Below are 115,343 nucleotides of genomic sequence, written 5' to 3'. Positions count from 1 at the left end.
TTTGTACGCCTCCCCCGTCGCGTCGGTATCCCAGCCGAAAATGCGCTTCGTTTCCCCGTTTTCGGTCGCGACGATTTTCGGCGCGTGCTTCGCCCCCCATTGGGTAAACAGGTGGGACAGCTCGAAATAGCGGATTCCGCACCGGTCGCACATGTCGACCCAGCGCTTCAGCTTGTCGAAGCCGAACTTGTAAGCGGAGCCGGACTTTTCCACGTCGACGAGCTGGACCGTGGGCCGCTCCCCGCCCACTTCCGTATCGAGCGGCGGAGTGAACAGCGGCGTCAGCAGCATGTTGATGCCGTGATCGACGGCCGTCTTCACGTAGCGTTCCACGATATCCCAATGCCGCTCGCTAAACACGTCCACGCCGTAATAAGTCGCGAGACAGTCGGCGTGAAACCATTCCGTATGAATGAGCTTTTGCTCCGGGAGCGCGGCCTCGAGCACGGTCAGCTCGAACGTTTCGCGGGCGAGCTCCTGGCCGTCGTTCGTCACGAAGACGATATCGATCGGATACGCGCCCGGAGTCGCGTCGGACGGCAGCGAAACCGTTACCCATACCGAACGCCATTGCCCGGGAAATCCCGTTACGCCTTCGGACTCCTTCACCGGAAGCAGCGGGTCGGGGTACAGTCCCGGCACGGAGCGGAGCACGTTATCGTCGTGATCGTGGTAAATCGGCATTTCCGCCGGCACGAGCCCGACGGTTCGGACGGCGATCCGGGAAGCGAGCTCCGACTCGGCGCGCACCTTCAATTTTTTGGCGAGACGCTGCGAACGGTAGGCGACCTGGAACGAAACCGTTTCCCCGCGGAGCGCGGAAGCGCGGGCGTACGCGGCGGCCTGCAGCTCCTCGTCGGCGAATACTTTCTCGAGCGAGCTGATCGTGCGGGTTTCGAACGGGAGTTGGACGGTTGACATGGACGGAGGCTCCTCCTTCGTTTTTGTATCTTTTTTGCATAATTCGTCACGAAACGAAACAAAATGAAGCGAAAAATTACAAATCACACATTTATCATAACAGAGCGGGGTTGCGGCCGCTACAGATTTCTTCTCCAAGCGAAAGCCGAACATTTGGTTTGACAAACGCGTTCAAAGTGAATACTATAGGAGAAACGATCAAAGCGATGAACCGGAGCAGTACCCGGCGCCCGCAGCGCACAGAGAGCCGTCCCTTGGCTGGGAGGACGGCGGCAGCGGCCGGCGAACGACACCGGCGAGTTCCGCCTGAACGACCGCGGAGATAGCGCGGTCCGGTAGGAGCGGACGACGGCCCCTCGTTACGGGGTCCGAGCCGATTGCGCCGTTTATGGCGCGATAACCAGGGTGGTACCGCGAGCGTTCAGCCTCGTCCCTTTCAGGGACGGGGCTTTTTGTCGTTTGCGGGGGCGGCCTGCGCCGGGAACGGCCCGGCGGAAATGCTTGGAGGAGGTGATGCGCATGGACGACGGCGACGACGATGATGACGATGACAACAACAACTTCGCTACCGCAGTACCCAATCGAATAAAAGGAGTGTTCATTCATGGAAACTCATGCTTCGCCGCAAGTCCGTGTGCTGTGCGCCCGCATTTCCGAACAGGCGGGCCGTCCCGTCGCCGTGCAGGGATGGGTGCACGCCGTCCGCCGTCTCGGCCGGCTCGCGTTCGTCCACGTGCGCGACCGGAGCGGCATCGTGCAATGCGTCCTCGAAGGAGAGCTCGCCGATACGCCGCTTAGTCCGGAATCGGTCGTCTCCGTTACCGGCGTCGCCGCCCTTGCGGACAAAGCGCCCGGCGGCGTCGAAATTCGCGCCGAAACGGTCGCATGCATCGCCGCCTCCGCGCCGCTTCCGTTCGAGATCAACAAGAAGACGATTCCGGCCAGGCTGGACACGCAGCTCGACCATCGGGTTTTGTCGCTTCGCCATCCGAAGGTGAACGCGACGTTCCGCATCCAGTCCGCTTTGGCCGGAGCGTTCCGCGACTATTTGCGCCGGCGCGGGTTCATGCAAATTTTTACGCCGAAAATCGTCGCCTCCGGCACCGAAGGGGGGTCCAACCTGTTTCCGGTCGACTACTTCGGCCGGCAGGCGTATTTGGCCCAATCGCCGCAATTTTACAAGCAAATGATGGTAGGCGCCGGCTATGAACGGGTATTCGAAATCGCTCCCGTTTACCGGGCCGAGGAGCACCATACGTCCCGCCATCTGAACGAGTACGTTTCGCTCGACGCGGAGATGGGCTTTATCCGCTCCGAGGAAGAGCTGATGGAGCTGGAGCAGGACATGCTGCGCGATATGCTGGAGACGGTCGCCGCCGAATGCGGCGCGGAGCTGGCGCTTCTGGGCGTGGACGTCGTACCGCCGGGCGATATTCCGAGAATTCCGGTCGCCGAGGCGCAGCGCATTTTGCAGCGGAAATACGGCAAGACGTCGCCGAAGGGCGACCTCGACCCGGAGGGCGAGCGGCTCATTTGCAAGCACGTCGCCGAGGAAGGCAAGCCGGCGTTCGTGTTCATTACGCGCTACCCGCGCGACATCCGCCCGATGTATGCGATGCCGGCGCCGGAGGACGAGACGTTGACCGCCTCGTTCGACCTGATTTTTAACGGTCTCGAAATTACGACCGGCGGCCAGCGCATTCACGATTACGACCGGTTGGTCGCCTCGATGCTCGGCCGGGGGCTGAACCCGGACCATTTCGCCGGCTACCTCGACGTATTCCGTTACGGCATGCCGCCGCACGGCGGCTTCGCGATCGGGCTCGAGCGCCTCACCTCGCGCCTGCTCGGACAGCCGAACGTGCGCGAAGCTTCGGCGTTTCCGCGCGACCGGATGCGGCTTACGCCTTAAGACGGAACGCCGGGACGCCGTTGGCCGCGGATCGAAAATGGCAGGAGGCCGAGAGACTTCCCCGAGTCTCCCGGCCTCTTCTGCTTTTCCGCTAGTCCAGCGGCACGCGCTTGAAATGCTCCACGGTCGGAAACGGATCGTAGAAATGGTGCAGCATGCTTTTCCATTCGGCGTACTCCGGCGATCCCCGGAAGCCGACCGTATGGTCCTCCAGCGTTTCCCACTTCACGAGCAGAACGTACCGGTGATCGTCCTCCATGCATTTTTGCAGCTCGTGGCCGATATAGCCCCGCATTCCCGCTATGATCCGGGACGCCCGCTTGAAGCTTTGCTCGAACGGCCCGGTCATGCCGTCCTTCACTTGCAGCATCGCCACTTCCAATATCGGTTCGTTCGTCATCGCGCTCTCTCCTTCGTTCGGGTTTAATCCGAGGTACATAATGGATAATAGCACGAATCGGAGGAATCGGACGAAAATGCCCTCCCGCTCCCGCGAGAATAAGCACGCTTTCGCCCGTCTTTCATAAACTGGTTATTGCGATCAGGGAGAAACGACTAAACGGGGACGTGTCCGACCCAATGAAAATTACCGCAATCACGGCCGTATATAACGGCGACGTCTACTTGGAACAGTCCGTGAAGAGCATACTCGCGCAAACGTACCGCGATATGGAATATATCATCGTCAACGACGGATCGAGCGACGGAACCAAAGCCATCCTCGACAAAATCAAAGACCCTCGGGTGCGGGTCAAGCATTTGCCCAAAAATCAAGGCGCCGCCTTCGCGCTCAACCTGGCCGTCCGACATGCGAAGGGCGATTGGATCGCCGTTCACGACGCCGACGACGTCAGTTTGCCGCACCGATTGCGGACGCAAAGCGATTACGTGAAAGCGAATCCCGGTCTCGTTGCCGTCGGAGCGTTCGTCCAAAGCATTTCCGGCCGCAAACCGTTGTCGAGCCATCACCTTCGCAATGTGGACGGCTTCTATAACTCTTCCTCGGTCCGCAGCGAGCTTCGCGACATTCGCTATGAAAAATGCCCGCTGTGTCACGGCTCCGTCCTGTTTTCCAAAGCGGCCTTCCTCCAGGCGGGCGGCTACGATCCGTCCTATAAAGTGACCTACGATTACGACCTGTGGATGCGCCTGTTCGAGATCGGCGAAATCGACAAAATCCAAGCCGTCCTGTACCAATACCGGGTGCACGACGCCTCGCTTTCCCATTCGAACTGGGGGACGATGCTGCAGGAAAAGCTGCGCAGCTCGGTCGCCGCCATCCGCAGACAGTTTGCAAGCAAGCCGAAGCCCAGCTTTGTCGTGTTCGGCCCGCCGAAAAGCTGCGGCGACTTCAAAAACCGGATCGTTCCCGCGAGCGGCATCGGAGTTTCGCAATATGTGGCGTACGACATGACGGCCCGGCTGGCCGAAGCCGCCTCGCTGCAGCGGAGCGGAGCGGTCGACGGCATCATCGTGCTGGACTGCCCGATGAAATCGGAAATCAAACAAGGCTTCCTCCATCTCGGCTTGCGCAACGCCGAGCAACTGTTCGTGCTGTGAAGCGCTTGCGGTTCAAAAGCCGATCAAGTGCAGCCAAGGGTTGACCGGGCTGTTCCAGGGATCGTACGGCACGAGCCGGCCCGCCTGCAAATCCGGACGGACGAACACGCCGCCGTTTCGATTCAGCATGCTGGCCGAGAACGAAAACGTGCTGTTCGAAATGGCGAGCAGGTCGCATTGGGACAATAAATAAAAATCCGGATAAAAGTCGGCTTCGGGCAAAGCCGGAATCAGCTGCCTCGACGTCACGGGAGCGTATTCGCGAAAGTCGGGAACGACGGCGTCAAGGTCGTCGCTGGCCACGAACAATACCGGCTTATCCAGCGAGCCCCATATCGCGCCCAGCCATTCCTTGTACCACGCCGTCGGCGCGGGAAAATGCAGTTTGCCGTAAACCTCGTGGCGCTGCCGAACCAAATAGTCCCCTCTTCGTATATGAAGCCCGACTACCGTATTGCCCATCGACCGCAGTCGTCCGCTCCCTTCGGCCATCCGCTCCCCGATCGCGGGAACCGGCGTAAACAAATACCGGAAAAACTCCCGATACGGGGCGTAGCAGCGGGTATGAAGCTGGAAGTACCCCCAGAAGTCGACGTTGACGTACCGGGGCGAAGCGGACGTCAGCAGCGTTTCTTTGCGTCGGATCCGGTTTTCGTAGACGACCGGATACGAGCTTCGCGCAGGCTTGTCGGGCAAGCCGAACAACGATTGTCCGATCCAGACCGGCGTTCGGGTGCGCAGCCCGAACCGTCTTGCGTACATTTTCAGAAAGGCGTACTGGAACAGCTGGTTTCCGAACCGGCCGTTTTTCCCGAGCGACGTCATGGTGACTTCGGGCTTCACCACCGATCATTCCAGCTGTGGAACGATAGCGTGTTGTACGTTTTGGCAAGCGTTTCCACGTTCCGCCACGTCTGCTTCAAAAGCGGTCTCCGCACGCTGCGGTTGTGCCAATAAGCCAGCTCCGTCTGGCCGGGATAAGCCGACAGGACGAAATTTCCGTACGTCTCGTAATCCGCGAACCCCGACGTATCGGTTCGGTCGACGCACTGGAGAATCGCTTGGTGCCAGTCGGTCCGCCACCGGTCCTCGATATGTTTTTTCAGGGCGGCGACCTTGGATTTCTCGAAAAGCATATAGTGGGTGCAAAACGATTTCGCCGATACCGGCTTCAGGCCGGTCAGTTTCTCGTACGCCTGAAAATAAGGCAGATGATATTCGTCGCACGTATGGAACACCGTTTTGCCATTGCGCACGAAACGGTTCGGCCGAATAAAAACGGTGTCCGAATCGATCACGAGATAATGCTCCCGCTCGCACAGCACGTCGCCGCTCAGCTTGATCAGCTGCTGAAGCAGCCAGCCCGACCGGTCGATCCCGTTGACGGAGTAGTCGATTTCCCGCTTGGTAATCGGCAGTATCGTCGTTTCGTCCACGAACGTGCAGCCGTGTTTGCGGCAGTACGACCGGATCGCGTGATCGTGCGGGGCGACGATATACACATTTTGGATCGGATGCCCGATATTTTTTTTCGCGCCGTATACGACGTAGGGCAATACGTCCAAATCTTTTCGGACGGTAGGAATGACGATGTCGATGGCCGGTCCGCTCGAACCGGAACGTAACGGTTGCACTGGACGCCCTCCCTTTCTATCGAACCGCGGCTGAGTTTGGCGTTTCCCCCGTATAGTATGCCGAGCCGGGACCGATGGAATGGACTTCTGACCGTTCGACGTTCCGAAAAGCTTATTATTCCGACCGCACCCCTCCCTTTTTTTGTCATAAATTGAAAAACTGTCTGTTTCGGACGAGCCCCCGCTGCTCGAAATACAGCGTCAGTTCTTTCCGCATCCCGTGGCCGAGCTGCAGGATGCCGGATATTTCCCCCGACGTCGCCATCGAGACGAGCTTCTCCTTCATCGCTCCGATCCGCGAATGGCAGTACAAGCGAACCCGGATCGGGCAATAAGGCGCGACGGCGGCGCGCATCGTCCGGCAATGCTTCTCTTCGCCCAGCACGACAACGTCGGGAACGCCGGCGCGGCGGGGCAAGTCGAATTCGCACAGTCTGCGGACGCAGCACCGCAGCCTTTCGACGTACGTATGGATCCCGTTATGAGACAGGGAGTCCGGGCGAAGGCGATACCGGTACAGCACCCGGTCGATTTTCTCGATCGGACCGAGCCGGAACAGCTTCAGCCATAAATCGTAATCGTACGTGATTGTATAGCCGGTGTCGTATCCGCCGGCCTGCCAAAACTTCGCCTTGGAAATGAGCGCCGTGCCATGGCACAACGGGCAGATCGAGTATCTGTCGCGAAAAAGCGTCGGTCCGCTCAGATTCAACGCCTTTTCCGTTTCCCGGAGCCGCTGCGGAGAGACGCCCGCTTCGCCGAAGCAAGCGATTTGCGCGCCAACGGCCGACAGCTGCGGGCGGGTCCGGGCATACTCCGCCTGCACCGCCAGCCGTTCGGGCAAGCTGACGTCGTCCGCATCGTGAATCGCGATCCAGTCGCCGGACGAATGACGGACGGCCGTATTTAACGCCGAAGCCGCTCCGCCGTTTCGCGGCAGCGAGACGACCTTCAGCCTCGGGTCCGACATGCGGCCGACGATATCCATCGTCCGGTCCGTCGACCCGTCGTTGACGACGATCAGCTCGAAATCCCGATACGATTGCGCCAAAACGCTGTCGATCGACTGCTTCACATACCGTTCGCCGTTGTATACGGCCATCACTACGGATACTTTCAAACGGCAGCCCTCCCCCGAATGCGCTTTCGCTCCGTTACGCCCCGCAAAGGGCGTCGTCGTTCTCTACTTGTTTATGTTCGAGGGAGGCGGGAAGCGAGGGCTTTTTCTATTCCCTTATCGCCCGCTCTTCGGCGCCGTCCTGGTTTAAAATCAAAGCCCCGGAAGAGCCGGACGGCTTCGCGACGAACGTAATCTCGACAGGCAGCGAACGGAGAAAGTACGCATTCTCCGAAGAAGCGAGCAGCTCCAGCCTCGCCTGCCCGTCGACTTGCAAATAAAGCCGGTCCGCTTCAACCGCGATTGTTACGCCAGGCCCGTCCGCGAACCGATAACGGCCCGCATGCCGGGCGTAAACGCCGGGATCGACCTCGACAGCCCGCTTCCTCGGAGCGCGCTCCGGGATGTCGAACGGCTCGTCGAACAAAATCCGTTCCGCCGCGGCAACGACGGCCTGGTCAAAATCGTAGCCCTGCTCCATATTGCTTAAGCAAATAAGCGTTTTATCGCAATCGATATACCGGATGAAGGAGGTCGAGTAGCCCGGCCAGCCGCCATGATGGCAGACTGTTTTCCCCTTCCCGGCGCGCTGCTCCACCAGCCAGCCGAATCCGTAATCGAACGTTTCTCCGTTATTTAAACGGACCGGCGCGAACGCTTCCTCGAGCATCCGCCGGCTTACGAGGCTGTCTCCGTACAAAGCCCGGTCGAACCGGTACAAGTCCCGCACGTTCGAGTTGACGGTGCCGTCTCCCTGGATGCCGTCCAAATATTCCACATAGCTCGTTTCCGCCAGTTCGTCCGGAAGGACGAATTCGCCGGATCGCGCGTCGTATACATAACCGAACGCATAATCCGCCAGTTTCTCGGGACGGTAACGCCGGTTGTACACCCGGGTTTCCGTCATTCCCAGAGGGTCGAACACGCAATCGCGCATAAACTCGGCGAAGGGCTTGCCGCTGGCCCGCTCCACGATAACCGCCAGCAGCACATACCCCGTATTGCTGTACTGCCACTGCTCGTTCGGGGGAAAGTGAGGATCGGGCTTATACGACGTCAACAGCCGAACAACGTCCTCGTTGCAGGCAATCCGCCGCTTGTCCCAACGGTTTATAAACAATTCCATGTAATCCGGCAAGCCCGACGTATGAGTAAGCAAATGGCGGATCGTAATGCCCGGATACGGAAAATCCGGCAGCCATCGCTCGATGCCGTCGTCGTAAGCAAGCTTCCCCTGCCGGGCCAAAACGAGAATGGCCGTCGCCGTGAACGGCTTCGATACGGAAGCGAGCTCGAATACGGAACGGACCGTCAGCTTGCGCCCGCCGGGCAGCTCGGCCTTGCCGAAGGCGAGCTCCGCAATAATTTCTCCGTTTTCGGCGGCTAACAGGACGCCGTTAAATTGTCCTTTCTCGTGCAAGGCGTTCAACATCGTTTCAAAATGCTCCCGTTTCGTCGTCATCCGCGTCTCTCCATTCTTTAGGTTTATTAAAAGTTAAGACGGCTAACCTATCCCGCAAAAAAAAAATTTAGCCGCCGCCGAGCTCGGCTTCCACAACGGCTTTCAGCTTGAGCATCAAATCCCTCATCTGCTGCAGCTCCGCGAACTCCATCTTGGCATAAAACCGTTCGATAATCGCTTTTTGCACGTCCTCCTGCTTGGCGAAAAACGTCTCGCCCTGCGGACCCAAGCGAACGAGTATTTCCCGGCGATTGTTCACGTTGATGTCCCTTCTGACATAGCCCGATTTCTCCAGCTTGCCGACAATTTGGCTGATGGCGCTTGACGATACTTGCATCTGTTCGGCGATTTCGCGAACGGTCGCCGCCTGCCGCTTTTGCACGATATTCAGCAGCAATGCCTGCTTCGTCGTAATCTCGTCGTCCAGGACGTTCCGAAACTCATGCAGGAGCAGCGTATTAATCACGTACTCCGCCTCGTTCATTTCCTTCACGCATTGGGTAATTTTGTCGGTGTCCGCTTGCGTTCCCATTCGATACGTAATCCACCTTTATTGTTAAGCTTCCTTTACTATTGTATCATGCTTCATGGTTTTTTGCATATACAAAGCAATTTCCATCGACGCTATGGCGATCCGTTGAATCGTTCGGAGTCACCCCCAGGTCGGAGGTGTCCTCCTTTTGCTCGCTTGTTCAAAGGCATAGGCGAGTCGCAGCAGCGCAGGTTCGCTGTAGGCCGTACCGGTAAAAGCGACTCCGAACGGCATTCCGTCTTCCCGGCAGCCGGCCGGTACGATAATCGAAGGATAGCCGGAAACCGCCGCCGCATCCGTCACGCCCGGACACAGCAGCGCATCCAGCCGATGCTCGCGAAGCAGCCGGTCGATTCCTTCCTCCCGCGAACGGCGCCAGTCCCGCAGTCTGTCGTTGATATACGCCGGCTCCGTCATGGTGCCGGACGTTTCGTATTGCGCCCGGAGGAGCAGCGTTTGCCCGTATTTCAACGTTTGTTCATGATGCCGGTTGTTGAAGTCGGTGATGTCCTTTAACGACCGAATCGGATCATGCGGCGCCAGACGGGCCAAATACCGGTTCAGAGCCGATTTGAACTCGAACAGCAGCACGCTCGAGCCCGAGCCGACGTGCGGCAGGTTCGTCTGCTCGACGATGACGGCGCCGGCTTCCCGCATCGTCTCGATCGCTTCCGATACGAGCCGTTTTTCGCCTTCCGTGAAGTCGGCCTCGTACCCTCTGTTGATGCCGATTCTGGCTCCGCGCAGCCCGTCCTTGTCGAGAAACCTCGTGTAGTCGCCGCACTCCCGCCCGCCGCAGCTGCGGGTAGCCTCGTCCGCGGGATCTTCCCCGGCCATCGCGCCCAGCAGGATGGCGGCATCCCGTACGGTGCGGGCCATCGGCCCGGCCGTATCCTGCGTGCAGGTGATCGGGATAATGCCGCTGCGGCTGATCAACCCGAGCGTCGGTTTGATGCCTACGACGCCGTTGCGGCTGGCGGGGTTCAGTATCGAGCCGGATGTTTCCGTCCCTACCGAGACGGCGCAAAGGTTGGCCGACACGGCGGCGCCCGAGCCGGAGCTGGAACCGCCGGGCTGCAGCCTGCCCGGTCCGTACGGGTTGAGCACTTGCCCGCCCCGCGAGCTGTAGCCGTTAGGCATGCCGGCCGTCATAAAGTTGGCCAGCTCCGTCATATTGGTCTTGCCGAGGAGAACGGCGCCGGCGGCTCTCAGCTTTTTGACTAAAAAGGCGTCCTCCGGCGCAAACGAATCGGCCAGCGCCAAGGCGCCGGCGCTTGTATGCATGCCGTCCGCGGTGTCGATGTTATCCTTCAGCAGAACCGGAACGCCGTGCAACGGCCCGCGAAGCTTGCCTTGCCGCCGCTCCGCATCGAGCCGTTCCGCGATAAAAACGGCATCCGGGTTCAGCTCCAGCACCGAGTTCAAAGCCGGGCCGGACTTGTCCAATTGCGCGATCCTCTCCAAGTAGATCGCCGTCAGACCGCGCGACGTCGCCTCGCCCGAGGCCATCGCGTCCTGCATATTTTCAATCGTCGCTTCTTCAAGCTGAAAGGCCGGCATAACGATCTCCTTTGCGAGCGTATTTGTTTGAAATATGCCATACACACTCCCTTATTGTAAAAATCATAGCACTTTGATTAAGGATTAGAATGAGAAATTCCCGTTTTATGAAAGCTCTCCTGGATTCAGGGATGATCTTCCTGCTCTTTTCGTATTGAATAAAAACGGCATGCTCGCGTATAATAAGAACAAATGTTCCCATACATCACGGAGGTGCTCGGCTTGAATCCAAAAGGGAATTCGGGACAACAAGCAGGAATCGAAGCAACGGCAAACCGCGTCGCTGCGCGAGAATATCCGCGAACGTTTCATTCGCTTGCGGGACAACGTCCGATCGGCCGGGGGCCGTCGAATCCGAGAACATTGCACATTAAACAGTGAAGGGACGGCGAGGTCATTGGCAAAAATCGCCCAAATGCCTACAGAGCAAGAAGTGCGTTTAATCACTAACTACATTGTGCTTCCGTATGTTCTCAATGTCTTCGAGCGCGATAAAAATAAAATCGAAAAAGAGCAGGTATTCAAAACCTTTACGCCCTATGTAGCCATGCTCGATCTTGTCATCGGGAAAATCATGAAAGACTTGTCCGACGTGCGAAAAGAGCTGCGCAAGCGAGGCATCAAGGTTTACGACGGAGAACGAACTTCCAGCGACGTGACTTACGAATATTTGTGCCGGGGCTATATGAACAAAATGACGCTGCTTTGGGGGACGCTTCGAGCCGACGTTGAAATCATGATGAATCATTATTTGGGCGTATACGAAACGGAGCTCATCAAGGCGGGCTGCTTGTGATTCGGCCCCGGGACCGCCGTGTCGTTTTCCTCGCGGACTGCCAAAGCTTTTATGCGAGCGTCGAGAAGGCGCAGCGGCCCGAGCTGGAACGGAAGCCGGTCGTCGTAGCCGGGGACCCGGAACGGCGCAGCGGCATCATTCTCGCAGCTTGCCCGATCGCGAAGTCGTTCGGCGTGAAGACGGCGGAATCGATCCGCGAGTCGCTCGCCAAATGCCCGCAGCTCGAAATCGTCAAGCCCCGCATGCAGCTGTACATCGACGTTTCGCTGCAAATTACCGAAATATACAAACGGTTTTCCGACCTGGTCGAGCCGTATTCCATCGACGAGCAGTTCATTGACGTGACCGGCTCGGGGCGGCTGTTCGGCGAGCCGCGGCAGATCGCGAAAATGATCCAGGAGCAGGTTTGGAATGAAACGAGGATTCGCACCCGCATCGGGATTTCCGAAAACAAGGTGCTCGCGAAAATGGCCTGCGACAATTACGCGAAGAAGACCGATTCCGGCATATTCGAGCTGCGGAAGGAGGAGCTGGCCGACACGCTATGGCGGCTGCCCGTCGGAAACATGTTTATGATCGGCTCGCGCATGAACGCGCGGCTGAATCTGATGGGCATCCAAACGATCGGCGATCTGGCGCGCACGCCGCTCGAGACGCTGAAAGCCCGGCTCGGCCGCAGCTTCGGCAAAAACAGCGACATCAACGCCGAGATCCTATGGCGGATCGCCAACGGCCACGAGCAATCGCCGGTCTCGCCGCTTACGTTCGACGCGCAGCAAAAAGGGATCGGACATATGATGACATTGCCGTTCGATTACCGGACGATGGACGCCCTGAAGGTCGTGCTGCTGGAGCTGTCGGAGCTCGTCTGCCAGCGCTGCCGTTCCAAAGGGCTGATGGGGCAAGTCGTATCGGCCGGCTGCCAGGGCGCCGATTTCGACCGGCCGACCGGCTTCTACCGGCAGATGAAGCTGCAGCACAATACGAATTTGACCGAGGAAGTATTCGAGGTCGCCTGCCAAATTTTCAGCAAGCATTGGAACGGCCTGCCCGTCCGCAAGGTTGGCGTCACCTTAAGCGACTTGACGCCGGACGATACGTACCAGATGACCGTATTTCCGGACCGCGAGAAAAAAATGGCGCTCGAGCGGGCGACCGACGAGATCAAGAGCCGGTTCGGCAACGCCTCGATCATGCGCGCCTCGTCCGCCACTCCATCCGGCCAGGCGCAGCGCCGGGCCGGCATGATCGGAGGACATTATAAATGATGGGCGGGAACGGCCGCCTTCGATTCAAAAGACGGAGACGGCAAAAACGGCGCCGCCGATTGCGGACGCCGTTTTCGTCGTTCCTGCTGCATCAAAACACCTTCTGTTCGTCGCGCGCTTCCTTCAAAATTTCGACCGCTTCGCGGAACCGGAGCGAATGAATGATTTCCCGCTCGCGCAAAAACTTCAAGCCGTCCTGCAGGTCGACGTCGTCGGTCATGTCGATCAGCCATTGATACGTCGCCCGCGCCTTCTCCTCCGCGGCGATGTCCTCGTATAGATCGGCGATGGGATCGCCCTTCGCCTGAATGTACGTAGCCGTCCACGGCACGCCGGCGGCGTTGTTGTAGAACAGCGCATGGTCGTGGTTGGCGAAATGGGCGCCCAAGCCGGCCTCCTCGAGCTGCGCCGGCGACGCGTCCTTCGTCAGCTTGTAAACCATCGTGGCGATCATCTCGAGATGGGCGAATTCCTCCGTCCCGATATCCGTAAGCAAACCGATCACTCGATCCGGGATCGTATACCGCTGGTTCAAATACCGAAGCGCCGCGGCCAGCTCGCCGTCCGCGCCCCCGTACTGCTCCATCAAAAATTTGGCCATCCGCGGGTCGCATTTGCTCACCCGTACCGGATATTGCAGTTTTTTTTCATAAATCCACATGTTTGCCGTACCTCCCGCTTCCGGCCTTCGGCTTTCGCCGTCGGCCCGTTAGGCTGCTCGCTTGTTGCGCTTATGTGTACCGGACGCGCCGGCGTCCGAAGGGCGGCCGGACAGCCGCTTACACCTGCCACGGCCACGGAACGTCTTTCCAATCCCACGGGTACCGGCTGAAGCTGTGGCCGAACTGCAGCAGCGGACCGTATTCGTTCTCGTACTCGCAGGCGATTTTTCGCCGGACGAGAGCCATCTGGTTAAACTGCTGGATCGCCTGCAAATCGTCCGGATGCGTGTCGAGGTACAGCGTCAGCTCGACGAGCACAAAATCGGTTTCCTGCAGCCTTTGCAGCAGCTCGTAATAACGCGCATCGAGTTTTTTGTCCATCGCTTAACATCTCCTGCTTTCGTAAGGACTGTAATAAGCCGGCCACAGCGTTCCGAGCTTCAGCGCTTCGCTCGGCGAAAACTGCGGCAAATTCGGGACCTGAAACGGCATCGTCACGTTCGGCGGAACAATGAACGTTTTCTCGAACACGGGCGGGCACGGATCGAACGGACCGACGAAAGGGTGGTACACGCGCAGTTGCGGGTTCATCAAGCCATAACCTCCTCCTTGGCCGATTGGTTAACAGGGTTAACCGTCTCTTCCTCTAGCGTATGACAACAGCCTATTCATATTTCCGCTTTTGTTCCGGCGCGGTCGAACTTTATTGGGCAGGGCGGAGGGGAGCGAAAAACGGCAAGATGGCAGATGCCTGCCCGAGGACTTCGAATTTGAATTTATCGGGGCCGATCGCAGCCGAAGCCGGGACCGGCAAACGCCGCGCCGACGAACGCCGGCCAAAAAGCAAGCCTGAGAGCCTAAACAGTCGGCTTCCGAAACGTAACGGACGCCACGGCGCTTATTTCGCGAAAATCGGCCGTTTTCCAATCGTAACGGACACCATTGCACATATTTGCTCCGAACCGCCGTCCAACAGGGGGTTTTTCGCCAAATAGCTGCGCCTGCGTCCGTTACAAAAAAAATAAGCCGAAATGAGGCTCATTAGCGGCCGCCATGTCCGTTAGACTTCTTGGGGCCAATTCCGCCGACGCCCCATGCTCCCCCCCGCTCCAACTCCGACGACGACAGCGCAGTTCATCCAGGCCGTTCTCGCCGTGTCCCGCCGCAGGCAGCGGGAAAACCGCTCCAACTCCCGATGACGACAGCGCAAGTCTACGAGCCGATATCGCCGGGTGCCGCCCCGGCAGCAGAAACCCGCTCCGGCTTTGGCGCTTAAACGATGAAGGTCGGGACGGAACGTCTTTTCTGCGCAAACGAACCTTTTGGTGTGCCGAAGCGGTACCCGAACTGGAAATGCTCCCGCTATTTTCGGTCGTTTCCCGTTTCCGGGCAAAATAACGGGAAAACGCCCCGCTAAACTCGTCCAAACCGCGCTTTTCGCCGATTCGGCGCCATTTTATCGGGAGCTTCTCCCGGTATTTCGCCACGACGCCTATAGGAGAGCGAATGAACAGGAGGTTTTCCCGTTCGTTCGGTATTCGATTCCAAAGCCGGACGCAGAAACGAAAGGCGCTGCTCGCCCCATGCTTTAGCGTCGTCTCCGTTTACAAACCTGCACGCGTCCCCTCGAACATTTCCGGCCATCCGAATGCCGCGGGATCATTGTTTAATACGCAAAAAGAACCGCCCCTTTTTTCAAGAGGCGGTTTTTCGCGTTCCCTATTACTTTTTCAAGCTGTCCCACGTTTTTTGGAAATCGTCGAACATTTGCTCCTTCGTCATCTTTTTGGCGACGTACGCCTGCATCGCGTCGGCGAACTTTTTGCTCGACGCCTCGCCGCCCGGGAATTTGAACCAGTTCCAGCTGAGCGTTTTGTTGTCTTTAACGTATTTCATAATGTCGGCGGCGAGCGGTCCGAGCGTCGCTTCGTCGGCCGTAATCGTTTTGAACGCCGGGATGAACTTGAATTCCTTCGTCATATAGGTTTTGCCGACTTCGGACGTAACCATCCAGTTCAAAAACTTTTTCGCTTCGTCTTTGACCGCGGAGTTTTTGTTGATGACCCAGTTGTTCGGCACGCCGACCGGCAGCTTGTCGTTCGCCGCCGCATCGTCGCCGATCGGCATCGGCAGGAAGCCGATTTTCAGGTTCGGATTCGTTTTCGAAATTTGCACCTGCGTCCAGTTGCCCTGCTGCGTCATCGCCGCCTTGCCGGTCGCGAACGTCGTCACCTGCGTGTTATAGTCGGTTTGCAGCGGGTTGGCGTTGCCGTACTTCAGCTGCAGGTCGAACAGCTTCACCCAGTTGTTGAACGTTTCGTTGCCGGCGAATTTCGACGTGCCTTTGTTCAAACCGTCGATGAACGCGTTCGGATTCGATTGATACGCGAACGGCAGGTTGACGAAGTGGTTGCCGAGCACCCACCATTCGCCGTAGCCGTTGACGAACGGCGTAATGCCTTTCGCCTGCAGCTTCTTGGCCGCTTCCTCAAGCTGGGTGAGCGTTTTCGGCAGCTCGGTAATGCCGGCCTGCGCGAACAGCTCCTTGTTGTAAATGAAGCCGTAGCCTTCCAGGTTCAGCGGCTGGCCGTACAGCTTGCCGTTTTTCGTCATCGGCTCTTTGGCCGCGTCGACGAGATCTTTCACCCAAGGCTGGTCGGACAAATCCTCCAGATGCTCGAGCCACAGATCGAGATCGGTAAAGCCGCCGTTGTTGAAAATGTCCGGCTTGTCGCCGGAGCTGAATTTCGCTTTCAGCGCCGCGCCGTAGTCGGCTCCCCCGCCGACCGTGTCGATCTGGATTTTCACGCCGGGATTTTCCTTCTCGTATTCTTTCGCGAGCTTCGCCAGCTGCTCGGCGATTTCGACTTTGAACTGGAACATTTTGATCGTGACGTTTTTGCCTCCGCCGCCTCCGGCGCTGCCGCCGTTCGCCGCGGGAGTCTCCTCTTTTTTGCCGCAGCCGGCCGCTACGATCGCGATCAGCAGCGCGCTGGCGAGTCCGAGATAAGCGAAACGTTTCGTCATTGAAAGTTCCTCCCTTTTCTGTATTTATTTTGTGCATGTCGTTATTGTAAACGCATCCTTCTCCGTCCGACACATACGCCGATGAACAAACAGGTGGAATTTTGTGAACCTCCGGGGTTTGTCCGGCTCCTTACCCTTTCACCGACCCGGCCGTGATCCCTTCGATAATATGCCGCTGCATGGCGAGGAAAAACAGCACGATCGGCGTGACGCTGAGCACGAGACCGGCCAGCGCCAAATCCCACTGCTTCGTATATTGCCCGAAAAACGAATAAGTCGCCAGCGGAATCGTACGAAGCTCGGGACTGGACAAAATAAGCAGAGGCAGCAAAAAGTCGTTCCAAATCCACAAGCTGTTCAGCAGCACGATCGTCACCGTCATCGGCTTCAGCAGCGGGAACACGATCCGCCAAAAGACGCCGAACGGCGAACAGCCGTCCACGACCGCCGATTCTTCGATTTCTCGCGGAATCGACTTGACGAAGCCGTGGTACAAAAACAGGTTAAGCGATACCCCGAAGCCGAAATAACAAACGACGAGTCCGGGAATGCTGTCCATCAGGTGCAGCTTGTCGGCGACGCGGACGAGCGGAATCATGACCGATTGAAACGGAATGACCATCGCCGAGACGAAGGCGAAAAACAGCAGCTTGTTGAACCGGCTCGGGAAACGGACGATCCGGTAGGCGGCCGTCGCGCTGATCAAGACGAGTCCGACGTTGCTCGCGATCGTAATGACGAGCGAATTGGCGAATACTTTAGAAAACTTCGTAATTTCCCAAACGCGGGAATAATTTTCGAGATGAAGCGATTTCGGCAAGCTGGCCGCGTTGACGAGCAGGTCGCCGAAGCTTTTCACCGAGTTGACGACGACGAAGTAGAACGGCGCGAGAAACAGCAGCGCCAGCAGCACGGCGAGCAGCTCCAGCGAAAGCGTGCGGGCCGAATACGTCGGGCGGGATTCCATCACGCCTCCACCTCCCTTTTCTTCGTAATGGTCACCTGCACGATCGTCACGAGCGCGACGGCGATGAAGAAGACGACCGATTTGGCCGAGCCGAGGCCGAGCATGTTGTTGCGGAACGCGTCCTGGTAAATGTTGAGCGCGATCGATTCGGTCGAGCCGAACGGGCCGCCCTTCGTCAGCGACATGTTCAGGTCGAACATTTTGAACGCCCACGAAATCGACAGGAACAAGCAGACCGTCACCGCCGGCATGATGAGCGGAAACGTGATGCGTCCGAGCAGCTGCAGCCGGTTCGCTCCGTCGATGCGCGCCGCCTCGACGATATCTTTCGGCACGTTCGCCAGCGATGCGATATAGATGATCATCAGATAGCCGGCTCCCTGCCATACGCTGACGATGACGAGCCCCCAAAACGCGGTCGCCTCGTCCCCGAGCCACGGCAGGCTGAAAAAGCCGATGCCCGTCAGTTCGCCGATCGTGCCGAACCCTTTGACGAAAATAAACTGCCAGATGAAGCCGAGCAGCAAGCCGCCGATGACGTTCGGCATGAAGAAAATCGTCCGAAGCACGTTGCGCGTCTTAAGCGCCTGCGTCAGCAGCAGCGCCAGCAAAAAGCCGAGCGCGTTCGTCAGCAGCACGCTCGCCAGCGTAAAGCGCGCGGTAAAGGCGAAGGAGTGGAGAAATGCCTTGTCTTCGGTTAAGATGGTTGTATAATTGGCGAGGCCGATCCATTTGATGTCGGAGCTGACCCCGTTCCATTCCGTGAACGAATAGTAAATGCTCATGACGAACGGAACGAGGACGATCAGCGCGAACACGAGCGCGGCCGGTCCGACGAATACGGCCCCGAGCGACCAGTCGGCAATCGTTTTGCCTCTTCTCATTGCACCCGACCTCCCTTTATAGCGATGTTGCTATTATTGTAAACCGGCTGCAGGGAAGCTAACACGGAACCTCGTGACGTATTAGGTGGAACTTGATGACGTCCGGGGCCGGGGCCGGGAAAAACGAAAGGACGAACGCCTCGCCCGGCAGCCGCGCCGAAGCGGCGAGGCGGGCGAGGGCGACGATTGCGGCGGCTTCCGCCGGGCGAAAGCGAGTTGAGCATCCGCAACAAATTAATCGCTTTCCTGCTGGCCGCCGTCATCGTGCCGCTGGCGACGTCGATCGTGATTACGTACGGGTACACGAGAGCCTCGATCGCCAGGGAGCGGATCGACGTGACGGCCGCGCTGCTCGTGCAGGGCCGGGAGAACATCCGGCATTACATGGATACGATTCATCAGGCCACCTTGTCGGTGTACAACGACGCGAAGCTGAACGAAGTGATCGAGACCGGAGCGACCGACTATATGAGCGACAAGGAGACGTACCGCGCCCTGATGCATATGTCGAACGTGATGCCGGACATTTATCAGGTGTACTTGTACCTCGATTTGGCGAAGCAGCCGTACTTGCTCATCAACGCGCTGTTCAAGCGCATTCCGGAATCGGCGCAGCCGCAGCCGTTTCGCCCGGAAACGTTCGGCGCGGACGTGGCCGTACAGCCTCCGCACGCCAGCCACGGCTACGGCTTCGCGCCGACGGCGTACATCGAACCGGCCACGGTCATGACGATGCACCGGATCATCCGGCGGGTTCCGCTTGCCACGGAGCTCGGCATTTTGTCCGTCGACGTCGACATGCGGGGGCTGCAAACGATGGCCGAGTCGCTGTACGACAAAAGCAGCGAGCAGCTGTACATCATCGACAAGGAAGGCTACGTCGTATACGGGCCGGATCCGGGCGAATGGGGACGGCGGCTGGAGCAAAGCTGGGCGGCCGACCTGCTCGCCCGCGAGGAGCCCCGGGGCAGCGTAGTCGGCAGAGGCGAGAGCGGCGGCTTCCGCGGCGTGCAGGTGTACGATACGCTCGAGACGAACTATTTGCGCTGGACGATCGTCAAGCGCATTCCGGACGAAGCGCTCTACAAGCAAGCCCGCGACGTGGCGCGCATCAATACGTTCGTGCTCGCCGCCTTCTCGCTGCTGTCGATCGGCGTGACGATCGGCGTCGCCTTCCTGTTCACGGCGCCGATCAAACGGCTGATCGGCTATATCGGGGCGATCGAGAAAGGCAACATGAACGTCGACATCGACATGGCGCGGGGCGACGAATTCGGGGTGCTGGCGGCGCGGTTCCGCTCGATGATGCAGCATATCAACAACTTGATTTTGAAGGAATACCGGCTCGAGCTGGCGAACCGGACGAACCAGCTGAAGGCGCTGCAGGCGCAAATTCATCCGCATTTCCTGTACAACGCGCTGCAGTCGATCGGAACGCTGGCGCTGCAGATGAACGCGCCGAACGTCTACAAGCTCATTTCGTCGCTCGGCAAAATGATGCGCTACAGCATGAACACGGCGGAAACGTCGGTGCCTCTGTCGAAAGAAATCGACCATATCCGCTCCTACGCGGAGCTTCAGCGCAACCGGTTCGGCGACAAGCTGACGCTGACGATCGACATGGACGAGAGGACGATGGACGTCGAAGTACCGAAAATGACGCTGCAGCCGCTTATCGAAAACTACTTCAAGCACGGCATGGATCCCGCGTCCGGGGAAGCCGGCGAGATCGCGATTCGCAGCCGCGTCCGGGACGACGGCGCGATCGTCATCGCCGTCGAGGACAATGGCAGAGGTCCGGGGCCCGGCCGGCTGGAGCACGTTCGCCAGGCGCTGCGGCTCGCCGGCAACGGGTTCGAGCCGGAGACGGAAGACGCGGACGGCGGCGGCATCGGCCTGGCGAACGTGCTGTCGCGGCTGAAGCTGGTTTACGGCGGCGAAGCGGACATGGAGGTCGAGGAAGCGGAGCCGCACGGGTTCCGCGTCACGATTACGATACCGGCGGAAGGAAGAAAAGAGGCGGGCTATGAAAATATTGATCGTGGATGACGAGAAGCATGTGCGGGAGGCGATCAAGCTGCTGCTCGATTGGAGCGCCCTCGGCATCGAAACGATTTTGGAGGCGGCGGACGGCGCTTCCGCGATCGAGCTGATCGAAGCCGAGCGGCCGCAAATCGTCTACACCGACATGATGATGCCGAACATGGACGGCATTTCCGTGCTGCGCTGGATCAAGGAAAACGCGCCGGCGTGCAAAACGATCGTCATCAGCGGACACGACGACTTCGAGTTCGTGCGCGGGACGGTCCAATACGGCGGAATGGACTATTTGCTCAAGCCGATCGACGCTGAGCAGCTGCTGGACGTGACGAACAAGGCGCTTCGCAGCTGGAGCGAGGAAGAACGCGAACGGCTCGAATCGCAGATGCGGTCGATCCGCATCAATTCGCTCCGTCCGGTCTATTACGACAAGCTGCTCACCAACCTGATCGCCGACCCGGCGACGTATTTCGCCGAGAAAGCGTCGTTCGCCCAGGAGTTTCCCCGGCTGACCGAAGGCGCGCCGTGCCGGGCGAGCCTGCTCGCCACCGATACGATGCACGGCAAGCTGCGCGACAAGTTCGCGGCGCATACCGATCTGCTGCTGTTCAGTCTGACCAACATTTGCAACGAGCTGCTGAACGCGCCGGACGACGGCTTCGCCTTCCGCTTCTGGAGCGGCAGCCAGCAAATCGCGCTGCTTCATTGGGGCCGGCCGGAGCGCGCGGAACAGGTTCTCGAAGCGATCAACGACGGCTTGTACCGGACGTTCGGGACGCGCGTCGAATTCGGGATCGGCAGCGCGCGACCTTTCCCGCACGGGGCGAAGCAGTCGCATGCGGAGGCGGAAACGGCGCTGCGGCAGCGCAACTTGCGGAAACGCTCCGCCTGGGTGCACGTCTTCGACCCGCAGAAGCATTCCCCTCCGGCCGATCTGCATTTCAGCGATTACGAGGAGCGGGTGAGGCTGGCGATCCGCAGCGCCAGCAAAGAAAAGATCGCCGAGGCGGTCGACGACTGGATCGCCGAGGTGCGGAAAAAAGACGTCGTCACGATGGACCATCTCGACTTGTGGAGACATGAATTTCAAGTGCTCCAATCGCGCTGGATCAAGGAATTTTTTCCGGTGGACGAAGCGGACGTGCAGCTTCCGCCGGAAGGCGGGACGCTGCCGCTGCCGCTGAACGGACAAGGGGAGCTGTCGCTGGACCGGCTCCGCGACGAGATGACCGCCAGCCTGGTCCGGCTCGCCGAGCTCGCCGTCAAGGTGACGCAGCAGGAAAGCCACCTGATCTACGAGATCGCCCGCTACTTGCAAAGCCGGCTCGACCGGGACATCAGCGTCCAGGAAGTCGCCGCGCACTTTTATTTGAGCCGCGAATACGTCTCCCGCCGGTTCAAGCAGGAGTTCGGCGAGACGATCAGCGATTTTTTGCTGCGGCACCGGATGGAGCGGGCGAAGACGCTGCTGCTCAACCCGGCGCTCAAAATCGTGCAGATCGCCCACATGACCGGCTACGAGGACGAGAAATATTTCAGCAAGGTGTTCAAAAAAACGTTCGGGGAATCGCCGGCCGAATACCGCAAAAAACAGACCGGAGAAGCTTGAAGCCCGCTTCCCCGGTCCGGTAAGATCCGATCGATCGCCTTTATGGTCCCGCGCTGCGCAAGGAACGCTACTCCAGCTTGATTTTGAACTGGAGCAGGCCGACCTTGCGCATTTCTTTGTACAAAATCATCAAAATCGGCCCGAGAAACAAGCCGACGACGCCCATCAGCTTAAAGCCGACGTACAATCCGACGAGCGTCGGCAGCGCGCCGATGCCGATCGAATCGCCGAGTATTTTCGGCTCGACGATGCGCCGGAATATCGTTATGACGATGAACAAGGCGAGCAGCCCGATCGCGAGCGACACTTCGCCCTTGATGAACACGTACGCGGCCCACGGCACGATGACCGAGCCGGTGCCGAGAATCGGCAGCACGTCGACGATAATGATGAGCAGCGCGAGCCCGAACGGATTGTCGACCCGCAGGATGAGCAGACCGACGAGCGACACGAGGTACGTCAGCGCGCTCAGGATGATTTGCGCCCGCAAAAAACCGACCATCGAGTTGCGCAAATTGCCGAGCACGTTCGATATTTTGTCCCGCGACTTGTCTTCGAACAGGCCGAGAAACCGCGTCTTCAGCAGAGGCAGGCTGAAGCTGGTCAAGTACAGCGCGACCATGAACACGACGAAGGCGACGAACAGCGTCGGAACCGCCTTGGCCGCGTTCAGGAAATAGCCGGTGACGCCGCCGATAATGCTGCTGAGCGAATTGGTCAGCGTTTGCACGCCGTGCTCCAGGCCGTACTGAAGCTGCGCGGCGACGTCGGCCGGCAGCGAGCTGTAGAACAGCTCGGTCCGCTCGGTCGCGTCCTTGAAATACCGGTTGAACTCCTCCAAATATGCCGGCGCTTTTTTGCCGAAATCGATCAATTCCCCGATCAGCCCGGCCCCGCTCATGTACGCGACGGCGAACAGCACGATCGCGAACAGCGTGCAGACGATCGTGGACGAAGCGATCCGGTTCAGGCGAAGCCACCTCGTCAAGGCGACGACGAGCGGCTCGAGCAGCATCGCAATCAGGAGCGCCAATAAAAACGGCATCCCGATCGTAAACAAGCCGTACAACAACACGATGCCGATCACGATCGTGACGATCGTTTTCATGGACATAGTTTCCCCCGCTCCCCTTTATTCCGCGGTCGAATCGTCCTCCGCGGGCGCCCCGGTCCTGCTCGGCGTTATGTTCACCCGCACGACGCGCAGCCGGTCCGCCTCGGCGACCTCGAACGCATATCCCCCGTATTCCACCTTGGCGCCGAGCAGCGGAACGTCTTCGAGCTCCAGCTGCTTGAACAGCCAGCCGCCGATCGAATCGACCTCGTCGTCCTCGATTTCGATATGCAGCATGTCGTTAATATCCTCGAGCAGCATCCGGCCGTCGACGGACGTAATTCCGCCGGTCACTTCGACGCTCGGCCGCCCTTCGTCGAATTCGTCCATCATTTCGCCGACGATTTCCTCCACGATGTCGTCGACCGTCACAAGCCCGGCCGTGCCGCCGTATTCGTCGATGACGACGGCGATTTGCGACCGTTTCTTTTTCATCAGCCGCAGCACGTGGCTCACTTCCATCGACTCGGGAACGGTCAAGATCGGGCGGATGAACGTTTTCAGATCCGGCTGTTTGTCCGGTTCGCACGTAAGCAGGTCCGAAATGTGCACGAAGCCGACGATGCGGTCTTTGTCCCCCTTCGCTACCGGGTAGCGCGTATGCTTGGAGGCGAATACCGTTTTCAGGTTTTCCTCGAACGATACGTTCGTGTACAGGCAGTCCATGTCCGTACGCGGCACCATCACCTCGCGGGCGAGCCGGTCGGCGAACTCGAATACGTTGTCGAACAGCGCCATCTCGTCTTTGTCGATAATGCCGCTCTTCGCGCTCTGATTCATCAGGATGCGGATTTCCTCTTCCGTATGCGCCTCTTGCTCCGAGGCGGGCTCGATGCCGATCAGCCGCAGCAGCCGGTTGGCCGCCCCGTTCAGCAGCCAGATCGCCGGCATGAACAGCTTGTAAAACATCATGAGCGGCGCCGACAGCCACATCGACGTCCCTTCCGACTTCTGGATCGCCAGCGATTTCGGGGCGAGCTCGCCCAGCACGATGTGCAGAAACGTGATGACGCAGAAGGCGACGACGAACGACACCGTATGGCTCCATACCGCTTCGGCGAAGCCGAGCTTCGCGAGGATCGGCTCGACGATAAGACGCGATATCGCCGGCTCGCCGACCCAGCCGAGGCCGAGCGAAGCGAGCGTAATGCCGAGCTGCGTGGCGGACAAGTAGGCGTCGAGCTTGCCGGTCACCTTCAGCGCGTATTTGGCTTTGCCGCTCCCCTCGTTCGCGAGCTGGATCAGCCGCGAATGGCGCACCTTCACGAGAGCGAACTCCGCCGCCACGAAAAATCCGTTCATAAAAACGAGCACGAGCACAAGCAGCATATACAGCAGCAGTTCTGTCCAGTTGTAATCCAATGGTCACTCTCCGGCCGAGGAGTTAGGAGCCCGGCGAAAGCCGAAGCCGAAGCCGAACCGACGACGGTCGCACGGCCCGCAACCGGCGCGGACGTTCCGCCGGACTTCGCTCCTGGCGAAGAATTCCTCCCTTTTCGTTCGCTAAGTTGGCTGGATGGATCGTTCTTCTCTATTGTGCGCCGATCAGGGCGCCCGCGCAGCGGCTTCGGCCGCTTTTATACGACCGCGCTTCGTTTCTTGAAATCGACGTCGCGGTAATAGGCGTCGGCGACCAGCAAGTTCGGACCGCAGCACGCCGCGGCGTCGCAATGGCAGTCGACTTTCCGGTTAAGCGGATGGTCCAGCCATTTGGCGAATACGCCGTCGAACGAATCGACGGCCATGTTGCCGAGCGCGGCCAAATCCGCGAAGTCGGTGACGAACAAGTCGCCGCTGAACAGGTTGACGTTCAGCCGGTTCCGCCCGTCCGGGTCGTTACGGACCGTCACGTTCGGCTCGTTTCTCAGCCGCCGGACGACGTCCAGATCGGCCGGATCGGAGCTGCAGGCGAAAAACGGCAGCGTGCCGAACAGCATCCACAGGTCCGGGTCGCGGCTGTCGAGCAGCCGGTGAATCGCCGCGCGTATTTCCGCCAGCGTCAGCTTCGGCAGGCCGGCGGCGAAGGCGCTCGGGTACATCGGGTGCACCTCGTGCCGCCTGCAGCCCATCTCGCCGATGAGCCGGTGTATGTCGGCGATCTTCTCGTGGGTGCGGAAATTGATCATCGATTCGGCGGAAACGAACATGCCGCCCTTGCTGAGCGCCAGCGCGTTCTCCATCATCCGCTCGTACAGCGCGGCCGCCGTTTCCTTTCCGACCGGATGGCCGCTGTGGACGAAGCCGACGCGATGAAAGTCGTCCGCTCCCGTATAATTGAACGAAATGTGCATGACGTCCAAGTAAGGCGCCATCATTTCGTAGCGGGACAAATCGAGCGTGACGTTCGAATTGAGCTGCGTCCGGACGCCCCGTTCTCTCGCATATTTAAGCAGCGGGACGATATAGTCCTTGACCGTCTTCAGCTGGTACGACGGCTCCCCGCCGGTAATGCTGATCGTCTCCAGATGCTCGACCTCGTCGAGCCGTTTCAGCACGTCCGCAAGCGGCACGCGCGCGCCTTCGGTCATCGTCAGCGCGTCGCCTACCGCGCAATGCTCGCAGCGCATGTTGCACAAATTCGTGACCGTAAACTCGACGCTCGTCAAAACGTGGCGCCCGTACCGGCGCAAAGAGCGGATCGGGTCCCACGGGTCGTATTCCGGCGATAGCGGCTGCAGCGCAACCGCCCGTTCATATGGATTCATTCGGTCTTTCCCCACCTGACTGTTCCTTATCTTTCCCATTTTACCCGAAAGCGGCGCAAAAAGAAAACCCCGGCCGCTCGCGCTCCTTTCGTCGCGCTTGACGGATCCGGGGATAGCAGACTAGAAGCCTGCCGTATACATATAAACGAGGACGACCGCGGCCAGCGCGAACCGGTAGTAGGAAAAATACGTCAGCGACAGCTTGCCGACGAGCTTGATGAACGTCGCGACGGCGATCAGCGCGACGACGAACGAGACGATAAATCCTGCGGCCAAAAATCCGAGGTCGTCCGCCGTCATCGAGCCGATGCTTTTGAGCAGCTCGTATCCGGTCGCCGCGCACATGACCGGAATGGCGATCAAAAACGTGAAATCGGCCGCCGCCGCCCGGCTCGCCCCCGCCAGCATGCCCGCCGCGATCGTCGAGCCGGAACGGGAAAACCCGGGCCACAGCGACAAGCACTGGGCGATGCCGACGAACAGCGCCTGGCGGTACGACAGGTCGTCCATATCCCGCACCGTCACTGTAGGCTGCCGTTTCTCGCCGATGATCATAAAAATGCCGCCGGCGACCAGACCGATGACGACCGTCTCCGGCATGAACAGCAGCTTGATATAGTCGCGCAGCACGAACGCCAGTCCGAGGGCGGGAACGATCGCCAGAGCGATGTGCAGCAGATTGATCCGGCGCGGCTTGGCGCGGGCTTCCCGGTCGTTGTAGCCGAACAGCCGGAGCACGCGTTTCCAATAGATGACCGCAACCGCCAATATCGCGCCGAGCTGGATGACGACCTCGAACGTTTCCGCCTTCTCGCCCGTAAACCCGATCATATGGCCGACCAAAATCATATGGCCCGTCGACGAAACGGGCAAAAACTCGGTCAATCCTTCGACAATGCCGATTACGAGCGCAACCCATAAACTAAACATAGGCTCCTCCCCCGAACGAAAGTAGTCATCCTATCGAAAACCAGCGCGGCACGCCGCTGCGCCGGATTTCCTCCTCGTCCCCGAGCTGCGCCCTCAGCACGTCCCGGATAAACTCCGGCAAATAGTACGCGACCGTCTCCCCCTGCCCGAGCGACATATAACCGATGCCGAACGTAAACATGTCGATCGTGCCGACCTCGTACAGCCGAAGCGGATCGAGCGGCTCCCCGTTGACCGTAACGGAGCGAATTTTGCCGTAAGGCTCCCCGTCCGCCGCATATTCCACGCGGACGCCGGACAAGCACAGCGTCCCGAGCACTTTGCCGCGAAAGCCGAATCCTTTCAGCGGCTTCCGCGTAAATTCGTCCAGCAGCGATTCCTCCAGCGCGCGCCGGATTTGTTCGCCGCTTAGCCGGACGAGACAAGGGTTGATCGGCGACGGACAAATTTCCAGCAGCTTGTACAGCGTCACCTCTCCGGCCGGGAGGCTTTGCAAAATTTGCCCGGCGTTGACGATGCCGATCTCCGCGTTCGTCCAGCGGCGAATGCCCGACGCCAGCAGGTTGCCGAGCCCGGACTCCGTTTCCCAGCGAATGTCGATCGGCTTGTCAAGCACCGCCGCGGCGCGCTCCAGCCGGCTGCGGCTCGCCCGCTCCTCGGCGCGAATGAGCTCCTCGATCCCGGGATCGGGCGGGAAACCGTCCGTATCGCGGCATCCTCCGTCGATCAGGCGGAGCGCACCGCTGTCCGCGTCGTAGGCGAACTCCAGCTCGCCGACGTATTTGCCGAAGCAGCCGGCCGCCGCGATATACGTCCCGGCGTAATGAAGCGGCTGCTCGAGCAAATGATGCGTATGGCTGCCGATAATAATATCGATGCCGTCGATGCGCTCGGCCATCGCCTTGTCGTTGTTGATGCCCAGATGCGACACGACGACGAGCACGTCCACGTCCGGACGCAGCCGCTCCGTCAGCCGCGCCGCCGTTTCGATCGGTTCGGCGACGGTCCAGCCGAGCAGCGAATAAAAATCCGGGTAGTACGCGGTCAGCCCGATGACTCCTACGCGGATGCCGCCGCGCTCCACGATCCGGTACGGCTCCATCCAGGCGGGGGGCCTCCCGGTCGCCGACTCGAGCAGGTTGCCGCAAACGACCGAATAGCCGCGCCGCTCCGCATAAGCGGCGGCGAGCATGTCCGGCGTCATCGTCAGCCCTTCGTTGTTGCCCGGCACGACCAGATCGTATCCGGTCGCGTTCAGGACGGCGATGTTGGCCAGGCCGGCGCTCCCTTCCGTTTCCGGCCGCATCCGGTCCATATGATCGCCGCAATCGATGACGAGCGGATCGCCGGCGGCGTGCTTCGTCCGCAGCCGGCGAAGCGCTTCGGCAATGCGGGGCATCCGTTCGAAATGACTATGTATATCGTTCGTATGAAGAAGGACCAGTTTTCGTTCGTCCATGCTACGTCGATCGCCCCCAGCGCATGTTCCATCCAAACGTGTATTCGATTTCCGCCGCCCTTTTTCCTGCACGTCCCCCGATCCTCCCATTGTATGCTTTTTTTTGCCGGACATGCCAAGAACATGATACACTACTGTAGACGTGCAAAACGGTTCGGAGGTGTCATGTTCCGTGCAGCTTACGATTCGGTTGTTCGCCGGCTTGTCGGACAAGCTCGGCGCTTCTTCCTTGACCGTGACGATCGACGGCGACGCGGTGACGGGCGCGGAGCTGAAAGCGGAGCTCGCCCGGTCGTATCCGGAGGCCGCCCCGCTGATCCGGGCTTCGTTTCTCGCCAAAAACCAAACGTACGCCGGCGACGGCGAGACGCTCGCGGCCGGCGACGAAATTGCCCTCATTCCGCCCGTGTCCGGCGGACAAGGCGCGCCGGGCGATGCGGCGCCGGCGCTCCATCTCCTGACGACGGAACCGCTGTCCGTCGAACGAACGTGCGCCAAAGTCGCCGACGACGAGCATGGAGCCGCCGTCGTCTTCGTCGGCACGACGCGCCGGACGACGTTCGGCAAGCGCACCGTCCTGCTCGAATACGAAGCGTACGAGCCGATGGCGCTCAAAACGATGGAGCAAATCGCCGCGGAAATCGGCGAGCGCTGGCCCGGCGCCAAGTGCGCGATCTCGCACCGGATCGGACCGGTGCCCGTCGGCGAAACGAGCGTCGTCATCGCCGTCTCGACCCCGCATCGCGCCGACGGCTACGAGGCGAGCCGGTATGCGATCGAACGGTTGAAGCAGATCGTTCCGATTTGGAAAAAGGAAGTGTGGGAGGACGGCTCCGAATGGAAAGGGCCGCAAACCGGACCGTGGAATCCGTTGAGTCCGATATAAAGTAGTCAAGCCGGGGAGCGATCCCCCGGCTTTTTTTCGTACGATTTACGGGCCGACGCGTTTGGCGGCGAGAAACGTTTTTTTCCAAAACGGCTTGTTGATGCTCGTAATTTGCACGCCGTTTTGCGGCTTCGTCGACGCATGGATCATGTTCCCGCCCCCCATGTAAATTCCCACATGTCCGACGGTTTTGTTCGACTTGAACCGGCCCGGCACGTAAAAAAACATCAGGTCGCCCTTTCGCAGCATTTTCCGGCTGACCGACGTGCCCTGGCGGGCTTGCGCGCGCGCGGTGCGCGGCAGCGTAATCCCGAACTTGCCGTATACGTACTGCGAAAACGTCGAGCAATCGAACACGCCCGACTGCGGGTACGGTTCGGCGCCGAATACGTATTTCACGCCGATATAGCGCTGGGCGGTCGAAATGACTTTGTTCATGTCGATCTGCTTGAGCGCGGGAATCGCATCCGCATAGCCGCCGTACGGCGAATCCGGACCGGCGCCTCCGCCGTCCGCGATCAGGAGCGAAGCGGGCGTATCGGCCGCCTTGAACGGATCGTTCGGGTCGTCGGCGAAGCTGAGCTCGTCCGCGCTCGTTTCCGGATCGGCGGGCTCGTCCATTAGCGGGCGATCGGCCGCCTCCGGGCCGGGGAGAAGCGCCAATTCGCCGCTCCGCTGCTCGTAGCGGATATCGTCGTGAAACAGGTCGGGCAAAACGGCTACGGGAATATACAAAATGCCTTCCGCCACTTTCGGAGCGTCCGGCAGGGTCACCGCATCTCCTTCTTTGACCGCTTGAGCGCTTCCTCCCGTAAGCTCCATCACCGCATCGGTGTCGCCCATGCTCAGCTTGCCGGCCGCAGCGTCCCAGGCGGTTTGGAATTCGAGCAGCTCAGCCAGCTTCGGCCCCGAAATGTACGGCTTTCCGTCCAACGTAACGATCGGAATGCGTCCCTCGTCCGCATTCAGCAGCTCGGGGCCCGAGCCGGATAAAGCGCCCGGATGCGGAGCGCCGGAACGCGTCGTCGTGTCGTCGCCGGGAGCGGACTGCCGCGATTGGCGAAACAGCCCTCCGCCTGCCCCTCCGCAGCCGCTTGTAACGGCAAGGGAAGCCGCCAAAAGCGAAATGGCCCAAATTCGCGCCGATTTGTTCATCGAATCGATTCCCTCCTAAAAAGGATTCATGCCATTTGTAGGTTGGGATACCGCGTTTCGATTTATGCGTTCGGTCAACCCGGGCTTCGCTAGTAAAATCAGGGTACCGGCGGAATCTAGCAATGCTTCAAAAAATGGCGACTTTCCCTTATAGAATCGCCCTTCCCTGGCAGGCTTCCTTTACATTTACTAGAATAGAAAGGAGGTGCGAAACCGATGCCGATCGTAACCCCATACTCCAATGCAAGACGGTTTTCGTCTACGGCCGGTGCCGGAACGGGAACCGGGGCCACCTTCGCCATTGCCGCTACGGCCTTTACGGCGGATACCGGCGCAGCCGCAACGGCGTTTCCCGCACTGTATTCGTACTATAACCTGTATATCAACGGAATTCTTCAGACGGCCGACACCTCGTCCGTCACGACTACCGCCATTACGATCCCCGGAGGAGACGTTCTGGACGCCGGCAACCCGATTATCGTCGAATTCATTATAAGCTGACAAAAACACCCCGCCCGTCCGAACCAACGGCCAAGCGGGGTTTTACGATTGGCGAATAGTTTCGCGCCGTCGCCGGCATGCTAAGCTTCGGGAGGTGAAGATTTGGACAACAACCGCGACCCGCTGAAGAAAGGCCGTTCCGAACCTCGGAAAGAAATCAAAACGATCGGCGAAATCGCAGCCGAAAACGATATTACGAATGTGGAAGAGCCGGGGCGTTATTTCATGGAACCGACGGCGGACAAAAATACTTATATCGATGAACCTTAAATTCGCAACCGCAGTTTCGAATCGAGCGGCTCAGGCGGTGATAACCTTTTGAAAAAGAAAGCGAACCGAAAGCAAACCGTTGTTTCAAACGCGGCGATCGTCGAACATTTGCTTACTAACAAAATCGAGAAAGAACAAGCGAAACGGATGGACAACAACTGACTGGACGCGATCGATAAACTTGCCGAAAAACCGAGATCTGAAATCGGCTCTCATGAGAGAAGGGTCCACCCATTTTATTGGGTCGACCCTTCTATTATTTCGATTCGAGCGGCCGGGGCCGGAAGCGTGCCGATGAGGTGCGGACCCGTACCTGCATTCCGCAAGCCTTTCCTTACCCGATGCTGCCTTCCATTTCCATCTTGATCAAACGGTTCATCTCGACCGCGTATTCCATCGGCAGCTCTTTCGTGAACGGCTCGATGAAGCCCATGACGATCATTTGCGTCGCTTCCGCTTCGCTGAGGCCGCGGCTCATCAAGTAGAACAGCTGATCCTCGGACACCTTCGACACGGTCGCTTCGTGCTCGAGCGTAATGTTGTCGTTCATGATTTCGTTGTACGGAATCGTGTCCGACGTCGATTCGTTGTCGAGAATGAGCGTATCGCACTTGATGTTCGCCTTCGAACCTTCCGAGTTGCGGCCGAACGAAGCGAGACCGCGGTACGTCACTTTGCCGCCGTGCTTGCTGATCGATTTCGAAACGATCGTCGATGTCGTTTCCGGCGCAAGGTGGATCATTTTCGCGCCCGCGTCCTGATGCTGGCCTTTGCCGGCGACCGCGATCGAAAGCACCATCCCTTTCGCGCCGCGGCCTTTCAAAATGACGGCCGGATATTTCATCGTCAGCTTGGAGCCGATGTTACCGTCGACCCATTCCATCGTCGCGTTTTCTTCGGCGACCGCCCGCTTCGTGACGAGGTTGTAAATGTTCGGCGCCCAGTTTTGGATCGTCGTGTAGCGGACGCGCGCGTTTTTCTTGCAGATGATTTCGACGACGGCGCTATGCAGCGAGTTCGTGCTGTAGATCGGCGCCGTGCAGCCTTCGACGTAATGGACGAAGCTGTCCTCGTCGGCGATAATGAGCGTGCGCTCGAATTGGCCCATGTTTTCCGAGTTGATCCGGAAGTAAGCCTGCAGCGGAATTTCGCACTTCACGCCCTTCGGGACGTAGATGAAGCTGCCGCCCGACCAAACCGCGCTGTTGAGCGCCGCGAACTTGTTGTCCGCGATCGGTACGACGGTGCCGAAATATTCCTTGAAAATGTCCGGATGCTCGCGGAGCGCCGTGTCCGTATCGGTGAAAATGACGCCCTGCTTCTCCAAATCTTCCTGCATGCTGTGGTAGACGACTTCGGATTCGTACTGCGCCGAAACGCCCGCCAAAAACTTTTGCTCCGCTTCCGGAATGCCGAGCTTGTCGAACGTGTTTTTGATTTCCTGCGGCACTTCCTCCCACGTCTTGCCCTGCTTCTCCGAAGGCTTGACGTAGTACGTGATGTCGTTGAAATCGAGGTCGTCCAGATTGCCGCCCCAGCGCGGAAGCGCCATTTTATTGAATTGGTCGAGCGATTTCAGACGAAAGTCGAGCATCCATTGCGGCTCGTTTTTCATTCGCGAAATTTCCGTGACGATTTCTTTCGTCAGCCCTTTTTCCGAACGGAACACGGCCTGGTGCTCGTCGCGAAATCCGTACTTGTACTCTTCCATTTCCGGCATTTGCTTAGCCATGATCGTTTCCCTCCCCGTTTCGTCGTGGAATTGGATAAAGCTTACCCGATGCTTTCAAAAAAACGCTGCGCATTGCGAAGCGCGGCTGCGAGCTTCGCCACGTCGTCTTCGGTGTTGTACAGGTAAAAGCTGGCGCGCGCCGTCGCGTTCACGTTCAGCCATTTCATGAGCGGCTGGCAGCAGTGATGGCCCGCCCGGATGGCGACGCCTTCCTGATCGATGACGGTCGCGACGTCGTGTGCGTGAATGTCCTTCAGGTTGAACGTAACGATGCCGGTACGGTTGTCGCGAGGACCGTAAATCGTCAGCCCCTCGATGTCCGAAAGCTGCTCGTAGGCGATTTTGGCGAGATGAACGTCATGGGCGTGAATGCGGTCCATGCCGATTTCCGTCAAAAAGTCGATCGCCGCTCCGAGTCCGACCGCGCCCGCGATAATCGGCGTACCGCCTTCGAACCGCTCCGGCGGCTCTTTGAACGTGGACTCGAACAAGTCGACGCGGTCGATCATTTCGCCGCCGAACTCGATCGGATCCATTTTCTCGAGCAGCTCGAACTTTCCATAGAGTGCCCCGATTCCGGTCGGACCGCACATTTTGTGGCCGGAAAATGCATAGAAGTCGCAGTCCAGCGCCTGCACGTCGACCTTGACGTGCGGCGTGCTCTGCGCCCCGTCCACAAGCAGCTTCGCGCCGTGCCGGTGGGCGACGGCGGCGATTTCCTTGATCGGGTTCGTCACGCCGAGCACGTTCGACACGTACGTGATCGCGACCATTTTCGTCCGGTCCGTAATCGCGATTTCCGCGTCCTGCAGCGAAATCGTGCCGTCCGGCTGCAGCGGAATATATTTCAGCGCGGCGCCGGTCGCCTTGGCGACTTGCTGCCACGGAATGAGATTGCTGTGGTGCTCCATCGGGGTAATGACGATTTCGTCGCCTTCCCGGCAGACGGACCGGGCGTAGCTGGAGGCGACCAGGTTGATCGCCGTCGTCGTTCCCCGCGTAAAGATGATTTCTTCGCGGCGTCTCGCGTTCAGGAAAGCGGCGACTTTGTCGCGCGCCTCCTCGTACGCGTCGGTCGCCCGCGAGCCGAGCGTATGCACGCCGCGGTGCACGTTCGCGTGATCGTTCTCGTAATACCGCTTGATCGCCTCGATGACGGCGACCGGTTTCTGGGAGCTCGCGCCGCTATCCAAATAAACGAGCGGATGACCGTTTACTTCCTGATGAAGAATCGGAAACTGGTTGCGAATTTCGGCTCCGAGGCTGCTCATTGTCCGAGCTTCCTTTCGACGAGCGATTGCAGCTGCTTCTGCACGTTTTCGATCGGCACCTCGTTAATGACCGGCGCCAAAAATCCGTACACGACCAGCTTGTGCGCTTCCGCCCTCGTAATGCCGCGCGACATCAAGTAATACATATGCTCGGGGTTCACTTGGCCGACGCTGGCCGCGTGTCCGGCTTTGACGTCGTCCTCGTCGATGAGCAGAATCGGGTTCGCGTCGCCGCGCGCTTTCGGGCTCAGCATGAGCACGCGTTCGGTTTGCTGGCCGTTCGCGCCCGTCGCCCGCTTCTCGATTTTCGTAATGCCGTTGATGATGGCCGTCGCTTCGTCCATCATGACCGCGCGCGTAATCATGTCGCTCGGCGTGCTTTTGCCGAAATGGGTCGCGCGCGTCGTCAGGTTCACCTTCTGGTCGCCGTTGCCGACCGAAATGACCTTCGCGTCCGAGCTCGAGCCGTTGCCCTGCAGCAGCGTCGCGGTGTCGGCCATCGCGTTGCCGCTGTTCAGCTCGCCGACGATCCATTCGACGCGGGCGTCGTTATCGACGATCGCGCGGCGGTACATGAGGCCCGTCGACCCTTTGCCCAAATTTTGCACGGTGGCGAACTGCACCTTCGCTCCCGGCTTCGCGATCACTTCCACGATTCCGTTATGGACGAACTCCTTGCCGTCCTCGGAGAAATAGTTGTCGACGTACGTGACCGAGCTGTTCGCTTCGGCGACGATCAGCACGTGCGGCGCGAACGTCGCGTCGGCGTCGTCCGAGAAGAAGAGCGCCTGCAGCGGCACTTCGACCTGGACGTTTTTCGGCACGTACAGGAATACCCCGCCGTTCCAGATCGCCGCGTGGAGCGCGGTTACGCTGTTTTCCTCCGGCTTCACGACGCTCATGAAATACTTTTGCACGAGATCGCCGTGCTCCTTGGCCGCCGTCTCCAAATCGGTAAAGACGACCCCTTTGCCGGCCAGCTCGCTCGTCAATTGCTTCCATACCGCGCCCGAATTGCGGTGCACGACGACGTTGTCCGCCGATTCGCCGATCAGCGTCTTGACCGCTTCCGGCAGCTGCTCCAGGCTTTGCAGCGGGGCCGGCGTTTTATACGATCCGTAAGCATCGAGATGCCAACGGTCGATTCTCGTTTTTTCCAATTTCGGCAGCTCCAACGATCCTGCCAATTCCAAAGCTTTCAAGCGGAGATCGGTCAACCACGAAGGCTCGTTCCGGCTTTTGGACAAGTCAGCTACGGAATTGCGGTCGATTGGAAGAACGGTTTGAGTCATGTCGATTCCTCCATATCGGGCTCTTGAAAAGCGGCGTTTTCGCTGCGAAGCTTATTTCCGCACCCTTTTCGGAAAGCCCCTGTTTTTGAATTAAAGTTGTCCGACCGTTTCGTCTACGATGCCAAGCTCTTCCTTGATCCAATCGTAGCCTTCCGCTTCGAGCTTCTCCGCCAGCTCCGGTCCGCCCGATTTCACGATGCGGCCCTGCATCATGACGTGGACGTAGTCCGGCTTGATGTAGTCGAGCAAACGCTGGTAGTGGGTAATGATCAAGAAACCGCGATCTTCGCTGCGCATCGCGTTGACGCCCGCGGCGACGATTTTGAGCGCGTCGATGTCGAGACCGGAGTCGATTTCGTCCAAAATGACGATTTTCGGCTCAAGCAGCATCATTTGCAAAATTTCGTTCCGCTTCTTCTCCCCGCCGGAAAAGCCTTCGTTCAAATAACGATGGGCGAACTCCGGATTCATTTCGAGCTCCTTCATCTTCTTTTCCATTTGGCGGATGAACTTGATCAGCGAAATTTCGTTGCCTTCCTCGCGGCGGGCGTTAATGGCGCTGCGCAGGAAGTCGGCGTTCGTTACGCCGGGAATTTCGCTCGGATATTGCATCGCGAGGAACATGCCGGCGCGCGCGCGCTCGTCGACGCCCATCTCCAGCACGTCTTCGCCGTCGAGCGTAACGGAGCCGCCGGTCACTTCGTATTTCGGATGTCCCATCAAAGCGGATGCGAGCGTGCTTTTGCCGGTACCGTTCGGTCCCATGATCGCGTGCACCTCGCCGCCTTTCATGCTCAGGTTGATCCCTTTCAAAATTTCTTTGTCTTCGATCGACGCCTTCAAACCGTCGATAATGAAAGTTGGTGCGTTAGACATGTATGCTTCCCTCCGACTTTGTACTTTTTTGCTGCCGCCGGATGCGGCTTATCGTCCATCGCGCTGCGGACACAGCTGCGCGGACGCAAACTTGCGGCTATATAGAATCATTCCAACCTGATGTTCAATTGGAAATTGAAATCCGTACAAAATGATTCTCAGTGATTCTCAATATTTAATAATATTATAAACGCTGCACCAAAATCAATAAAGGGGGTTTCGACATATTTTAAACTTTTTTGTTTAAAAAGTAGCCGCAGCGCCGCTTCGGCGCCGAACCGGTTCGGCGTTAATCGGCAAGCAGCCGTTCGATTTCCTGGGAAATTCCGCCAAACGCCGCGTCGTCCAACACCGGCTTCTTGGCGCCCGGAGCGAACTCCCCTTCGATTCGAATCCATGACGTGCAGCCCGAATAGGAAGGCCGTATCGGAACGCGCACCGGCTCCTCCAGCTTGTATATGCGCAGCAGCAAGACGTGCAGCGGCTTCAGCCGTTTCCATCTCAGCCGTTCCTCCGCGAAACGGTCCGTCCAAATATGGAAATCGCGTATGCGGTCCAGCCGCTCCTGGCTCGTAACCTCGATATCGGCGGTCACCTCGGCGAAGCAGGCGATCTCGACCGTTTCCGCTTCCGGACTCCATCCCCGGAGCGTTTCCGCGAGCGTCGGCTGCGCTTCGTCCTTGAGCAGCTCCCGCCGTTGATGCTCGAATGTCGGGTACAGCCAAAACGACGGGCTTTCCAGCCGGAACTCCTTCGTCTCTTCCGCGATGCCGCCTTTGCGGAGCGCCACGATCTGACGTCCTTCAAGGAGTGCCTTGACCGCCACCGCCCATTCCTTCAATGCAATCGGCCCGTTGTCCACCGGCTTCCACTCTCCCTTCCTGCACAATACTTCCATTATACGATTTGCGGGGAAAGCAAAGCAAACCGAAAGCCGCGCCGCGCCGAACCGCCTTCCGGCATGCCGATTCCGGCGGTAACGAGCGTTCGCATGAAGGCAAAAGGAAAGCGCCCCGGACATGGGGCGCAAAACCGTTCCTTTTGCAAACGAACGCCGGTCAGCCTTGCAGCGATTCGAGCATCCAGACGTGCTTCTCGAGCGATTTCTGCATGCCCGTCAGCATGTCGGCCGAGCCGTGGTCGCCCGCCTGCTCCGCCTGCATGATCGCGCCGCGAATTTCGCCGAGCATCGTCTGAAAATCTTTCACGATCGCCACGACCATTTGGTCGGCGCTTTCGCCGCCGGACGCCTCCTGGACGGACGCCTGCGCAAGCATCTCCTTCATCGTGGCGACCGGCTTCCCTTTGATCGCCAGCACGCGCTCGGCGAGCTCGTCGATCCATTTGTCCGCCTCGTTGTACAGCGCTTCGAATTTTTCATGCAGCGTAAAAAACTGCTTGCCTTTGACGAACCAATGGAAGTTGTGGATTTTGACGTAAAGCACGCCCCAGTTGGCGAGCTGCTTGTTGATCGATTCCACGACCGTTTTCGTATCGGTTGCGATTGCGGTTGCCATAAGCGATTCCTCCGTTTCGTGACATGAACTTGTTCGCGGGTACGTTTCATTACCCGTTGACGCCGGCTTTGAAACGCATGTACGACTTATTTTGGCTTAAGACGCCAATCATTATGTGAACCGCTGCGCTATTTTCAAAAACAACTATCCCGGTTGTAAAACTGGGTATTTCCCCAACCGCCCTTATCGCTTATACTACTGGTATGGTCTCACGAAACCCCGTCGTGGCGGGGACCCCCGGGATTTATCATTACCTTTATAAAAGCAGCAATTTCGACCAATCGACGGAGGTGCGTTATGACGCAATATCATCCGCTGACCGAAGCGGAAGCAATCGAATACGCCAAATCGATACCGGGCCTGTTCCCGGCGGACGCCGCCCTGACGTCCCGCGAAATCGGCGACGGCAATTTGAATCTCGTCTTTCACCTTACCGACCCGGCCTCCAAGGCCAGCATCATTTTGAAGCAAGCGCTCCCTTACGCGAAGGTGGTCGGCGAATCGTGGCCGCTGTCGCTGGACCGCTCCCGCATCGAGAGCGAGGCGCTGCGGATCGAGGGCGAGCTTTGCCCCGATCTCGTCCCGCGCGTCTACCGGTACGACGCCGATCTCGCGCTGACCGTCATGGAAGATTTGAGCGATCATCTCATTATGCGCAAAGGGCTGATCGAGCGCCGCGTCTATCCGCAATTCGCCGGCCATATCGGCCGGTTCCTGGCGCGCACGCTGTTTTTTACGTCCGATCTCGGCATGAACCAGCAAGAGAAGAAGCGGCGTCTCGAAACATTCATTAACCCGGACTTGTGCAAAATAACCGAGGACTTGATTTTCGATCATCCGTACACGGATGCCGATACGAACAATTTCGACGCCGCCATCCGCGATGAAGTCGAATCGATCTGGAACGATCGGGAGCTGCATCTGGAAGTGGCGAGACTGCGCCACGGCTTCCTGACGAACGCCCAGGCGCTGCTGCACGGCGATCTGCATACGGGCAGCATTTTCGTCACCGAGACGTCGACGAAGGTGATCGATCCCGAATTCGCCTACTACGGTCCGATGGGCTTCGATATCGGGGCCGTGCTCGCCAACCTGCTGCTGAATTTCGCCGGCCAGGAGGGCTGGAGTCCGGACGAAGCGAGCCGTTCCGGCTACCGCGACTATTTGCTGCAGACGGCAAACGACGTTTGGACGACGTTCGAGCGGCAGTTCCGCACCCTCTGGGACGAGGCGTGCGTCGACCGCCTATCCCGGACGCCGGGCTTCCAGAATCTGTACGTGGAGGGGCTGCTGCGCGATACGTTCGGCTATGCCGGCTGCAAAATGGTGCGCCGCGTCATCGGCCTCGCGCACGTCGCCGACATCGACACGATTCCGGACGCGGCGGCAAAACAACGCGCGCAGCGCCTTGCGCTCCGCATAGGCAAAGCGCTGATCAGACATCACCGGAATGCCGCTTCGATCGGGGAACTGATCGACATCGCCCGCCGGGCGGCGGCGGAATAACGGCTTCGGGAAGGGGATGCCAACGATATGAACAACACGACTTCGCCGGAAAGCCGGATCGGTTCCGCAAACGAGCCTTTGCCATCGGTCGTCTGGGCCGGTACGCGTCTGGACTTGCTGGATCAGCGGCTGCTGCCCGAGGAGATCGTCTACCTGCAGCTGACGACGGCGGAAGACGTCTGGGAGGCGATCCGCCATTTGAAGGTGCGGGGCGCCCCGGCCATCGGCATCGCGGCCGCTTACGGCGTATACCTCGGCGTGCGCCATACGGCCGGCGATGCCGGACAAGTGCTCGCCGAAGTCAACCGGCAGGCCGACTATTTGGCCACGTCGCGGCCGACGGCGGTAAACCTGTTTTGGGCGCTCGACCGGATGAAGGCGCAAGCCGCGCGGCTTGCGGACGAGCAAGCGGACGCCGGGGCGATCAAGGCGGCCATGCTGGCCGAAGCGGAGCTCATCCGCGCCGAGGACGAGGAGACGTGCCGGCGGATCGGCGAGCACGCGCTGACGCTGCTGAGCGACGGCATCGGCGTGCTGACGCACTGCAACGCGGGCGGCCTCGCCACGGCGAAATACGGTACGGCGCTCGCGCCGCTTTATCTCGCCAAGGAACGGGGCTGGAACGTCAAAGTGTTCGCCGACGAAACGCGCCCCGTCCTGCAGGGCTCGCGCCTGACCGCGTTCGAGCTGCAGCAGGCCGGCATCGACGTGACGCTCATCTGCGACAATATGGCCGGGATGGTCATGTCCAAAGGCTGGGTGCAGGCCGTCATCGTCGGGACGGACCGGGTCGCCGCCAACGGAGACGTCGCCAACAAAATCGGCACGTACGGCGTCGCCGTACTGGCCAAGGCGCACGGCATTCCGTTCTATGTCGCGTGCCCGATGTCCACCATCGATCTGAATACGCCTACGGGCGCGGAAATTCCGATTGAGGAACGGGACGAACACGAAATTACACAAGGCTTCGGCAAACGAACCGCGCCGGCCGGAGTGAAGGTGTTCAATCCCGCATTCGACGTGACGCCGAATGAATATGTAACGGCGATTATTACGGAGAAGGGCGTCGTTACGGCGCCTTACGGGGAAAATTTGCGGAAGCTGTTCGGGTGATAATAGGCAAGAAGGCCCCGAGTTCATCTCTCCTCTCGGGGCTTTTGATTATGTACGGCAATTATTGCTCCTTCTCGGATGGACGCTCTACTTGCTTGCTTTCTTGCAAGCTTATAGAGGCGATAATACTCGACTTTTTGGAGGAATTTACTGCAAGTTGGTTTAGAATTTTAATAATATCTACTTTTACTTGCAAACCTGCCACCGGTAGCATCACTCCATCTTTATGAAACAATATTTGTATATACTAATACTACGATACAAAACGAATCATAACAAGAGGAATATTTAATAAAAAGTTACATAACGTATCAATGCAGATGGAAATAAACAACGACTTTTAACTAACACCAATCTTTTTTGCAAGGGATGTCGAAGCTGGTCTTTTTCGGTTGACATCGTGCGTTCCGATTTTACCTACAATGTATGGTCCCCACTTCGTTTTATTGAGGATATAAGTCGTGACTACGGAACAGCCTATACTCCCCGCGAACAAGACCGCCAAAGTAAACCAATTGGAACGGAAGGAGGGAAACATCTGCAGCGGTACAAACATTACAGCCAAAAACATAGGATGCAGTAAGTAAATACCGAACGAATACCGGCTAATACTTATAAAAACCGGAGAGATTTTACCTACCCGCACCATGATATAACAAACTAAAAAAATGACGCTGACCGTAAAAATAACCATATCGACGCGTTTAGATGAAACGCTTCGTATCCATTCCTGATGGAGCATGATAAAGCATAAAAGCCCCGAGACCGTTACAGCCGCCCAACTCCATCGACCATGCTTGGCGATCAATGTCTTGAATTGTTCATAACGACTCCCGCAATAGTAAGCCAAAACAAAATAGAATGCCCACCCGGGAAACGGAATCCAGTAAAATTTACTCCACACGTAATGAAGTACGGCAGAGTCCGGGGACGGAACAAAATTGAAAAAGCCGAGATAAACCATGTTAATAATCATGGAAACGGTTAGAATCGATATGGGCGAATAAGCGCGGTCCAATCTGGTCATATACTTATGCAGGGCATAGAACTGAAATACGATCAGAATAAAATAGCCATGATAGTCCCCGAGCAGCCAATGTCTCCACAAAAACGACACCAGCGTCCCGAGTGACACTTCCTTACTTTCGACCCAAATCTGGGCTGATTTCATTAATGCATAAAGGGCCCCGAATAAAAAATAAGGGGCCAAAATATATTGAATTCTTTTGGTCCAAAAATGACTATCCGCCCGATCCCGAGAAGAGTGAGCCAAAATCATTTCAGAAATGAAAATGAAGGCCGGGGTCCCAAACGTAAGCATAAGTTCTAAAAAATTGCCGAGCAAGCTCGATTCCGGAAAGGTTCGATTGAAACTATTACGGAAAACTAGGCATAAACATGCGATACTGCGCAGCAAGAACATCTCGTCTATCCATTTCTTTTCCATGAACGATGCCCCCTCTTTTAAGAGAAGCAAATAACCCTCATAATAAGAATACGAACGGAATGAACATAACGGGGACTGCAGATATTGCTATCGGATGTACATTAATTTCGTTTCCGAATCCGCTGACCCGGTATCGATGCTGATTGGATTTATGTCGAAGAATATGGAAGTTTTAGTTGAAATTCCGGAAGATAGCCTTGCTAATAAAGTCCCTGATCCGGATGTATTGCTGAACAATCTGACGCTAGCCTCCCCAAAATCATCTGTTACCGCACTTGGCGTTATTGTTCCAATCGTTGAGGTAAATATCACCGTTTGGTTTGCGACCGGCATACCTTTACGATTTCTGACGTTTACAAATACATCGTAATTTTCGTTATCCACCTTTTTCAGGTATATTCGAATCTTGTCCGGGGAGTATCCCATAATTATAACTGAAACGCGGAGTGCAGAACCGGAAACATCTTCAAGAGAGTCGGACAGCTCGACCCAGAACTGCTTGTCCGTTTCGGTCTCCCCATAGCTCATGATCGGAATTGCAACCTTCTTCTCCCATTCTCCTGAATTGAAAATAACTTTGCCGGTACTAGAATAATAATCCGAAGGTGCGGTGGCCGTTCCATCTACCGTCTTGTAATACACCGCCTGTATAACGCTCGCATCCGTCCGAAAAAGAGTAAGTATTGCCGATCCTGCGTTCCCATCCACTTGTACATTGTTTGCATACCAATTTTGTCCTCCTACAACGTTCTGATTTGCATAAACCGTCTCTATGACAGTCCCTCTTGCATTTTGTAAAGCAGTTTTTTCAGGACGCTCTCCTTCAATGGCCAAAAGCGATTGACTTACGAAGATGTGCAAAAGTAACGTTAGTCCCAACATTCGTGCAAAACTCTTCATTTCACCTACATCTCCCGATATGTCTATTTAATTCACATCTCTGAAAATGATTGCATATGATAAATAGTACAACCATGTATACCCAAACCACAAAGCAAAGGGGATCGAAGCAATGGCTAACGGAGCTGGAAATGTAATGGACTTCGGCGCCAAGGGCGATGGAAAAGCGGATGATACAAACGCATTACAAGCAGCACTGAACAGCGGATATTCCGAAATATATATTCCCAAAGGGATTTACAAAATAACTCAGCCATTGAAAGTCAATAACCGGAACGGTATGACGGTTTATGGAGCAAACTCCACACTTAGCTTCTCAAACGTCGCAACAGGGCTTGAATTTAATAAATGCTCGCATATCGAAGTCCGAGATTTGGAGTTTAACGGAAACTACAGCTCGAACTATTTGGTGAGGTTTAACACTTGCTCCAATATCCATGTCCTAAACTTGATTATCCGGGACTGCAGAAGAAGTGGAACGGACCCCGTTATCGGCTTGAGATTCGTCGGAACTACATTTATTACGGTGGAGTTTTGCCATATTTACAACATCGATTCGCCTGTTTCAAAAGTGGCGAGAGGAATTTATTTCGCATACGATGACGCCGGGAAAATATGCCGTTATATTGAAGTCCGCAAATGCATTATCCAGAATATTACGCCCGTGGACGACGGAGACGGTATCCAACTATTACAGGAAGATGGGTTGGCCGGCGTAACGGACGGATCATCGGATGCCTTAATTTTCGATTGTACATTCATAGACTGTGCCAAGCGCGGAGTCAAAGCGCAAGCGAAAGGCGTCAAGGTTGTGGATTGCCAATTTTTCGACCAAAATTTCAAATACAAGCATTCATCGGCTATCGCTTTGTTTTGCTCCAACAGTTCGGCAATTGGTAACAGAATCAAATATAATTACTGTACCTCCGTCATTGCCGTAAATAATTCCAACGACAAGCCACAGAGCAACATCATCATAGAAGCAAATATTATTGAGATTTCTGCTATAAATACGCAAAATCAATACGGCATTCTGTTCGGGTACGCCAATTCGACTTGGCGATGCGATAACGTAATTATCAAAGACAATATCTTTATAGGAGATAAATATTACACCGTCATTCAGTACACCTATGGAAACAATATACAAGTAACCGGAAACATTTCGGAGCAGAAAGGGATTACGATCGGCCAAGTTAATACGGTATACCCTGTCATCAACGCCAAAATATCCAATAATACATTCTCAACCATCACACTGGCCGCAAGGGATTCCCACGTATCATTCAATACGATAAGAGGAGATACCTACGGTATAGATATGCTTGCCCCGTGCAATAACGTGAAGGTCAATAATAACCTGATTGCCAATCAAACCGTCGGTATGATCGTCCGGGACAAGACCGTCAATATACAGATCTGCGAAAATACGTTCAGCCAGAATATAAATCTGGATGCACAAATAAGCGGTCGCGAACACCAGATTTTCTCCAACATAGGATTATCCAAACTGTCCGCGCCGCAAAACGGTCAAATCGCCATCCAAAACAATAAAACGACTCAAAGTGCTTCACCTCCGACAACCGGCTCTTGGGATATCGGCGATATAACCTACAATTCTCTCCCTAAACCGGGCGGTTACGTCGGCTGGATTTGTACGTCAGCGGGAGAACCTGGTATATGGAAACCATTCGGTCCCATATCGCAGTAATGAATGAGGGGAGATGCTGGCGAACCGGCATCTCCCTTATCACAATTCAAACCCACTTCGTGCCATCCCAGACAAATAACGAACCTGAACCATCATTTAGCTTGAACTGGTATCCGGCATCGTTTTTGGTCAATCTGACGGAATCTCTTTCGTTCTTTGTTCCGTACCCACATCCAAACGCCATCCATTGGCCGCCCGAACCACCAGAAACGCATTTCCAAAAACCGATGTTCCTCAGTCGGGTCGGGGACGTGTTGTTGAATATATCCCCTGCGCTCCAGAAACCGGAAATTGGTGCAGTGCTCCCCTCAGACAAACGAATATCGAACTGATATTGTTTTCCAGAGACGGAGTATATTTTTTGAAGTCCTTCGTTCCTTTGTAATTTATGACCATCACCGTCAATCCGCAAATCCCATTCAAGATTGCCGACGAACCGGTTGGCGGTTATTTGAATGGAACGCGTCCCCGCTCTAACGTTTACCCCAACCTTACAAGTATCGATGTAGTTGTTCGCCAACTCCGTGTTGGCACAGACCGCCAACAGATCGAAACCATTGCCGCCTCCTTTTACCGTATTTTGGGATACAACAGACTGTTGAACGCCTAACTGAAGACTTTTCATTATATTTCCCGTAATGTTGGCGTTAGTTACCTTAAAATTGGAATCCTGTTGACCAATTACGCATGCCATCGATGGCGCAACATTGCCTTCAACCGTTACATCATTCCCGTAGGTGAATTGAATAGCTGAGAACAGCTTATCGCCAAGCAGTTTGTTGTTACGAATCCGGATGTTGTCGCAGCGCCATCTGGATAATGCGCTTCCAAATAGTATTCCATATTGATTAGCACTTCCGGTTTGAGCAATCTCAATGACATTCTCCTCAATTTGGATGTTTTTTTGCGGGAGGCTTTCATGGTTGTTTGCCCCAATGCCGATCAAGCATGTGTTGTAGCGGACAGTATTCCGTATAGCAGAACTATTGGAGCAATGGAAGGCGATGGCTGTATAATGCTCGTATTGAAAGTTAAGATCATAGAACTTGCAATCTTGCACCGTTACGCCGCTAGCCTGCGCTTTGACGCCCCTTTTCGCACAATCGATAAAATGACAATCATGTATGAAGGCGTCGATCGTCCCATCCACCACCCCGTTCTCATTGTCCTGCTGCAAAAAGTGAATCGCATCCCCGTCGTCGATAGGCGTAATGTTTTGAAACTTGCACCTTCGGATCGTAATATAACGACTCGCTTTACCACCCTGCACGGAACTGAAATAAACGCCTCTCGATATTTTTGAAACTTTGGAATCGATATTTTCAACATGACATTTTTCAAGCAGCACGTTAGTCGTTCCTACAAAAACCAGCGGGACGATTGCAACGTTTTCATCTCTTCGACAGTTCTTTACTTTGACATCCTCAACAACGACTTGGTCACATCCGGAAAATCGGACCAAATTGTTGGAGTTAAAGTTTCCCGTCAGCTCCATCCCCTGCATTTTGAAATTCGTACAGCCGATGATTTCTAACCCAAGCGATACATTCTGGAACGACAAAACCGACCCGAAACCTTCAAGAACGATATTGTTCTTCCCCTGAAACGTAATCGTGCCGGTAATGTTGTATGTGCCTTTCGAGAAAACGACGCGCCCCCCATTAGGATCGAGAACCTCGAGCGCCGAACTGATGGCCGTCGAATCGTTATTGCCGGATTTTGCTCCCCACCATTCCGGGTATACTTGGGGCACATTAAACTCCCCAAATATCCGCCCTCCTCCTTCGAAAATTTGGTATATTCCGGCCTTTACTCCTCCGTATACATAAATATTAAATCCGCTGTCGACGATTAGCCTTGCGCCGTTTACAAATTCCAGATCGACACTTTCCGGAAATGTCAAACCCGAACGGATACGATATGTACCAGTGGGGAAGTAAACAGTTCCACCACCCGAACTGACGGCCGCTTGGACCGCCTGGTTGATTGCCGCTGCATCGTTATTTAAACTATCGCCTATAGCCCCGTATGCCTTCACATTATATACGCTGTTTGCAGAGATACCCGCTTGAGTCGCTGCGTAACTATTTTCCGCGGCTTCCACAGTCGGAATGCCGCGGTTTTTTACCCAATAAGCCCCTATCAGTCCAAGGCCTGCCGACCCTAACGCGACTAGGGCTTTCCTTCGACTCATTCGTTTCGTTTCCTCTTTCATTACAACCAACCCCCGATACATTATGTATCGATTATCTCATGGATGCGTTTGTTAGTCAAACGGTGTCGAAATAATGTTTTACCGTGGGGCCGTTCAAGTTCCCGTAGTCGTGTTCAAAAGAAGACTGCGCTCTAACGATGGATTCCGGTACGCTGGAAAATACTCCGACTTCGCTTCAATGCCCAGACTCGTCAACAAATCGTTATATAAATCCGGGCGATGCACCTTTTTACCTACATAATAATCGAGTGCGGTTTTTTCGTTGAACGTACGTTTAAACCTGTATAGACTATCTTGACCGATGTATCCCCCTCCCAGATGCAAATGCCGACATCCTTGTTCTTTTGCCCATATAGCCGCTTCACTGATCAGCAAATTGACAGGGGCTAAGCGTAGGTACTCCTTGTTTGCTCCCATGAAATGATAGTGCGCGTATTTGTTATAGCGCATAAAAAGGGAAGAGACCAGAATTTGATCATTCAGCTTCACTTCGAACAATTCGATCTGTCCAGCCAAACGCTCAACAGTATTGATAAAAAATTTGTCGCTGAAGTAATAGTAAGAATTCGCATTATTTCTGTCCATGGTAGAGTAATATAGCCTTATAAAGTGGTCCAGGTTTTTTACATCGGAAGCGACAAACTGGAGCCCTTCTTTCTTTGCTTTCCGAATACGGTTCCTGTTTTCCGCGCTGAACTGCTGCATGATTTCTTGGTCCGTGCCGAGAAGATCGACGCTAATTGTATTTCGCAGAAAAATCGGATCTACTTCCTCATAGTCGTTATAATTTTTAATAATCGGATGGAACCGCACGAACTCAGCGATGATATTGTTATCTCTGCAATATTCTCCAAATGCATCTGAGAAATGGGAAAAAATCCGTTTTCGAACAGCGGGATCCATTACGCTGGATAACGGCCCTCCATACCCGTAGGGCGTGGAAATATCGAAATAATCCTTCTCCAGCCCAAGTGCTCTAATAACTGGGAGATCATTGATTCTCCGAAGAAGAAACGGATAGCAGACTACCCCATCTTGATCCGAATATACGAACATCCGAGCTAGGCCTTCACCGTTCTCTTCATATATTTGACAATATCCTGAAGTGAAGTAAATGTCCGCATCCGGAAACAAATGGATATACCGGTCCCATGCCTCATTATCTGTTGCTTTCAGAATCTCGATACTCATGTTCTCATACTCCTCGAATTATCATTGTCCCCATTGCTTGTCGACAGTTAAATAGATTCGTCCGTCGGGCGTTTCAATAAAGGCCGGCTCTTGTCCGGGGAATTGAAAAGCTCTGGCTGCTCTCCTCCACTGCTCCGGTCCCGATGATGGATCTATTTGTTTACGGCTCATTACTTGTTTTCGCGTAAATGTTCTGATTTCGGCTCCTCGATCCACTGCTATAGTTTCTTGCAAGGTTCCCCTCAGTTCTCCATTCGCAATGTTTCGAAAGCAGGATTTCACAAGCTCGATACCCGCTTTGTTGCATTTTTGGAATAAATCGTATACGGTATCGCTAGGCAAAATCGGGAATCTTTGCTCGGCTAAAACATCTCCGGTATCGATCCCTTCATCCATCCAGTGAAGGGTCGGGCCGAAATCCGACCTCCCCTCCAGAATGGCGACTGCATCACCCATAGCTCCCCGCAGCTCCGGCAGCGGCGCTCCGTGCAAATTGACGACTCCGAGACGGAACTGTCTGAGATGACGGCTACGCAAAATCAAATGAAATCGTATTGCCAAACCGATATCCGCTTCCAGTTGGACAACATCATCGAGGTCTAGGATAGGAATACCCAGAACAGGAGCAATATCCTGCATATCGCGGTCATTGATGCATTCCCGCCATTTTGACATCGGTTCCTTGCTGCATACGACTCCCTTAACTGCGAAATCGGGTTGTGCCAAAAGCCATTCCAAGATGCTGACTGCCGGTCCCATCGAGCCGAACAAAATGACGGTTTTTACTTGTTTATCTTGTTCCATTAACAGTAATTCCTCCCGATAAAGCGACAGAAGACGGAATCGTTAGTCTTTCGACATCCAAGTCGGGCAATTGCCGTTCGGTCACTTCCTCGAATCCGTCGCGCTCCAATACTTGAATTACCGACTTCCACATGATTGTCAAATCAAGCGCGAGGGACTGCCTCTCGACATACTTGACATCGAGATGCAACCTTTCATCCCATGTCAACCGATTCCGGCCCGATATTTGGGCAAGACCAGTAATCCCCGGCCTGACGAGAAAACGTTTCTTTTCCGTTTCCGTGTAAAATGGCAAGTACCTTAGCAGAAGCGGCCTAGGACCGACCAGACTCATCTCCCCCTTGATCACGTTGATCAACTGGGGGAGTTCGTCGAGGCTTGTTTTGCGGAGGAAAGCCCCAAATGAAGTGAGCCGCTCCGAGTCGCTGAGAAGACTTCCGTTTTCATCCCGTTTATCGGTCATCGTCCGGAACTTCAAAATATGAAACGGACGCATATGAAGCCCCGGTCTGCATTGCCGGAATAGCACCGGGGAACCAAGATACTTTCGTACGCAAAGAGCCGTTACGCCCATTACGGGAGACAACACAATAAGTAATAAGAGAGAGACGGTCAGGTCAAACACTCTTTTCACGGCAAATACACGCTCCAGTTTTCGGTACTTCCTTTTCACACACAATTGCAAGCAGCTTGCGCGTTTTATTTTTTCACAGAAACCATTCCTTCTTCCAGCACTTCCTGCAAGTACTGCCGGACGTCCTGCACAAGCTCCCTGCGCTGCAACGCAAAATCGATCGTAGCCTTTATGAACCCGAGTTTATCTCCAACATCGTATCGTTTTCCTTCGAACCGGTACGCGAGCACTTTTTGATTCCGATTCAATCCCTTCAGAGCGTCCGTTAATTGAACTTCTCCTCCAATCCCAGGCTCAAGTGTTTCCAAAATATCGAATACTTCCGGTCTGATTACATACCTGCCCATTATTGCCAAATTGGAAGGAGCATGCTGAACAGCTGGCTTTTCAACAAACGATTCAACCCCAATGATATTGTCACCGAAGTGCTCTGCCAATGGCGCAATGATCCCGTATTTCGACACCTCATGAGCCGGAACGCCCTGAACACCGACCACCGACGATTCGTATTGCCGGTATACATCCAGAAGATGCTTGAGACAAGGGGTGTCGGATTGAATGATATCGTCTCCAAGCAGGACTGCGAATGGCTCATTGCCGATAAACGTTCTGGCGCACCAGATTGCATGCCCGAGGCCGAGCGGTTCCTTCTGTCGGATATAATGGATGTTAGCCATCTCTGCAATGTTTCGAATGTCTTCCAAGTCAGCCCACTTTTTCTTCGCCCTCAGCACATCCTCCAATTCGTACGATATGTCGAAATGATCTTCAATCGCCCTTTTGTTGCGGCCGCTTATAATAATGATGTCCTCAATGCCAGAAGCGATCGCTTCCTCGACGATATATTGGATAGCAGGCTTATCCACAATCGGCAGCATTTCTTTTGGCTGTGCCTTTGTAGCGGGCAGAAACCTCGTTCCGAGTCCCGCCGCCGGAATGATCGCTTTTCTCACTTTCATCTAACGGTTCACCTTCGCTACAAGTCTGAGTTACATATTTTAATAGAATATGTTTCAATTCTTCGATATAACATTGCACGGATGCTTCGGGCTCCCATCTTTTATGTGCACTTGCGATAAAAGACGTTAAGTCTCGGGATAACCCCTTCAACTCGGGAGGATACTCGATTACCTTCATATCTGAACGACCTTCTTCAAGCACTTCTCTATGACGTGAACGACCCTTGCCAAATCCTCACCCGTCATATTGGATCCCGAGGGCAAACATATACCGTTCTCGAACAGGCGATCCGATATGCTCTCTCCCTCGTCGTGCGTATAGTACTCACAGTCTTGAAACAGCGGTTGCAGATGCATGGGCTTCCAAATCGGCCGCGCTTCGATATCTTCCTGCTCAAGCCGGTTCAACACTTCAGCAACTGTTACCCCGGTTATCTCCGGATCTATCGTAATGGCAGTTAACCAGCGGTTACCGCGGCTTGAGGGAAATTCCGGCATAAACACGATTCCAGGAACCTCCCCGAACGTTTCTTGATAAGCTTCGAATATACTCCTTCTCGCCGTTATCCGTTCGTTCAATACGGTTAATTGGCCCCTTCCTATGGCTGCAAGCACATTGCTAAGGCGATAATTGTAGCCGATCTCGCTATGCTGGTAATGCTTTGCAGGGTCCCTTGCCTGAGTAGCCCAAAAACGAATTTTATCGATCGCTTCGACATTATCGGAAACGAGCATCCCTCCGCCCGACGTAGTGATGATCTTATTGCCGTTAAACGAAAATAATCCGAACTGGCCGAACGTGCCGCTAGACCGTCCTTTGTAAGTAGCTCCTATCGATTCTGCAGCATCTTCGATTAACGGAACGCCATAAGCTTCACACAATTGCACGAGTGGGTCCAAATCAGCGCTTTGTCCGTACAAGTGTACGACAATAACGGCTTTAGGCAGATTCCCCCGCGATTTCGCTTCTGCCAGCGCCCGTTCCAAAGCAAAAGGAGACATGTTCCACGTCTCGGGCTCAGAGTCGATAAATACCGGTTTCGCTCCGACGTACAGGATTGGATTGGCGCTGGCGACGAACGTCAGCGTGGAACAAAAAACAGTATCTCCCGGACCGACATTCAAATAACGAAGCGCAAGATGAAGGGCTGCCGTTCCGGAGCTTAATGCGACAGCTGCTCGGGCTCCTACAAACTGTTCGACTTCCCTTTCGAATCCTTCCACATGCGGGCCGAGAGGAGCAATCCAGTTTGTAGAGAAGGCGTCCTGAACATACTTCAGTTCTGCTTCCCCTAAATGCGGCGGGGACAAATAAATTTTCTTTTTTCCTGATGCTGCCATTTCCCTATTCTCCTCCCATACGAGAAGCAGCCACTTCATCGTGATATTTGATCAATTTTGCAGGGACGCCAACCGCCGTGCAGTAAGCGGGCAACGAATGGATAACGGCAGCCCCCGCCCCTACAATCGTTCTTGTTCCTACTTCTACACCGGGCAGTACGGAAACGTTCGTCCCCAAATACGTTCCGTAACAAAGCTTCACAAAGCCGGAGACGTTCGTTCCGGGCAGGACGGTTGAAAAATCTTCGATTACGCAATCATGGCCAATCGTCGTTCCATAATGAACCAATACGTGGGAACCGATCCGATTGCCAGGTTCCACAATCGCATAAGCGCCAACGGACGTGCCTTCCCCGATCTCCGTTTCTTCCCCTATGATTGCTGTAGGATGAATCAAGGTAGGAAAACGCAAATTACGGTTCATTTCCAGCGCTTTGCGAATAATCTGAATACGTCCGGAGGAAAGACCGATCGCACTCATAGCATAAACATCATGGAATTTGCGATCAGCCAAAAGCTCGATTTGTCCAAGGACGGGATAGTTATTGACCGTTTTTCCACGCAAGTTGATATCGTCATCCAAATAACCGAGGAGTTCCCATACGTCCTCGACCTTGTTCAAATCAATGATCAATTGGGCAATTCCTTTACCCAATCCTCCCGCACCGATAATAACAATTTTGTTTTTGGTTTGTATCTTCACTGTTGGACCGCCTGTTTTTGAGAATTCCCCTGAAATTCAGGCATCGTTACAGAGCCGGAATGATTGATCCCTTCGGGGCGGATCAATTTGAGAACTGTTTTCCAAATAATGATCAGATCCAACCAATTCGTCCTGTTATCTACATACCAAACATCTAATGCGAACTTTTGCTCCCAAGATAAAGAGTTTCTTCCGTTCACCTGTGCCCATCCCGTAATACCCGGGCGAACTTCGTGTCGCCGGGCTTGTTCCGGACTGTATAGGTTCACGTATTTCATCAAGAGCGGCCTTGGACCAACCAGGCTTAGTTCGCCTTTAATCACGTTAAGCAACTGCGGAAGCTCATCGAGACTATACCGCCTCAAGAAAGAACCGAATGGAGTAAGACGCTGTTCGGCGGGTAAAAGTTCCCCGTGCTCGTCGTATAAATCGGCCATCGTACGGAATTTATAGATTTGAAACGGCCGCATGTGCCAACCCGGTCGAAGCTGCTTGAACAAGATCGGAGACCCCAGCTTCATTCGAACCAACAATGCCGTGACGCCAATAAGCGGCAGCAACACTAGAAATGCAGTCAATGCTATGGTAAAGTCCAAACAACGTTTTACTCTCATACCGTCCATCACTCCAATTGTCATTGACATCGTCAACGTAATACCATCGGTTCCACATTTCTAAGCAAATGCAGATTGCCGTAGTTAAATAGTGCCGCTTTCGTACCAGACGGAAAAGTAACGCAATGTTTCGTATCGAGCACCACCGGCGTCTGCATGCCCTTCAACCAATCGGGGTCAATATAGCGGAACTCGTAATGATCCGCCAGAATAACCAGACATCTCGCCTCGTTCAAGGCCTCCTCTGCCGAATGAATCCGAAACGGACAATGATCGGGTTGTACGTGAGGGTCGTGCACCCTTACCTTATATCCTCTTTTCATAAGCTGGTGCACTACTTCCAAAGCCGGACTTTCCCGGATATCGTCGACATTCCCTTTATAGGTCAAACCGAAAGCGGCGATCAAATGGCCCTCATATGGCGGAACAAGCTTCCCCACTTGTTCTACCACGAACTCCGGCATCGAATTGTTGATTTGACGCGATACGCTCATAAGAGGTGTGGCGGATGGCGCCTTCTCAATGATGAAGTACGGATCCACGGCTATGCAATGGCCTCCGACTCCCGGTCCCGGCGAATGTAGATTTACGCGCGGATGTTTATTGGCAAGCTCGATGACTTCCAACGCATCGACACCGAGCAATGAAGAAACTTTAGTCAATTCGTTAGCCAGTGCGATATTGACGTCGCGGTACGTATTTTCCATCAATTTCGCCATTTCCGCGGAGGTGGAGGATGTCAAAACGATTTCGCCGCGCACAAAGGCGCGATAGAATGAGGCGGCTTTTTCCGCCGAGATTGGATTATATCCTCCGATTATTCTGTTGTTTTCTATCAACTCTCTAAAAATGTTGCCAGGGAGCACTCTCTCGGGGCAATGCGCCAAATAAATCTCATCCCCAACCCTCCAACCCGCTTCGGCAAGAATGGGGGCGACAACGTCATCCGTAGTTCTGGGAGGAATTGTTGATTCGACAATAACGACGTTGCCTGACCGCAAATACGGTACAATGGACCGGGTTGCCGACACAACATAATCCAAGTTTGCCGTATGGTCCTCATTAACTGGTGTCGGTACGGCTATGATGTATGCATCCGCCATTTCAGGCGAGTTTTTCGCTTGAAATGAATACCGGCTGCATACATCCTCATAAATTTCCTCAATTCCGTTCTCTTCAATATGGATAACTCCGGCGTTCAAAGATTTGACCACGCGTTCGCTGACATCGACTCCGACGACCTCGAAACCGGCCTTTGCAAATACAAGCGAGGTAGGCAGGCCAATGTAGCCTAGTCCAACTACACATATCTTCCCTATCATTGGTTTCCTCTCTTCCTACGTTACGTTTTGTATCAATCAGTACACGAATAATTGTGAGTTATCCATTCGACAGATGCTTTTTAATCGTCGCGTAAGCTTGTTCTACCGTCCAATGCTTATCCAAATAGTCCCTTCCGTTCATTCCGAGACGCTTTCTCAATGATTCATTTCGATACAACTTATCGAAATTTTTTCTATACTCCTCCAATTCGCCCGTTACCGAGCAAAGACCCGCTTGCGCTTCCGCCAAAATGTCCGCGTAATCCGTGTTACGGTCTACCGCCGCCAATATCGGGATGCCCGCTTCGAAATAGGACAACGTTTTAGAGGGAATGTTTGGTATCGTAAAATGCCTGTTTAAATTGATCAGTCCGATGTCGCATACCCTTACTAACTCATCATAGTCCGATGTGGGCACCTTTTCTTTCAACAACACGTTTTCCAAAGACATTTCGCGAATTTTTGCCTCCAGTCTTTGTCGCTCAGTACCGTCTCCGATAATAAGAAATGCAATATCTTCCTGTTGTCGGTATAGCGCCGCCAATTCAAGTAAAAAATCAAGCTCCTGCGGCTTACCCAGATTGCCTCCGAAAATAGCCACAAATTTGTTTTCCAAACCGTATTTCGCTTTAATGGCCGTATTGATTCCATCGCTCTTCCGATTCACCTTTTTCCAATTGGGCAATAACTCCAACTTATCCCTGCTTACTTCCCGGTTATGTTTCATCACATACTCGATGTTGCCCTTAGACATGCAGCCGATATGGTCGGAAATCGCGTACAACTTCTTTTCCAACATTCGAAAGTAAGCAAACACCGGACCTCCCGAAATCATGCCCAAATCCCGTGCGTTTTGCGGGAAAATATCGCGAAGTATCAGATACGTTTTGCAGCGATCCCTTTTCTTGATATAGTTCGCGACAGAAGCAAACGTGATCGGCGGCGTGGGGTACACAACCAAATCATATTTAACGCCTTTAAAATATTCGTTGATCGCTTGCTTAAATATTGCCGGCAGCCTGATGGTCGAGAGTCCCTTTCTGATGGCTCCGACATTGAACAGATCGCCGCTTTTGATTCGTAACACCTTCAATCCTTGCTCTTCCTGCAAGCAGGTATTGCGTCCGTATTTGTTCTCGAGCAAGGTTGCGACATAAACATGATGTCCATTACGATAAAACTCCTGTGCAAGGTCCGTATACAAATTGGAGCCCTTGGAGTTTTCGGGAAACGATATCATCAGAAACAAAACATTCATACGAGGATCCTGCCCGTATGTATTTCCGTTTCGAATTTGTACCAGGTATACGCATTAATGATGGGGGTATAGCTCTGGATCAACTTCACTACTTTTAGCGACACATTCCGATCTGCATAATCCCCCGGAAGGTTTGCTTTTGCTCTCTCTTCCCGCATGGATACGGCAAGACGCACCGATCGAAGCACATCCTCGGTCTTGATCCCGCCAATAATGATCGATCCTTTGTCCAGCACCTCAGGTCTTTCAGTGCTCGTTCGGATCAACACGGCCGGAAAGCCGAGCATGGCCGATTCTTCGCTCAGCGTCCCGCTATCGGACAATACGCAAAAAGAATGCTTTTGCAATTTGTTGTAAGCGAAAAATCCGAATGGGGGAAGCGACCGAACTAGCGGGTGGAAGCGGATTCCCCTCTCCTCGATCCGTTTGCGGCTTCTCGGGTGTGTCGAATAAATGACCGGGAGCTGGAATTCCTCTGCCGCTGCATTCAAGGACTGTGTCAAGTGCTCAAAATTTTTTTCAAGATCCACGTTTTCTTCCCGATGTGCGCTGACGAGAATGTAACGACCAGCTTCCAATTGCAGTTCGTCCAGCACCTCGCTTCGGTCGATCGCTTCCAAATGATCGCACAGCACTTCGGACATCGGCGAACCGGTAACGAAAATGTGCTCCTTCCTAAATCCTTCGCTAAGCAAATAACGGCGGCTGTGCTCCGTATACGGCATATTGATGTCGCTGATATGATCGACAATTTTCCTGTTGATTTCCTCAGGAACGTTTTGGTCAAAGCAGCGATTTCCCGCTTCCATGTGGAAAATCGGGATTTTCAGTCTTTTCGCGGCAATCGCGCTTAAGCAGCTATTCGTATCTCCCAAGATTAACAGAGCCTCCGGCTTTTCCTTTTGCAAAAGTTCGTACGTCTTTGCAATAATGTTCCCCATCGTTTCCCCGAGATGGGAACCAACGACACCGAGGAAGTGATCGGGTTTACGCAGATTCAATTCTTCGAAAAAGATTTCATTCAATGTATAGTCCCAATTTTGCCCTGTATGTACGAGTACATGATTGAAATAACGGTCACAGGCACGAATGACTGCAGAAAGCCGGATAATCTCCGGTCTTGTGCCGACAATGGTCATCACTTTCATCTTATTCATCCTACACCTCTAATAGGTAAGTATCCGGAGACTGCGGATCAAATATTTCGTTCGCCCAGAACAAGACGATCAGTTCGCCGTCCGACATATTTTCAATGGAATGGGTATATCCCGGGGGAATGTCCACGACCTGGATGTCATCGCCCGATACTTCGTAAGAAAGCACGTCCTCTTCGAACACATTACGGAATTTGATAACAGCCCTTCCGTTGATTACGCAGAACTTTTCGACTTTTGTATGATGGTAATGATTACCTCTCACAATCCCCTTATATGATTTTGAAACAAATATTTGACCGAATTGCTTTGATTTGACGATCTCGGCCAAACTACCTCGATTGTCGATCTTCATTTCCAACGGATACGCAAACTGCTGTTTCGGAAGATAAGACAAATATGTCGCGTGCAGACATTTCATGAAAGGATCGGAAAGGTCCGGAAGAACGTGCGATATTCGAATGTCCTTAATCAGTCGGAGCTTATCGACCAATTCTCCCAGCGTTACTTCGAATAAGCGATCGATACTGCGATATTCCACTGAACCCTCGCGTCCAATCTCCGCGATCAGGCTGGCAAGGGAATCCACGACATCGTCGATGTAAACAAGGGACAGCTTGCGCTCCGGGTCGGATATCGTAATATCCAAATCGCGAGCGATATTATGGCAGAACGTGGCCACGACGGAATTGTAGTTCGGTCTGCACCATTTCCCGAATACGTTCGGCAACCTGTAAATGTAGCATTTTGCACCCGTTTTTTCACCATAGAGCAGGACCGATTGTTCGGCGCTTTTTTTGCTTTTGCCATAAGGATTATCCAATACGGCTTGCGATGAAGAGGCCAGAACTACCGGAGTTCGGTGGCCGTACCGCGCAAGTAATGTGACAATTTGTTCGGTCAGCCCCGCATTCACATCCATGAACAATTGTTCCCGCTCCGGCCGATTCACACCGGCTAAATGGTAAACAAGATCCGCCTGCATCAAACCATGCTCCAGTGTTTGAAGATCGTCCTTGCTATCAAAAACATTCACCGTAACGTCGAGCCTTTTAAGGCGGTCTATCAGATTTTTGCCTATAAAACCGTTAGCTCCCGTTACCAATACATTAGTCATTGTTTCGCCTCCTCAAACTCCCAGAAGATCGCCCGCTTGAAGTTCCTCCCGAATGTATTCGAGGTTGAGGAGCAGCTTCTTAATCTGCTCCACATTCATCCGCTCCGTGTTGTGGGAGCTATAGTCTTCAAGCAGCGAAATTTCCTGTTCACCCTCAATGAAATATTTATTATAGTTCAAATCGCGATTATCGGCCGGAATCCGGAAATATTCTCCGAAATCTATCGCTTTGGCAAGTTCTTCGCGGGTCAATAATGTTTCGTAAAGCTTTTCCCCATGCCGGGTACCGATAATTTGGACTGGGCTTGCTGCGTCAAACAACTGCTTAAGAGCTTCAGCCAGATCGATGATCGTCGTCGCCGGAGCTTTTTGCACGAAAATATCGCCTTGACGACCATGCTCAAACGCATAAAGCACCAAATCGACTGCGTCATCCAATGACATCAAAAACCGGGTCATGTTCGGATCGGTGATCGTAAGCGGTTTGTTTTCCTTGATTTGCTTCACGAACAATGGAATGACCGAACCGCGTGAAGCCATGACGTTGCCGTATCGAGTTCCGCAAATCACCGTCTGATGCTCGGTTAAGGTTCTGGCCTTGGCGACCATAATCTTCTCTGCCAGCGCCTTCGATTGCCCCATCGCGTTTACCGGGTATACAGCTTTATCCGTGCTTAGAAAAATCGCCTTTTTCACATTGTTCGCGATGGCGGCATTTAATACGTTTTCCGTTCCGATGATATTCGTCCTCACCGCTTCCAGCGGATAAAACTCGCAAGAAGGCACCTGCTTCAGGGCGGCGGCGTGAAACACGTAATCGACTCCCCGCATAGCCGCCTGGATACTATCCTCGTCACGGACGTCGCCAATGTAAAATTTGACCTTGCCGCTATTCAGCTCAATCCTCATATCTTCTTGTTTCTTCTCGTCGCGGCTGAAAACGCGAATCTCTTTAATCCCGGTATTTAAAAACCTTTTCAATACGGCATTTCCAAACGAGCCGGTCCCTCCGGTAATCAACAGCGTTTGATTATTAAACATTGGTCATCCTCCCGTATCGACCGTTTTGCGTCGTTTCGTATTTCTCCTCCAAAAGTAGAGAGAACATCCGTTCCAGGTGGGCTTCCCTCGTAAATTGATTTCGATAGCGAATCTTCGCAGCTTCGCTCATGGCTGCGTAACGTTCATGATCTGAAGCAATATCTGCAATATTCCTGGCTATCGAATCCGGGTCCGCAAAAGGAACGAACGCTCCGTTCTGTTTATCTGTAACCATGTCGGAGATAGCCCGATAATCCGTCGTGATGACTACATGACCATATGCCAACGCCTCGATGATTGCTAGCGGCTGCCCTTCATTGTCATAGTTGGTCGGCAACACGAAAAAATGTGCCTCCTCCAACGCTTTTATTTTTGCTTCTCCTTCCACGGTGCCCCCGAATTCGACATAATCGCTCAACCCGTTTTGCAGAATGAAAGTTTCAAACAATTGACGGCCGTGTTCCGCGTCACGTACCATGATATCGTCACGGCTTGCTAAAAATTTGCCATAAAATGAACACTTCACGTTCAATCGATAATCATGCACAAGCTGTCTTACTGCTTCGAGAACGTGTAAGTACCCTTTTGACTCGATCAGGTTCGACAGGTACAATAGCCGGATCGGTTCATCCGGGGAGTCCGGCAATCGTTTGCTTCCGCTTTGATCCTCGGCCGCAATCGGAATTCCATTTGTAATCACACTGATTTTGGGGGCCAGTGCCGGTTCAAAATCGAACATCCCTATAAGTTTCTCGCCAAGCACATATATACCATCCGCTCTTCGTAACGTAACCCGAATAACGGTGCGAAGCCAGGCTTGTTGCGCGTCATAGAAACGGTCATAATTCCCTCCATGAAGATGAAGCAGAATACGATGGCCAAAAAAAACGGCAATCCATACCATGAAAAAATCTCTCCAAAAACCTTGGAGAGACTGGGCGATTGTTATGTATACCGTTTTTTTTCCGAAAGCTGTTTTCCATATATAATCGAGCAAAATCTTTGCATACTGCAGCGCCCTAAATTTCGTGCCGATCTTCTCCCTGGTTCCGCTGGTCAAATTCACGACGCGATACGATACGCCCCGTTCCGCAAATCCGTCAACCAACATTTGCACGGCTAACGCTTGACCCGATATGGGTGGCGGAAGCGGTCCTACTACAATGACTTTTCGCTTTGCCTTCAACCAAATTCCCCCAGTTCTTTTCCTTCACGCGCATGGATCGCTCTCGCCGCGCTTTGCTTCTCGGGTACGGACCGTAATGCCAAACTTTGATAGTGATTCGATATCGCCTCGATCGAGAATTGATCGAGAAACTTTTCCAATTGTTCTGGTTTGATGTCATGTACTCGGCTCAAAAAACGGACAATGTCTCCCAAAACAGCCGATCCCTTGAATATCAGCCGCTCTTCTATCGTCAAGGCAGCCGGATATTCGGCAAAAAATTCTGCCGAGCTATCTTCGGAAATAGAGATCAGGTTCAAAACGGGTTTTCCCGTGCTGGCATACTCAACCAGCTTGCTCGGAAGAAGTTCTGGCGTCTTGTTTCCGATGTTGACCAATACGTCGGCATCTTTCATCACTTCGTAGACTTGTTCCCGCGGCACTACTCCATGAACGAACAGATTGCGATTGCGGTAAAGCTGGTAAGAGTCGAAAGATGCCGCACATCCATCCATTTTTCCATAAAAATGAAGTTCCAGTCTTCGGGTCATTTTTTCCCGAATGAGCAGCTCGAATAATTGAAGCAGCCCGTCCGGACTACGGATATTAGGGTAAAGCGTACCGATGAATACGAGTTTAAGCGTCCCCTCCCGCCTATTCTCCCCAACAGGGCTGAATAGCGGTGGCGCAGATAGAAGGGGAGGACTGACTGTAAGCTTGCCTGTATCCGCTCTAAACGTTTGCATGTACTTTTCCTTCGTCTTTACTGTATTGACCACGACACTGTCGGCCAGCTCCAATATGTTAAGCTCCGATCGAAAGTTGATCCGTCCAAACAATTTGACATTGTTGACCGGCATTGTATGGAAATAAAACGGATCGCCTACATCAACGATCCAGTTTAGGCCCGGGTATTTCCGTTTGACCGCCGCCCCGGCCCAATGGGACGAAAACGGATGAGAGACGGATATCATCGTATCATAACCCCGCTCCCTCACAAGTTCTTTCGCCGCCCGTACGGCGCTACGCGCCCATAAGCACGCGAAATCCGGCCAATAAAGCTGTTTCCATGTCGAATCGTGCAAAACTTTTGCGGCTATGCGGAGCTGCCGCTTCCAAGATAATTTCTTTCCTTCGCCCTCGGAAGAGGGGGCCGACGGGCGAGCCGCTGTAAGCCGCCTCCTCCACTTTTCCGAGAATTGCCCTCCGACCCGATACATTTGAACGCCGTTACCCTTCTCGACTCTTTTATATCCAGGCTTCCATGCACACACAACGTCAACTTCATGCCCTTGTCGGATCCAATGTTCGGCTATAGCGCTCCATCTATATGCCCTAGGTACCATGGCAGGCGAGTAATGGTAACTGATAATAAGGATTTTCATGCCGATTTCCTCTCTGAACGAAGGTTGGCTCCAATCAGTCCTTTTCTCACAAATGAGAGTGAGAACCCTGCATAAACCACAATCCCCAAAACCAATTGCAGCATAAGGATACCTGCTGTCTTTTGGTTCGTGACCAACGACGCGGCCCCTGCCATGGATGCGGCCATAATGGCGCTTGCAGCGAGCGCCGGCGCGAAACTGCCAATAAAACTGAGAAGGCAGGGACCGAATAATCCGCGAAGCAAATAAGAATAATTGGTGACCAAATAAATAAATTGATAAAGGATATACGCGGAAGCGACGCCAACGATCCCGAATAAATAGGCACCTGCACTCAAAATCGGGATAGCGGTAACCAGCATGGCTACATGCCATTTAAAGCCCATATCGACTTTGCCTACTGCCATCAGCAATGCCCCGATCGGGTTTCCGATCACTCGCATCAGTCCGACAAGCGCCAGCAGTTGTACGAGCGTTACACTGCCGCTCCATTGAGCACCGAAGACGAGTGGCACTGCGTAAGGCGCTGCTGCAGCCATACCAAGCAATATCGGAAAATTGACGAAAGACAAGTAGCGGATCACCTTAAAATAACTTTCCTTTAGCTTCCGGTCCTCTCCCTGCATTTTTGAGAAAGCGGGGAACATCACGCTCGTAAGAACCGGGTTAATTTTGAGAATCGGAACGATGGCCAAGTTGTAGGCCAACATGTAAAACCCGAGCGCCTCTGCTCCCAACATACGGCCAATAATTAAGGAATCCAAATTTGAATTTGCAAAAAAAACGGTCCTCTCGCCCAATTGATACATTCCGAACCGCAAATATTCCGTGACATGGCCAAATTGCAGCCGGAATATCGGTTTTGCCGTTTTGAAGCCCCAAATCGCGAATGAGACGCTTTTTATCGTACTTATAATCAAATAGCCCCACACAATGGCATATATATCATATCCGTTTGCGGCAAGCAGAATGGAAACAAACGTTCCAATGGCAACAGCCGCACAATCCGTTATCGCTATAGCCTTGAATCTCATCTCTTTCTGCAGCAGCACGCGATATTGCTGACCTAACGGAAGAATAATAAAGTTGATCGCGGTCCAGTACAACGGTTTCGTTAAGTGCGGCTCCTGAAACACAGCGGCAATGATAGGTGCTCCGAGTAAAATTAGCAGAAAAAGAATAAAGCCTGCTATCAGGTTAACCCAATATAAGCTGGACAAGGTTTCGCGAGACTGTCCCTGCTTATGGATAATTGCGTTGGAAACACCAAGATCCGCATATTGTTGGGAGAAGTTGAGCACGACGAGCAGCATGGCCATTAGACCGAGCGTATTGGGCGGCAGCAGTCTTGCCAAAATCAAAAGCTGCGCGAACTGGGCGATCGTTGTAAAAGCCATGGAGCCGGCCGACCACGAAACGCCGTGCACAACTTGTCGTTTCAATGACATAACATTATCTCCCGTACTGAAAGTTTTGAAAAGGAGTGCGGATCATGCGGGACAACGAATAGGCAAGAGCGGCTCCAAACCAAATTCCGGAACCGTTTTGCAAATCGAACGAAAACTGCATCGTAATCAAGTAATAGACGGTGACAGCTGTGGCGGCGGATAACAATATCCTTTCCGTACTCAGAGTGTCCGTATCGCGGGTGTGCGCAAATGCCCGGCGAAGAATCCAAAAAATGTAACCCAAAAATACGCCGAACAATAATAATCCTACTACACCATTTTCCGTCGCAAGTTCCGCGAATATATTGTGCGGGTATATCCGCGCGCCGGTAAAGAAATCGGCAAAGCTGCCGGTTCCTCCTCCAAATAGCGGCTTTTCCTCGAATCCCCCGACGGCGATTGAGAGCAAATCGACACGTGACGTTACGCTTCCTTCAGCATGTTTGTCTTCGAATAACAGACGTTCCTTTATCGGTTCGGGAAGAGCGATCAACAGAAGAGCACCCGTAAAGAAGCATATTAGAGCGATTTTGACCATCTTGACTCCGGACAACCGTCTTCTCTTGAGAAGGTGGAACAGAAGGATCGAGACAACCAAGGCAATGATCGGACCTTTAGATCCGGTTAAAGCCATCAAGATGAGTCCAATCATGATATGGACAACTCTGCCCCAGCTACCGAGTTTTCCTGAAGGCACCTCGCTTCTTGATTCTCCAAGGAAAATAGCGCAAAGAACACTTACACCAATTACCCTAGAGTATTCGATGGGATTGTAATAAGAGGGGCTGAAGCGGGTCATGGCAGAAAAATCTTTCCCGATCAACTCGACAACCCCCCAGATCATGAATACCCAACCCGCTGCGTACATTGCTTTCAACATCGATTTCACCCAAGACTGATCTTTAAAAAGAATTAAAGTAGCTGCTCCGACCAGCAGATTTCCAGCAACGATATATATGAGTTTGGCGGTACCGTAACCTACTGACGAAGGAGGCACATACAGCAAACCGATCCATAAATAGCATAGTAGTAGCAAACTTACGTACATAATCGGGTTGAATAACCGTACCAGCCTTCTCCGGACGATAAGATGCAGAAAGATCGGTATCGCCAATGCCAAATTGATCGCGATATCCGGTACCGGCAACCCGTACTTTGCAATTAAGTTGGCAGTCAACGGCTTCCCGAACAAGAGGAAGATCACGACAAATTCAGGTTTCGCGATCAGAAAAACCATGATGACGAACGCGGCCGCTGCCAGCCCGACGAGCCATACTACGTCAGTCATACGAGCACCAACTGCTGTTCTTGTTCCGTATACCGATAGGTAGGGACCGTCTGCTTCAATGCTCTTCTGATTTCCCGATCGTCTTTGCCGAGCGCCTTTTCAAGCAATGATAATTGAAACTCCAAATTTGCTTTACCTATTACAGCCGGTTTTCCGATAAAGATGCGGTTATGCTTTGTCGAAGCAAGCCCTTCCTCGTCGGTCAGTAATTCTTCGAACAATTTCTCTCCGGGTCTTACCCCGGAATAGCTGATTTCAATGTCTAAACCTGGTTCAAATCCAGACAAACGGATCAAATCTTTCGCCAAGTCCAAGATTTTGACCGGCTCCCCCATGTCCAACACAAACACTTCACCGCCCTTCGCAATCGCCCCGGCCTGAATCACAAGTTGCACCGCTTCAGGAATTGTCATGAAATATCGGATCATTTCGGGGTGGGTAACGGTTACCGGACCTCCCATTCGAATTTGTTCTTTGAATTTCGGGATGACACTCCCCCGGCTTCCGAGCACATTGCCGAAACGGACTGCAGCAAATCGGGTAGCACTTTGAGCATTCAGACATTGGATGTACATCTCGCCGATACGTTTGGTCGTACCCATTACACTAGTCGGATTGACGGCCTTATCTGTGGAGATCAGAACAAACCGTTCCGTGTGGAAACGATCTGCGCAATCCGCGACGTTTTTCGTCCCGAAAACATTGTTTTTCACCGCTTCAGACGGATTGCTTTCCATAAGCGGTACATGCTTGTGGGCAGCTGCGTGGAATACGAGCTGCGGGGAGTATTCCGCGAATACGGTCTCTATCCGCATTCGATCCTGGATATCGGCTATGACCGTCTCAACATTCAGATCAGGATGTTTTAGGCGCAATTCCGCCTCGATCGCGTAAATACTGTTTTCGCCATGTCCCAGCAAAACGAGTCGTTTCGGCTTGAAGGGAGCCAATTGCCGACATAACTCGGAACCGATTGAGCCGCCGGCCCCTGTCACCAACACTGTCTTCTCTTCGACATATTCCGCTATGCCTTGCAAATCCGTATGAACCGATTCCCGGCCGAGCAAATCTTCTACATCGACATCGCGGATTTCGTTAATCGTCACCTTCCCTTGTATCAAGTCTCCAATCTTAGGAATGATTTTCAGCTTTGCTTTTGTTGATTTACAGTGGCTTATAATTTGCGAAATATCTTTTTTGAGGACCGAAGGAAGTGCGATTATAATTTCGTCAATGTTCAATCGTTCTACGGCTTCGCCGATTTTGTCACGACCACCGTATACCGGAAGTCCAAGCACCTGTAAATTTTGCTTGCGGATATCGTCGTCAATGAAGGCCACCGGAGCCATCGGCGAGCTCTTGTCAAACTTCATTTCTTTGGCGATCAGCGTTCCGCAGTCTCCTGCCCCGATTATTAGAGCCCTTTTCTTTCCGACATTGGTTTTAAAATAACTATCACGAAATACTCTCCATGCAAAACGCACGCCCCCCATGAGCAACAAAATCGTTTCAAAGGACTGAACTAGCAATGGGATCGGCACCAATTGTCCGGTGACAACTGACGTAAGCAGCCAAGATATCAGACAAGTAACGGTTACCGCTTTAACGATGGATAGCAGTTCACCGGTACTGGCATAGTGCCATATCCGATTGTACAATTTGAATCCGTACATTCCGACAGTACAAACCGTTACGGATATTCCCGTATAGGCCCCCAATTGTCCCCATTGCTCCGAAATCAATAAAACTCCACCGTAATACAGCACGTATGCCGCATAAACACCGATCGATACGATCAACATGTCTATGCCGATTAAGATCGACAATCTTTTGTAGTTATAGCTCATAATTTGGAATCATCCTCCACATCATACGAATAAAAGAATCGGCCAAGCATTAAAATAAGTCCAGGTAGCTTAACGGATTCTTTTATTTTTATGATATAAAGCTATAGGGCATCTAACCCTTCCTCTCACCACACCACCGACGATTCACGTCTAAGGCGCGTTCAAGCGCCCACAGCATGGCCGAGTGCCTACAGTGATAGAGGTGCAGTAGACATTACCTGGCATCTGGTCTTCCATTTACGCTTCCAGATCGACGTCCGATTTCCGGTTTGCGTTGAATTTCATTCTATTGCGTATAAAGGGTACCCTTCGATTTTTTTCGCTTGTTGTTCAGGACGACTCCAAGAATGCGGGCCTTTACAAACTCTAGACTTGATACAGCCTTTCTGACATGATCGCGTTTAACCCTCCCGCTGTTCACAACGAGCACAACGCCATCGCACTGCGCAGCCAGCAACTGCGTGTCGGTTACCTGCAATGCCGGAGGAGAATCAATCAAAATGACATCGAACATATCCCGTAGTTCCTTCATTAATGCTTCCATTCGTATCGAGGCAAGCAGCTCCGCAGGATTCGGCGGAATCGGTCCAGAAGTCAAAATCGACAAATTGCCGATATGCGTGTCGCAAACTGCTTCCTGGGCCGTAATCTGACCAGCAAGCAGATTGCTCAATCCTTGCATATTCGGCCTGCCGAATAATTGATGTAGTTCAGGTCGCCGCATATCCGCGTCGATCAACAGCACTTTCTTGTTCTCTTGGGCGTATACGATCGCCAAGTTGGACACGGTCGTCGTCTTCCCCTCCGACGGCAGCGCCGAGGTAACCACAATCGTTTGGACTGCTCGGTTTACGGAAGAGAACTGGATATTCGTCCGCAATAAGCGGTACGATTCAGCAATGTACGACTTTTGTTTAATATGGGAGACGAATGCGTTTTTATTGGTTAACGCCGACATAAGTCGTCTCACCCACCTTTCTTGACTTGGAAGACGCCGGGACAGGATGTCGCTCCAGGTCCTTTTTGCCGATCCTGTTGATTGACGCAAGTAATGGTAATCCGAGGTGCTGTGTAATATCCTTTTCATTTTTAAGCGAATCGTCCATCATTTCCAGTAAATAGACAAGGCCAACGGATAACAGACATGAGGAGACAAAAGCCAATATAACGATTAGCTTAAGATTTTGCCGGATCGGTTCTGGATTATCGGAATATTTCGCCGGATTGACAATCGTAATGTTGTCTGCTTTCATTATTTTTGATATTTCCGTCTTAGACAGCTCCGCCACCGCGTTTACGATGGTAACGGCACTTTCATGGTTGGAATCGAACACGCTCAAGGTGAGAACTTGCGAATCTTCAGCTGCGGTAACCTTTACTTTTTCGGCCAATTGTGCGGAAGTGAGTCCGAGCTCCGGATGCTTCTCCGCTACACGGTCCATGATAACTGCGGTCGTAATAAGCTCCTTGTATGTACTGGCCAGCTTGATTTGTGCACTCAGCGTGCTGAGATCGAGCGAAACGGCTCCAGTAGCATACTGATTTATATTCGTAACAACTAACTTCGTACTGGCCGAGTAGACAGGTTTGACCACATACAGGCAGACTACCGCAGTCGCCGTGCAAACGACGAGGACGATGAACCCGATTAACCAAAGCCGCTTGCGGATTATTGAAAAATACTCCTTCAATTCCAGTTCCATAAAGGTTCCTCCAGATTTTCTAATGAAATCGTGCGTGCATGATTTCTATACACCCGGACAGCGACACCGACATTGGACTGGCTCATATACGCCAGACGGATCAATTGTCCTTTCAGTGCTTCCCTCCTTAGCTCCCCGATCAAGAAACGGATCCCATATTGCCATATATCAGCTTCATTCCGGCTCCAAACCATAACCCCGTGAAAGGAAAGCAATGCCTCTTCCCACAGCTCCGGAATCTTGATTATGCAGCCAGTCTCGACAGGAAAATTCAAGGGGCTGGAAATACGCATGCCACCAGGTCCGATATCGTGCACATTAATGGGGAAATGACAATTGGCGGCAAACACGCTCCCGATGCAGAGTAACGTGGCGACTGTCCGGATCGGTGCGGGGAGATGGATACGAAAATGCGCTCTTCTTTTCAAAGCGTCCTCCCATATTGATTTTTCAATGATACAAACTGTATCATAAGCACAACACTTACTTTATGATACGAATCGTATCTTGTCAAGCAATAAAAAAAGTATTCCTCATCGATTCGTCATTTTCCTAGATTTGGCGCGCTTTTCTCCTGCCCTGGTCGTTTCTCGGGTTCTCACGCCTTCGGTCGAGGGTGCATCTTCTTTATATTGAAGACGCGATAAAAACTGATACGCCTTTTTCGGATCGATTTCTAAATACTTCATCACTTCGAATATTTCAATAGTTATCTTTTCCTTCATAGCGCCCCCGTTTCGTTCGTGTTTAGAAGTTGGAATACCGCATTTCCCGGGTTCTTCCTCCTCGAAACACGCGACCCCTCCGCAGTTGTTCATCCGTAGTCCCCCCACAAATGTCGTGCAAAAGACGAATGTATATTGTACAATAGAATTCGAAAATGTACTAAAAATACACACTATCTCAGTCCTCTTAACCTTGCCTGTGTTCACGTTCCATTTTGTACCAATCTTCCGCCCTTTTTTATTTTAGATACACTTTGTATCCTGGTCAAGTAATTATTTTTTTAAGCTGACCGCTTATACCTCCTTGTTTCAAGTGGGGATTAGTGGATATACTTATGCTGTGTTGTTAATGTCAGCAGACTGGGAGGACTTAAATTGGTTAGATGCGGAGACAGAATAGCGCACTTGCGAGAGAAACGCGGTCTCACTCAAGAAGAGCTTTCCGTCAAATTAGGAATATCGCGCGCCGCCTTATCCCATTACGAAACAAACCGGAGAGAACCGGACTACGATACGTTACGGAACATCGCCAACTTCTTCGATGTCTCGCTGGATTTCCTGCTGGGCCGAACCAATGATCCGCAATCCGTATTGGATCAAGAAATCCGAGAATTCGTCGATAGTCTGGAATTGTCCGATGACAGTATTCTGGATAAGTTTGCTCTTACTATCGACGGACGAAAACTGACGGTAGAGGAAGCAAAACGATTCATCGCTTTCGTTAGGGCTGAACGATCCTTGAAGTAGTCCCACATAAAGTAGAAGAGGCATATCTTAAGTCGAATCCGATCGGGTATGCCTAATCGGCTTATCATCGGTTCGCCTACGGAACAAACTCCAGTTTTTCTTTGTATCAAATCCCCATTCGACGCAACACTCAATGCGCTGCACAAGAACCCTTATCGATTGCTGCTCGCATTCCGCGATTTCCGGCGCAGCCTTTCTTCCAGCAACCCGTTGCCTTTGCCCAATCAGGCTTCATTTCCGATTTGCAGTATAAACGGTACAACAGATGACCGTTTCCGCTTTTTCAGATCCTCGCGTTCCTAGCGATATCGACAATCTCGACGCACAACTTCAATCCTCCCTTTGTGGAATTCACAGTTCTAAAGAACAGCGAATGTTACAATTCGTATCACCAACCGCATAAGCAATGGAGAGTGACTTGCGCCCCTCCCCATTCTCGCAAAATCACATCAACAGCAAAGCGTCCCGCCCTTTCATGCCCGGCACGATGCCGAGCATCTCGGCTTCGAACGTGACCGACTCCAGAGGCGCTTCGAGCAAATCGTCGATCGAGCGGACGCCCGTCGCCCGGGCCGCGATGATGCCGCGCTCCTTCAACCGCTCGTTGAGCAGCGCCACGTCGAGCGCGCCGCACATAATATACCCTCGATCGGTGGCGATCGCAATCAGCGACGTTTTCGGCAATTGGACGGTAATGCCGATAACCGTGCGGTCTTCGATAACAATCGGTTTAACCTCCATCATGACCGGCTGTTTCCCCCTTCGCTTGTGGTCCTATCACTATATGCACCCGGCCTACAGTTCGTCCGGTCGACTGCCTACCGCCGGCGATTCGCTCGCTTGGCGGCGCCGCCGTCCGGTAAGGGAGCTCCGGGCGAACGGATCGGGGGCGCAAGACAAGCCGCATTTTCGCGCGGATGGTCGTTTATCCAAGCAGCAAGTCCACATCGGCATAAGATGAGGTAGACTTGCGAAAGGAGGACATCCGATGCAATCAACCGTGAAACGGCAAGAGGTGCAGAAGCTGATCGGGAAACGGATTTATGCGGTGCGCAAAAACGGTTCGATCGTGACCGGCACGCTGCGGGGCATGAGAGGCAACGAGCTGATCGTCGAGCAGGAGAAAGGCAAAGCGGTGAAAACGAAAGCGTTCATACCGCTCGTCTTGTTCGATCTGCTCGCCATCGGGGCATACGGAGGCTACGGCGGATTCGGCGGATACGGTTACCCGTACGGGGGCTTCGGCTATCCGGGCTATTACTGGTAAATCGGATATTCCAGACGGCGGGAGCGCGAACCTAACCGGGACGCGGCTCCCCCGTCTTTTTTGCATTCATCGGCCCCGTTTGCGGACGCCCGCCGCCAGCAAAGCCCAGCCGGCCAAAAACGAAACGCCGCCGAACGGGGTGACGATGCCGAGCATGCGGATATCGGTTACCGCCATGACGTACAGGCTGCCGGAAAACAGCACGATGCCCGCAACGATGAAGGCGGCCGACAGGCGGACGAGCTTCGATTCGCCGAGCTTGTCGGCGACGAGCCCGATGAGAATCAGCCCGAGCGCATGCGCGATATGATAATGCACCCCGGTTTCGTACGCCGCCAGCAGGTCGGCGTCGATTTTCGTTTTGAGGCCGTGAGCGCCGAACGCGCCGAGCGCGACCGCCAGCAGCATCAAAACGGCTCCCCAGCTTGCGTATGTTCGCAGCATAAGCGATGGAATCCCCTTTCGCAATTCTCGTTAGCTTCAGCATACCGGAACGGCGCGAACAATGCCAGCGAACATTCCGTGACGCGCCGCGGAAGCCCCGTCGACCTTCTCTGATACATTTTGACACAAAAATATTGGCATACTCGCCCGTTTGTGATACAATTCGTATCAAGTCGTTATCCTGCTTTAACATTACCGGAAGGGGCAATCGACGATGCCGCGCAAACGCATTTACACGGACGAGCAGAGGCTCGAAAGACACCGCGAGGCCAGCCGAAAATACCGCGAAGCGAATTTGGAAAAAGTGACCGCGTACAACAAGCAGTGGAAAATCGACAACTGGGAGTATTACCGGGAATATAACCGCGAATATTTGCGCCGCTGGCGGCAAAGCAAAAAGGCGGGCCGCGTTACCGGCAAGTGACCGTACGCAACGCCCGCCGAAAAAAAAAGCCGGCCGCAGCGGCCGGCAAAGTAAGCTTCGTATCCGGATTCGCATCCGCCGGGCGCCTTCGGGAGTCCCGGATCCGGGCCCGCCCCGCCGAGCGCCTTCGGCCGACCGCGCCGGCTTCCCGCCGCGCGCTTCCCGATTCAGCGCAGCCAGCCTTTGTCCGCCAGCTGCCGGACGGAAGCTTTGACGCACCGCTCCCCTTCTTCGCCGAAATATTCGAGCGAAACGAAGCCTTCGTACCCTTTGGCGAGCAGCGCCTCGCAAACGCCGGCATTGTCGACGTCTCCGTCCAATACGGGCGTCGGCGTACGCGGTCCTGGGGTATCCAAGCTCCAGAAATAGCTTTTCATATGCACGTGATCGGCGTAGCCGTACAACGCTTCCAGCGCTTCCAGCTGATCGACCCGCTCCAAATACAGGTTGAAGCCGTCGAAAATAAGGCGCAGCCGGGGATGATTCGCCTCCGCGATAATGCGCAGGACCGGCTCGATCCCGTCGGCGAACGTGTTGTTGTGCAGCTCGAGCCCGAGATTCACGCCGTAGCGGTCGCAGGTCGCGAGCGCCTTCCCGAGCGCCTCCATCGCTTTCGCCCGCAGCTCCTCGGACGCGTCCCGCGAAGGCAGATGGCCGAAAAAGACGCGGACGAGCGGACTGCCGAAGCGAACGGCGTACTGCGCCGCCTTCTCGACCGCCGCCAAGCTTTCCTCGCGCTCCTCGTCGCTTTTCGAAAAAAACGCGTACGGACTGACCGCCGGCACGCGCAGACCGGAGCGGCGTATTTCGTCCGCCAGCCCGTCCGCCGAACCGTGCCGCTCGGCATAGTCGTCGATATGTCCGGTCCACAGCTCGATCCCGTCCAGCCCGAGCTCCTTCACCCGGCCAAGCACGTATTCGACCGGCTTGTCCCGGTTCCCCGTCGAACAAAGACTCCATTTCATCGTTTGCGTCCTCCTTGGCCGATCTTCGCTTCAGGCGAGCGGCGGAATCGTCTGCTGCTCCCCGCTGTCGTGCGAACGGTATATCGCCTCGATGACGGCGACGACGGAGCGGGAATACGCCATCGATGCGCTCGGTTCGACGCCCTCCTCGATATAGCGGAGCAGGTCGCGGAATTGCAGCACGAAAGGCGGCGCCTCCCGTACGACGGGCACTTCGACGTACCGGCCCGCTTCGCTGATCCACAGCCCTTGCCCGGTCGCCAGCCTCATCATCCCGCCGGTGAAGATGAGCTCCGTCTCGTTGCGGGAAACGCCGGCATACCCGGATTGCGCGACCGTGGCGGCGACGCCGCTCTCCGTAAGCAGCCACGCCGTGCCGCTGCCTTCGATGTCGCCCTTCTCGCCGTAATGGCTGACCGCGCCTTTCGCCTGCGTAATCCGGCTGCCGGTGAGCCACTGGATTTTATCGACCGAATGCGAGCCGAGGTTCATGAAAATGCCGCCGCCCGCCTTCGCTTTCTCGAAAAACCAGCCCGGCCGCGTATCCGCGTAATAGTTCAAATGCCGCACGTCGTTGATCATGACGAGCCGGCCGAGACGGCCTTCCTCGACGATCGTCTTCGCGACCCGGTTATGCTCGATGTAATGCTGCGTATGGCCGACCATCAGCCTGACGCCGGCGCGCCGGACCGCTTCGATGATGTCGTCGCATTCGCGCGCGTTCAGCGCCATCGGTTTCTCGAGCATGATGTGGCAGCCGCGCGAGGCCGCGAATATCGACGCTTCCTTGTGCAAAAAATGCGGCAGCGTAACGACCGCGATATCCGGCTTCTCCCGTTCGATCATGTCCCGGTAGTCGGTATAGGCGGCGATGCCGAATTTCGCCGCGACCGCTTCGGCGCGTTCCCGCGAAATATCCGCTACCGCGCAAGCTTCCAGCCGCTCCGTCAAACGAAGCGCTTCCAAATGCGAATTCGCGATGCCGCCTCCGCCCACCACTGCGACTTTGTATGCCATGCCGTTCCCCGCTTTCCGCTTGACTGTTTGCCTTCTTCCTTGATTGTACAGGAGCGGCCGGCCGGCGGAAACGACTTTAACGTGTCCAAAACTGCGCGGTCAGCGGCCGTTCATAAACGTCTCGAACCGCTCGAGAACGGGATTCGCCGCCGGCTCCCCCGTCAGCACCGTCTGGCGCATGCGCGCCGTCCGCCGGTCGCCGGGCCGCAAATCGCCGCCGAACAGCGTAAAATACAGCGCGTTATGCCTCCGGATGCTGTCCGCTTCGTCCGGACTCGCATACGTCGTGCCGATCGCGGAGCATTCGGCCGGGTCGGCCATTTGCAGCACCTGGATGCCGGCCCCGGCCATAAGCGCGACCGGTTTGCCGTAAAACGGGCCGGTGACGAAAGGGGCGATCGGCAGCCCGGTTTTTTCGTTCAGCCAGCGGCCGTCCATCCGGGTGCGCCCGGCCTCGTTGTCCCGCGGAAAGTAGACGTAATGCCCTTTGAGGAGCGGATGGTCGTCGACTTTGTGCAGCAGCAGGTCGGCGCCGGCCGTCTTGCCGGGCCATGTCGGAATGACGGCATACGGCTCCAGCGCAAAGTCGAAGTAAGACGAGACGGTAATTTCGTACTTGGACGCCGGCCTCCGCGCTTCCAGCGAGACGGTCAAATCGATCGTCGCTTCGTCCGCGAGCTCGTAAACCGCCTCCAGACGGCATGGGTTGACGTCGGTCGCCTCCCATTCCAGCGCGATTCCCCGCTCGGTCCGCGACCGGACATGGAACGGCTCGTGCCGGGCGATGCCGTGAAGCCGCCGGTCGTACATGATCCGGTACAAATTCAAGGCGAAATAAGGCTCGCGGACGAGCTCGACATTCGCTCCGGGCGCGCGCAGCGAGACGAGCCCGTGCTTCTCCTTGTCGGCTCCGAGCACCGCCTCCGTTTCCCCGATGCGGAAACGGAATCGAACGGGCTCTCCGGCCGGCCGCTTATCGCTTGCCATACGCTATCCATCCTTTGCTTACGTAGTAAAATCGGGCGTTGCCGGCGTTACAGCGCCCTCGCCAGCAAACGGACGAGGTCGTCGTCGCGGTGCAGCACGCTTTGGCCGTCCAGCCGTTCCGAACGGACGCCGTCGCAATATTTGCCGTCGGCCATGTCCGTGCTCGTGTAGCGGATTTCCAGCTCGTACGGTCCCGGAATGACGCGCGGCTTGCACCCGCCGCGGCCGGCCAGCGCCGCCCGGACCGCCTCGCGCATCTCCTGCCGGACCTGCTGCGGCGCTTTCAACAGGGCGGCATGGCGTCCGGCCGCCTGCTTCGTTTCGTAAACGGCGACGCCTTCCAGCTCCTCCTTCGCTTCGCGGCAGGCCGCGTCGTCCCCGGTGACGAGCAGCACCGGAACGCCGTGAACGCCGATCAGATGGCTGTCGAGCGCGATTTCGCCGACCTCGCGGCCGTTCAGCTTCACATATTGAAACGACGCCGAAGAAAACGTATGGTCGCGCACCGCCCGGCGAGCCCCGGCCATGCCGTGATAACCGATCAGAAACGCCCCGTCGAACGTCGAATCGAGACCGGCGAACCGGTTCGGAATCGGCGTCCCGCCCATCAAGTACGTCGCTCCCGGACGAAGCAGCTCCGGGACGAAGTTGAAGCCGGTCGCGTGCGCGTCCTTGACGACGATGTCCGTCGCCCCCGCTTCCAGCAAGGCGTCGACGATCGCGTTCACTTCGTTCGTAAGCAGCTGACGGCCTTCCTGGTAAAAAAACTCCCCTTTCCGAAGCTGGTCCGGAAGAACGATTCCTCCGATGCCTTCCATATCGACGCTGACGTAAATTTTCATCGCGATCTCTCCCCGTTTCGTCGTTCCGCCGGTTGCGGCCGGTACCGGCGCGTCTTGGGCTACGCGCCGCCGGCGGCATGCTCCTCGATGCAGTCGAGAAACGCCCGCCCGTACTTGTCGAATTTATGCCGGCCGACCCCTTTGACCGACAGCATGTCGCTTTCCGTCCGCGGCATGACGACGCACAGCTCCCGGAGCGTCGCGTCGTGGAATATCGTAAACGGCGGCACCCGCTCCCGCTCGGCGAACGTTCGGCGCAGCTGGCGAAGCTTCTCGAACAGCGACTCGTCGCCGACGCTCTCCGTCCGCGCCGCGCTTCGGCCGGTCGGCGCAACCCGCTGAAACACCCGCTCCCGGCCCTCCAGCACCGCCTTCGCCTCCATCGTCAGCGTCAGCACCGGATATTGGCTGTCCGTCAGCTTCATGTAGCCGTCCGCGACGAGAACGTTGATCAAATTGACGATATCCTTCTCCTTGCGCGTGCTCATCGCGCCGTACGTCGGCAGCCGGTCGAAGCCGAACTGGCGCACTTTGGCGTCGTTCGCGCCGCGCAGCACCTTCGCCGTCATCGTAATGCCGAACCGCTGCTTCATGCGGGCGACGCACGAAAATATTTTTTGCGCCTCCAGCGTAACGTCGGCCACCTCGCGCTCGTCCGTGCAGCTGCTGCATCGGCCGCACGCTTCCCCGTCGGCCGCGCCGAAGTAACGGACGATGTAGCGCTGCAAGCATTCGGTCGTATGGCAATATTCGACCATGCCGTGCAGGTTGCCGTACTCGATCGTTTTCCGTTCCTCGTCGCCTTCGCCCTGCTCGATCAAAAACTTTTGCGTCATGACGTCCTGCGGGGCGTACAGCAGGATGCATTCGCCCGGCTCCCCGTCGCGGCCGGCGCGGCCGGCTTCCTGGTAATACGACTCGACGTTTTTCGGAATGTTGTAATGAATGACGTACCGGACGTTCGATTTGTCGATCCCCATGCCGAACGCGTTCGTCGCGACCATCACCTTCAGCTCGTCGTACAGAAACAGCTCCTGGCTCCGCGCCCGCTCCTCCTCGGACAAGCCGGCGTGATAGCGGCCGGCCTTGACGCCGAGCTTCAGCAAATAGTTGCAGCAGTCTTCGACCTCTTTGCGGGTCGACGCGTACACGATGCCGCAATCGCCCGGACGGCTGCGGACGTAGTCCGCCAAGTACGCCTTTTTGTCGACGCCTTTCATAACGGACAAGCTGAGGTTGTCGCGCGCGTAGCCGGTCGTCACCCGGACCGGATCGCGCAGACGCAAATGGCGGACGATGTCCTCCTTCACCTTTTCCGTCGCCGTGGCGGTGAAAGCGGCGACGACCGGCCGCGGCCGGATCAGCTCGAGCGCCCGGCTGATCGACATGTAGCTCGGCCGGAAATCGTGTCCCCATTGCGAGACGCAGTGCGCCTCGTCAACCGCCACGAACGGGATGCGCAGCTCGCCGAGCAGCCGGGCGAAACGCTCCGACTCGAGACGCTCCGGCGCGACGTATACGAGCTTGTAGCGGCCTTCCGCGATTTCGCGGAAACGGGCGTTCAGCTGAGACGCCGTCAGCGTGCTGTTGATGAACGTCGTCGGGATGCCGGTCTGGTTCAGCGCATCGACCTGGTCTTTCATGAGCGAGATGAGCGGCGAGATAACGAGCGTCACGCCGTCCATCGCGGCGGCCGGCACCTGGTAGCAAATCGACTTGCCCGCACCGGTCGGCATGACGCCGAGCGCGTCGCGTCCGGCCAAGATGCCCGAAATGAGCTCCTCCTGGCCCGTCCTGAAGCTGTCGTAGCCGAATACCGTTTTCAATATCGATTTCGCGTGTTGTAGCGCGGGCACTTTCGGTTCTCTCCACCTTCCGTTTGGATTCCCAGCTTCCACTATACCATAGCGGCGCCTCTCCCTCACAGCCGCGACAGCCGCTCCTGAGAGGATTTGGCGAGCCCGGAGCGGGATATGCGCCCGCTTTCGGCCCGTATTGGTCGCTTTGTCCCGTTTTCGGAGTTCAATGTTCCTGTACGACAAAAAAAAGCCCGCCGGAAATCGGCGAGCTTCACGAACGAACCGCGCTTCAAGCTTCAACGTGCGGATCGCGAACGAATCCGTGCAGGCGGATCCGGTTTCCTTCGGGATCCCATACGAAAAACTCATGATAAATCCAGGCCGGATTGCGCATCTCCGGTTCGACCCGCACTCCTTTTTCCAGCAGCGCCTTGTGCGTATGAAAAATGTCGTCGCACTGCAGATCGAGCGCCTCGCTTCCGGGCGCGCCAATCGTCTTGCCGTTCATCTCGGATACGCTCAAAGCGAGCGTCGTGTTGTCGTTGATCGGAAAAAAGTACGCATGGCCGATATTGTCGCTGCTTGCCAGTCCGAACGTGTCGGAATACCATCGAACCGCCTCGGGCAAATGGTCGACGAACTGCCATACGACGACGCGTCCGTTGATCAAAAGTTTCGGCGGCGTTTGTTCGCTCATCGTGGATCGCTGCCCCCTTGTCCTATCGCTGCAAAGGGACGAGCACTTCGGCCTCGTCCGGCCACGCGGGGTTTTCGAAACGGTATATTTCCAACGCCAAGGCGCGCCCGTCGCTCCGCAGCCCGTTCGCCCGCAAGCAGTCGCCGATGACTCGATACGGGTCGCCCTTCGTTTTCGCTTTCGCATAACGCCGGGCCGGAATCGTAAAGCCGATCATCCCTTCGGGCGCGTCCGTCAAATCGTCGACCTCCATGCAGATCATGTACGTGAACAACACTTCGGACGAAAAGCTCGGACTTACGTATCGTTCGGGACGGACGGCGTTCCGTATTTCGCCCCTTCGTTCGTAAAACAGCCGTTTCATCGCCTCCACGCGTTCGGGGTCGTGTCCTTGAAACGGAGACGTGACGGACAAGCCTACAAGTTTAATGTCCGGCAGCTCGATCAGCTGCACTTCGTTTTCATGGTTCATCGTCGGAAATCCGTCCTTTCGTATGTCGATGATCGCGCTTTCCGTTCGCCGTGCTTACGCCGGAACTTCGTGCGCCATGAACAGGTTGCCGTTCGGGTCGAAAAAGCGGAAAGAGTCCCCGTGCCCTTCCCGAACGAGAGGCGTAACGTCCGCCCCGGCCTCGGACAGCTTGCCGCGAAGCTCCTCGATGCGGGTGCTGCGAAACCTTCCGATCTGGTTCAGCTCCTTCCCCCGGTAAAAAGCCGTTCGGTCCGGCCGGTTCATTCCGATCAGCAGCACGTTCGGGCCGTGCGGAAATTCGAGAAAGCCGAGATCGGGATGAGGCTTTCCGGTTATTTGAGCGCCCAGATTCCGTTCGTACCAGGCGAGCGATTCGTCCATGTTCGTTACCGGAATATGCAGGTATGCGAATGGTCCAAACAGATGCGCAGTCATCGGCGTTCAAGCTCCTTTGTCGGTAAGTGATCGGCGGACGCCGATTTTATTCCGGCTCGGGCGGCGTATGGCCCGGTTCGTATAAACCGACCGCGACACCCGCATAGGACGGAATTTCATGCAGCCGGCTTCCAAGCGTATCGAACGCAAGCGGAATTATCGTTTCATGGAACCCCCTCCCGGAGACGAGTTGCATGCAATCGAAAGGAGCGGCTCCTTCCGTTTTTGCACTCTAATCAGGTAGATGCACGAGGCGGCGAAAATCTATCGCCGTTTCGCAAAAAAAATAAATTCATGGCCGCGCATGCCCCGAAGGGCTGCCCCAAAAGGAAATCATCCGACGTCGCCGGTCCCGCAATTTCACGGGTTCCGCAAACGATCGCAACAAGTTCGCAACATGCTGTTGTTACGATAAAAGCGGAAGGGTGCGAAGCCGGAATACGGTTTCCAACAGGAGGAGGGCAAGGAATGGAAGAAGCGAAAAAGCATAAGACGCTCATCGTCGTTTTGGCCGTCATTGCGTGCGTGAGACCCGTTATGAGCATGCTCGGCCTATTGGAGCGAATCGGGCAGCCGCTGGCGAGCCTTGCCGTTACTGCGGTCATTACGCTTGTCTGGATCGCGGCCGTCGTGTTCGCCCGCATTCGCCGGCCTGTCGTCGTTTTGATGTTCGCCGGCATCGCGTACGGTTTACTGGCGATAGTCCTGAGCGCCTTTTTGTCGCCGATTGCGACCGGGCATTTACAAGGGCCGATCACGAATCCGTTCGCCATCGTTGGCGTGCTCGTCACCAACGCGGTATGGGGCGTCGCCGCCGGGCTTTTGGCAACCGTTCTAATGCGGGCATGGAAGCTTTAAACGGGAAGCAATAACGAAAGGGGCTGTCCCGAAAGGTCGCCGTATCTTAGGCGGTCCTTTTGACGCGAATTCGGGCCAAAACCGACCGTGGGGGATGACATTTCTCCTCGTCATGATGTACGCTTTATACGAATCCGCAAACGGTTTGGCGAACGATAGGAGGACTATGATCGTACAAGACCCGATTCACGGCGACATTCGCATCGACGACGGCGATCTGCTCGACCTGGCGCATACGTCGGCATTTCGAAGGCTGGCCGGTCTGAAGCAGCAAGGACATACGCATTTCCTGCTGCCTGGGGCAACGCACGACCGGTACCGCCATTCCTTGGGCGTATACGCAAACATGCGCCGCATGATCGAGCATTTGCAGGCCGAACGCGGCATCCGCTTTCCGCCCGGCGAGATCAAAATCGCGCTCGTCTCCGCTTTGCTGCACGATATCGGACACGGCCCGTTTTCCCACTGCTTCGAAACGGTTACCGGCGTTCATCACGAGCGATGGACGATGCGGATTATCGCGGAGCACGACGAGGTGAGCGGCATTTTGGCGAGAACGCCGGGCTTGTCGGACGGCGTCTTGTCGGTTATCGGCAGGAGAGGGGATTTTCCGCTGCTGCAGGATATGCTGTTCTCGCCGATCGGCGCCGATGCGCTCGATTACAACAGCCGGGACCTGCATCATTCGGGCATCGCGGAGCGGCCTCTCGCGCTCGGCGCCGTCATTGGCGCCATGGACGTGCGCGAAACGAAACTGGTCCTGCGCCCGGAAGCCGTTCCGCAAATCGAACGGCTCGTCCGCATCAGGAGAGCGCTGTTCGAGCAAGGGTTCCAGCACCCGGACGTCATCGGCAAGGACGTGCTGCTCAAGCTGCTGTTTAAACGGGCCGGGCATCTGTTCCGCGCCGGCGAATTGCCGGTTGCGCCCGGGCCGCTGCTGCCGCTTTTCGACGGGACGGCCTGGCCGGTCCGCGATTACGTCCGGTTGAACGACCGGTTCGTCGCCGACGTCGCGACGCAGTGGTCCGAGCATGCCGATCCGGTTTTGTCGTCGCTCGGCCGCATATACGGCGCTCCGCTCGCTTCCAGCATCTCCTGGAGAGAGCTGGGCGATGCGGAACCGTCGCCGGAAACGGACGACGCATCGTGTACGTCGGAGGCGGTTGTCCAGCAAATCAAGTACGCCTGCTACGCATCCGGCATCACCGTCGTCACCGGCCCCCGTTCCGCGGTCGACGTTGCGGAACTATCCCCGCTGATCCGGGAGCATTCGCATTCGCGGTATGCGGCCAAACGTTTTTTCTTTTATTTGGAGTGACGGCAAGTATGGCTGCGACCGCCCGGCGCAAACGCGTCAGGACGGATTTTTTTGTTCGGCGTCGGCTTCGGGGGTTCCTGAATAGGGTAAAATGGACGAGGAACCGATCAAACCGCCAAGGGAGGGCGATTGAAATGAACGGCGAACGAACATGCGCCGTTTTGCTGCTCGGCACGTACCATATGAGCAATCCGGGGCGCGATATGCATAACGTGCAGGCGGATGACGTGCTTGCGCCGAAGCGGCAGAACGAAATTCGCGAAGCGGCGGAAAGGCTTGCCGCCTTCAAGCCGACCAAAATCGCCGTCGAAGCGCTGGCGGCAGACGACGAAGCGCTGCTGCGGGAGTACCGTGCGTATGTGTCCGGCGAGCTGCCGCTCGGCGCGAACGAAATATATCAGCTCGGGTTCCGTACGGCCGCGCAGCTCGGTCACGACAAGCTGTACGCCGTGGATTGGAACGAATGGATCGGCGGCGTCAGCTTGGGAGACGTATACGATTACGCCGAGACGCATATGCCCGAGCTGTACCGGCAGTTTCACCGCTCCGGCGAGGCAGGGGTCGCCGCTTTTCAACGTTCGATGGCGGCACGGACGATCCGGGAGCTGCTGCTTGCGTGCAACAGCCGCGAAGCCTGGAAGCGGGATCACGAAGTATACATGGCGTTTGCGCGGGTCGGCGACGGCAAGTTCAATATCGGCATCGACTGGCTCTGCAACTATTGGTATCGCCGCAACATGATCGTCTACGCGAACATTGCCCGCATTTCGTCGCCGGGCGACCGCATCCTCGTCATTTACGGCTCCGCCCATATGCATCTGCTCGCCCAGTTTATGACCGAAAGCGGGCTTTATTCGCTCGAAAGCGCCGAGACGTATTTGGCCTGATTTGGGAGCGGATCCCGATTTGACGGGCCCGGGGATGGGGCGGGATGAGCGGGACACGAACAAATGTTTGGTATATTGAAAATGGGCTTGAACAAGGGGAGGGGGCTGCCGTTGGATATTCCGATGCTGCTGATCGATAGTTTTTTGTGGAATTCAGAGCCGAAAAAAAATGGACGACGCAAGCGATCGCCCAACTGACGGAAGAAGATATCGCATGGGCGCCTACCGCCGAAAGCAACAGCATCGCCAACCTCGTCGCCCACATTTGGGGAACGGTCCGACAACGGGTAGAAATCGTATTCTTCGACGTTGCGGATACGAGGGATCGAGAAAAGGAGTTTGAAAAAGGACTGGTCATGTCCAAAGAAACGGCGCTCGAGCTCATACGAAAATCGTTCGATCCGATCATCCAGGTGTTGGAAGCCTTGAAGTCCAATCCGACCGAGGAATTGCTGAGGCAGCCTTATTTACATATGCCGCCGCTCACGTATAGCGCTTTAAACAACAGCTCCCGGGTTCTCGAAATCATGATCCAGATGCTGCACCACTTACCCGGCCGTACCGCGCAAATGATATACATTGCGAAAATGAGAAATGGGCAGCTGGAATGGCAGTAACGGCTGCTCGAACTATAGCGGAACCGCGTTCCGCTATTCCTATCCTTTACACGCGATCGGCACGGCCGCATATTAAACAGTGTGCAAAAGCGCACTATCCGCGTTACGGCAGCGCCGTTTTCGCGCGATAGTGCTCTTTCGCACGCTATCGCCTCACCGGCGCCGACGCGCGCTCGCGGGTCGCGCCGGATAATGCGCAAAAGCGCACGATCCGCGCTACGGCAGCGCCGTTTTCAACGCGATAGTGCTCTTTCGCACGCTATCGCTTCACCGGCGCCGACGCACGCTCGCGGGTCGCCGCACTACGGCTACGCCGTTTCGCCGCGATAGTGCTCCTTCGCACGCTATCGCCTCACCGGCCCCGACGCGCGCTCGCGCGGCGATGCGCCGCCCGCCCCGGCTTTCCAGGCGCTGTGCAGCTTCTGCAGCTCGTCCAGCAGCACGCCGCGCACTTCCTCCTCGGCGACGAGCCTCGTACGGCGCGTGTAGGCGATCAGCCGCTCCAGCTCGGATACGACCTTGTCCCGCCTCCGCCGCAGCCACGCGGACGTCCGAGCCGCATCCGAGCCGCCGCTCGTTTCCAGCTTCCGCAGCTTCCGGTCGTATTTGGCCGTCCAAAACGCCGGGATATCGCTCGTCAAATGAATTTCCTCCAGGGCGCGATGCTTCCGGCCGATCGAGCGGCGGACGGTAACGTGCGTCAGCCAGCTGAACGCCGCCATCAGCGCGCCCATGACGGGCACGAACACCAATACGACGAGCCCCCACACGTTCGTCATCATCTCCGTTACAGCGCTCCTCTCAATTGCAGCTCCCCGGCGAAATGGCAGGCGGCGAAGCGGTCGTCCCCGACCTGCTTCAGCGGCGGCGCCGCGGTTTTGCAGACGTCCCGGGCGTACGGGCAGCGCGGGTGAAAATAGCAGCCCGCCGGCGGATTCGCCGGATTCGCCACCTCGCCGGACAGCACGATCCGTTCGGCTTTGCGCCGCGGGTCCGGAATCGGCTTCGCCGACAGCAGCGCCTCCGCATACGGGTGATACGGGCGCGCGAACAGCTGCTCCGTGCGGGCCGTCTCGACGATTCGGCCGACGTACATGACCCCGACCCGGTCGGAAATATGCCGAATGACGCCCAAATCGTGCGAAATGAACAAATAGCTCAGCTCGAGCCGCTCCTGCAGCTCCCGCAGCAAATTCAAAATTTGCGCCTGCACGGACACGTCCAGCGCCGACACCGCTTCGTCGCAGACGAGAAAGGCCGGATCGGTCGCCAGCGCACGGGCGATCCCGATCCGCTGCCGCTGCCCCCCGCTGAAGGCGTGGGGGTACCGGTCCAAATGCCGGGCGCTCAAGCCGACCGTCTCCACGAGCGCCGCGACCCGCCGCCGCAGCTCGCCGCCTCTCGCGATGCCGTGGCAGACGAGCGGCTCGCCGACGATTTCGGCGACCGTCATCCGCGGATTGAGCGAGGCGTACGGGTCCTGGAACACGAGCTGCATGTCGCGCCGGATTGCCCGCAGCTCCCGCTTGCCGAGCCCGCGCACGTCGACCTCCTTGCCGGTCCGGTCGCGGAACCAAATCGCGCCGTCGGTCGGCTCGATCGCGCGCAGCAGGCACCGGCCCAGCGTCGATTTGCCGCAGCCCGACTCGCCGACGAGCCCGAACGTCTCGCCCCGGCGGACGGTCAGCCGAACATCGTCCACCGCCTTCAGCCGGCCGACCGTTCGCTTGAACAAGCCCCGGCGCACCGGAAAATGTTTGCTCAGCCCGTCGACCCGCACTATCGTTTCGGCGTCCCGCATCGTCAATTCGCCTCCTTGGCCGGGCCGGCCAGCACGCAGCGCACCTGATGCCCGGGCTTCACTTCGTAAAGCGGCACCTCGCCGGCATCGCAAACGCCGGGACGCGCCGCCGGACAGCGGTTCAAAAAGCCGCAGCCCGCCGGCAAACCGACCGGGGAAGGCACCGTCCCCTCGATCGTCTCCAGCCGTTCCCGGCTGCCGGAAAGCGACGGGATCGAAGCGAGCAGCGCCTTCGTGTACGGATGGACCGCGCCGTAAAACAGCGTGTCGACATCCGCGTATTCGACCACCTTGCCCAAATACATGACCGCCACTTCATCGGACATTTCCGCGATAACGCCCAAATCGTGCGTGATGAACAGGACCGACGTGCCGGTCTCCTCCTTCAGTTCGTTAATGAGCCGCAGCACCTGCGCCTGCACCGTGACGTCGAGCGCCGTCGTCGGCTCGTCGGCGATCAGCACCGCCGGGCGTCCGGCGACGGCCATGGCGATCATCGCCCTTTGGCGCATCCCTCCGGACAGCTGGTGCGGATATTCGCCGAGCCGCTGCTCGGGGTTCGACATGCCGACTTTCCGCAGCGTCTCCAGCGCGATCCGCTTCGCCTCGCCGCGGTCTGTCGTCCGGTGCAGCAAAATCGCCTCCAGGATCTGGTCGCCGATCGTATGAATCGGCGAGAACGCCTTCATCGGCTCCTGGAAAATGATCGCGATTTCCCCGCCGCGAATGCTTCGCATCTCCGCCCCGCGCGGGTCGAGCGACGCGATGTCGACGGTCTCCTCCCGCCCGTCCTTCGACCGCCGCAGCCGTATTTCGCCGTCGACCGCCGCGGAGGCGGGAAGGAGCCGCAAAATCGCCTGCGACGTTACGCTTTTGCCGCAGCCGCTTTCGCCTACGATGCCGAGCGTCCGCCCGCGCCTCGCGGCGATGTCGACCCCGTCGACCGCCTTGAGCACGCCTTCCTTGACGCGGAAATGCGCCCGCACGCCCTTCAATTGCAATACAATGTCGTCGCCGCGCTCCATCCCGGCTCCCTCCTTATTTGTACGGGTCCGCCGCGTCGCGCAGGCCGTCGCCGAGAAAGTTGAACATGAGCACGGTGACGATGACGAACGCGGCCGGCCAAAGCAGCCACGGCTGGTGAGCCAGCGTCTGCAAATTTTGCGCGTCCTGCAGCAGCACGCCCCAGCTGACGGCCGGAGGCTGAAGGCCGATGCCGAGAAAGCTGAGCGCCGTTTCCCCGAGAATGGTCGAAGGAATCGCCATCGTCGTCGCCACGACGATGTAGCTCGAAAGAGACGGCAGCAAATGCTTGAATATGATCCGCATGTCGCCCGCCCCCGCCAATCTGGCGGCCAGCGTGAAATCCTCCTCGCGGAGCGACAGCACCTTCCCCCGCACGACCCGCGCGAGCGACGTCCAATCGATGATCGAGAAAATGAGGATCATCCCGAAATACGTCTGCAGCGGCGTCCAGCTTCGCGGCAGCGCGGCGGCCAGCGCCATCCAGAGCGGAATCGTCGGCAGGCAGACGAGCAGGTCGACGACGCGTTGAATCAACGTGTCGACCGCGCCGCCGATATAGCCGGAAACGCCGCCGATCGCGAGTCCGAGCACGAGCGTGAGCGCGATGCCGGCCAGCCCGAACGACAGCGAGATGCGGGCTCCGTACAAAATGCGCGTAAACAGATCGCGCCCGAGCGAATCGCTGCCCATGAGCAGCAGCGGCGCCTCCTTGTCGCCGAGTCCGAACAGATGCACGTTCGTCTCGAACAGGCCAAGCAGCCGGTACGGCTCGCCCTCCACGAAAAAGCGGATCGGATATTTGCGCGTCGGATCTTCCGCATACGTACGCCGGAACGTCGTTTTGTCCATGTCCTGCTTCAAGCCGTAAACGAACGGCCGTAAGGAAAAGCCCGTTTCCGGATCGACGAAGCGGATATGCTGCGGCGGCGCGTTTTTGTAATCGGCGAAGCGCGCGGTCGGCACGGTCGGCGTCAGGAAGTCGCAGAAGATCGCCGCCAGATACATCAGCAGCAGCACCGGAACGGCGATCATCGCCAGCCTGTGCTTGCGGAACTTCCACCACATGAGCCGCCATTGGGACGCGGCTTCGTACGCTTCGTTCGGAGCCGCCGGCGACCCGTCCCCCGGCGCGCTTCCGGCGGTCTTGCGCCAGCCCCGCCCATAGCGTCTGCGCAGCTCGGCGATCATGAGCCCGCACCCCCGAACCGGATGCGCGGATCGAGCATCGCGAGCAAAATGTCGGACAGCAGCGTGCCGATAACGGTCAGCACGCTCAAAATGAGCAGGAAGCTGCCCGCGAGGTACATGTCCTGCACCATGAGCGCCTTCAGCAAAACGGGGCCGGTCGTCGGCAAATTGAGGACGATGCCGACGATCGCTTCGCCGGATATGAGCGCCGGCAGCGTCCAGCCGATCGTGCTGACGAGCGGGTTGATCGCCATCCGCACCGGATATTTGAACAGCAGCCGCCGCTCCGCCACGCCTTTCGCCCGCGCGGTGATGACGTACTGCTTCGACAGCTCGTCGAGCAGCATCCCCCGCATGACGCGAACGAGCGAAGCGGTGCCCGACAGCGCGACGAGCACGACGGGGATCGCCAGCCTCGGCAGCATATCGAGCAGCTTGGCGAAGCTCCACGGCGCGTCCTGATACTCGGGCGAGAACAGCCCGGTAATGGAGACGCCCGTCGTATCGAAGACGAAGTAGACGAGAATGAGGGCGATCAGAAAGCCCGGAACCGCCATCCCGATAAAGCCGAGAAACGAGAACAAATAGTCCCCGAACGAATATTGGTGCGTCGCCGAGTAAATGCCGACCGGGATGGCGATCGCCCAAACGATGACGAGCGAGGCGACGGAGATGACCATCGTCAGCGCAAGCCGATCGCCGATCACCTGCGATACCGGCAAATTCCATTGGAACGACGTGCCGAGATCGCCGCGCAGCACGATATTTTTGATCCACAGCGCATATTGGACGTAGATCGGCTCGTTCAAGCCGTATTGCGCCGTCAGGTTGACGATCGTGCTCTCCGCGACGTCGGTACCGGACAGCTTCAGCTGGTCCACGTACGTCGTCAAAAAGTCGCCCGGCGGCAGCTGGATGATGATGAACACGATCATGCTGATGGCGATAAGCAGCGGAATAAGCTGCAGCAGCCGTTTGCCGATGTAGGCCGCCATGTCGGTTGCTCCCTTCCATGCGATGAATCGGGAGAAGTCCCCCTTATTTGCGGAAAAACCATTGCTCGCCGGCGAAATTTTGCCCGATGCCCCAGCCTTTGTCGGAAATGTTGCCGATTTTGGCGTTTACCGCCACGGGAGCGGCTATTTGTTCGCTGTGAATGAAATACCAATAGTTCGCTCCGATGTTTTTGCGAATGTCGTCGCGCTTCGCGAGCGCCTCCCGAAGCGACAGCTCGCGCAGCTTGAAAATCGTCCGGAACAGCTCCTTCGCCTCCTCCGGCGGCTCCTCGCCCTGCTTCCCTCCGGAATTCCACCATTGGTCCCACAGCGGCGCCCATATGTTTTGGCCCCATTCCTGCCTCGACCACTGCACCGGACCCGGCGTATACATGATCGTCGCCTTCAGCTCGTTCGCCTTGTTGCGGTTCGTCCAGAGCGAACTGTCGATCTGCTTCAGCGTCACGTCCAGTCCGATCTGCTTCCACTGCTCCACGACGAGCTGGCCGAGCGCGGCGAAATCGGCGAACGCGGACGACACCTCCAGCGGAATCGTGAACCGTTTGCCGTCCGGTCCGGCGCGGTAGCCGTCCGTCCCTTTTTTCATCCCGATTTCGTCGAGCAGCCGGTTCGCCTCCTGCACGTTTCGGTTCGGATCTCCGATCGAGGACGGCTTCGCGAAGCCGTAGTAGACCGTATCCGCGATCTCCTTCTTGTCGAGCGCCAAATTGAGCGCTTTGCGAAACTTGACGTCGCGCACGACCTGCCGCCATACCGGATCGTCGTACGTCAAGTTCAGGTGAATGTCGCCCGCCGTCCGGTGCAGGCTGTTGACGTACACCCTGTAGCCGCCCTTCGCCTCGTTCTCCTTGAGCAGCGGCACCTTCGGAATCGACACGTATTCGTACGAATGGTCCACTTCCCCGGCCAATATTTTCAAATTGACCATTTCCGCGTTTTGCACGAGCGTGCTTTGCAGCTTGTCGATGTACGGCAGCTGGTTGCCGTTCGCGTCCACCTTGAAATAGTACGGGTTGCGCTCGAACTCGATCTTGTCGCCCGATTTCACCTGGATATACGGGGTGAGCACGGGAAAACCGATCGCCTTCGGGTACGTGATCTCGTTGTTCAGCACGTCCTTCGCCGCGAACAGCTTCGCCCATTCTCCGGGCGCGAAGCCCGCTTCCTTGATCAGCGGCTCGAGCTGATCGAGCGGGGTGTACTTGACATGATATTTTTGCAAAACATGCTTCGGCTTGAGCAGATCGTTGTAGCCTCTCCAGCCCTGCACGGCCAGCTGGATCAAAAAGCCGCCGTACGGCTCGTCGAAGCCGATCGTAAACGTGTAGTCGTCGATCGCCTGAAACGTAAACGGCTTGCCGCCGGCGTCCGCCGCCGACTTCAGCCACAGCGGAATCGTCGGCGTCAGCTCCTTGTTCAGCAGCACGTCGTCGACCGCGAACTTGACGTCCTGCGTCGTGACCGGCCGGCCGTCCGACCATTTCAGCCCTTCGCGCAGCACGAACGTGAACAGCTTCTGGTCGTCGCTCACCGTGTAGCTTTTGACGATGTTCGGCGTCACCTCTTCGCCGAGCACGCCGGGGCTGTTCACGAGCGGCTCGTTGTTGATGATGAACAGGTCGGAATCGTTGACCGGATCTTGGCGCACCGTGCGCAGCGTCCCGCCGTACGTGCCGATTTCGTAGGTCAAGGCGTCCTTCGGCAGCTCGTTCGTCAGCTTCGGCTCCTTCGGCAGCCGCTCCTTGACCGGCGGCAGCCCCTTCCCTTCGAAAAAGGGCGACTGCTTGTAATCGGCCGAAACGGACGTCGGCTGGCCCGGGCCGGGCTTCGTTTGCGACGGCGATGCCCCGGTTTGGGCGTTTGCGGCGGCGGCCTGCGGCGAAGCGGCCGCGCCGTCGCCCGTTTTCCCGGAGTCGCAGGCGGCCAGCGCTCCCGCGGACAGAAGCGCCGCCAGTACGGCCGCGGTAACTGATTTTCTCATCGGATCGTATCCTCCCTATGGTTTCGCGCCGACCCCGTTCGAACAGACGGCGCCTTGCGTCTCGCCCGTCAGCGGACGGATGCTTTGCGCCCTTCCGTCAGCTGCCGTTTCGTCCAGTCGAATTGGACGAACGGGTCCCGGCGCTGCTTCAATTCGTCGTACAGCTTCAGCCGCAGCTCCGCAAGCACGCCGCCGTACCGAGCGTCGCCGATGACGTTATGCAGCTCGTCGGGGTCGGTCCGCAGATCGTACAGCTCGTCGACGTCGGTCATATTCCAGACATACTTCCATCGCTCGCCGCGAATCATCCGCTGGTTGTACAGCCCGAACTGCTGTCCGTTGTAGGTGGACACGACCTCGGTGCGCCAGTCGTCCGGTTCGTCCCCCCGCAGCAGCGGAAGCAGCGAAGCGCCGTGGAAAAAAGGCTGCGGGACGAGCCCGGCGTACTCCAAAATCGTGGGCGGCAGATCGAGCAGGTTGTAAACGAACCGGTCGATTCGCGCGCCGGCCGGAATGCGCTCCGGATATTTGACGATCAGCGGCACCTTCACCACGTCGTCGTACAAAATGTAATGCTTATCCATCATCCGGTGCCCGCCGCACATGTCGCCGTGGTCGGCCGTGTACACGACGATCGTGTCCCGCTCCAGCCCGAGCCGCTTCAGCGCGTCCAGCACGATGCCGACCGCGTCGTCCAGCTGCGCGATGACCGCGTAGTAGCGGCGGACGATCGGCTCCCAGTCGGACCATGCGTAATGCTCCAGCCCCCAGTTGAGCAGCTGCTGCTTCTGGATGTACGGCTTGTTTCGGAAGCTGTCGGAAAAGCTTCTCCATTGCGGAATGTCCTCGGACTCGAACCGGGCCAGAAACGACGCGTGCGGCTGGCACGGCAAATGCGGTTCCGGAAAATCGAGCCGCAAATGCCACGGCCGTCCGGAGGCGGCGTACGTTTCGATGAGCCGAACCGCCCGTTCCGCAAGCCAGTGCGTCCGCGTATCCGGCAGCTCCACGGGATCGACCTCGCCGAAAAAGCCGTTCGTAAACTGGACGTCCGGATATCGGGCCGCCCGGTGCTTGCGGTAATCTTGCTCCCCGACGTAATCGTCGAAGCCGTAAGCGGTCGGCGGATGCTCCCGGTTGACGTGCCATTTGCCTACATAACCGGTCGCGTAGCCGTTTTCCCGCAGCTCTCTCGGCCATGTGTAAGCCGACGGCTCCAGCTCGCGGTTCGGCACGAGATCGGCGTTCCAAAACGATTCGAAGCTTTCCGGCCGTCTGCCGTGCAGGAGGCTTTGCCTCGCCGGACAGCACAGCGGAATCGGCGTAAAGGCGTTCGCAAACGCCGCCCCTTCCGCGGCGAGCCGGTCCAGGTTCGGCGTCTTCACCGGGTAGTCCCGGCTGTAGCCGATGCAATCGTAACGATGCTGGTCCGACATGATGAACAGCACATTCGGTTTCGGATTCGGATTCGGACCCGATTCCGGTTTCGTTCCCATTCGTGATCTCCCCCAACGATGCGCGCGCAAGCAGAATGAATGCCGATTTCCGGCAAAACCGCAACAAACGTGCCACCCGGTTCGTCCGGTATAGTCCGCTGCAACTCCGGCAAACGCGAAAAGACACCGTCGTCTCCGCAGCAGGCTGCGGAACATCGGTGTCTCCGGTTTGATCGGTCGACAATTACATTAATTCCTATTGGAATTATATGTTTTGTTGCATTTATAGTAGCACCGACGGCGGGCGGCGTCAATCGTTTCTTTTTGATCTCGTCCGAAAAATGATGCTTGACACTCGGGCCCGAGTAGGATATATTTGTCAAAAATGGACTCTGCAACATTTGCGTCGGAAGCACCGGCATGCAAAGGCGAACACGCCTTTCGTGCCGGTGCTTTTCGTTTATCGTGCGAGACGCCGGGAAGGAGGTGAGAATAAAGTGAAACGATACGCGCTGAGAAGCATGGCGGCCGCCGTTTTCGCGCTGCTGCTTTTCGCCTCGATGTCGACCGCGGCGGCGGCCGCTTCGTATGAGCTTTCGAAGACGGTCAAAAAGTCGTTCGACGCCATGACCGAATCGGCGGGCGGCAAGCTCCGGACGCAGCTTAACGGCCAATACGGCAAATGGTTGGAGCTGCAGGAGCGTATCCGCGGAAGCGAGGCGGAGCTGAAATCGTTGCAACAGGCAAACGACGAGTCGCTCAAGGCGATTCGCGAGCGAATCAAACGGATCGACGAGGACAAGATCGCTCCGCTCAAGCAGTCGGCCGCCGAAACGAAGGAACGCTACAAGCCGCTGCTGGACAGCTACACGGCGGTCAACAAGCAAATCGAGGCCGCCAGGCCGCTCCAAAACAAGGAGCTGAACGCGATGCTCCGGATGCAGGCGGACAGCCTGAAAATTCCCGTCCAGCTGGCGCGAAGCGATATGAAGGCGAAGGACGCCGCGCTCAAGGCGGCGAAAGACGCGGCAGCCGCCAAGCAGAAAAAAGCGCGCGACACGCTCGAGGCGATCGAAGCGCATGAGGAAGCGATCAAAGCGGAAAAAACCGCCGCGGCCGCCGTCAAAAAGTCGCTCGACGCGGACTGGAAAACGTTCGCCCCGCTCGTCAAGCAGGGCGACGCGAACGGTTCGTCCGAGAAGCTCGCCGCCATGCTCGACCGGCTCGAGCAGCTGGCACGGCACAAAACGAACATGGTCGAGGCGGAGAACAAAATCGCCGCGGTCATCGAAAAAGCGAAGAAGCTGCTTCCGGGGGCGTAAGCTTCGGCTACGGCTTCGGGCAGTTGGATTGCGGTATCCGATGACACGGCGGATGGATCGGCCGGCCATAACGACCGGCCGTCCCGCTCAACAGCCGGGAAAACCTCCGTTAATTTTTCGGTCCCCCGCTTCGTAAGCATTTATTCGGGAAAACCTGCCGGTAATTTGGTCCGGTCCGCGCTTTTCGGCGATGCAAGGTACGTTTACCGGGAGCCTTTCCCGTTATTTCTTAACCGATGCCTCGCGGGAGACGAATTAGCGGGAGGAAATCCGGTTACATTCGGAGCCACGCGGCAGGTAGGGCACGCCGGACACAGTAACGAAAAAAATATGCCCGGGGATCGCTTCCGCTGCGGCCGTCGCATGGAAACCGACATTCGGCTTGCTTCCTTCCCTCCTCGCGTCTAGACTTAAAGCAGAACCGATTACGTTATCGCAGGAGGAAGCGAATGATGCAAACGGCGGCGCTTTGGGACGAACCCGGCCATACGCTGTGGAAACGGGATAAGTATTTGCGAAAGCTGGAGACGCGGCTGAACGACGTCGCGCTCGTCAGCCTCGACGTATTCGACACGCTGCTGTTTCGCGCGACCGCGCGGCCGTCGGACGTGTTCGAGCGGACGGCGCGAAAAGCGCTGAAGCAAGGAGCGCTGGCGCGGGGGATGACGCCGGCCGATTATCGCGCCGTCCGTATCGCCGCCGAACGGTCGGCGCGCGAGCGGAAATTGTCGTCGTCCGGCTCCGACGAAGCGACGCTGGAGCAAATATTCGAGCGGCTCCCCGCCCGGCTCGGCGACCGGAGCCGGCTGCTCGAGCTGGAGCTCGAAACCGAGCGGGACGTTTGCTGGGTCAACCCGTACGTCGCCTCGCTCGTCCGGCATTGCCGCAGCCGCGGCATCCGGGTCGCGCTGCTCAGCGACATGTACTTGTCCTCCGCGCAGCTGCTCTCGTTATTGACGGCCGGCGGGCTGGAGACGGAGACGCTCGACGCCGTTCTCGTCTCGTCCGAGGAAGGCTGCGGCAAACGGTCGGGCGGCTTGTTCGACCGGCTGCTGCGCCGGTTCCCGGATGTCGGCGCCGGCCGCATCGTCCATATCGGAGACAACGAGACGGCGGACGTGCTCGGCGCGGCGAAGCGCGGCATCGAAGCGCTTCATTACCCGGTCGTGCCGGACACGCTTCGCAGTCCGTTTCATTGGGAGACGGTCCGGCACGGCGACCTGCTGCCGGAGCTCGGCTCCTTGCGCAAGCTGGCGGCTGCGGCGGTGCCGCCCGGCGCGGACGGGGACGAGGACGGGGATACGCCCGAGTCGTTTTTTTACCGATTCGGCGCCGGCATGCTCGGACCGTTCGTGCAAGGCTTTTGCGACTGGGTGCTCGATACGTGTGCGGCCGAAGGGCGCACCGAAATTCATCCGCTCATGCGAGAAGCCCATCTGCTCGGCCCGGCGCTCGAAAACGCGGCCCGCATGCGCGGACTGAACATAAGCGTCAAGCCGCTGTACGTGTCGCGGCAGGCGACGCTGCTCGCCTCCATGCGCGATTTTACCGAGCGCGAGCTGGAGCGGGTGTTCGGGCTCGGCCCGATTACGGTCGGCGAAGCATTGGACATGCTCGGCCTTTTGCCGGAGGGGGAGGAGGCGCCGATTCGCGAATTCGCGCCGCACCTGCATGTTCGCATAGCGGAAGCCCGTTCCGTCGAATGGCCTGCGGACGGATCGGGCCGGACCACGCTGTACGACGCGTTAAAGCGGTATGCGCTGCGGGAGCCGGTCCGGCGTCGGGCGCTCGCCACGATCGCTTCGCAGCGGAAGCTGCTGCTCGACTATATCCGGCAAACGTGTCATGAGCCGGGCAAGCTGCTGACGGTCGATCTCGGCTTCAACGGCACGATTCAGGCGGCGCTCGACGCCGCTTACGCCGGCGAGGGCGTCTCCCACGTTTCGATCCACCTGCTCGCGGTCGCGAGCGCCCATGCGGCGGAGCGGCTGCTGCAGGGGATCGATCTGCGAGGCTGGCTCGGAAGCGGCGGGGACAACGGCGATATCGCCAAACGGTTCGCGCGCAGCCCGGGACTGATCGAGGAGCTGATGATGGGGCCGTTCGGCTCGACGGTCCGTTACGAGAAACGGGCGGACGGACGCGTCGCTCCGGCGCTCGCGCCGCTGGCGATTCCCGCCGAACAGTTCCGGTTCAAGCGCGCCTGCCAGGACGGCGTGTTCGCCTTCCAACGCCATTACGCCTATTTGCGGCAGGCGAAGCCGAAGCTCGCGCTTTCGGGCGGCGCCCGCGAATGGTGCGGCGTCATGCATCGGGTGCTCGACATGCCGACGCCGGAGGAAGCGGCGGCGCTCGGCGATTTGGTGCACCAGGACAACTTCGGCGGCGTGCAAATCGTCCGGCTGTGCGAGCCGCTTCCGATCGACTGGCAGTCTCGCGGCGGCGATTATTTGCTCGATGTGGCCGCCTTCGGACCGAAGCTCGCGGACATATTTTGGCCGCAGGGGACGTTGACGCGGAGCGAGCCGTACCGGCTGTACGAGACGTTTTTGCGGCTGGGCGACTCGTTCGGCAGCGCCGTGCTCGCCTTCCGTCTGATCGCGCGGCTGACGCGGGAAGGCGCAACCGCCGCGAATCTGTACGGCGGCGGAGATTTCGCCAGGCGTCTGCAGGACGAGGCGCTGCTGCACGGCGTTCGGATCGCGCGCGTCATCGATCCGGGCTCGGCGGCGGATGCGGAGCCTGCGGGGGACTCGGAGGCGGACTCCGTGCCGACGGCGCTGCGGGAGGCGATTGCGGCCGACGACGAGGCGGGACACGTTTACGTAATCGCCACGCTGAACGACATGGACGCGTACAAGCGGGCGATCGCGGACGCCTACGGCCTGCTAAGGCCGGACGTCGCACCGAGGCTGTTCGAGCCGCTGGCCTGAGCGGCCCCGCCGGGAACGCGGCGAGTTAGTCCCGCATGACAAGCAGTTAGTCCCGAACGACGCGCAAAGACGCCTCGCCCTTTACCATGCAAAAGGGTTGGAGGCGTCTTTCTGTCGTCTATCGTCGGTGCTGAATGCGCGGCCCGGATTCGCGGCCAGCGCAAGCTGCCGGCCGGACAAAATAACGGAGCAGCATTCCGCTAAAACATCTTTTTCAACCTATTTCTTGAATATAGCGGAACGGTTTTTTCTCTCCGGCATCTTTCGCATCGTCGCACCCGGCCGCCCGATTAACCGCCCGCGTACGGCGCGTATCTGGAACGGAACGGCCGGCCGTCCCATACGATCGTCGTCTCCGCGCGCCGGCTTTTGACCGCTTCCTCCTCCAGCAGGAGGAAAAAGTTTTTCGTCGGCAGGTCGCCGAGACCGTGCTTGGCGGACAGCCGGTCCAAGTACGGCCGCATATCTTCGAGCTGCCCGGACAAGTTGCCGCCGCTCCCGCTTTGCGAGAACGCGTAAAGGACGCCCGCGGCCGCCACCCGTTTCACCGCGTGACGCTCGGATACGCGCAGAAAAAAATCCCAATCCCAGTAATGGTACACGTCTTCGTCGAACGGTCCGACGGAATCGTGAACGTCCCGGCGGTATAGGCTGCCGGACGGCACGAACGTCGAAAATTTGCGCATCGCCGGCAAGTCGTGCTCGTAAGCGAACAGCTGACGCTTCGCGGGCATGCGCACGCCGTCTTCCCATACGAAATCGACGATTTCGGCGTCGGAGTACGCCATATCGCAGCCGGCCGCCTCGAGCTCCCGCACCATCGTCTCGATGTGCGTAGGGACGAGCAGGTCGTCGTCGTCGCAGGGCATAATATATGACCCCGACGATTCCGCCACGCCGCGATTGCGCGCCCGGACATGCTTTCCGTTGCTTTCCAAATCGACGACGCGAATGTCGAGCTCCGGGTACAGCTCGCAAACCGGGGCGACCGGGCTTCCGTTATCGTTCACGACGACGATTTCGAGCTGCTTGTACGTTTGGCGGCTGAGCGACTCCAGCAGCTCGCCAAGCTCGCCGAGACGGTTATAAGTAGGCGTTACGACAGATACGAGAGGGGGCATTCGGCAGCATCCTTTCCAATCGTCCGATCCGGATTTTTTCGACGCCCCCATTATAGCATATCGTCCGGGCCGGCAGACGGACGATGCGCTTTTTTCGCGGAAGGGGAAGTGCAAGCGGTCCGAGCTTCTCGATGCAAACCGGAAACAAGCACGCACGCTCGCGGCCATTTGTTGAGTGCAGCAGTAAAATTAGGGAACACTACATGATTTTCTCTTTATCCTCGATGTGTTAGTGTATAGCTAAACTAACAGTTCAAGGATTTTATGAGTAAAGCATTATAATTTGGAGGAAAACTCATCTGAAAATATGGGAATTAACTGACGACAAGTCAGATTACATCTTTTACGAAAACCGGGAAGAGAATTATCCAAAATACTTTAAAAACCAGTTTAAAGGGAAGCCGATGCAACACTGGGATCCTATTAAATTCATGTCAAAGAAGGGAAATCCTACGGATTGCCCACAATTCTCGGCCGGGATTCCAGTATTCAGTGAAAAAGCCATTACGATTACGTATGATTTTTTGAAAGATAGTGCGGAAATTCTGCCTTTAAATCACGATACCATGAAGTTATTTGCACTTAATGTGATTCAAGTACTCGATGCAATCGATTATGAAAAAGCTATAGTTCGTAGAAATTCAAACGGACGATTCACTGGCTTTGAAAAATTTGCGTTTAAAAAGTCAATTGTTCAAAATCATCATATATTCAAAATTCCAGAATATATAGGTTTGCGAGTTTTTGTCTCCGATGAATTCCGTACTCGTGTAATTGAAAGCAATCTAACAGGATTCAAATTCGATGAGATGTGGGACTCCGAAGAAGATATTGACGCGAAAGATGCTGCGCGAGAACGTTATAACGCTGTATTAGAAAAGATCGAACGAGAAAAAGGTAAAGAATACTCTTACAAAGAAGCGATAAGTAGGGTAGAAACCAAGGATATCGCCATTGCCTGTGGAAAATTTAAATGGCAAAAGAACAAAAACGGAAAAATTCTGATGGGAGAGTTAATCGAGGACGGAACTTATATTTGGATGGATTTGGTATATGTCCCCGTAACACATCTTGAATTAAAGTGGCATATTGTTGAGAAATCCGATATTCAAGATATGATAATGCTAATTGTGGCAGGGTCAGATGAAAACGATAAACTGCATCAATCCGAATTATGATGGTTTACGACGTCGTTTTTGCAATGTTGTCCGAATTTTCTGGTTTTTTTGCATTTAAAAGGACCTGTTCAGCCACACAACTGAAAAGCGAGGTGTAGCGTGCTTATGAACCTTCCGATCCTAACCACAAAGCTGCATATTCCTCCAGCGCGATCGCAAGCTGTGCGACGCTCTCATTTGTTTGCGCGCTTGGACGCGGGGCTGCAAAGGAAATTAACGCTGATCTCCGCGTCTGCGGGCTCTGGTAAAACCACGCTGGTCAGCGAGTGGCTGGCGGATGGCAAACGTCCGATCGCTTGGTTGTCGCTGGATGAAGGAGACAATGATCCTGTGCGTTTTCTCCTTTATCTAGTCGCTGCGCTAAAGAAAATCGTTGCCGTTCACGACGAAGGCGTCTGGAAAGCCTTGCAATCTCCGCAGCCGCCGCCAATCCCATATATCTTGGCCGCTCTGGTTAATGAATTATCGTCCGGATCCGCTTCATTCGTCCTCGTTCTTGACGATTACCACGTGATCGAATCCCAAACGGTGCATGATGCGCTGGCATTTCTCATCGACAACCAACCCCCGACGATGCATATCATCATCCTGACACGCGAGGATCCGCAGCTGCCAATCGCCAGATTGCGGGCGCAAAACCAATTGACGGAACTGCGCGGACACGACCTGCGTTTCACCGCGCATGAAGCGGCATTATTTTTGAATCAAATCATGGGGCTTCATCTGTCGTCAGCGGAAGTGCTTACCCTGGAGACGCGCACGGAAGGGTGGGCTGTCGGGCTGCAATTAGCTGCTATCTCCATGCAGGGCCATGCGAATACGGCCCAATTCATCTCGTCCTTTACCGGCACCCATCGTTTCGTGTTGGACTATTTGATGGAGGAAGTTCTCAGGCAGCAGCCGGAAGACGTTCAGACGTTCCTGCTGCATACATCCATGCTTGATCGTTTCTGCGGCTCCCTCTGCGATGCGATCGTACAGACTGCTCGGGGAGGACAGGAAATCCTGGAGGTTCTGGAGCGTTCCAATCTTTTTATCGTTCCGTTGGATAACGAACGTCGCTGGTATCGTTACCATCATCTGTTTGCCGATTTGTTGCGACAGCGTTTTGATCAGGCACACAAGAATAAGAGCGGTGAGGTGGCTGCTTTGCATACCAGAGCGAGCCATTGGTTTGAACAGAATGAACTGGAAATCGAAGCGTTTCAGCACGCTGCCGCCGCTCAAGATGCGGATCGGGCCGCAACATTAATCGAAGGCAAGGGAATGCCTCTGCACTTTCGCGGCGCCGTCCATCCTGTCATGACTTGGTTGAAGCGCCAGGACGAGTCCACGCTCAATAAACGCCCGTCGCTCTGGGTGATGCATGCCTCCGCCCAATTGATGGTTGGCGAGCTGAACGGAATCGAACAGAAACTATCTGCGGCCGAAGCGGCCATGAAGCCTCTCGATTCCCGTAAGATCGATCCGGATCTGATCGGCCATATCGCATCGGTCAAGGCCACGCTCGCCGTCACACGGAACGAGGCGGACACCATTATCGCCCAATCGCGCATCGCGCTGGAACATCTGCATCCCCGCAACCTGCCTGTGCGCGCAGCGACGACCTGGACACTGGGCGTTGCTTACCAGTTGCAGGGCAACCACACAGCCGCCAGACAAGCGTATGCAGAAGCACTGGCGATCAGCAGGCGGATCGGCCATGTGATTATTGCGTTGATGGCGGCTATAGGAACAGGTCAGCTTCAAGAGGCGGATAATCAGCTGAGCCTGGCGGTGCAAACTTATAAGCAAGCCATTCAATTAGCGGGGGAACCGCCGCTGCCGGCCGCTTGCGACGCGTACTTGGGCATGGCGCGCATCTTCTATGAATGGAATGAATTGGACGCAGCCGAACAGCATATCCAGCAGAGCATCCTGCTGGCCGGTCAGCTTGAGGGCACGGACAGGCTGCCTGACAGCGAATTGTTTGCGGCCAAATTAAAGCTTGCCGGACAAGAGCTTTCTGCAGCGGAAGCTTTGTTCGTTAAAGCCCGTCATGATGTGCAGGAACGATCCTTGATGCGTCTCGTGGGCGAGGTGAAACAATTGGAGCTTCTGCTTGCTCTTCGCCATGGCCGCTTTTCGGAAGCAGCGGAGTTATCGGAAGTGAAGGAATGGCCTGATCTGCAGGCAAGAATTCATATGCTCCAGGGAAATACCGCAGCTGCCCTTGCCATACTGGGCGTCTTGGTTGACCAAGCGAAAGCTAAGCAGTGGAACCATAAGCAGCTTAAGCTTCTTGTCCTTCAGGCCGTAGCTTTTCAACGCCAAGGCCGTATGGACAGGGCGCTGCAATGGTTGAATGCTGCGCTGACGATGGCAAAGCATGAGCGATTCGTTCGGCTGTTCGTGGATGAAGGCAAGCCTATGCTTGACTTATTAACGGAAGCGGAGGCCCGCCGGATCGAGCCGGACTATACCGGCTTCCTGCTGTCCAATATGCGTGATGAACAGAAGCTTGATGACTTTGCCGTCTTGCATTCCTCCCACCGTGCCGAGCCTGTCATCGACGCCTTAAGCGAGCGCGAACTGGAAGTGCTGCAACTGATCGCCCAGGGCCTCTCCAATCAAGAAATCGGCGATCGGCTTTTCCTGGCTTTGAGTACAGTGAAGGGCTACAATCGTAACATTTTCGATAAACTGCAGGTGAAAAGGCGAACGGAAGCGATCGCGCGCGCCAGGGAGCTCGGACTTCTGATTTGAATCGCGGATATTCGGCCCCTTCCCCCGGTCTTAAGCAATGCCTGAAGGCAACGCTTGGGCCTTTTTGGTTTGGAAACCTACTTTAGTAGCTACCCGGTCATACTTTGCCGCCGCTATACTACTCCTAATAATCCAAACTGCAGGTGAAGGGGTCTTCGGCCAACTTCGGGCATTCGCAAATCGTCAAAGGAGTGAGTAGTCATACAAACCAACAGAAAAACTGCTGCCTTCCTTGGCGTGCTGCTTCTATCCGGTTTTGTTTTTGGCATATTCAGCTCGGTTCCTGCATTAGAACGTCCTGATTACCTTGCAACGTTGTCCGGGATTGAAACGCAAGTTTTGGCTGCAACCTTTTTTCAAGCGGCAATGGCAGTAGTCTATGTCACGATAACCGTATTCTTATATCCAATAATCAATCCTTACAGTAAAAGTCTGGCGGCGGGATATTTCGGTTTCAGGATGATTGGCTCCGGCTTTCTCTTTGTCGGTATAGGCTCTCTTCTTCTTTTATTATGGTTGAGTCAGCATTCTGCAACTACCGGCAAATCTGACTTATCGGATATTGAAGTTTTCGCTGAGCTGCTTAGACAAGGCAGAGATATAATGAATCATATAGGGATGATATTGCCATGGAGTATTGGCGGCTGCATACTCTACTATTGCCTATATCAAGTCAGACTGATCCCAAGATGGTTATCGGCATGGGGGACAATCGGTTCTGCCTTGACTCTTCTGGCTACGATACTGTTGATGTTGAACATCATTCCATTAGTGAGCCCGGTCTACTTTGTTTTAAACGCGCCAATAGCGGTTTGCGAGATGTTTCTCGCTATACTTCTGATATTCAGAGGCTTCAATCCAGTCGAAATTAAATCTAATGGATAACGGAGAGATGCGATGAGAGTATTAGTGCTTGGGGCAAGCGGCGCTACCGGTCAACAAGTCGTCAGGCAATTCATCAACAGACACATCCATACTCGGATTCTTATCCGAAAAAGTGCGGTTCTCCCCAAAGATGTACTGGAGAATCCATGGATAGAAATCGTACAGGGGAATATCAATGAAATAAAGGATGGCGAGATGAATCATCTCCTGCGTGATTGCGATGTCATTATCTCCTGTCTTGGCCACAACATGACGGTCAAAGGAATATTTGGCAAACCACGTTATTTGGTGTTTGATGCCATAACAAGTATCTGTGAAACAGTCAGACAGAGAGCTGACAGAAGGGTGAGACTCATCCTGATGAGTACAATCGGTTATACGAATACGTTGTCTGGGGAGCGCAATTCAATAGGTGAAAAAATCATCATGTCCATAGTAAAGCTCTTACTTCCTCCTCACCGGGATAACGTCAAGGCTGCAAATTATTTGATTGCGGAAATCGGCAGGAAGGACGACCAGATAAAGTGGGTTATCGTACGGCCGGGTACATTAGTCAATCATGATGAGGCGAGTCCGTATGAAGTTTGTGAATCTCCGGTGAGGAGTCCGATATTCAATGCAGGCACAACGAGCAGAACGAATGTAAGTCATTTTATGGCCGAACTGACGGTGGAGGATTCATTATGGAAGAAATGGGAATCGAAGACCCCGGTCATTTACAATAAATAGAGATCGGAAAAGCGATCGCCCGAAACTAAATTGGAACTAAGCTCAGAATGGGATCCATGATTTATTACAAAATGGGGGGGCCTTCTATGAAAGTCATTTTGGAAAAGGCCATATACCGATAATCGGTAGTGGTCGCTGGGCGAATCTCAATACAACCGGATGGACCGATTGCACAGTCAGGTTATTTGTACCATTATTATGGAAAATGGAATCATATTGATCGAAACATAATGATAGGGTTAGCGAACCGAACTATAATAAGGACGATTCCAAGGATTGGATGACTCAAGAAAGGAATGGATATAAATGATCAAGTCGTTCATTGCCAAAAAAGCGATAAAGGTTGCCTTGGCCGCCGCTCTCGTGACGGGCATTTCTGTTGTTTCGGTCCCTCAAAAAACGCACGCAATGGTTTGGGACTGCTATCACTGGTTCGATTTTTACTACAAGGTGACCAACGACCTGGGATTCGCCGAACGTGGTTATAATGTTTGTTTACGTCAGCGGTATTGATAAACATGCTTTTACTGCGCGGGCTGCGTCGGGGAAATTCCTCGCCGCGGCCTGTTTCGTTCGAAGGCCAGAGCGAACGCGTTTTCTTGGTTCAGAAAGAAAACCGACTAGGATGCCATCGCCCTGAACCGATTTTGTATTTACATGATATCGTAGTCGATTTTGTTTAAATGTTGCTTGCAGTTTTCGGACTGACGATCCGCAACGAACGAGATATGCAATGCAGCGGACATACGGTTTGAACCACCATGCAATCCTTACGCTCATCGTGCAAGTAATCGACATTCCTTTTACCTCACAATCAAATCGCCGTTCTCGTCAAACATCAGGCCGAGAAATCATGTTGAGCCAACTTCAAAAAAGGATTAAAATCTCGGCGCTATCGCATCGGCAGCAGAGCCGCATGGTCGCATGCGGCACCGGATTCGGACTCAGACCGTGTCGGACAGCGACCATACGCCGGCCATATGCGCGCTTGCCGCGTACCTTTCCTGCGGTTCGACGATCCATTCTGTCACTGTCGTCTCGCCGTTACGCATTCTTGAAGAGACTCACCCCTAACAAAAATCCGCCATCCGCAGTCGTTTTAAGTGATCGCGCATATTCGGCCCGATCACCAAAGGTTTTCGTCCATAACTCCTGTCTCCTGAAGCATCGGTTTTGATCAGGATCAGATCAGTCTGCTCGCTGGAAACGGTGGTCGTGCCGGCAAGCGCATATCCCCCATCCGCTGTTTGAACTATAACGATGACACTTACAGGAATAATCCAAACCATTACAATCAAAATGGTCTAAAAATATACGTTGACATGTATATACACAATGGTATATATATAAGACATGAACACTTCAACTCTCCAAATGACGTTACTCACACTCGCCGAACCTAACCGGTTCAATATTGTGGAACTGCTCAAAAAAGGGCCGCGGTCAGTAAGTGAAATCGTTGAAGCCCTCAAGATTGGGCAGCCACAAGTGTCTCGCCATCTGCGCATTTTAAGCGAGGCCGGGTTGGTGCGATCCCGTAACAAAGCACAGCAGCGAATATATAGCCTCGAGGCTGCACCATTTCAGGATCTGGATGAATGGTTTGACTCATTTAGCATCCTGTGGGAGGAGCGTCTGGACAAATTCGAGGAATATATGCTCGACTACCAAAAAAAGGAGGACTTATAAACGTTTCGTTGAAGTTCGGAACAATTCGGTTGACTTGTTTGAAACTTGCAAATGAGGTGGTTGAAAATGAGAAGAAAAACAAAAATTCACCGAGACCATGAACGCCGCGAACTAACTGTTGAACGCACAGTAGCCATGCCGCCGACTGTTGCTTGGGAAGGATGGACAAAACCGGAGCACATCGCCCGTTGGTGGGGACCCAAACTATGGACTGCCACCGTGTATGAGATGGATGTAAAACCCGGCGGTGTTTGGCGATATAGTCTGAAATCAGATGACAATAGCGGGGAAGAAGCGTTTTGTAAAGCCGTTTATCAAGAAGTTAGTGCCCCTACCAGACTCGTTTACATGGATACTTTCGCTGATAAAGACTGGAATATTGTTGAAAACAGCGAGATGAGTACTACCGTCTTATTTGAAGAGGCGGCAAAAGGAACAAAACTTAGCATCGTGACACGTTTTGCTTCAATCGAAGACCTAGAGAATGCCGAAGCGATGGGAATGATCGAAGGCTTCACGGATGCCTTTGACCGACTTGAATTCTATTTAGAATCGCTAATGGGAGGATACTCAAAAATGGAAACTGTCATATCAAAAGATGGAACAATGATCGCTTATAAAAAACAAGGAAATGGCCCTTCTCTTATTCTCGTAGCCTCTGCAGCTGCTGACCATCACGATGCTGCTCAGCTTGCCGAACAGTTGGCCGATCATTTCACCGTATACAATTATGACCGGCGCGGCCGCGGTCAAAGCTCCGATACCGCTCCATATTCCGTTAAGCGCGAGGTAGAAGATATCGAGGCATTAATTCAAACGGCCGGGGGCAAAGCATGTCTATTTGGAAGCTCGTCTGGCGCCGTTTTGGCTCTTGAAGCAGCCAGTCACTTAGGAGAGCAGGTTACGAGGCTTTATCTGTATGAGCCGCCTTTTATTATTAATGATAGCCGCAAGCCGGTTCCAGCAGAATACGTCGAACATTTGCACGGGTTGATCGAGGCTGGCAGAAGGAGCGATGCGGTTGAATATTACATGTCAGAAGCACTTGGCATTCCTGAGGAATATATAGGCTACATGAAAGCCGATACTTCCTGGCGCTCCATGGAGGCTATGGCGCATACCCTCGCTTACGATGGCATGATTATGGGCAATACACAATCCGGCAAGCCGCTTCCCGCCAATCGCTGGAATGTAAACATTCCCACTTTGATTATTACTGGTGAGAACAGCGAGCCTTTGTTCCACGATGCAGCCAATGAGCTTGCTAGACTTCTGCCTGTTGCTGAAACCTTCACGCTGATTGGCCAGGATCATTCCGCTGTTGTGATGTCTCCAAATGTCTTGGCTGATACGATAATCGCAAAGGCATTGGTATAAGCTAAGAGGAGGAAATATACGAAGTGATTAATCCGGTATTGCATGTAAAACCAATTTCTGCGTTGGCTGCACGATTGTCCGTCATTTCCAGTCTGTTCTTCGTGATCATTCTTGGAAGCCTTCACTTTCTGGAACCGGAATTCGACCCGACTTGGCGATTTATTAGCGAATACGCATTAGGCAATTTCGGTTGGTTAATGCATCTTGCCTTTGGGTTGTTAGCAGTGAGCTTAATAAGCGCTGGGATTGTGACCCTCTCACAGGCTCGTAATATTACAGGATACATAGGACTCGTTATTTTAGGGCTAAGTGCCATCGGTATAATAGTTGCTGCCATTTTTGCGACAGACCCTATATCGGTAAGTCCAGATGATGCGACATTCAGCGGTAAAATACACTCAATTGGAGCCACCCTCGACTACACACCAGTTGCAGCACTCCTGATCAGCTTTGCATTAGCACGCAATGAAGCTTGGAAAGTCATTCAAGTACGTCTGTTTGTTACCGCCGGCATTACGATCATCATCATGGCACTTTTTATCCTTCAAATCCCTCACGATGGCCAGTTCGGCCCTGACGTGCTCGTAGGTTTGTTCGGGCGAATCCTCATTGTGTCCTATCTTGGCTGGATCTTGATTGTTGGGACTCATGCGCTGAAGCTACGCAGGCAAAATCACAAGGTGTAAATCAAAAGTTCCGAGAGGGGCGTTCCCCCCTCGGAACTTTTGATATCCTCCCCGTTAGAACGAAACCCATTGTAATGAAATTGGGATAGACCCGGATACATCCAGCCGAAAGTAGCCCAGCCAACCCATTAGATAACGGTTGAGACGAGCAATCCTCTCTTCCTTCATTATGGGGCAGGTGCGGCTTGTGAGCTCCCGGTTCTTCTCCTTCAATCGGCCGGAACCGCCATGAAGTAAATCGTATTTCGGCTATCGTCTTAGGTGCTAGTCGAATCGTAGCTTTCTTGTTCGACAGAAAACTAAAGCCAAGATACTTGCGTTTCCATGGCCAGTCCAAGGCGCTCTTCTCCCGATTCACCTTCAGTTTTAGCTTTCCTTCCACATAGCGTGTCACCGACTCCATCACGCACTCGCCTGCTCGTTTGCTCGCAACGAAGATGTTGCAGTCTTCTGCGTAGCGGACAAACCGCAGTCCCCTCCGACTAAGCTCTCGATCCAACTCATCCAGTAAAGTATTCGCCAGTAGTGGACTCAGCGTACCGCCGATAAGAACGTCATCATTCTGTTCGGGATTTCGTTGTGTTTAGGCAACATAAGTGATCGCAGTGACAGACTTTTTGGGAACGCTTAACCCTAATCCCACTTTGTCGCAGCTTTTTTGGAACTACCTACTTTTTATACCGCTCATACGCCGCGTTGTATATCGTTATATAACGATCCAGCCCCATCTTTTTCAATTGCGCGACATACGTATCCCATTGGGTAAGCGGGGCATCGCCCGTAATGAACTTCGTCGTCATTTCGCCTACGTACGTGTTGATGTCGGTAGCCATACCATTCATCTGTGACATTTCGTCATTCGTAAAGATGAAAGGCGACCATACTTCCTTCGGCCAGTACGGTTCGTTCTTCTTCGTCGCCTCCAAATTCTCCGGGAAGCCCTCGCCGCCCTTGAACGTACGGCTTGTCAGCATAGCGGGATAATAGCCGCCCATCCACGTGACATATTTTTTCCGCAGCTCTTCATTCTTCTTGATTTCCTCCGTATAATCCACCGTACCGTCCGGCTTCTCCTCATAGCTTTTCCCTTTAATGCCCATGAAGAACAGCATGCTGCCTTCTTCGCTGTAGAAGTAATCGATCCATCGTATGGTCGCTTCGGGATTTTTGTTCGCCTTCGTGATGACGAAGCTGCCCACGTCCGCTATGGCTGTTCTTGCCCTGGAGAAAATGCGGTCCCCGTGCGGTCCCGTCAACGCATTGGCGCCGATATAATCGTTGTTCTCCACTCCGAAGCCGCCTCTTGCGTTCGTATACAGAAACGAGCCGTACGTGCCGTCCTTCCCTTTCGCACGGAACTCCGCCGATTTCGCTGTCAGAATATCAGGATTAAACAGCCCTTCCTTATAGAGACGGTTCATGTATTCCAATAGTTCCTTATACCGCGGGTCGGCCGGGATAAAGCGAACCTTGTTCGTTGATGGATCGACGTCCCAATACGGCTGCATGTTCCCCCGGTTGCCCAGCCCCCATGCGCCCTTCAATTGATCCAGAAGCGTGCCGTAACCGCTAGAGGCATACGGTATTTCGTCATTCTTGCCGTTGCCGTTCGGGTCGCCCGTCTTGACGGCCTTCAAATATTGGTAGAACTCCTCTGTCGTCGTTGGTTCCTTCAATCCCAGCGCCTTCAAATACTTCTCATTAATCCAGAGCTGCGAACCGACTATAACGGATTTGAAGTCCGGATCGTAGAACGATGGTAATGAGTAGATGTGGCCATCCGGCATCGTAAGCCCTTTACGGATTTCCGGGTACTTATCCATCATTTTCTTGAAATTTGGTGCGTATTTGTCGATCAGCCCCTCGAGCGGAATGAAGTACCCTTGGGTACCGTAGTTGATCAGATCCGTGCTCGTGAAGCGCGACGTATGGAAGGCGTCCGGCAGATCGCCGCTGGCAAGCACAAGATTCCGCTTCTCGGTCAAACTCTCAAATGGAGTCATTTGAAAATCGACGTTGATGTTGGTCATCTTCGCATATTCCTTCCAGATCTCCGCCTCGTTCCAGTTTGCCGCGGAAGAAGGGGACTGCCCGGCGAAAATTTTAAGCGATATCGGCTGTTTTACGATCGGAAAACCCGCGGTAGTGATCCCTTTCGTATCGTCCGACTTGTCCGAAGGCTTCCCCGATGCCGGCCCGTTCGAACCGCCTCCCTTGTCGCTGCATGCAGCAAGCAGCCCTGCTGTCATGACGACAGACAGCACGAGAGCTGTCCATTTGTTGTTCACCATTTTCCATTGACCTCCCATGAATTCTGTATTGTGAATAAGGGGCGTGTGTTATCCCTTAATTGCACCGATCATAATGCCCTTGACAAAATACTTCTGCAAAAACGGATACAGCATCAGAATCGGCAGGTTCGCCACGACGACGATCGCATATTTGATCGATTCCGACTCCAGCATTTGCTCCGCCTTCTCGTTCAGCAGCCCACCACCGGCTTGAATCATGCTGTCCATCTCGTCCTTGATCAAGATTTCCCTCAGGAGCAGCTGTAGCGGGTATTTATCGCGGTCGGACAAATAAATCAGGGCGTTGAAGTACGCATTCCAATGCCCAACGCTGTAAAAGAGAATCATCACAGCAATAATTGGCATGGACAGCGGCAGGATGATGCGCCATAACGTCTGTAGGTTGCCGCATCCGTCAATCGCCGCGGACTCGTGCAGTTCACCCGGAATGCCGTTCTGGAAAAACGTTCTCATAATAATGATGTTCCATACCGATACGGCTCCAGGAATGACCATCGCCCAAATCGTGTTGATCATATGGAGATCCTTAATCAGCAGGTAAGTCGGAATCAAGCCGCCGCCGAAAAACATCGTGAAGGTAATCATCGCGGTAATGACGTTGCGCCCAACAAAGTCCCTGCGTGACAACGGATAAGCAGCGATGACCGTCATCGTCAGGTTGATCGCCGTTCCGACAACGGTATACAAAATTGTGTTCATGTAGCCGGTCAGAATCTCACTGTTTTGAAGCACTTTCGTATAGCCGATGAACGTAAGATCGGCCGGCAGCAGCCATACTTTCCCTTGAACGACAAGGGTGGGATTACTGATCGATGCGCTGACTACGAAAATAAGCGGGTATAGAACGACGATAAGAACGAGAACCAGCAGCGAGTGGATCAAGATGCCGACGAGGCGGTCGCTGAACGATTGATTGACCATAGGATTCCCCTCCTTCTACCACAGGCTCGTTTCGTTGATTTTGCGCACAATCGAATTGACGGTAACGAGCAGCACAAAGCTGACAACGGAATTGAACAAACCGACCGCCGCAGAAAAGCTGTACTGCGCCCCGAGTATCCCCGACCGATACACATAAGTGGAAATGACGTCCGAGCTTTCCATATTGAGCGAATTCTGCATCAAGTACACCTTTTCGAAGCCGACACTCATCATGCTGCCCATATTGAGAATAAGAAGGATAATAATCGTCGGGAGAATGGACGGAATGTTGATGTGCCATATGCGCTGGAGACGGCTCGCCCCGTCAATCGTTGCCGCTTCGTGAAGCTGTGGATCGACGCCAGCTAGTGCAGCTAAATAGATGATCGATCCCCATCCGGCTCCCTGCCAAACCCCTGAGAAAACGTAGATCGTCTTGAACCAGGCCGCCTCGGTCATGAAGCTGATCGGCTCCCCGCCGAACAATTGGATCGCATGGTTGACGACTCCCTTCTGCTGGGACAGAAACATCAGAATCAGTCCGACCATAACGACCGTCGACAGAAAATGGGGGGCATAGGTAACGGTTTGGATCAATTTGCGGAACGACTTGTGCCGTACCTCGTTGATCATTAACGCCAGAATGAGCGGTGCGGGAAAGGCGACCAGTAGCTCATAGAGGTTAATGCCGATCGTGTTCCGTATCAGCCTCCAGAAGTAAAAGCTGTTGAAAAACCGTTCGAAATGATCGAATCCGACCCATGGACTTCCCCAAATGCCCTTCGACGCAACAAAATTCTTAAAGGCGATCTGGAGCCCGTACATGGGGAAATAATGAAAGACTAAGTAGTAAATAATGACGGGCGATATTAATACATACAGGTCCCAATTTTTCTTCAGTGATCTTCTCAATAGAGCCAATTTCCGATCTTCCTTTCCCCCCGGTTAATAACGTCGACATTTTATATGAACCGCTTACAACCTCTATATTTGCAGAGAGAAACTAAAAAATCAATAGGTTTTGAAAAATAAATAACGCGATTACAATTTGTTGACAATAAAAATAACGAGTGATATATTCGAGGGGAAATCGGATGGAAACGAGATGAGGAGCGATTGCGGTATGATGCTGGGAGTAATCGGATACGGGCACCGGATGAGCCTGTTTATGAAGGAAGTCGTCAAGCGTAACGCCGGCTGCCAAGTCGTTGCGGTAACAGACCCAATGGCGGAGAGCCTCAAGGAGCATTTTGCTGCCGAAGGAAGTCATTTTCCCCGCATCTACAGCGATCCGGATGACATGTTGGACACGGAACGACTGGACGGCGTACTGATTGGCACCCGCTGTTCGCTGCATACGACAATGGCACTTAAGGTTCTTGCGAGAAATCTGCCCTTGTTTCTGGAGAAGCCCGTCGCCACATCCCTTGACGACTGGCTACGTCTGAAGAGCGCATCGGCCCAAAGCACCTCATCCGTGGTGGTCTCGTTCCCGCTCCGCTTCACCCCGATTGTCCGCTTGGCCAGGGAGCTGCTCGAGTCGGGGAAAATCGGCAAGGTCGAGCATGTTCAATCCGTCAATAATGTTCCCTACGGCGGGACCTACTACCACAATTGGTATCGCGACGAACAGGAGACCGGGGGGTTGTTTTTGCAGAAGACTACGCATGACTTTGACTATATTCAATACTTGATTGGGGAAACGCCCCAGCGCGTGTGCGCCATAGCGTCGAAGCAAATCTTCAAGGGAGACCGGCCGGCCGGCATGCGCTGCTCTGCCTGTGAAGATCGCGCCTGCCAGGAACGGGTTACGCCATTCGGTATCGTACCGGCACGGCCGAACGACTATTGCTGTTTTGCGAAGGATACCGGAAATGAAGACTCCAGCAGCGTTCTCGTTCAATATGAAAGCGGCATGCACTTGAGCTATACGCAGAACTTCTTTGCACGGAGGAAGGCGGCCGTGCGGGGAACACGATTGATCGGGTATCGGGGGACGATCGAGTTCGATTTCTATACAAGCCGCCTGAGCGTGTATCTGCATCATACATCCCGAACCGAAACATATGACATCGACACGACCGAGCCTCATTTCGGCGGCGACCCTTACCTTGCGCAAAATTTCATCGATGTCGTGGAAGGTCGGGCCCCGTCTCAATCTACGCTTGACGACGGACTGCTTAGTGCGCTGATGTGCCTGAAGTCGAAGGAATCTGCCGCAACGCACACATTTCAGGATATCGGCTGGCAGCAAGCCCCTATCCTCAGCCAATCTTAAGACAGCAGAAAGCCCCCGCTGTTTTCCATTCCAGCGGGGGCCCGTTCCATCACTCACTCCGATCCATGATCGTCTCCGGCCGAACAATAGGCGATCGTGCCGCCTTCGATTACTTTCAGCTCATGCAAATACATAATTTCCGGCGTTTTTACCTTCTTCCGTATGATATCGACGAGCCGGAGCACGGCGAGTTCATTCTGGGCCGGGTCTCCGTATACGGTTGTCAGACGGGGCTTGCTCAGCTCCACCAGCTCGGAATAGCCGTTGCCGATCAAGCTGACTTCCTGCGGCACTTTGACGCCCGCTTCCTTCAAGTACTGAAGCGCCGAAAATTGAATGACCGTATTCGCGCATATCGCCGCCGTATAGGGAATTCCCAAGTATTTCATCCGCTGGCACAGCTCGTACCCATCCTCCTCGCGGCTAACCTGCACAAGCGATGGTTCGAAGGCAATGCCTGCTTCCTCAAGCGCTTCCTTATACGCGGCTAGATTAAGCTGGTGAATCGGGTACTCCAGCGGCCCTACGAAGAAGGCAATGCGCCGATGGCCGAATTCGATCAGCTGACGGGCGGCGTGAAGCGTAACCATCTTGTGATCGAACATGACGGCATGCGTATTCTCGCGGATCGTCCCGCCGAAAAACAAGTACGGGATTTCGGTTTTCTCCAACAGGTCGACAAATACAGAGTCGACATCGCCCGTTACGATGCATCCCTCAACCTCCCTGCGGAGCAGAAACTGCCGAATCCGCTCCATCTCGTGCGGACTGGACTTCACGTTCTTGAAAATCAGGGAGTAATCGAGACTGCCTACAGCCTTCTCGATACTCTGCAAATCATACATATACCTTGGATCCGCTTCCTCCCGATTGTACAGGATGAAGCACAGCTTCCGGCTTTCCTCCGTCAACGGATATCCGAGTTTTCTGGCAGCTTCGATGATCCTCTGCCTGGTTTCCTCGGATATCGTGCTTCCCGGCGTATTATTTAGCGCCTGCGAGACGGCCGAGCGGGAAATCCCGAGATGCTCGGCAATATCTTTCTTCGATACAGACATGACTGCAACCCTCTCATCCACCAGCAGGATTATTCTTCGTCTACTGTACCATTCTGAAATATTCTTTGGCAAGCATAACAACGTTATTTTCAACCGTTTATTATACGCGAGTCACCTATTTTTCCTTATTCTTTTGGATAACGAGTACATTTTTTTTCGATCATCGATTTGGAAAGGGGTGATGCGATAGAAACAGCCACATCGTTTAAATAACGGAAGCATGGAGAACGGCCAATTTTGAAAGGAGTGCTATGGGTGATGGCAAGACAAACGGTTCGTCTGGCTTTGAAGTTCGTTTTCGCTTGTCTGTTCGGCTTCACTACGTACTGTGTGTCGTTGATAGGCGGTGATCCAGTCGTTCGCGCCTCCTCTTCCCTGCCGGATCTTACGATTACGGAAATTGTCGCCAATTCAAGCGGTGATTCACCTTCTGTCGAGGATGCCTACGAATACGTAGAGCTGAAAAACAATACGGCCGCCAGCATCGATCTGAGCGGATATCGCTTTAAGTTCTGGTATACGCCCACGCAGTTTGTTACATGGGATATGACGGCGAGCCAGTCGATTCCGGCCGGCGGCGTTCGCGTTGTCTGGATCAAAAATACGTACGGCCAAGGGAAAACGCTCGCGAATTTTAACGCGCACTATGGCACATCCTTTACCAGCAGCACGCTGTACACGCTAGATCTCGGCAATAACGGAGGGCTTGGCAATGGCGGAATCAAAAAACTGATTCTGCAAAAGGATACAGGCGCCGACGTCTGTGTGGCATCCTACAACGACCGTGTCTTGGGCAGCACGACGACGAACGACGATACGCTTGTTGAGGACAGCTCGATCGTATACGAATTTCCGCAGTACCTGGTGGACGGCAACCTGACGATGCGAAAGGTTGCGGCCAATCAGAAGCCGACCACCGGGACGATCCCGGCTCCGCCATCGATCTGGATTACCGAGCTGCTGCCGAATCCGTCGATTTCGTCAACGGATCTGAACGACGCCTACGAATATGTGGAGCTGTACAACAATACGGCTTCGGCGGTCAATTTGTCCGGATACCGATTCCGCTATTACTGGGACCCAGCCAACCCGAGCAACTATACCGATTGGGATTTGACCGTGAGCAAGACGATACCGGCATACGGCTATATGGTCGTATGGCTCAAGGGGACTCAGGCAAACGGGAAAACGCTTGCCGACTTCGCGGCCCATTACCATTTGCCGAGCACCTATTTAACATCCTCCCGGGTGTATGAGCAGGCGGTTTCGACCGGACAGAGCATGGGGAACGACGGCAAACGAACGGTCGAACTGCGCACAGACGGCGGCACGGCTATCGTCTCCGCCACCTACAACGACGGAACGGCGAACGATTCGACGTCGCGCATCGACGTTGATCCGACGGATACAAGCGTCGCCTACGGTTATCCGGTCGACGGCACGATAACGATGCGCAAGCTCGTCAGCGGCCAATATCCGACGCCGGGGATGGCGTACAACTGGTTTACCGGTCAAATGCACGCGCATACGAAATATTCGGAGAAGGACGGCACTCAAACCGCGACGAATACGCCGCAGTACGCATTCCAGGCGGCGAAAGATCAAGGCGACGACTTCATGGGCGTGACAGACCATTCCGAGCAGCTCGACGGCGGCGATCCGAATGTCGCGAACGGGGAGTGGGCGGATACGCGGCTCCAGGCGGATCTTGCGAGTGTCCCGTATCAGTTTTCCGGTTTTGCCGGCTACGAACTGACGTACAATACGACGACCTCGATTTGGGGTCACATCGGCGGCTTCAACACGGGCGGATGGTTCGCCGACCGGTGGGATACGGTGAACGGACGGCAATACAATTTGCACGACTACTGGGACGATCTCGCCACACGCCCGGCCGCGCTGTTTCAATTCAACCATCCCGGCGCGTACTGGGGCGATTTTGAGGATTTTGCCCCTTATACGCAGTCGGCCGACGACCAGTCGGCGTTGTTCGAATTTAATAATGACACGATTTCGAACGGCGAACGGTTCGACCGCTATGTACGGGCGCTTGACCGGGGCTGGCATGTCGCTCCTACCTGGAACGGGGATATTCATCAAGGTAATTGGATGCAGGACAACAACCGCTTGGTTGTACTCGCGGAGACGAACACGAAAGAAGGCATTCTCGACGCGATCCGGGCAAGACGGGCGTACGTGACGTATGGCGACCGGGACATCAAGGTGGCGTTCGAGATCAACGGGCAGCCCATGGGATCAAGGCTTACGAATCCCAGTACGTTGAATGTATCGGTCATGGCAGCCAATCCGACCAACGACCCGATCTCGAAAATTACGTTGTATGGACCGGGCGGCCAGGTGCTGGGCTCGCAATCGTTCAGCTCACGGCTGGCCCATTATACGGCTTCGCTTCCACAGCAATATGCTTACTATTTTGCCAAAGTCGAGCAGACGGACGGCGATTGGGCGATTACGGCGCCAATCTGGATAACCGATTCCCCCGGTATCGAGCTTACGATGAGCACCCAATCGACAACGACGGCCGGCGTACCGGTGCAAATCAAGGCGAACGTGAGGAACACGACAGCAAGCGCGCTTTCGAATGTGCTTGTAGAGTTCTACAAGGACGACTATAATACGCCTTCCGATAATTACAGCAGCGCGAATAAAGTTGGCGAAGTCACTCTCGCATCGATATCAGCAGGGGCGACGTCCACCGCCTCCTCGACTTGGGCGCCCGCGGGCGGCGCCGGCACTTATCGGATTCTGGCCCGGGTAACCGCCCAAGTCGGCGGTGTGGCGAAGTCGGTAACTGGAGGCATTCATCTGCCGGAGCTGTATATTACGGAGATTGTCAGCAATTCTCCAGGCCATCTGGGTACCGCCGACGTAGACGGAGACTACTTTGATGAGGATTACGATTTTGTCGAGGTATACAACAATTCGAAGAACACGGTGAATCTAAAAGACTACAAGCTGGGCGACACCTATGTAACAGCTTACGACATTACGGTCGATTCCTTCATTCCGGCTAAATCAGCTAAAGTCATCTGGGTCAAGAAAGCGAACAGCACGAAAACATTGGCTGACTTTAACGCGGCTTACGGCACGTCTTTGACAAGCAGCCAGTTACTCGAACTCAAATCGACGGATGCGAACAGCGGACTCCGGTTTAAAGGAACCGGTTGGATCGATCTGGTGAGGGATTCCGATAATACGCGCATCCAGCGCGCGAAATATAATAACGGGGTCGACATCAGGGAGACCTACGGTCCTGCCGGTACGTACGGCGCCGATTCCAGCGTGGACGGACTGGCGATTCGCTACGCCTATCCTGTCGACGGTTCTCTGTATGCGAGGAAGCTGCAGTCGAATGTTACCCCGACGCCGGGAGCGGTTTCATCCGATCAGCTCGCTCCTTAATTTCTGACTCTTTCCGCGCCGAAACGGAGGTAACCTCCGCTGCCGAGCGTCTGGAAGTAAATTGCCTCCCTTGATTCCTCCTCGAAATCGAGTAGGAGGGGGCGGCTAACCCCCGTCCTCTCACAACACCTAGCATGCGGGTCCGCACTAGGCGTTTCCAAAAGGTTAACAAAGTTCCAGATAACGAGAAAGCAAACTTTTCAGCCCTTTCA

General features: G+C 55.2%; 103 protein-coding genes, 1 pseudogene and 1 other annotated feature (1 of these 105 running past the window's edge). Of the genes and pseudogenes, 31 read left to right on the top strand and 73 right to left on the bottom strand.

Translation table 11 applies throughout. The features are described 5' to 3' along the window. On the bottom strand, positions 1-921 hold the 5' portion of the coding sequence (locus PV407_RS04005; RefSeq protein WP_332088579.1) for a DUF4091 domain-containing protein. 741 nt of this gene lie to the left of the window's left edge; 921 of the gene's 1,662 nt are visible here — the first part of the coding sequence; it begins with the start codon at positions 919-921; its stop codon lies off the left edge, out of view. 197 nt (positions 922-1,118) lie between these two features. Then, positions 1,119-1,359, top strand: a binding site (T-box leader). A gap of 166 nt (positions 1,360-1,525) precedes the next feature. On the opposite strand from PV407_RS04005, the gene aspS reads away from it, so the two are divergent. Further along, complete coding sequence (gene aspS / locus PV407_RS04000; protein ID WP_332088578.1) at positions 1,526-2,833, top strand: aspartate--tRNA(Asn) ligase; 1,308 nt, start codon at positions 1,526-1,528, stop codon at positions 2,831-2,833. A 91-nt stretch (positions 2,834-2,924) separates the two neighbouring features. Here aspS and PV407_RS03995 read toward each other — a convergent pair whose 3' ends face one another. After that, positions 2,925-3,233, bottom strand: a complete 309-nt coding sequence (locus tag PV407_RS03995) for an antibiotic biosynthesis monooxygenase family protein (protein WP_332088577.1) — start codon at positions 3,231-3,233, stop codon at positions 2,925-2,927. 179 nt (positions 3,234-3,412) lie between these two features. Between PV407_RS03995 and PV407_RS03990 the strand changes: the two genes are divergently transcribed. Next, positions 3,413-4,393, top strand: coding sequence for a glycosyltransferase family 2 protein (locus PV407_RS03990; RefSeq protein WP_332088576.1), 981 nt, complete (start codon positions 3,413-3,415; stop codon positions 4,391-4,393). Between the two features lie 12 nt (positions 4,394-4,405). Here PV407_RS03990 and PV407_RS03985 read toward each other — a convergent pair whose 3' ends face one another. The 6 genes from PV407_RS03985 to PV407_RS03960 all read right to left on the bottom strand — a co-directional run bounded on the left by PV407_RS03985 (position 4,406) and on the right by PV407_RS03960 (position 10,698). Beyond that, positions 4,406-5,239: an alpha-1,2-fucosyltransferase gene (locus PV407_RS03985; RefSeq protein ID WP_332088575.1), complete on the bottom strand. Its 834-nt coding sequence runs from the start codon at positions 5,237-5,239 to the stop codon at positions 4,406-4,408. Beyond that, entirely contained in the window at positions 5,233-6,027 is a 795-nt protein-coding gene (locus tag PV407_RS03980; RefSeq protein WP_332088574.1) for a DUF6492 family protein, read from the bottom strand. The genes PV407_RS03985 and PV407_RS03980 overlap by 7 nt, the downstream gene beginning before the upstream one ends. 145 nt (positions 6,028-6,172) lie before the next feature. Beyond that, a complete protein-coding gene (locus PV407_RS03975) occupies positions 6,173-7,147 on the bottom strand; it encodes a glycosyltransferase family 2 protein (protein WP_332088573.1) in 975 nt (324 codons plus the stop codon). Positions 7,148-7,253: 106 nt separating this feature from the next. Continuing rightward, on the bottom strand, positions 7,254-8,606 hold the full coding sequence (locus PV407_RS03970) for a serine hydrolase (protein ID WP_332088572.1): 1,353 nt from the start codon (positions 8,604-8,606) through the stop codon (positions 7,254-7,256). Between the two features lie 67 nt (positions 8,607-8,673). Next, positions 8,674-9,138, bottom strand: coding sequence for a MarR family winged helix-turn-helix transcriptional regulator (locus PV407_RS03965; RefSeq protein ID WP_332088571.1), 465 nt, complete (start codon positions 9,136-9,138; stop codon positions 8,674-8,676). A gap of 120 nt (positions 9,139-9,258) precedes the next feature. Beyond that, entirely contained in the window at positions 9,259-10,698 is a 1,440-nt protein-coding gene (locus PV407_RS03960; protein ID WP_332088570.1) for an amidase, read from the bottom strand. A gap of 397 nt (positions 10,699-11,095) precedes the next feature. Between PV407_RS03960 and PV407_RS03955 the strand changes: the two genes are divergently transcribed. After that, the gene (locus PV407_RS03955; RefSeq protein ID WP_332088569.1) at positions 11,096-11,494 is read left to right on the top strand and encodes a hypothetical protein; all 399 of its coding nucleotides are present in this window, start codon (positions 11,096-11,098) and stop codon (positions 11,492-11,494) included. Beyond that, complete coding sequence (locus PV407_RS03950) at positions 11,494-12,762, top strand: DNA polymerase IV (RefSeq protein ID WP_442951620.1); 1,269 nt, start codon at positions 11,494-11,496, stop codon at positions 12,760-12,762. The genes PV407_RS03955 and PV407_RS03950 overlap by 1 nt, the downstream gene beginning before the upstream one ends. Before the next feature lie 91 nt (positions 12,763-12,853). Here the strand turns inward: PV407_RS03950 and PV407_RS03945 are convergent, their stop codons facing one another. The 6 genes from PV407_RS03945 to PV407_RS03920 all read right to left on the bottom strand — a co-directional run bounded on the left by PV407_RS03945 (position 12,854) and on the right by PV407_RS03920 (position 18,302). Next, positions 12,854-13,423 (bottom strand): manganese catalase family protein, encoded by a 570-nt coding sequence (locus PV407_RS03945; RefSeq protein ID WP_332088567.1) that lies wholly within the window; start codon positions 13,421-13,423, stop codon positions 12,854-12,856. Positions 13,424-13,541: 118 nt separating this feature from the next. Then, a complete protein-coding gene (locus PV407_RS03940) occupies positions 13,542-13,805 on the bottom strand; it encodes a spore coat protein CotJB (protein WP_332088566.1) in 264 nt (87 codons plus the stop codon). Between the two features lie 3 nt (positions 13,806-13,808). Next, positions 13,809-14,015 (bottom strand): spore coat associated protein CotJA, encoded by a 207-nt coding sequence (locus tag PV407_RS03935; RefSeq protein ID WP_332088701.1) that lies wholly within the window; start codon positions 14,013-14,015, stop codon positions 13,809-13,811. A gap of 1,131 nt (positions 14,016-15,146) precedes the next feature. Continuing rightward, positions 15,147-16,451, bottom strand: coding sequence for an ABC transporter substrate-binding protein (locus tag PV407_RS03930; RefSeq protein ID WP_332088565.1), 1,305 nt, complete (start codon positions 16,449-16,451; stop codon positions 15,147-15,149). 130 nt (positions 16,452-16,581) lie between these two features. After that, positions 16,582-17,418 (bottom strand): carbohydrate ABC transporter permease, encoded by an 837-nt coding sequence (locus tag PV407_RS03925; protein ID WP_332088700.1) that lies wholly within the window; start codon positions 17,416-17,418, stop codon positions 16,582-16,584. Further along, positions 17,418-18,302, bottom strand: coding sequence for a carbohydrate ABC transporter permease (locus PV407_RS03920; RefSeq protein ID WP_332088564.1), 885 nt, complete (start codon positions 18,300-18,302; stop codon positions 17,418-17,420). The genes PV407_RS03925 and PV407_RS03920 overlap by 1 nt, the downstream gene beginning before the upstream one ends. Positions 18,303-18,518: 216 nt before the next feature. On the opposite strand from PV407_RS03920, the gene PV407_RS03915 reads away from it, so the two are divergent. Then, positions 18,519-20,351, top strand: coding sequence for a sensor histidine kinase (locus PV407_RS03915; RefSeq protein ID WP_332088563.1), 1,833 nt, complete (start codon positions 18,519-18,521; stop codon positions 20,349-20,351). Further along, positions 20,329-21,951, top strand: coding sequence for a response regulator (locus PV407_RS03910; RefSeq protein WP_332088562.1), 1,623 nt, complete (start codon positions 20,329-20,331; stop codon positions 21,949-21,951). Before PV407_RS03915 ends, PV407_RS03910 begins: the two co-directional genes overlap by 23 nt. A 67-nt stretch (positions 21,952-22,018) precedes the next feature. Here the strand turns inward: PV407_RS03910 and ytvI are convergent, their stop codons facing one another. The 5 genes from ytvI to PV407_RS03885 all read right to left on the bottom strand — a co-directional run bounded on the left by ytvI (position 22,019) and on the right by PV407_RS03885 (position 28,159). After that, positions 22,019-23,065 carry a sporulation integral membrane protein YtvI gene (ytvI, locus tag PV407_RS03905; protein WP_332088561.1) on the bottom strand — a complete coding sequence of 349 codons (1,047 nt, stop codon included), beginning with the start codon at positions 23,063-23,065 and terminating at the stop codon, positions 22,019-22,021. Between the two features lie 18 nt (positions 23,066-23,083). Continuing rightward, positions 23,084-24,394 (bottom strand): hemolysin family protein, encoded by a 1,311-nt coding sequence (locus PV407_RS03900; RefSeq protein ID WP_332088699.1) that lies wholly within the window; start codon positions 24,392-24,394, stop codon positions 23,084-23,086. A 248-nt stretch (positions 24,395-24,642) separates the two neighbouring features. Next, positions 24,643-25,770 (bottom strand): radical SAM/CxCxxxxC motif protein YfkAB, encoded by a 1,128-nt coding sequence (gene yfkAB / locus PV407_RS03895; RefSeq protein ID WP_332088560.1) that lies wholly within the window; start codon positions 25,768-25,770, stop codon positions 24,643-24,645. Between the two features lie 120 nt (positions 25,771-25,890). Next, positions 25,891-26,700 carry an undecaprenyl-diphosphate phosphatase gene (locus tag PV407_RS03890; protein WP_332088559.1) on the bottom strand — a complete coding sequence of 270 codons (810 nt, stop codon included), beginning with the start codon at positions 26,698-26,700 and terminating at the stop codon, positions 25,891-25,893. A 25-nt stretch (positions 26,701-26,725) separates the two neighbouring features. Further along, positions 26,726-28,159, bottom strand: a complete 1,434-nt coding sequence (locus tag PV407_RS03885) for a bifunctional metallophosphatase/5'-nucleotidase (protein ID WP_332088558.1) — start codon at positions 28,157-28,159, stop codon at positions 26,726-26,728. Positions 28,160-28,331: 172 nt separating this feature from the next. On the opposite strand from PV407_RS03885, the gene PV407_RS03880 reads away from it, so the two are divergent. After that, the gene (locus tag PV407_RS03880; RefSeq protein ID WP_332088557.1) at positions 28,332-29,045 is read left to right on the top strand and encodes a molybdenum cofactor biosynthesis protein; all 714 of its coding nucleotides are present in this window, start codon (positions 28,332-28,334) and stop codon (positions 29,043-29,045) included. Positions 29,046-29,090: 45 nt separating this feature from the next. On the opposite strand, the gene PV407_RS03875 is transcribed toward PV407_RS03880, so the two are convergent. Next, positions 29,091-30,200: a C40 family peptidase gene (locus tag PV407_RS03875; protein ID WP_332088556.1), complete on the bottom strand. Its 1,110-nt coding sequence runs from the start codon at positions 30,198-30,200 to the stop codon at positions 29,091-29,093. Positions 30,201-30,416: 216 nt separating this feature from the next. Here PV407_RS03875 and PV407_RS03870 point away from each other — a divergent pair, with 216 nt between their 5' ends. Beyond that, a complete protein-coding gene (locus PV407_RS03870) occupies positions 30,417-30,701 on the top strand; it encodes a DUF4183 domain-containing protein (RefSeq protein WP_332088555.1) in 285 nt (94 codons plus the stop codon). A gap of 102 nt (positions 30,702-30,803) precedes the next feature. Continuing rightward, entirely contained in the window at positions 30,804-30,971 is a 168-nt protein-coding gene (locus PV407_RS03865) for a hypothetical protein (RefSeq protein ID WP_332088554.1), read from the top strand. 334 nt (positions 30,972-31,305) lie between these two features. Here PV407_RS03865 and sufB read toward each other — a convergent pair whose 3' ends face one another. The 6 genes from sufB to PV407_RS03835 all read right to left on the bottom strand — a co-directional run bounded on the left by sufB (position 31,306) and on the right by PV407_RS03835 (position 37,659). Next, a complete protein-coding gene (gene sufB / locus PV407_RS03860; RefSeq protein ID WP_332088553.1) occupies positions 31,306-32,703 on the bottom strand; it encodes a Fe-S cluster assembly protein SufB in 1,398 nt (465 codons plus the stop codon). A gap of 41 nt (positions 32,704-32,744) precedes the next feature. Further along, on the bottom strand, positions 32,745-33,974 hold the full coding sequence (locus tag PV407_RS03855; protein WP_332088552.1) for a cysteine desulfurase: 1,230 nt from the start codon (positions 33,972-33,974) through the stop codon (positions 32,745-32,747). Then, positions 33,971-35,266 (bottom strand): Fe-S cluster assembly protein SufD, encoded by a 1,296-nt coding sequence (sufD, locus tag PV407_RS03850; protein WP_332088551.1) that lies wholly within the window; start codon positions 35,264-35,266, stop codon positions 33,971-33,973. Before sufD ends, PV407_RS03855 begins: the two co-directional genes overlap by 4 nt. Before the next feature lie 90 nt (positions 35,267-35,356). After that, on the bottom strand, positions 35,357-36,142 hold the full coding sequence (sufC, locus tag PV407_RS03845; protein ID WP_332088550.1) for a Fe-S cluster assembly ATPase SufC: 786 nt from the start codon (positions 36,140-36,142) through the stop codon (positions 35,357-35,359). Positions 36,143-36,431: 289 nt separating this feature from the next. Beyond that, complete coding sequence (locus PV407_RS03840) at positions 36,432-37,004, bottom strand: DUF1802 family protein (protein ID WP_332088549.1); 573 nt, start codon at positions 37,002-37,004, stop codon at positions 36,432-36,434. A 196-nt stretch (positions 37,005-37,200) separates the two neighbouring features. Then, the gene (locus PV407_RS03835; RefSeq protein ID WP_332088548.1) at positions 37,201-37,659 is read right to left on the bottom strand and encodes a Dps family protein; all 459 of its coding nucleotides are present in this window, start codon (positions 37,657-37,659) and stop codon (positions 37,201-37,203) included. A gap of 297 nt (positions 37,660-37,956) precedes the next feature. On the opposite strand from PV407_RS03835, the gene mtnK reads away from it, so the two are divergent. Both mtnK and mtnA read left to right on the top strand, forming a co-directional pair. Beyond that, complete coding sequence (gene mtnK, locus PV407_RS03830) at positions 37,957-39,165, top strand: S-methyl-5-thioribose kinase (protein WP_332088547.1); 1,209 nt, start codon at positions 37,957-37,959, stop codon at positions 39,163-39,165. A 27-nt stretch (positions 39,166-39,192) separates the two neighbouring features. Further along, entirely contained in the window at positions 39,193-40,278 is a 1,086-nt protein-coding gene (gene mtnA, locus PV407_RS03825; RefSeq protein WP_332088546.1) for an S-methyl-5-thioribose-1-phosphate isomerase, read from the top strand. Between the two features lie 340 nt (positions 40,279-40,618). Here mtnA and PV407_RS03820 read toward each other — a convergent pair whose 3' ends face one another. Together PV407_RS03820 and PV407_RS03815 are read right to left on the bottom strand one after the other, a co-directional pair. After that, a complete protein-coding gene (locus tag PV407_RS03820) occupies positions 40,619-41,725 on the bottom strand; it encodes an acyltransferase family protein (protein ID WP_332088545.1) in 1,107 nt (368 codons plus the stop codon). Between the two features lie 87 nt (positions 41,726-41,812). Then, entirely contained in the window at positions 41,813-42,625 is an 813-nt protein-coding gene (locus PV407_RS03815; RefSeq protein WP_332088544.1) for a Calx-beta domain-containing protein, read from the bottom strand. 112 nt (positions 42,626-42,737) lie between these two features. Here PV407_RS03815 and PV407_RS03810 point away from each other — a divergent pair, with 112 nt between their 5' ends. Beyond that, positions 42,738-44,336 carry a glycosyl hydrolase family 28-related protein gene (locus tag PV407_RS03810; protein WP_332088543.1) on the top strand — a complete coding sequence of 533 codons (1,599 nt, stop codon included), beginning with the start codon at positions 42,738-42,740 and terminating at the stop codon, positions 44,334-44,336. A 46-nt stretch (positions 44,337-44,382) separates the two neighbouring features. On the opposite strand, the gene PV407_RS03805 is transcribed toward PV407_RS03810, so the two are convergent. The 22 genes from PV407_RS03805 to PV407_RS03700 form a co-directional block, all read right to left on the bottom strand. Continuing rightward, positions 44,383-46,551, bottom strand: coding sequence for a glycosyl hydrolase family 28-related protein (locus tag PV407_RS03805; protein WP_332088542.1), 2,169 nt, complete (start codon positions 46,549-46,551; stop codon positions 44,383-44,385). Positions 46,552-46,644: 93 nt separating this feature from the next. Further along, positions 46,645-47,742 (bottom strand): lipid II:glycine glycyltransferase FemX, encoded by a 1,098-nt coding sequence (locus PV407_RS03800; protein ID WP_332088541.1) that lies wholly within the window; start codon positions 47,740-47,742, stop codon positions 46,645-46,647. Between the two features lie 21 nt (positions 47,743-47,763). Beyond that, positions 47,764-48,546: a formyltransferase family protein gene (locus PV407_RS03795; protein ID WP_332088540.1), complete on the bottom strand. Its 783-nt coding sequence runs from the start codon at positions 48,544-48,546 to the stop codon at positions 47,764-47,766. Beyond that, positions 48,533-49,180: a sugar transferase gene (locus PV407_RS03790; protein ID WP_332088538.1), complete on the bottom strand. Its 648-nt coding sequence runs from the start codon at positions 49,178-49,180 to the stop codon at positions 48,533-48,535. Before PV407_RS03790 ends, PV407_RS03795 begins: the two co-directional genes overlap by 14 nt. Before the next feature lie 65 nt (positions 49,181-49,245). Then, positions 49,246-50,139 carry a UTP--glucose-1-phosphate uridylyltransferase GalU gene (galU, locus tag PV407_RS03785; protein WP_332088537.1) on the bottom strand — a complete coding sequence of 298 codons (894 nt, stop codon included), beginning with the start codon at positions 50,137-50,139 and terminating at the stop codon, positions 49,246-49,248. Positions 50,140-50,313: 174 nt separating this feature from the next. Continuing rightward, positions 50,314-51,480, bottom strand: a complete 1,167-nt coding sequence (locus PV407_RS03780; RefSeq protein WP_332088536.1) for a DegT/DnrJ/EryC1/StrS family aminotransferase — start codon at positions 51,478-51,480, stop codon at positions 50,314-50,316. A 4-nt stretch (positions 51,481-51,484) separates the two neighbouring features. Beyond that, a complete protein-coding gene (locus PV407_RS03775; protein WP_332088535.1) occupies positions 51,485-52,183 on the bottom strand; it encodes an acetyltransferase in 699 nt (232 codons plus the stop codon). Next, a complete protein-coding gene (locus PV407_RS03770) occupies positions 52,180-52,797 on the bottom strand; it encodes a sugar transferase (protein ID WP_332088534.1) in 618 nt (205 codons plus the stop codon). Before PV407_RS03770 ends, PV407_RS03775 begins: the two co-directional genes overlap by 4 nt. A gap of 32 nt (positions 52,798-52,829) precedes the next feature. Beyond that, entirely contained in the window at positions 52,830-54,119 is a 1,290-nt protein-coding gene (locus tag PV407_RS03765) for a nucleotide sugar dehydrogenase (RefSeq protein WP_332088533.1), read from the bottom strand. Positions 54,120-54,177: 58 nt separating this feature from the next. Then, a complete protein-coding gene (locus PV407_RS03760; protein ID WP_332088532.1) occupies positions 54,178-55,377 on the bottom strand; it encodes a glycosyltransferase family 4 protein in 1,200 nt (399 codons plus the stop codon). Continuing rightward, entirely contained in the window at positions 55,374-56,534 is a 1,161-nt protein-coding gene (gene wecB / locus PV407_RS03755) for a non-hydrolyzing UDP-N-acetylglucosamine 2-epimerase (protein WP_332088531.1), read from the bottom strand. Before wecB ends, PV407_RS03760 begins: the two co-directional genes overlap by 4 nt. A gap of 1 nt (position 56,535) precedes the next feature. Next, positions 56,536-57,648, bottom strand: a complete 1,113-nt coding sequence (locus PV407_RS03750) for a polysaccharide biosynthesis C-terminal domain-containing protein (protein WP_332088530.1) — start codon at positions 57,646-57,648, stop codon at positions 56,536-56,538. A 12-nt stretch (positions 57,649-57,660) separates the two neighbouring features. Next, on the bottom strand, positions 57,661-58,689 hold the full coding sequence (locus PV407_RS03745) for a nucleoside-diphosphate sugar epimerase/dehydratase (protein WP_332088529.1): 1,029 nt from the start codon (positions 58,687-58,689) through the stop codon (positions 57,661-57,663). Beyond that, positions 58,682-59,875: a glycosyltransferase family 4 protein gene (locus PV407_RS03740; RefSeq protein ID WP_332088528.1), complete on the bottom strand. Its 1,194-nt coding sequence runs from the start codon at positions 59,873-59,875 to the stop codon at positions 58,682-58,684. The genes PV407_RS03745 and PV407_RS03740 overlap by 8 nt, the downstream gene beginning before the upstream one ends. Continuing rightward, the gene (locus tag PV407_RS03735) at positions 59,872-61,074 is read right to left on the bottom strand and encodes a glycosyltransferase (RefSeq protein WP_332088527.1); all 1,203 of its coding nucleotides are present in this window, start codon (positions 61,072-61,074) and stop codon (positions 59,872-59,874) included. The genes PV407_RS03740 and PV407_RS03735 overlap by 4 nt, the downstream gene beginning before the upstream one ends. 161 nt (positions 61,075-61,235) lie before the next feature. Next, positions 61,236-62,687, bottom strand: a complete 1,452-nt coding sequence (locus PV407_RS03730) for an MOP flippase family protein (protein WP_332088526.1) — start codon at positions 62,685-62,687, stop codon at positions 61,236-61,238. 4 nt (positions 62,688-62,691) lie between these two features. Continuing rightward, positions 62,692-63,975: an O-antigen ligase family protein gene (locus PV407_RS03725; RefSeq protein WP_332088525.1), complete on the bottom strand. Its 1,284-nt coding sequence runs from the start codon at positions 63,973-63,975 to the stop codon at positions 62,692-62,694. Further along, a complete protein-coding gene (locus tag PV407_RS03720; RefSeq protein ID WP_332088524.1) occupies positions 63,972-65,822 on the bottom strand; it encodes a polysaccharide biosynthesis protein in 1,851 nt (616 codons plus the stop codon). The genes PV407_RS03725 and PV407_RS03720 overlap by 4 nt, the downstream gene beginning before the upstream one ends. Before the next feature lie 286 nt (positions 65,823-66,108). Continuing rightward, positions 66,109-66,780: a CpsD/CapB family tyrosine-protein kinase gene (locus PV407_RS03715; RefSeq protein ID WP_332088523.1), complete on the bottom strand. Its 672-nt coding sequence runs from the start codon at positions 66,778-66,780 to the stop codon at positions 66,109-66,111. Then, on the bottom strand, positions 66,761-67,525 hold the full coding sequence (locus PV407_RS03710) for a YveK family protein (RefSeq protein ID WP_332088522.1): 765 nt from the start codon (positions 67,523-67,525) through the stop codon (positions 66,761-66,763). Before PV407_RS03710 ends, PV407_RS03715 begins: the two co-directional genes overlap by 20 nt. Further along, positions 67,510-67,953 carry a PilZ domain-containing protein gene (locus PV407_RS03705; RefSeq protein ID WP_332088521.1) on the bottom strand — a complete coding sequence of 148 codons (444 nt, stop codon included), beginning with the start codon at positions 67,951-67,953 and terminating at the stop codon, positions 67,510-67,512. Before PV407_RS03705 ends, PV407_RS03710 begins: the two co-directional genes overlap by 16 nt. A gap of 105 nt (positions 67,954-68,058) precedes the next feature. Next, positions 68,059-68,343 (bottom strand): hypothetical protein, encoded by a 285-nt coding sequence (locus PV407_RS03700; RefSeq protein WP_332088520.1) that lies wholly within the window; start codon positions 68,341-68,343, stop codon positions 68,059-68,061. A gap of 282 nt (positions 68,344-68,625) precedes the next feature. Between PV407_RS03700 and PV407_RS03695 the strand changes: the two genes are divergently transcribed. Beyond that, positions 68,626-68,997, top strand: a complete 372-nt coding sequence (locus tag PV407_RS03695; protein ID WP_332088519.1) for a helix-turn-helix domain-containing protein — start codon at positions 68,626-68,628, stop codon at positions 68,995-68,997. A gap of 444 nt (positions 68,998-69,441) precedes the next feature. On the opposite strand, the gene PV407_RS03690 is transcribed toward PV407_RS03695, so the two are convergent. Further along, complete coding sequence (locus PV407_RS03690; RefSeq protein ID WP_332088518.1) at positions 69,442-69,741, bottom strand: YunC family protein; 300 nt, start codon at positions 69,739-69,741, stop codon at positions 69,442-69,444. A 244-nt stretch (positions 69,742-69,985) separates the two neighbouring features. Between PV407_RS03690 and PV407_RS03685 the strand changes: the two genes are divergently transcribed. Beyond that, entirely contained in the window at positions 69,986-70,264 is a 279-nt protein-coding gene (locus PV407_RS03685; RefSeq protein WP_332088517.1) for a hypothetical protein, read from the top strand. A 66-nt stretch (positions 70,265-70,330) separates the two neighbouring features. On the opposite strand, the gene PV407_RS03680 is transcribed toward PV407_RS03685, so the two are convergent. Next, a complete protein-coding gene (locus PV407_RS03680) occupies positions 70,331-70,708 on the bottom strand; it encodes a DUF423 domain-containing protein (protein WP_332088516.1) in 378 nt (125 codons plus the stop codon). Between the two features lie 214 nt (positions 70,709-70,922). Here PV407_RS03680 and PV407_RS03675 point away from each other — a divergent pair, with 214 nt between their 5' ends. Further along, a complete protein-coding gene (locus tag PV407_RS03675; RefSeq protein ID WP_332088515.1) occupies positions 70,923-71,132 on the top strand; it encodes a hypothetical protein in 210 nt (69 codons plus the stop codon). 167 nt (positions 71,133-71,299) lie between these two features. Here PV407_RS03675 and PV407_RS03670 read toward each other — a convergent pair whose 3' ends face one another. The 8 genes from PV407_RS03670 to PV407_RS03635 form a co-directional block, all read right to left on the bottom strand. Next, positions 71,300-72,097, bottom strand: coding sequence for a sugar phosphate isomerase/epimerase family protein (locus PV407_RS03670; protein ID WP_332088514.1), 798 nt, complete (start codon positions 72,095-72,097; stop codon positions 71,300-71,302). Positions 72,098-72,127: 30 nt separating this feature from the next. Beyond that, positions 72,128-73,114: a Gfo/Idh/MocA family protein gene (locus PV407_RS03665; protein WP_332088513.1), complete on the bottom strand. Its 987-nt coding sequence runs from the start codon at positions 73,112-73,114 to the stop codon at positions 72,128-72,130. A gap of 99 nt (positions 73,115-73,213) precedes the next feature. Continuing rightward, positions 73,214-74,101: a hypothetical protein gene (locus tag PV407_RS03660; protein ID WP_332088512.1), complete on the bottom strand. Its 888-nt coding sequence runs from the start codon at positions 74,099-74,101 to the stop codon at positions 73,214-73,216. Positions 74,102-74,148: 47 nt separating this feature from the next. After that, positions 74,149-74,943, bottom strand: coding sequence for a M55 family metallopeptidase (locus tag PV407_RS03655; protein ID WP_332088511.1), 795 nt, complete (start codon positions 74,941-74,943; stop codon positions 74,149-74,151). A 59-nt stretch (positions 74,944-75,002) separates the two neighbouring features. Then, the gene (recQ, locus tag PV407_RS03650; protein ID WP_332088510.1) at positions 75,003-76,799 is read right to left on the bottom strand and encodes a DNA helicase RecQ; all 1,797 of its coding nucleotides are present in this window, start codon (positions 76,797-76,799) and stop codon (positions 75,003-75,005) included. A 232-nt stretch (positions 76,800-77,031) separates the two neighbouring features. After that, entirely contained in the window at positions 77,032-77,439 is a 408-nt protein-coding gene (locus PV407_RS03645) for a VOC family protein (protein ID WP_332088509.1), read from the bottom strand. Positions 77,440-77,461: 22 nt separating this feature from the next. Then, a complete protein-coding gene (locus PV407_RS03640; protein WP_332088508.1) occupies positions 77,462-77,911 on the bottom strand; it encodes a GyrI-like domain-containing protein in 450 nt (149 codons plus the stop codon). Between the two features lie 54 nt (positions 77,912-77,965). Then, positions 77,966-78,346 carry a VOC family protein gene (locus tag PV407_RS03635; RefSeq protein ID WP_332088507.1) on the bottom strand — a complete coding sequence of 127 codons (381 nt, stop codon included), beginning with the start codon at positions 78,344-78,346 and terminating at the stop codon, positions 77,966-77,968. A gap of 468 nt (positions 78,347-78,814) precedes the next feature. On the opposite strand from PV407_RS03635, the gene PV407_RS03630 reads away from it, so the two are divergent. From PV407_RS03630 to PV407_RS03615, 4 genes are all read left to right on the top strand, one after another. Then, positions 78,815-79,204: a hypothetical protein gene (locus PV407_RS03630; protein ID WP_332088506.1), complete on the top strand. Its 390-nt coding sequence runs from the start codon at positions 78,815-78,817 to the stop codon at positions 79,202-79,204. 166 nt (positions 79,205-79,370) lie between these two features. Further along, positions 79,371-80,522, top strand: a complete 1,152-nt coding sequence (locus PV407_RS03625; protein WP_332088505.1) for an HD domain-containing protein — start codon at positions 79,371-79,373, stop codon at positions 80,520-80,522. Between the two features lie 134 nt (positions 80,523-80,656). Beyond that, positions 80,657-81,409, top strand: a complete 753-nt coding sequence (locus tag PV407_RS03620; RefSeq protein ID WP_332088504.1) for a DUF5694 domain-containing protein — start codon at positions 80,657-80,659, stop codon at positions 81,407-81,409. 146 nt (positions 81,410-81,555) lie between these two features. Then, positions 81,556-82,026 carry a DUF1572 family protein gene (locus PV407_RS03615; protein WP_332088503.1) on the top strand — a complete coding sequence of 157 codons (471 nt, stop codon included), beginning with the start codon at positions 81,556-81,558 and terminating at the stop codon, positions 82,024-82,026. A 344-nt stretch (positions 82,027-82,370) separates the two neighbouring features. Here the strand turns inward: PV407_RS03615 and PV407_RS03610 are convergent, their stop codons facing one another. The 7 genes from PV407_RS03610 to PV407_RS03580 form a co-directional block, all read right to left on the bottom strand. Then, the gene (locus PV407_RS03610) at positions 82,371-82,808 is read right to left on the bottom strand and encodes a hypothetical protein (RefSeq protein WP_332088502.1); all 438 of its coding nucleotides are present in this window, start codon (positions 82,806-82,808) and stop codon (positions 82,371-82,373) included. Between the two features lie 5 nt (positions 82,809-82,813). Further along, the gene (locus PV407_RS03605) at positions 82,814-83,827 is read right to left on the bottom strand and encodes an ABC transporter ATP-binding protein (RefSeq protein ID WP_332088501.1); all 1,014 of its coding nucleotides are present in this window, start codon (positions 83,825-83,827) and stop codon (positions 82,814-82,816) included. A gap of 2 nt (positions 83,828-83,829) precedes the next feature. Further along, a complete protein-coding gene (locus tag PV407_RS03600; protein WP_332088500.1) occupies positions 83,830-84,852 on the bottom strand; it encodes an ABC transporter ATP-binding protein in 1,023 nt (340 codons plus the stop codon). Positions 84,853-84,865: 13 nt separating this feature from the next. Beyond that, a complete protein-coding gene (locus PV407_RS03595) occupies positions 84,866-86,041 on the bottom strand; it encodes an ABC transporter permease (RefSeq protein ID WP_332088499.1) in 1,176 nt (391 codons plus the stop codon). After that, positions 86,038-87,036 (bottom strand): ABC transporter permease, encoded by a 999-nt coding sequence (locus PV407_RS03590; protein ID WP_332088498.1) that lies wholly within the window; start codon positions 87,034-87,036, stop codon positions 86,038-86,040. The genes PV407_RS03595 and PV407_RS03590 overlap by 4 nt, the downstream gene beginning before the upstream one ends. A gap of 43 nt (positions 87,037-87,079) precedes the next feature. Then, a complete protein-coding gene (locus PV407_RS03585; RefSeq protein WP_332088497.1) occupies positions 87,080-89,038 on the bottom strand; it encodes an ABC transporter substrate-binding protein in 1,959 nt (652 codons plus the stop codon). Between the two features lie 68 nt (positions 89,039-89,106). Next, a complete protein-coding gene (locus tag PV407_RS03580; RefSeq protein ID WP_332088496.1) occupies positions 89,107-90,534 on the bottom strand; it encodes a sulfatase-like hydrolase/transferase in 1,428 nt (475 codons plus the stop codon). A gap of 437 nt (positions 90,535-90,971) precedes the next feature. Here PV407_RS03580 and PV407_RS03575 point away from each other — a divergent pair, with 437 nt between their 5' ends. Both PV407_RS03575 and PV407_RS03570 read left to right on the top strand, forming a co-directional pair. Next, positions 90,972-91,796 carry a hypothetical protein gene (locus PV407_RS03575; protein WP_332088494.1) on the top strand — a complete coding sequence of 275 codons (825 nt, stop codon included), beginning with the start codon at positions 90,972-90,974 and terminating at the stop codon, positions 91,794-91,796. A gap of 449 nt (positions 91,797-92,245) precedes the next feature. Then, entirely contained in the window at positions 92,246-94,729 is a 2,484-nt protein-coding gene (locus PV407_RS03570; RefSeq protein WP_332088493.1) for an HAD family hydrolase, read from the top strand. A gap of 290 nt (positions 94,730-95,019) precedes the next feature. Here PV407_RS03570 and PV407_RS03565 read toward each other — a convergent pair whose 3' ends face one another. Further along, entirely contained in the window at positions 95,020-95,850 is an 831-nt protein-coding gene (locus PV407_RS03565) for a glycosyltransferase family 2 protein (protein WP_332088492.1), read from the bottom strand. A gap of 431 nt (positions 95,851-96,281) precedes the next feature. Between PV407_RS03565 and PV407_RS03560 the strand changes: the two genes are divergently transcribed. The 8 genes from PV407_RS03560 to PV407_RS03525 all read left to right on the top strand — a co-directional run bounded on the left by PV407_RS03560 (position 96,282) and on the right by PV407_RS03525 (position 105,139). Further along, positions 96,282-97,028, top strand: a complete 747-nt coding sequence (locus tag PV407_RS03560; protein ID WP_332088491.1) for an imm11 family protein — start codon at positions 96,282-96,284, stop codon at positions 97,026-97,028. 105 nt (positions 97,029-97,133) lie between these two features. Continuing rightward, positions 97,134-99,773, top strand: a complete 2,640-nt coding sequence (locus PV407_RS03555; protein WP_332088490.1) for a LuxR C-terminal-related transcriptional regulator — start codon at positions 97,134-97,136, stop codon at positions 99,771-99,773. 237 nt (positions 99,774-100,010) lie between these two features. Next, on the top strand, positions 100,011-100,658 hold the full coding sequence (locus PV407_RS03550; protein WP_332088489.1) for a DUF4386 domain-containing protein: 648 nt from the start codon (positions 100,011-100,013) through the stop codon (positions 100,656-100,658). A gap of 12 nt (positions 100,659-100,670) precedes the next feature. Then, positions 100,671-101,387, top strand: a complete 717-nt coding sequence (locus PV407_RS03545; RefSeq protein WP_332088488.1) for an NAD(P)-binding oxidoreductase — start codon at positions 100,671-100,673, stop codon at positions 101,385-101,387. A gap of 306 nt (positions 101,388-101,693) precedes the next feature. Further along, positions 101,694-101,900: a hypothetical protein gene (locus tag PV407_RS03540; RefSeq protein WP_332088487.1), complete on the top strand. Its 207-nt coding sequence runs from the start codon at positions 101,694-101,696 to the stop codon at positions 101,898-101,900. 840 nt (positions 101,901-102,740) lie between these two features. Continuing rightward, positions 102,741-103,076: an ArsR/SmtB family transcription factor gene (locus PV407_RS03535; RefSeq protein WP_332088486.1), complete on the top strand. Its 336-nt coding sequence runs from the start codon at positions 102,741-102,743 to the stop codon at positions 103,074-103,076. A 66-nt stretch (positions 103,077-103,142) separates the two neighbouring features. After that, the gene (locus PV407_RS03530) at positions 103,143-104,453 is read left to right on the top strand and encodes an alpha/beta fold hydrolase (protein ID WP_332088485.1); all 1,311 of its coding nucleotides are present in this window, start codon (positions 103,143-103,145) and stop codon (positions 104,451-104,453) included. Between the two features lie 23 nt (positions 104,454-104,476). Beyond that, complete coding sequence (locus PV407_RS03525; protein ID WP_332088484.1) at positions 104,477-105,139, top strand: DUF998 domain-containing protein; 663 nt, start codon at positions 104,477-104,479, stop codon at positions 105,137-105,139. Between the two features lie 102 nt (positions 105,140-105,241). Here PV407_RS03525 and PV407_RS03520 read toward each other — a convergent pair. The 4 genes and pseudogenes from PV407_RS03520 to PV407_RS03505 form a co-directional block, all read right to left on the bottom strand. Further along, positions 105,242-105,683 (bottom strand): annotated as a pseudogene (locus PV407_RS03520) (reverse transcriptase domain-containing protein); the annotation flags it as partial. A 124-nt stretch (positions 105,684-105,807) separates the two neighbouring features. After that, positions 105,808-107,430 carry an extracellular solute-binding protein gene (locus tag PV407_RS03515; RefSeq protein ID WP_332088483.1) on the bottom strand — a complete coding sequence of 541 codons (1,623 nt, stop codon included), beginning with the start codon at positions 107,428-107,430 and terminating at the stop codon, positions 105,808-105,810. Between the two features lie 48 nt (positions 107,431-107,478). Beyond that, positions 107,479-108,372, bottom strand: a complete 894-nt coding sequence (locus PV407_RS03510; RefSeq protein ID WP_332088482.1) for a carbohydrate ABC transporter permease — start codon at positions 108,370-108,372, stop codon at positions 107,479-107,481. A 15-nt stretch (positions 108,373-108,387) separates the two neighbouring features. Then, the gene (locus PV407_RS03505) at positions 108,388-109,284 is read right to left on the bottom strand and encodes an ABC transporter permease (RefSeq protein ID WP_332088481.1); all 897 of its coding nucleotides are present in this window, start codon (positions 109,282-109,284) and stop codon (positions 108,388-108,390) included. A 211-nt stretch (positions 109,285-109,495) separates the two neighbouring features. On the opposite strand from PV407_RS03505, the gene PV407_RS03500 reads away from it, so the two are divergent. After that, positions 109,496-110,650: a Gfo/Idh/MocA family protein gene (locus PV407_RS03500; protein WP_332088480.1), complete on the top strand. Its 1,155-nt coding sequence runs from the start codon at positions 109,496-109,498 to the stop codon at positions 110,648-110,650. 53 nt (positions 110,651-110,703) lie between these two features. Here PV407_RS03500 and PV407_RS03495 read toward each other — a convergent pair whose 3' ends face one another. Beyond that, entirely contained in the window at positions 110,704-111,708 is a 1,005-nt protein-coding gene (locus PV407_RS03495) for a LacI family DNA-binding transcriptional regulator (protein ID WP_332088479.1), read from the bottom strand. 258 nt (positions 111,709-111,966) lie between these two features. On the opposite strand from PV407_RS03495, the gene PV407_RS03490 reads away from it, so the two are divergent. After that, complete coding sequence (locus PV407_RS03490; RefSeq protein ID WP_332088698.1) at positions 111,967-115,131, top strand: lamin tail domain-containing protein; 3,165 nt, start codon at positions 111,967-111,969, stop codon at positions 115,129-115,131. The last annotated feature ends 212 nt before the right edge of the window (positions 115,132-115,343 follow it).

Source organism: Paenibacillus sp. GYB003, from assembly GCF_036577625.1.
GTDB lineage: Bacteria > Bacillota > Bacilli > Paenibacillales > NBRC-103111 > Paenibacillus_AB.
This window is presented reverse-complemented; position numbering and strand designations above follow the sequence as displayed.

Bases quoted from the DNA above. Each gene is read 5' to 3' on its own strand.
- aspS (WP_332088578.1), top strand. From the start codon at position 1,526: ATGGAAACTCATGCTTCGCCGCAAGTCCGTGTGCTGTGCGCCCGCATT.
- PV407_RS03995 (WP_332088577.1), bottom strand. From the start codon at position 3,233: ATGACGAACGAACCGATATTGGAAGTGGCGATGCTGCAAGTGAAGGAC.
- PV407_RS03990 (WP_332088576.1), top strand. From the start codon at position 3,413: ATGAAAATTACCGCAATCACGGCCGTATATAACGGCGACGTCTACTTG.
- PV407_RS03970 (WP_332088572.1), bottom strand. From the start codon at position 8,606: ATGACGACGAAACGGGAGCATTTTGAAACGATGTTGAACGCCTTGCAC.
- PV407_RS03965 (WP_332088571.1), bottom strand. From the start codon at position 9,138: ATGGGAACGCAAGCGGACACCGACAAAATTACCCAATGCGTGAAGGAA.
- PV407_RS03960 (WP_332088570.1), bottom strand. From the start codon at position 10,698: ATGCCGGCCTTTCAGCTTGAAGAAGCGACGATTGAAAATATGCAGGAC.
- PV407_RS03945 (WP_332088567.1), bottom strand. From the start codon at position 13,423: ATGTGGATTTATGAAAAAAAACTGCAATATCCGGTACGGGTGAGCAAA.
- PV407_RS03940 (WP_332088566.1), bottom strand. From the start codon at position 13,805: ATGGACAAAAAACTCGATGCGCGTTATTACGAGCTGCTGCAAAGGCTG.
- PV407_RS03935 (WP_332088701.1), bottom strand. From the start codon at position 14,015: ATGAACCCGCAACTGCGCGTGTACCACCCTTTCGTCGGTCCGTTCGAT.
- PV407_RS03930 (WP_332088565.1), bottom strand. From the start codon at position 16,451: ATGACGAAACGTTTCGCTTATCTCGGACTCGCCAGCGCGCTGCTGATC.
- PV407_RS03925 (WP_332088700.1), bottom strand. From the start codon at position 17,418: ATGGAATCCCGCCCGACGTATTCGGCCCGCACGCTTTCGCTGGAGCTG.
- PV407_RS03920 (WP_332088564.1), bottom strand. From the start codon at position 18,302: ATGAGAAGAGGCAAAACGATTGCCGACTGGTCGCTCGGGGCCGTATTC.
- PV407_RS03910 (WP_332088562.1), top strand. From the start codon at position 20,329: ATGAAAATATTGATCGTGGATGACGAGAAGCATGTGCGGGAGGCGATC.
- ytvI (WP_332088561.1), bottom strand. From the start codon at position 23,065: ATGTCCATGAAAACGATCGTCACGATCGTGATCGGCATCGTGTTGTTG.
- PV407_RS03900 (WP_332088699.1), bottom strand. From the start codon at position 24,394: ATGCTGCTTGTGCTCGTGCTCGTTTTTATGAACGGATTTTTCGTGGCG.
- yfkAB (WP_332088560.1), bottom strand. From the start codon at position 25,770: ATGAATCCATATGAACGGGCGGTTGCGCTGCAGCCGCTATCGCCGGAA.
- PV407_RS03890 (WP_332088559.1), bottom strand. From the start codon at position 26,700: ATGTTTAGTTTATGGGTTGCGCTCGTAATCGGCATTGTCGAAGGATTG.
- PV407_RS03885 (WP_332088558.1), bottom strand. From the start codon at position 28,159: ATGGACGAACGAAAACTGGTCCTTCTTCATACGAACGATATACATAGT.
- PV407_RS03875 (WP_332088556.1), bottom strand. From the start codon at position 30,200: ATGAACAAATCGGCGCGAATTTGGGCCATTTCGCTTTTGGCGGCTTCC.
- PV407_RS03870 (WP_332088555.1), top strand. From the start codon at position 30,417: ATGCCGATCGTAACCCCATACTCCAATGCAAGACGGTTTTCGTCTACG.
- sufB (WP_332088553.1), bottom strand. From the start codon at position 32,703: ATGGCTAAGCAAATGCCGGAAATGGAAGAGTACAAGTACGGATTTCGC.
- PV407_RS03855 (WP_332088552.1), bottom strand. From the start codon at position 33,974: ATGAGCAGCCTCGGAGCCGAAATTCGCAACCAGTTTCCGATTCTTCAT.
- sufD (WP_332088551.1), bottom strand. From the start codon at position 35,266: ATGACTCAAACCGTTCTTCCAATCGACCGCAATTCCGTAGCTGACTTG.
- sufC (WP_332088550.1), bottom strand. From the start codon at position 36,142: ATGTCTAACGCACCAACTTTCATTATCGACGGTTTGAAGGCGTCGATC.
- PV407_RS03835 (WP_332088548.1), bottom strand. From the start codon at position 37,659: ATGGCAACCGCAATCGCAACCGATACGAAAACGGTCGTGGAATCGATC.
- mtnK (WP_332088547.1), top strand. From the start codon at position 37,957: ATGACGCAATATCATCCGCTGACCGAAGCGGAAGCAATCGAATACGCC.
- mtnA (WP_332088546.1), top strand. From the start codon at position 39,193: ATGAACAACACGACTTCGCCGGAAAGCCGGATCGGTTCCGCAAACGAG.
- PV407_RS03820 (WP_332088545.1), bottom strand. From the start codon at position 41,725: ATGGAAAAGAAATGGATAGACGAGATGTTCTTGCTGCGCAGTATCGCA.
- PV407_RS03815 (WP_332088544.1), bottom strand. From the start codon at position 42,625: ATGAAGAGTTTTGCACGAATGTTGGGACTAACGTTACTTTTGCACATC.
- PV407_RS03810 (WP_332088543.1), top strand. From the start codon at position 42,738: ATGGCTAACGGAGCTGGAAATGTAATGGACTTCGGCGCCAAGGGCGAT.
- PV407_RS03805 (WP_332088542.1), bottom strand. From the start codon at position 46,551: ATGAAAGAGGAAACGAAACGAATGAGTCGAAGGAAAGCCCTAGTCGCG.
- PV407_RS03800 (WP_332088541.1), bottom strand. From the start codon at position 47,742: ATGAGTATCGAGATTCTGAAAGCAACAGATAATGAGGCATGGGACCGG.
- PV407_RS03795 (WP_332088540.1), bottom strand. From the start codon at position 48,546: ATGGAACAAGATAAACAAGTAAAAACCGTCATTTTGTTCGGCTCGATG.
- galU (WP_332088537.1), bottom strand. From the start codon at position 50,139: ATGAAAGTGAGAAAAGCGATCATTCCGGCGGCGGGACTCGGAACGAGG.
- PV407_RS03780 (WP_332088536.1), bottom strand. From the start codon at position 51,480: ATGGCAGCATCAGGAAAAAAGAAAATTTATTTGTCCCCGCCGCATTTA.
- PV407_RS03770 (WP_332088534.1), bottom strand. From the start codon at position 52,797: ATGAGAGTAAAACGTTGTTTGGACTTTACCATAGCATTGACTGCATTT.
- PV407_RS03765 (WP_332088533.1), bottom strand. From the start codon at position 54,119: ATGATAGGGAAGATATGTGTAGTTGGACTAGGCTACATTGGCCTGCCT.
- PV407_RS03760 (WP_332088532.1), bottom strand. From the start codon at position 55,377: ATGAATGTTTTGTTTCTGATGATATCGTTTCCCGAAAACTCCAAGGGC.
- wecB (WP_332088531.1), bottom strand. From the start codon at position 56,534: ATGAATAAGATGAAAGTGATGACCATTGTCGGCACAAGACCGGAGATT.
- PV407_RS03750 (WP_332088530.1), bottom strand. From the start codon at position 57,648: ATGACTAATGTATTGGTAACGGGAGCTAACGGTTTTATAGGCAAAAAT.
- PV407_RS03745 (WP_332088529.1), bottom strand. From the start codon at position 58,689: ATGTTTAATAATCAAACGCTGTTGATTACCGGAGGGACCGGCTCGTTT.
- PV407_RS03735 (WP_332088527.1), bottom strand. From the start codon at position 61,074: ATGTATCGGGTCGGAGGGCAATTCTCGGAAAAGTGGAGGAGGCGGCTT.
- PV407_RS03730 (WP_332088526.1), bottom strand. From the start codon at position 62,687: ATGTCATTGAAACGACAAGTTGTGCACGGCGTTTCGTGGTCGGCCGGC.
- PV407_RS03725 (WP_332088525.1), bottom strand. From the start codon at position 63,975: ATGACTGACGTAGTATGGCTCGTCGGGCTGGCAGCGGCCGCGTTCGTC.
- PV407_RS03720 (WP_332088524.1), bottom strand. From the start codon at position 65,822: ATGAGCTATAACTACAAAAGATTGTCGATCTTAATCGGCATAGACATG.
- PV407_RS03715 (WP_332088523.1), bottom strand. From the start codon at position 66,780: ATGTCGGCGTTAACCAATAAAAACGCATTCGTCTCCCATATTAAACAA.
- PV407_RS03710 (WP_332088522.1), bottom strand. From the start codon at position 67,525: ATGGAACTGGAATTGAAGGAGTATTTTTCAATAATCCGCAAGCGGCTT.
- PV407_RS03700 (WP_332088520.1), bottom strand. From the start codon at position 68,343: ATGAACAACTGCGGAGGGGTCGCGTGTTTCGAGGAGGAAGAACCCGGG.
- PV407_RS03690 (WP_332088518.1), bottom strand. From the start codon at position 69,741: ATGATGGAGGTTAAACCGATTGTTATCGAAGACCGCACGGTTATCGGC.
- PV407_RS03685 (WP_332088517.1), top strand. From the start codon at position 69,986: ATGCAATCAACCGTGAAACGGCAAGAGGTGCAGAAGCTGATCGGGAAA.
- PV407_RS03680 (WP_332088516.1), bottom strand. From the start codon at position 70,708: ATGCTGCGAACATACGCAAGCTGGGGAGCCGTTTTGATGCTGCTGGCG.
- PV407_RS03675 (WP_332088515.1), top strand. From the start codon at position 70,923: ATGCCGCGCAAACGCATTTACACGGACGAGCAGAGGCTCGAAAGACAC.
- PV407_RS03670 (WP_332088514.1), bottom strand. From the start codon at position 72,097: ATGAAATGGAGTCTTTGTTCGACGGGGAACCGGGACAAGCCGGTCGAA.
- PV407_RS03665 (WP_332088513.1), bottom strand. From the start codon at position 73,114: ATGGCATACAAAGTCGCAGTGGTGGGCGGAGGCGGCATCGCGAATTCG.
- PV407_RS03660 (WP_332088512.1), bottom strand. From the start codon at position 74,101: ATGGCAAGCGATAAGCGGCCGGCCGGAGAGCCCGTTCGATTCCGTTTC.
- PV407_RS03655 (WP_332088511.1), bottom strand. From the start codon at position 74,943: ATGAAAATTTACGTCAGCGTCGATATGGAAGGCATCGGAGGAATCGTT.
- PV407_RS03645 (WP_332088509.1), bottom strand. From the start codon at position 77,439: ATGAGCGAACAAACGCCGCCGAAACTTTTGATCAACGGACGCGTCGTC.
- PV407_RS03640 (WP_332088508.1), bottom strand. From the start codon at position 77,911: ATGAACCATGAAAACGAAGTGCAGCTGATCGAGCTGCCGGACATTAAA.
- PV407_RS03635 (WP_332088507.1), bottom strand. From the start codon at position 78,346: ATGACTGCGCATCTGTTTGGACCATTCGCATACCTGCATATTCCGGTA.
- PV407_RS03630 (WP_332088506.1), top strand. From the start codon at position 78,815: ATGGAAGAAGCGAAAAAGCATAAGACGCTCATCGTCGTTTTGGCCGTC.
- PV407_RS03625 (WP_332088505.1), top strand. From the start codon at position 79,371: ATGATCGTACAAGACCCGATTCACGGCGACATTCGCATCGACGACGGC.
- PV407_RS03620 (WP_332088504.1), top strand. From the start codon at position 80,657: ATGAACGGCGAACGAACATGCGCCGTTTTGCTGCTCGGCACGTACCAT.
- PV407_RS03610 (WP_332088502.1), bottom strand. From the start codon at position 82,808: ATGATGACGAACGTGTGGGGGCTCGTCGTATTGGTGTTCGTGCCCGTC.
- PV407_RS03605 (WP_332088501.1), bottom strand. From the start codon at position 83,827: ATGCGGGACGCCGAAACGATAGTGCGGGTCGACGGGCTGAGCAAACAT.
- PV407_RS03600 (WP_332088500.1), bottom strand. From the start codon at position 84,852: ATGGAGCGCGGCGACGACATTGTATTGCAATTGAAGGGCGTGCGGGCG.
- PV407_RS03595 (WP_332088499.1), bottom strand. From the start codon at position 86,041: ATGATCGCCGAGCTGCGCAGACGCTATGGGCGGGGCTGGCGCAAGACC.
- PV407_RS03590 (WP_332088498.1), bottom strand. From the start codon at position 87,036: ATGGCGGCCTACATCGGCAAACGGCTGCTGCAGCTTATTCCGCTGCTT.
- PV407_RS03585 (WP_332088497.1), bottom strand. From the start codon at position 89,038: ATGAGAAAATCAGTTACCGCGGCCGTACTGGCGGCGCTTCTGTCCGCG.
- PV407_RS03580 (WP_332088496.1), bottom strand. From the start codon at position 90,534: ATGGGAACGAAACCGGAATCGGGTCCGAATCCGAATCCGAAACCGAAT.
- PV407_RS03570 (WP_332088493.1), top strand. From the start codon at position 92,246: ATGATGCAAACGGCGGCGCTTTGGGACGAACCCGGCCATACGCTGTGG.
- PV407_RS03565 (WP_332088492.1), bottom strand. From the start codon at position 95,850: ATGCCCCCTCTCGTATCTGTCGTAACGCCTACTTATAACCGTCTCGGC.
- PV407_RS03560 (WP_332088491.1), top strand. From the start codon at position 96,282: ATGTCAAAGAAGGGAAATCCTACGGATTGCCCACAATTCTCGGCCGGG.
- PV407_RS03555 (WP_332088490.1), top strand. From the start codon at position 97,134: ATGAACCTTCCGATCCTAACCACAAAGCTGCATATTCCTCCAGCGCGA.
- PV407_RS03545 (WP_332088488.1), top strand. From the start codon at position 100,671: ATGAGAGTATTAGTGCTTGGGGCAAGCGGCGCTACCGGTCAACAAGTC.
- PV407_RS03540 (WP_332088487.1), top strand. From the start codon at position 101,694: ATGATCAAGTCGTTCATTGCCAAAAAAGCGATAAAGGTTGCCTTGGCC.
- PV407_RS03535 (WP_332088486.1), top strand. From the start codon at position 102,741: ATGAACACTTCAACTCTCCAAATGACGTTACTCACACTCGCCGAACCT.
- PV407_RS03530 (WP_332088485.1), top strand. From the start codon at position 103,143: ATGAGAAGAAAAACAAAAATTCACCGAGACCATGAACGCCGCGAACTA.
- PV407_RS03515 (WP_332088483.1), bottom strand. From the start codon at position 107,430: ATGGTGAACAACAAATGGACAGCTCTCGTGCTGTCTGTCGTCATGACA.
- PV407_RS03510 (WP_332088482.1), bottom strand. From the start codon at position 108,372: ATGGTCAATCAATCGTTCAGCGACCGCCTCGTCGGCATCTTGATCCAC.
- PV407_RS03500 (WP_332088480.1), top strand. From the start codon at position 109,496: ATGATGCTGGGAGTAATCGGATACGGGCACCGGATGAGCCTGTTTATG.
- PV407_RS03495 (WP_332088479.1), bottom strand. From the start codon at position 111,708: ATGTCTGTATCGAAGAAAGATATTGCCGAGCATCTCGGGATTTCCCGC.
- PV407_RS03490 (WP_332088698.1), top strand. From the start codon at position 111,967: ATGGCAAGACAAACGGTTCGTCTGGCTTTGAAGTTCGTTTTCGCTTGT.